Here is a 112,104-nt window from a genome sequence, read left to right on the forward strand (position 1 = left end):
GGCGCAGCAGGCGGGTGAGGCGGTGCCGCCGCGGGCGGCGGTGCCACCGGGCGCGCGGGTGCTGCCGGCGGGGCGGCCGCCGGCGGTCCCTTCGGCGGCTGCTTCGGTTTCCCGTCAGGGCCCTTCTCTTGAGGCTGGGCCTGCGCGACCACGAGCGGCGAAGCGCCTTGCGCATGCGATGCAGTGTTGGCCAATTGCATCGCGGTCAGAGCCGTCGTCGCAAGCAGCACGAAACGAAAGTTGGTCATGGTGGTGAACTTCCCCGGAAGGTTCTTTGACGAAGTGTCGGGATCAACAGCTACGCGTTAGGCCGCATTGTGGCGGGCGATGCGGTCGCAGCCCGATTTATTTCTGCACGCAAATCATCTCGCTGTGGTGACGTTCATTGCGCATTCAGACGCAGCCTGCAATCGCCGTGCATGTGATGCTTCGCCTCATCTGCGATCCCGCGGCGAACATGCATCCGTCGCAGGATTGGGCGTGAGCGGGCCATTCGGTCCGCGTCGTGGAATCTCTTCGGGCATATCGCCGGGCAATTCATCCGGCCGCGGTGTTTCGCCGGGCTCGTGCATCGGCGGCGTGATGTCGGGTTGCGGATTGCCCGGCGGAATTCCAGGAGGCGGCTCGGTCGGAGTCCCCGGTGTTGCCGGCGGAATCTCGGGCGGCTCGATTGGCATCGGCACCTTCGTGATCAATTGTCCAGAGGACGTCAACGATGATGCCGCGCCGATGTTCCCCGTTACGCGTGGTGTGGCACGCGGCTTATTCCGGTGCGTGACAGACGGCCTCGATGTTGTGACCATCCGGATCGAGCACGAACGCGCCGTAGTAGTTTGCATGATAATGCGGGCGGATGCCGGGCGGGCCGTTGTCGCGGCCACCAGCTGCGATAGCCGCCTCGTAGAAGGCATCGACCGTGGCGCGGTCCTTGGCCGCGATCGCGATATGCACCGGCTTGTTCATGTGGCCTTCTGCGCCGAACCAGAAATCCGGCTTGCCGTCGGCGCCGAAACCTGCGGCGGCAGCGTGGCCGGTCTGCTCCGCCGTGACTTCCATGATCAGCTTGTAGCCGAGCGGCGCCAGCGCCGTCGTGTAGAACGCTTTCGTGCGTTCATAGTCGGCAACCGAGAAACCCAGATGGTCGATCATCGCAACCTCCCTTGTCCGTTCCCGTCAGCGTGACAGGAACGTATTGCTCCGTGTCTTGCGCGCAATCGCGAAACCGCGCGCGACCATGTCGGCAATACAATCCTGCCGCCATTCCCCTTGTGACAGATGCTCGATCACGACGGCGCGCGGCCACAGCAGGCGCGGTGCATCGCGGAAGAAGCCGATCAGCACGCGGTCCTCAAAACCTTCGACGTCGATCTTGAGCGAATCGACTTGGCGGACGCCGGCCTCGTCGAGAATGCGTGTCAGCCGCAGCGATGGGACTTTGATCGCGTCGGTGCTGGCCGTGCCGGTGACGACGTGCGTGGCGCCGAGATTGCCGCCGCCGCTCTCGATCATCAGCTCGCCGTCGCTGTCGCCCGCGGCCGCCTGCACCAGGCGCACCTGCGCCGTCCTCGACGCGGCGTGATTGAAGGAGAGCCGTTCGAAGGTCAGCGGATGCGGCTCGATGGCAACCACCTTGCCCGTGAGCCCGACCTGCCGTGCCATGACCAGTGCAAAGGTGCCGACATTGGCGCCGACATCGACGAACGTGCCGCCCGCAGGGGTGTGCTGGCGCAGGAAATCGAGCTCGTCGAGATTGTAGTCGGGGTTGAACAGTGCACCGCGCTCGGTCGCGCTGCCCTGATGATAGAAGCGGAACGAGGCGCCCTGATACTGCACGTCGACCGGACCGCCACGCAGCAGGTCGACCAGCCGCGACAGCCACGGCCGGAATGCGCCCCGCTTAAGCCCCGACCGTGCTGCGAGGCGAATGATCGCGGCCTGGGCCGCGTTGGGCGCAAACGCACCGAACGGCGCGGACGAAGGAGCGTTGTCGGACGTCAAGCAGCAGGTCCTCGTTGCAGGCGGCGCATGCATAGCCGGTTTTGATTGGGACTCCAACGCCCTGAAGGTCGCGGCCGACAGCAGCGCGGACGTCGCGCCGGCGAGGAAATCGACCGGGGAATCGGTCGCAACCCGCAGATCCTCCGCGATCCGGTATTCAGGATTTTCGTGATCGCCCCCGAACGAGGTTGAGCTGGCAGCAGCGCCCGTTCTTGAGCCGCCGCGTCAACACGCTGCTCGCGAGCCAGGCCCGCCAGCGTCGCTGGATGCCCATGCGCGCGAACAACCCGCGCCACTGCGAGCACAATGCTGCCGATCGCGAGCGGGAAGAACACCGCCGCGAGATGGAAGACACTCGTCGCATCGCGCTTCTCGATGGCGTCGAAGATCGCGCGATTCCGGGCATTCAATGGGCGGCCTCTTGCCCTGCTCGCACGCGGCGGCCGGTTTTTGCATGACCGGACACGCAAGGGAAATCAGGTGGTTCCCCTCGGTTCTGACCGCCGGATCATTCCACGGCGCCGCCGCGCGCGCGTCGCAGCCCGGTGCAGAACGCGCGACAATTCCTCGATCGAATAAGGCTTTTGCACCAGGTCGCAGCCGGCACCGCCCTCCTGTGACAGGGCCTGGCTGTAGCCCGTGGTCAGCACGACTGGCACGGCGATGCCGCGATCGCGGATTGCCTGTGCCAGATCGAGCCCGGTCATTCCGGGCATGACCACGTCCGAGAACACGACATCGAAGCGATCCGCCTCCACGACGAGCTCGGCGAGTGCGTCGGTCGCATTGTCGACCAGAGTGATGGTGTAGCCGAGCTCGGTGAGGCCATCGGCAGCGAAATTGGCAAGCTCGATGTTGTCCTCGACCACCAGCACCGACATGCCGCTTCCGGTCACCGCCGGCGCGGTGTTGGGCGCCCGGCGCTGCGGCAGCAGGTCCGGCGGGATGCGCGGCAGATAAAGCGAGAAGCTGCTGCCGTGCCCCACCTCGCTCGTGACGGTCACTTCGCCGCCGGACTGCCGGGCGAAGCCAAACACCTGGGATAGGCCGAGACCGGTGCCGTGGCCGACCTGCTTGGTGGTGAAGAACGGCTCGAAGATGCGCCCGAGTCGCGCGGCAGGAATGCCGACGCCGGTGTCGCTGACGGTCACGCGGACGAAGCCATGGTTTGCCAGGGTCTGGCCGGCCGAAGGCTGCGCCAGCGTGTCCGGAACGGTCGTGGTGGCCTCGACCTTGAAAATGATCCTGCCTTTGCCTTGCATGGCATCGCGCGCATTGGTCGCCATGTTGATCAGCGCCGTCTCGAACTGGCTGGCATCGGCATTGACGAGGCACGGCGACGCCGGCAGCTGCATGACGATCTCGATCGCGGGACCCAGCAGCGTGGCGAGCATATCGTGCAGCGATTGCACCCGCGCACCGACGTCGAACACCTCCGGCTTCAGGGGCTGGCGCCGCGCAAAGGCGAGCAGCTGCGAGGTCAGCTTGGCCGCGCGCGCCACCGAAGCCGCAATGGCCGTGATGTAGCGCTGTCGCCGCTCCTCCGTCAGCTGCGGCCGGTTCAAGAGGTCGACCGAGGCGCGGATCACCGTCAGGAGGTTGTTGAAGTCGTGCGCGACTCCGCCGGTTAGCTGCCCGAGCGCCTCCAGGCGCTGGCTGTGCCTGAGCGCCTCCTCGGCCTCGCGCCGCCTTGCGGCTTCGGCTTGAAGGTGCCGGGTGCGCCGCAACGCGAGCGCCAGCAGCAGAAACAGGAGCGCGGTGGCGGGAACGCCGAACACCAGATGCTGGCCCATGGTGGCGAGCCAGCGCGCGCGGATCGCCGACGTCTCGAGCCCGGCGCTGACATAGATCGGATATTCGGCGACACGCCGGTAGGCGATGCGCCGCTCGATGCCGTCCGAGGGCCAGGCGACCGTGATGAGCCCGTGCTCGGGGTGAGCCGCGATTTTCTGCCCCACCGGTCCGGCCGGATCGAGCCGAAGGTCGTGGTCGAGCCGGGGAAAATGCGTGAGCATCGTCCCGTCGGTGCGCCCCATCGCGAAGAAGCTGCCGGGGTCTGATCCGATTCTGGCGTAAAAACTCTCGAAATATTCCGGCAGGACCGAGGCCTGGATCACGCCGATGAAGCGGCCGTCGTCGGAGTCGCGGCGGCGGCTGATGCCGAAGAAGCGGGCGCCACGATAAGGTGGTCGTGGCGTCAGGGCGGCGCCAATGAAAGTGCCGATGTTCTGGTCGATGTGGGCATAGAAGTAATCGCGGTCGGCAAAGCCGAGGTCCGGCGGTGGCGAAACGAGGCTGTTGACCAGCGCTTTTCCGTCGGCATCGAAGATCCAGGCCGATTTGAGCTGCGGCAGCGAATCGGTCAGGCGCTTCAGGCGGCGGTGCAGCGCCGGCTCTCTGGCGCGGATGACGTCGTCGGGCAGGCCGCGCACGACCTCGTTGAGCTCGGCGAGGCTGCGGTCGATGGTCTCGAACACCTTGAGCGCGTGCTCATGCGCCACATCGACCGTGCGCTCGATCTCCCGGTCGGCGATATCCCTGGTCGATGTATGGGAGATCGTGGCGGCAACGACGAAGAGCGCAATCGGCAGCGCCAGGGATGCCGCCATCATCCACTGCAACAGCCTCAGCGAGTTGCGTTGCGCCCTCTGCACGGTCGCTCCGTCCCTGACCGGAGCTTAACTGAATCTCGCGCAAGGAAGGAAGCAGCTTATGCTGTAACCGCCGGTTGCGAATCGAAAGTTTACGCGCTGAGCGGGACGAAGAAAATTCTGCTCGAATTGATGGCAATTGCAGAAGGCCCCGGCCGGTTTGGCCGGGGTGGAGGGTGCGGCCCTCGTCTCAGATCTGGCGCTCGACCATCTTGAGCTTGAGCTCGGCGATGGCTTCGGCCGGGTTCAGCCCCTTCGGGCAGGCCTTGGCGCAGTTCATGATGGTGTGGCAGCGGTAGAGGCGGAACGGGTCCTCGAGATTGTCGAGCCGCTCGCCGGTGGCTTCGTCGCGGGAATCGGAGACCCAGCGGTTGGCCTGGAGCAGCGCGGCAGGGCCGAGATAGCGCTCGCTGTTCCACCAATAGCTCGGGCAGGAGGTCGAGCAGCAGGCGCACAGGATGCACTCGTAGAGGCCGTCGAGCTTCTCGCGGTCCTCGTGGCTCTGGCGCCATTCCTTCTGCGGCGTCGGCGAGGTCGTCTTCAGCCAGGGCTCGACCGACGCATACTGCGCGTAGAAATTGGTGAGGTCGGGGACGAGGTCCTTCACCACCGGCTGGTGCGGCAGCGGATTGACCTTCACCGCGCCGTCCTTCACGTCGTGCATCGAGCGGGTGCAGGCCAGCGTGTTCTGGCCGTCGATGTTCATCGCGCAGGAGCCGCAGACGCCCTCGCGGCAGGAGCGGCGGAAGGTCAGCGACGGGTCGATGTGATTCTTGATCCAGATCAGGCCGTCCAGCACCATCGGACCGCAATCGTTGGTGTCGACGTAATAGGTGTCGACGCTCGGATTCTTGCCGTCGTCCGGATTCCAGCGATAGACCTTGAACTCGCGGAGCTCGGTCGCGCCCGCGGGCTTCGGCCAGGTCTTGCCGCCAGTGATCTTCGAGTTCTTCGGAAGTGCGAATTCAACCATTGCTCTAACCTTTCGTCATTCCGGGCGATGCGCAGCATCAGACCCGGAATCTCGAGATTCCGGGTCTGGTCCTTCGGACCATCCCGGAATGACGGCTAATGTTCGATCAATACACGCGCGCCTTCGGCGGGATGTACTGCACGTCGTTGGTCATGGTGTAGTCGTGAACCGGACGGTACTCGATCTTGACCTTGCCGGCATCGTCCAGCCAGGCCAGCGTGTGCTTCATCCAGTTCTTGTCGTCGCGCTCGGAGAAGTCCTCGCGCGCATGGGCGCCGCGGCTCTCGGTGCGGTTGGCGGCCGAGTTCATCGTCACCACCGCCTGCGAGATCAGGTTGTCGAACTCCAGCGTCTCGACGAGGTCCGAATTCCACACCAGCGAGCGGTCGGACACGGCGATGTCGGTGATGCCGCTGTGGACCTTCGCGATCAGGTTCTGGCCTTCGCTGAGGACTTCGCCGGTGCGGAACACCGCGCAATTGGTCTGCATCACATTCTGCATGCCTTCGCGCAGTTTCGCGGTCGGGGTGCCGCCGGAGGCATAGCGGTAATGGTCGAGGCGGCCGAGCGCCATCTCGGCCGAGTTCGCCGGCAGCTCCGGCTGCTTGCCGTTGGGCGTGAGCTTCTCGGCGAGGCGGAGCGCGGCGGCGCGGCCGAACACGACGAGGTCGATCAGCGAGTTGGAGCCGAGGCGGTTGGCGCCGTGCACGGACACGCAGGCGGCTTCGCCGATCGCCATCAGGCCGGGGATCACCGCGTTGTCGTCGCCGTCCTTCTTGGTCAGCACCTCGCCGTGATAGTTCGTGGGGATGCCGCCCATGTTGTAGTGCACCGTCGGCACGATCGGGATCGGCTCGCGCGTCACGTCGACATTGGCGAAGATCTTTGCAGATTCCGAGATGCCCGGCAGGCGCTCGGCCAGCACGGCGGGATCGAGATGGTCGAGGTGCAGGAAGATGTGGTCCTTCTTCTTGCCGACGCCGCGTCCCTCGCGGATTTCGATCGTCATCGCGCGCGAGACCACGTCGCGCGAGGCGAGGTCCTTCGCCGACGGCGCATAGCGCTCCATGAAGCGCTCGCCCTCGGAGTTGACGAGATAGCCGCCCTCGCCGCGCGCGCCTTCGGTGACGAGACAGCCCGAGCCGTAGATGCCCGTCGGGTGGAACTGCACGAATTCCATGTCCTGCAGCGGCAGGCCGGCGCGCAGCACCATGCCGCCGCCGTCGCCGGTGCAGGTGTGCGCCGAGGTGCAGGAGGCATAGGCGCGGCCATAGCCGCCGGTGGCGAGGATCACGGTCTGGGCGCGGAAGCGGTGCAGCGTGCCGTCGTCGAGCTTCAGCGCGATGACGCCGCGGCAGGTGCCCTGGTCGTCCATGATCAGGTCGATGGCGAAGAATTCGATGAAGAACTCTGCCGCGTGGCGCAGCGACTGGCCGTACATCGTGTGCAGCATGGCGTGGCCGGTGCGATCGGCGGCGGCGCAGGTGCGCTGCGCCTGGCCTTTGCCGTAGTCCAGCGTCATGCCGCCGAACGGGCGCTGGTAGATCTTGCCGTCCTCGGTGCGCGAGAACGGCACGCCCCAATGCTCGAGCTCGTAGACCGCCTCGGGCGCATTGCGCACCATGTATTCGATCGCGTCCTGGTCTCCGAGCCAGTCCGACCCCTTCACGGTGTCGTACATGTGCCAGCGCCAGTCGTCCTTGTGCATGTTGCCGAGCGAGGCGGAGATGCCGCCTTGCGCTGCGACCGTGTGCGAGCGGGTCGGAAACACTTTTGTGATGCAGGCGGTACGCAGTCCGGCCTCGCTGCAGCCGACCACCGCGCGCAGGCCGGCGCCGCCGGCGCCGACCACGACGACGTCATAGGTGTGGTCTTCGATCGGATAGGCTTTGCCGTTGGTGGCGGGAGCGCCGTTGCCCGTGCCATTCGTTGTGGCGGCCATGGGTTACACTCCGGAGGAAAGTTTCAGGATCGCGTAGGTCGAGGCGAGCGCCACGGCGATCGAGAAGAAGTTGTTGAGCATGATCGCGGTGAGCTTCAGCTTCTCGTTATGGACGTAGTCCTCGATCACCACCTGCATCCCGATCTTCATGTGCCAGGCGCTGGCGAAGATGAAGAGCAGGAGAATCACCGCGATGGGCAGCGAGCCGAGGATCTGCGCGGCGCCGGCCTGGTTGCGGCCGAGCAGCATCATGACGATCACGATCACCGGAATCATCAGCAGCGTCATGGCGACGGCGGTAATGCGCTGGCGCCAGAAATCGGAGGTGCCGGAATGCGCCGCGCCGAGATTGCGGACGCGGCCGAGCGGGGTGCGCATGCTGCGCTTGGGCGTATCGGTCGCGCTCATCGTCCGCCTCCGGTCGCATAGGCGATGATCCAGACCAGCACCGTCAACGCGATGCCGCCGATCAGCGCGCCCCAGGTCAGGGCTTCGCGCTCGTTGGCCTTGAAGCCGTAGCCGAGGTCCCAGACGAAATGCCGGATGCCGCTCAGCATATGGTGCATCAGCGCCCAGGTGTAGCCGAACACGATCAGGCGGCCGATGATGCTGCCGGTGAAGGCCTGGACGTGGGCGTAGGCGGCCGGGCCGGAGGCCGCTGCGATCAGCCACCAGGCCAGCAGCAGGGTTCCGACGTAGAGGGCGATGCCGGTGGCGCGGTGGACGATGGAAAGGGCCATCGTCAACGTCCAGCGGTAGACTTGCATGTGAGGTGAAAGCGGTCGTTCGATCCGTGCGGTCATGGGCGGCTTTGATGTTTGTTGCGGCCCAGCACGGGGCGCGCGGGGATCGCGAAAGGTCGGCTCTATTTACGGAGTCGATCTGACCTGCGCAATCACCAATTCGCCATAAATCGAACTTGGGTTCAGCTCTATGGCCTTGATGAAACAAGGCCAATCAGGATCTTGGTATACCAGCCTGTCGGTCCGCCAACGAAGCCGAGAACATAAATTCATTGCTTGGGCGCCTCGCGGAGGCGCATTGAAATCACTATTGGAACGCCTCTAACCACCCACGGTTCACCGGCCGTTCGAGCTGGCCAGCCCAACGGCGCAGCTTGCCGCTCATTCCCTCGCCGGACATCGCCGGGAGTCGTCGAACGGCACAATGCGCGCCGGCAGCCGATATGCGCAACCTGCATTCCACCTCAGCCGGGTCGTCCCGGCGTGTCGACCAGACCAGGCAGATCGCCTACAGCTTTGTGCGCAACCAGTTCCGAACCGATGTCTCGGAGGCGTTGCGACCAATCGCCGGGGCAGGTCAGGAGTGATTGCAGGTCTTGATAGCAAGGAAATCGTCGAACTCGCGCTGTTGCTGATTGCAACCGGAGCGCTCTCCGGATTCCTGGCCGGTGTGTTCGGCATCGGTGGCGGCGCGATCCTCGTGCCTGTGTTCTATGAATGCTTCCGCATCGCCGGCGTGCCGATCGAGGTGCGCATGCCACTTTGCGTCGGCACCTCCCTCGCGGTGATCATCCCGACCTCGATCCGCTCGTTCCAGGCGCACTACAAGCGCGGGGCCGTGGACTTGGGCGTCCTGCGCGTCTGGTGGCTGCCGATCGTGATCGGCGTCGTCGCCGGTAGCGTCATCGCGCGCTATGCGCCGGAGCGGCTGTTCAAGATCGTCTTCGTCGCCGTCGCCTGGTCAGCCGCGGCCCGGCTTATCTTCGCGCGCGAGACCTGGAAGCTCGGCCATGATCTGCCGAAGGGGCCATTGATGCGCGTCTATGGTTTCTGCGTCGGCATCCTGTCGACGCTGATGGGCATTGGCGGTGGCCTGTTCTCGAACCTCTTGATGACCTTCTATGGCCGTCCGATCCATCAGGCCGTTGCGACCTCGTCGGCGCTCGCGGTGCTGATCTCGATCCCCGGCGCGCTCGGATATATCTATGCGGGCTGGCCGGCATCGGCGACTTATCCGGCCGTTGCGGCGCTGCAAATTCCCTTTGCGCTCGGCTATGTCTCGCTGATCGGCGCCGTTCTGGTGATGCCGATGAGCCTCGTCACCGCGCCGCTGGGCGTGAGAGCCGCGCATGCGATGTCGAAGCGGACGCTGGAGGCCGCGTTCGGGTGCTATCTGTTTCTCGTCGGCAGCCGGTTCGTGATGAGCTTGTTGGGCGGACAATGATTGGCGTGGGCCACGCTCTCACCACCCACTCCGCTGTCATCGCCCGACTTGATCGGGCGATCCAGTATTCCAAGGACAGCACTTATTGAGCCGCGAGGCCGCGGCGTACTGGATGCCCCGGTCAAGCGGGGGCATGACGGCGCGTTGTGAGGTGGACGCTCACCGCGACGAGGCGATGCGCCTCCCTCACTTCTTCACGTAAATATCCTTGTACGTGTCGCGCAGCACGTTCTTCTGCACCTTGCCCATGGTGTTGCGCGGCAGCTCGTCGACGACGAAGACGCGCTTGGGCATCTTGAACTTGGCGAGCCGGCCGTCGAGCGCCTTGAGCACCGAAGCTTCGCTGACGTCGGCGCCCTTGTTGCAGACCAGAACCGCGGTGACGCCCTCGCCGAAATCGGCGTGCGGTACGCCGATCACGGCGGACTCCACAACGCCCGGCATGGCGTCGATCTCGCTCTCGATCTCCTTGGGGTAGACGTTGAAGCCGCCGGAGATGACGAGATCCTTGCCGCGGCCGAGGATGTGCACGTAACCCTTGGCGTCGATCTTGCCGAGGTCGCCGGTGATGAAGAAGCCGTCGGGCCGGAATTCGGACTTGGTCTTCTCCGGCATGCGCCAATAGCCCTTGAAGACGTTCGGGCCTTTCACCTCGATCATGCCGATCTCGTCGCGCGGCAGTTCCGTGCCGGTCTCGGGCTCGGTCACGCGCACGGAGACGCCGGGCAGCGGAAAGCCGACCGCGCCGGGCACACGCTCGCCGTCATAGGGGTTCGATGTGTTCATGTTGGTTTCGGTCATGCCGTAGCGCTCGAGCACCGCATGTCCCGTGCGCGCCGACCATTCGCGGTGGGTGTCGGCGAGCAGCGGCGCCGAGCCCGAGATGAACAGCCGCATGTGTTTTGCGGTCTCGTGCGACAGCGCGGGATTTTGCAGCAGCCGGGTGTAGAAAGTCGGCACGCCCATCAGCACCGTCGCGCGCGCCATCAGCTTGATGATGAGTTCCGGATCGAGCTTCGGCAGGAAGATCATCGACGCTCGCGCAAACAGCGTCACGTTGGTCGCCACGAACAGGCCGTGCGTGTGGTAGATCGGCAGCGCGTGGATCAGCACATCCCTGTCGGTGAAGCGCCAGTAGTCGACGAGGCTCAGCGAGTTCGATGCCAGATTGTCGTGCGTGAGCATCGCGCCCTTGGAGCGACCGGTGGTGCCCGACGTGTAGAGGATCGCGGCGAGATCGTCGTTCGCCCGCGGCACCGTGGCAAACTCGCTGCTCGCCTTGTCGGCGGCCTCGGTCAGCGAGCCCCTGCCGTCGGGCCCGAGCGTTTCGACCTTGGCCTTCACCTTGGCGGCGATCGGAGCGAGGCCTTCGGCCTTGGAGGGATCGCAGACCACGAGCGAGGGTTCGGCATCGCCGATGAAGTAGTCGAGCTCGTTCAGCGTATAGGCGGTGTTGAGCGGCAGATAGACCGCGCCGGCCCGCACCGTGCCGAGATACAGCACGATATTGGCGACCGACTTTTCCACCTGCACCGCGACGCGGTCGCCCGGCTTCACGCCGCGTGCCACCAACACGTTCGCCATCTGGCCCGCGCGGGCGATCAGATCGCCATAGCTGATGCGGGTGCCGTCATGTGTCTCGATCGCAAGGCGCTTCGGATCGTCCAGGCCGTCGAACAGGCGGGAAAACAGGTTGGCGTTGGCAGCTTGGTTCATGCAACATTCCTCGCCGGCGAAGGCCGGTCAAAACCGAGGGCTGGATTAGCAAAAACCGCCCCGATGAAGCAACGGAGACAGTTTGCATGTCAAAAAACGGGAAACGCGTGGCCTGGGTCACGGGCGGTGGTAGCGGAATCGGGGAGGCCGGCGCCGAGGCGTTAGCTGCCGACGGCTGGACGGTGGTGGTCTCGGGCCGCCGCAAGGACGCCCTGGATACCGTGGTCGCCAGGATCACCGCGGCGGGCGGGGCGGCCGAGGCCATTGCGCTCGATGTCTCCAACGCCGCCGAGGCCCAGAAGGCGGCGGATCAGATCGTCGCCAGGCACGGCCGCATCGACCTCCTCGTCAACAATGCCGGCATCAATGTCCCCAAGCGCAACTGGAAGGACATGGAACTGGAGGGCTGGGACAAGCTGGTCCAGGTCAATCTCAACGGCGTGCTCTACTGCATGCGCGCGGTGCTGCCGACGATGCGCAGGCAGCAGGACGGCTCGATCATCAACGTCTCGTCCTGGGCCGGCCGCCACGTCTCGAAGATGCCGGGCCCGGCCTACACCACCACCAAGCACGCGGTGCTGGCGCTGACGCATTCCTTCAACATGGACGAATGCGTCAATGGCTTGCGCGCCTGCTGCCTGATGCCGGGCGAGGTTGCGACGCCGATCCTGAAGCTGCGCCCGGTGGTGCCGAGCGAAGAGGAGCAGGCGAAGATGCTGCAGTCCGAGGATCTCGGCCGCACCATCGCCTTCATCGCCTCGATGCCGCCGCGTGTCTGCATCAATGAGCTCTTGATCAGCCCGACGCACAATCGCGGCTTCATCCAGACGCCGAACAACAGGGATTGATGCGCCGCGGGCGCCACAAACTCCACTGTCGTCCCGGCGCCGGGACGACGGCGGAGGGTGACGTCCGTCATCACACGAACATCCCCTCGCATAGTTTCACGCATCACAAAGAATTTTCCCCCGAAACCGCATCGCAAACCCTCCCGTAGTTCGGTCCAACGATGGCGCTGCTGCTTCACGCCAAGAGGTCGCAGCCGCCGTTGTTGCCCCAACCCAACACCGGCCCAGGCCGGATCACGATTCAATCGGGAGACTTTCCATGTCGAAGCGCATTGCCTATCTCGCTGCCGCCGCCTTCAGCGCCCTCGCCATCACCGCGACCGTCGTCGCGCCTGCCAGCGCGGAGGAAAAGACCGTCATGGTCGGCGGCGCCGCCATGTTCCCGTCGAAGAACATCGTCCAGAACGCGGTCAACTCGAAGGACCACACCACGCTGGTGGCGGCGGTGAAGGCGGCCGGCCTTGTGCCGACGCTGGAAAGCAAGGGCCCGTTCACGGTGTTCGCGCCGACCAACGCCGCCTTCGGCAAGCTGCCGGCCGGCACGGTCGACAATCTGGTCAAGCCTGAGAACAAGGCGACGCTGACCAAGATCCTCACCTACCATGTCGTGCCCGGCAAGCTCGCAGCCTCCGACCTCACCGACGGCAAGAAGCTGAAGACCGCGGAAGGCGAGGAACTCATGGTGAAGAAGCAGGACGGCAAGACCTGGATCGTCGATGCCAAGGGCGGCACCTCGATGGTGACGATCTCCAACGTCAACCAGTCGAACGGCGTCATCCATGTGGTCGACACCGTGCTGATGCCGGCGACGTGACACCGCGCGATCCTGTTTCATCCCCGACAGGATGCTTCGAGACGGCGAGCCGGGGATACCCGGCTCGCTTTTTTGTGACCAGGATAGCCTGCCGGCATCGATTCGATGCCGTGCGATGACGTAACGAAAACGGACGCATCGGCGTATAATTACTGTCAGACGATTTTCAGGACGGAACCACCATGGCGAGCCTCACAGTCACCGACGAGCAGGTCGGGGTCACCCCGGCCAAAGTGATCCAGCCGGCCTGGGTGCGGGTCATGCACTGGATCAACGCCCTCGCCATGATCCTGATGATCCTGTCGGGCTGGCAGATCTACAATGCCTCGCCGCTGTTCGGCTTTCGCTTCCCGCGCGAGTATGCGCTCGGTGGCTGGCTCGGCGGCGGCCTGCTCTGGCACTTTGCGGCGATGTGGCTCCTGATGATCAATGGCCTCGCCTATCTCGTCACCGGTTTCGCCACCGGCCGCTTCCGCAAGAAGCTGCTGCCGATCACGCCGTCCGGCGTGCTTCACGACGTCAGGGCGGCGCTGACTTTCAAGCTCGGCCATGACGACCTCACCGTCTACAATTACGTGCAGCGCCTGCTCTATGCCGGCATCATCGTGGTCGGCGTACTGATCGTGCTCTCCGGCCTCGGCATGTGGAAGCCGGTGCAGCTCTATTATCTCGTGATGCTGTTCGGCGACTATCCGACCGCGCGCTACGTCCACTTCTTCTGCATGGCCGCGATCTGTGCCTTCCTCGTCATTCACGTTCTGCTCGCGCTGCTGGTGCCGAAGAGCCTGCGCGCGATGATCGTCGGCCGCTGAGGAGGAGACTATGGCAAAACGCTCATTCCTGATCCCCGGCGTCGACAAGCGCCTGCTGATCAAGGACTCCCTCAAGGCGATGCCGGATTTTACCCGCCGCCGCTTCATCGCCGGCGGCGCCAGCCTGGGTGCGCTGACGCTGCTGACCGGCTGCGACGTCGTGGACTCGTCCTCGGCCGAAACCCTGCTGGCGCAGGTCTCGAAATTCAACGACGCGGTGCAGGCCTTCATCTTCAATCCCGACGCGCTGGCGCCGACCTTCCCCGAGAGCGCGATCACAAAACCGTTCCCGTTCAACGCCTATTACGATCTCGACGACGCTCCCGACATCGACGGTAAGGACTGGAAGCTCGAAGTGCGCGGTCTCGTCGACAACAAGAAATCCTGGACGCTGGACGAGCTCTACAAGCTGCCGCAGGTCAACCAGATCACGCGTCACATTTGCGTCGAGGGCTGGAGCGCGATCGGAAGCTGGACCGGCACGCCCTTGCGCGACTTCCTCAGGCTGATCGGCGCCGACACCCGCGCCAAATATGTCTGGTTCCAGTGCGCCGACAAGGACGGCTACAACTCGCCGCTCGACATGCGTAGCGCGCTGCATCCGCAGACGCAGATGACGTTCAAATACGCGAACGAAATTCTGCCGCGCGCCTACGGCTTTCCCATGAAGATCCGCGTGCCCACGAAGCTCGGCTTCAAGAACCCGAAATACGTGGTCTCGATGGAAGTCACCAACGACTACAAGGGCGGCTATTGGGAAGACCAGGGGTACAATTCGTTCAGTGGAAGCTGAGAGGGCGAATTGAGAATGGGGAGTTGCGAATAGAGAAGCAGTGACGGCTATCGCTCTCAAATCGCTATTTGCTATTCGCCATTCGCCCTTCGGGCCACCTTCCTTTGGCACAACGCCGCGACCGCGCCCAAGGCCAGCAGCGCCGCCGACACATTGAGGGCATACGACAGGCTCCCCAGCGCATCGGTGATCGCGCCGACCACGATCGGCCCCAGCGTCTGGCCGACGCCGAACGAGATCGTCATCGCCGCGATCGCGGTCGGCCACGCCTGCGGCGGATAGTTGAAGCGCACGAAGGCGGTGGTCGAGCCGACCACGGCGAAGAAGGCGACACCGAACACGACGGCGGACACCGCGAGCCAGGCCGGCGAATGCCCGAGCATCGGCAGGGCCGCGCCGAGTGCGTTGGTGCCGAGGATGATGGCGGTGGCAAGGCCGCCGCGATCGAGCGCCAGCACGCCGCGCCAGGCCCAGGGTGTCACAAAGGCGCTCAGCCCTATCAGGCTCCAGAATGCCGCCTGCGCCGCGGCGCCGCCGCCGCCGTCGCGCACATAGGCGATCATGAAGGTCATGTAGGCGATGTAGCCGGCGCCGAACAGGAAGTAGCCGGCCAGATAAATCAGCACGGGCAAAATCGCGAACGACGCGTGACCGCCTTCCGAGAAGCGGACGCTGCTCTCGATGCGGATCAGGAACAGCGGGATCGTCATCGCGACCGACAGCAGCGTCAGCGCCCACCACACCAGCCACCACGAGCCCGGCCCGAAATATTGCAACGTGAACGGGGCGATCAGCCCGGAGGCGAGAATGCCGATGCCGGGTCCGGCATAGAACAGGCTGAGCAGGAAATTGGCCCGCGCGGGCTGCGACTGCGCGATCGCCGCAGCCAGCGCGCCGCCGGCGACGAAGCCGGCCGCCGCCCCCAGGCCCAGCACGAGCCGCGCCAGGCTCAGCGCGACGAAATTGCCTGTTAGCGCGCAGGTGGCGAGCGCGGCGACGCAGGCGAGGGTTCCACCGCGAATGGCGGCTGCCCAGCCGACGCGCCGGATCAGGCGGGACGCCACCAGCGCGCCGACGAGATAGCCGACGGCGTTGATGGTGTTCATGAAACCGGCCGCCGAGTAGGACCAGCCGAGGTCCTCCCGCATGTCGGGCAGCACCAGCGCATAGGCAAAGCGGCCGATGCCGAGCCCGACCGTCGCGGCCAGCGACAGCGTCAGGATCAGCCGCGCGGGGTGTGCGTAGGGCGGGCGGTCAGGGGCGTGCAAGGGGATACTCCGGCCTTGCCAGTGTGGCAGGCCCTGTCGGTCTTGCACAGCCGCACCCCGGCAATGGTGTCTTGCCAAGCGCGCAACGCCGCTCTAGCACTCCGGCCGAATTCGACCTCAGAGGAAACGACCATGGCGACCCACAAACTGCTGCTGCTTCCCGGTGACGGTATCGGCCCCGAAGTGATGGGCGAGGTGAAGCGCCTGATCGACTGGCTCAATGCGGCCGGGATCGCCAAGTTCGAGACCGATACCGGCCTTGTCGGCGGCTCCGCCTATGACGCACACAAGGTGTCGATCTCCGAGGGCGACATGGCCAAGGCCAAGGACGCCGACGCCGTGATTTTTGGTGCGGTCGGCGGCCCGAAGTGGGATGCGGTGCCTTACGAGGTGCGCCCGGAAGCCGGCCTGCTCCGCCTGCGCAAGGATCTGGCCCTGTTCGCGAACCTCCGTCCCGCAATGTGCTACCCGGCGCTGGCCGACGCCTCCAGCCTGAAGCGCGAGGCGGTCGAGGGGCTCGATATCATGATCGTGCGCGAGCTCACCGGCGGCGTCTATTTCGGCGAGCCCAAGACCATCACCGATCTCGGCAACGGCCAGAAGCGTGCCATCGATACCCAGGTCTACGACACCTATGAGATCGAGCGCATCGGCCGCGTCGCCTTCGAGCTTGCCAGGAAGCGCAAGAACAAGGTGACGTCGATGGAGAAGCGCAACGTCATGAAGTCGGGCGTGCTCTGGAACGAGGTCATGACCCAGGTCCACAAGCGCGAATACCCCGACGTCACGCTCGAGCATCAGCTCGCCGATTCCGGCGGCATGATGCTGGTGAAATGGCCCAAGCAGTTCGACGTCATCGTCACCGACAATCTGTTCGGCGACATGCTGTCCGACATCGCGGCGATGCTGACGGGCTCGCTCGGCATGCTGCCCTCGGCTTCGCTCGGCGAGGTCGACGTCAAGACCAAGAAGCGCAAGGCGCTGTACGAGCCCGTGCACGGCTCGGCGCCCGATATCGCCGGCAAGGGCCTCGCCAATCCCATCGCGATGATCTCGTCCTTCGGCATGGCGCTGCGCTATTCCTTCGACATGGGCGCGCTCGCCGACAAGGTCGATGCCGCGATCGCCGCGGTGCTGGCCAGCGGCCTGCGCACCGCCGACATCAAGTCGGAAGGCACCACCGCCGCTTCCACAACGCAGATGGGCGAAGCGATCCTGAAGGAATTGCAGAAGCTGCACGCGTAAGACGATAGTTGCTGTCATTCCGGGGCGGGTCGAAGAGCCGAACCCGGAATCTCGAGATTCCGGGTCTGGTGCTTGCGCACCATCCCGGAATGACGTGCCCAAAAACAAAAATGGCCGGGCGTGAGCCCGGCCATTTTTTGATTCGTGCCTGCGTCCGCTTCAGTACAGCGGGAAGTTCTGCGGATAGCCGCCGACATCGCCTGGCGGAGAGAGCGGCTGGCGATCGATCGGGCGGTTCAGGTTCTCGCGGGCGAAGGACGGATAGCCGACGGCCGGCGGGAAGGCGTAGTCGGTGAACTTGCGGTCGCCCGGATTGACCTCGGTGCCGCCGTCGAGCCATGAGCGCCTGCTGACATAGATGCGGGTGCGGCCCTGCTGGTAGACCGCGTTGGGGCCGCTCGGGCCGTAATAGTGGCGGCCGCGCTCGTCATAGCGCTTTGTCCTGGTGTCGGCGGAGGCCGGCGTCGCCAAACCAATGGCAGAGGACATGGCAATCACGGCGCCCGCCGCAAGCCAAGCCGCCAGTTTGTTCGCCGCAGAAAATTTCGAGCTCATCACGTCCCCTTCAGGCGGCAAGCCGCCAGTCGATTTCACCGCCATACTAGCCCGCCCGGGGTGACCGCAGCTAGGTCTATTGGGTCACACCAGGCGAGAATAATCGTGCGCGCCGGCAAAAGTTGCATGCAAACCAGCCACTTGAGCTTGATGCCGATCAAAGCGCTCCGCGCAATTGCGCATTCGCGGCCCCGAGCAGCCAGTCCTCCGAATCCGCAGGGTCACAGCCGCGGCGCTTCAGCTCGGCACGGGCGAACAATTCCGCCAGCTTCGGCTCGTTGCCCGAGGCCAGCAGCGTCAGCCGGTTCAGCGTGCAGGCGATCGCCGCGCGCCGGGCGGGCAGGCTGTCGCCCTGGCAGGAGTAGCCGGAGATCTGGAGCATGGGCTCCTCACTGCGCTTGAGGTAGCCGAGGCACCCCCGCACAGCCTCCATTGTGCCTGTAGGCCGGAACAGGACGACGGGGCCGAATTTGGTGCCGATCAGGCCGGCCTGCTCGAGCGCGGTGACCGCGCCCAGACCCATCTGGGCGGCCAGATCCGCGGTCGCCGGACGTGTCACGTCGAATTCGGCGCCTTCGCGGTAGATTTCGAGCTCAGCCAGAGGCTTGTCCGCTTCGCCGGTCCAGCGCAGCACGTCCCTGCGGCCGCCTTCGGGGTGCCTCAGGATAGTGTAAGATACTGTTTTATCGGAAGAATCGGTCCGGCTGACGGCGAAGGCCGGGTGCGAACGATCGGCCACGCTCCAGCCCGGTTTCCGGGCCGGCTCATCGTCGCGCAAGTCCGGCAGCTGGCCGAGTGCCGCGAGGGCGAGGATGGCAAGCAGAGCGAGCGCCCCCACATAGGCGAACAGGTGCGCCAGGGTGCCGACGACCTCGTCGGCAAAGCCTAGCAGCGCCAGATGGATGGCGGTCCGGGTAGGGCTGGCGGCCATGCTGGCCTCGGGCGACTGCATCCACGTCCCTAAGGCATGGTCCAACGTTGTCTTGCGGCCGGTTCTCGCATAGAAGCGCTGCTCTTCCTGTTTAAGCGTCAGCTTCAGGAACGGGCTTTTTCATCGGAGAGTGAACGATGGGTTACAAAGTCGCAGTCGTCGGCGCGACCGGCAATGTCGGTCGGGAAATGCTCAACATCCTGGATGAGCGCAAATTCCCCGCGGACGAGGTCGTGGCCCTGGCGTCACGCCGCAGCGTCGGCGTCGAGGTCTCCTATGGCGATCGCACCCTGAAGGTCAAAGCGCTCGAGCATTACGACTTCTCCGACGTCGACATCTGCCTGATGTCGGCGGGCGGTTCGGTGTCGAAGGAATGGTCGCCGAAGATCGGCGCCGCCGGCACTGTGGTGATCGACAATTCGTCGGCCTGGCGCATGGACCCGGACGTGCCGCTGATCGTGCCCGAGGTGAACGCAGGCGCGACCGAAGGCTTCAAGAAGAAGAACATCATCGCCAACCCGAACTGCTCGACCGCGCAGCTCGTGGTCGCGCTCAAGCCGCTGCACGACAAGGCGACGATCAAGCGCGTCGTCGTCTCCACCTATCAATCGGTGTCGGGCGCCGGCAAGGACGCGATGGACGAATTGTTCTCGCAGACCAAGGCCGTCTACACCAATGACGAGCTCGTCGCGAAGAAATTCCCCAAGCGCATCGCCTTCAACGTCATCCCCCATATCGACGTCTTCATGGAGGACGGCTTCACCAAGGAAGAGTGGAAGATGATGGCGGAGACCAAGAAGATTCTTGATCCCAAGATCAAGCTCACCGCCACCTGCGTGCGCGTGCCGGTGTTCGTCGGCCACTCCGAGGCCGTCAACATCGAGTTCGAGAATCCGATCAGCGCCGACGAGGCGCGCGAGATCCTGCGCAAGGCGCCCGGCTGCCTCGTCATCGACAAGCAGGAGCCCGGCGGCTACGCGACTCCCTACGAAGCCGCCGGCGAGGACGCCACGTATATCAGCCGTATCCGCGAGGATGCGACGGTGGAGAACGGCCTGGTGCTGTGGTGCGTGTCCGACAACTTACGCAAGGGCGCAGCGCTCAACGCGATCCAGATCGCCGAAGTGCTGATCAACCGCAAGCTGATCAGCGCGAAGAAGCAGGCGGCGTGAGAGGTGGCGAATAGGGAGTAGCGAATGGCGAATGGAGTTTCCCATTCGCTACTCGCCATTCGCTATTCGCGCGCGTTCTTGAATTCCTTGCTCGCCTTGTCCAGCACGAACAGCGATCCCTCCGCGACGCCGAAATAGGCGCCGTGGGTCTGCATCTGGCCGCTCTCCACGGCCTTGCGCACGAACGGGAACGTCATCAGGTTCTCCAGGCTGCGGAACACGGCGGCCTTCTCGATGCGCTCGACGAACTGCGCCATGGTCTCGTGCGCGCGCTGCTCGACCACTTCGCCCGGCTTGATGAACATCTGCATCCATTTGCCGATGAAGTCGCCGGGCGTGAGTGGCTCGATCTTGTCGACAAAGGCGCGGATGCCGCCGCATTGCGCGTGGCCAAGCACCACGATGTGCTTCACCTTCAGCACCGTCACCGCATATTCCAGCGCGGCCGAGACGCCATGTGCGTTCTCGTCGGGCTGATAGGTCGGTACCAGGTTGGCGATGTTGCGGACCACGAAAAGCTCGCCCGGGCCGACGTCGAAGATCACCTCGGGCGAAACGCGGCTGTCACAACAGCCGATCACCATCACTTCCGGCGACTGCCCCTTCACCGACAGTTCACGGTAGCGGTTCTGCTCGGTCGGCAGCCGCTGGGTGGCGAAGGCCTGGTAGCCTTGCAGCAAATGCTTCGGGAATGTCATCATGGCCTATGCCTAATCATATACCGCCGGGGTGAACAAGCCTTTCGAACGGGCAGGCCAAGTGCTATCGGCTGAGACCAGAATACAGGAAGGAACGCTTGCATGACCCGCCCGCGCCGCAGCCATCTGTTCATGCCCGGCTCCAACCCCCGCGCGCTGGAGAAGGCGCGCAATCTCGCCGCCGACGGCCTCATCCTCGATCTCGAAGACTCGGTTGCTCCCGACGCCAAGGCAGCGGCGCGCGACGGCATCGCCGCCGCGATCGCGGCCAAGGGTTTTGGCAAGCGCGAGATTTTGATCCGGACCAACGGCCTCGATAGCCCCTGGTGGGCGGATGACGTCGCGATGGCCGCCAAGGCATCGCCGGACGGCATCCTGGTTCCAAAAGTTTCAAGCATCGAAGATCTCGACGCCATCGACCGCCGTCTTGGGGAACTCGGCGCTGCTCCGACGGTCAAGGTTTGGGCCATGATCGAGACCGCGCGCGCCGTGCTCCATGCCGAGGAACTCGCCGCCGCCGGGCGCGATCCATCGCGCCGTCTCTCCGGCTTCGTGTTCGGCCCGAACGACATCTCGCGCGAGACGCGCATCCGGATGCTGCCGGGCCGTGCCGCGATGATTCCGATGATCACGCATTGCATCCTGGCGACGCGCGCCCACGGCCTCGAAATCCTCGACGGCCCCTATAGCGACATCGCCAATTCCGACGGCTTCGCCACCGAATGCGCGCAAGGCCGCGATCTCGGCTTCGACGGCAAGACGTTGATTCACCCCTCGCAGATCGATGCCTGCAATGCGATCTTCACGCCGCCTGAAGAGGAAGTCGCGCGCGCCCGAAAGATCATCGCCGCGTTCGAGCTGCCCGAGAACGCCTCGCGCGGCGCGATCCGCCCCGACGGCGCCATGGTGGAACGCCTGCACGCCGACATGGCCCGGCGCACGATCGAGATCGCAGACGCGATCGCCGCGATGGGGAAGGGCTGAGGAAGGCTCCTCCCGCCGGATATCCGCCTGGCGCGGATTTCCCTTCAGCGTCGATACGTCGCAAACGTAATTTAGATCACACAGTTGGGCTCGTTGCTCCGATAGATTTGCGTCGTTTGAATATTGCTTTCCGTCCCGACATCGTGAGTGGGCGTTCGCATGCTTCGCAAATTATTGTATTGCTGTGTCATTCTTGCCCTCGCTGGTCCCGCAGCCGCTACTGACCGCGTCAAACGCGGCGTGAGCCCGGCCATCGCCGCCGCGACCGAGGCCATACGGCAAGATCCCAGGGACGCGAATGCGTACTACAACCGAGGAAACGCCTACAGCATCAGCGGCGACAATGACCGCGCCATGGCCGACTACACTGCGGCCATACGGCTCGATCCGGCGCATGCGAACGCCTACTACAACCGAGGCAATGCCTACAGCAACAAAGGCGACGCGGACCATGCGATAGCGGATTACACGGCGACGATCCGGCTCGATCCCGGGTATGCGAACGCGTACTACAACCGAGGCAACGCCTACAGCAACAAGGGCGACACCGATCGCGCCATTGCCGACTATGCCGAAGCGATCCGCCTGCAGCCCGCAAATGCGAACGCATATTTCAATCGCGGAAACGCCTATGGCAACAAGGGCGACACGGAGCGTGCCATCGCTGACTACACTGATGCGATACGCGTAGATCCCACCTATGCGAACGCTTATGTCAATCGCGGGTTGGCTTACGAGAAGCGCCGCGATTTCACCAAAGCAAGGGCCGACTTTAGTGCCACGCTCGGATTGACTCATGGTGCCACGAGATGGGCACAGGACAAGGCGCGCGAGCGGCTTGCTGTCCTGCCTTCGCTGCGGCCGGCAACGGTCCTGGTCGAGAAAGCCGGCGCCGCACCGGCTGTACTGGCGCCCGAGGTATCGAGCAGCGAACGTCGCATCGCTCTGGTCATCGGCAATTCCGCTTACGAGAATGTCGCCGCGCTGCCGAACCCGGTCCGCGACGCGAGCCTCGTCGCCGACGTGCTGAGACTCACCGGGTTCGAAGCCGTTACTCTGCTGACCGATCTCCGCAAGGACGCGTTGGTGAATGCCTTGCGCGAGTTCGCTGCACGTGCGGAGACGGCGGATTGGGCCGTCGTGTACTATGCCGGACACGGCATGGAGGTCGGCGGAGTCAATTATCTCATTCCGACCGACGCGAAGATCGCGGCGGATCGCGAGATCGGATTTGAAGCCGTGCCGGTTGATCAGGTTCTCAATGCAGCGGAGCGCGCCAGGAAGCTGCGCCTCGTTATCCTCGATGCCTGCCGCGACAACCCGTTCGCAAGCCAGATGAAGCGCACGCTGACCGTCGCGTCGCGCTCGGTGTCGCGAGGTCTGGCGCCTGTCGAGCCGGAGGCGGGCACGCTGGTGGTCTACGCCGCCAAGGACGGCGAGACCGCGCTCGATGGCGACGGGATCAACAGTCCGTTCGCCGCCGCCTTCGTCAAGAACCTTCCGACGCCGGGCCTCGAGGTCCGCAGGCTGTTCGACTTCGTTCGCGACGATGTCATGGAAGCGACCGGGCGCAGGCAAAAGCCGTTCAGCTACGGCTCGATCTCCGGACGGCAGGACTTCTATTTCGTGGCCCGCAAGTGACTTCCTGCGGGCTGCAATTCAACGCGGCGCGAGGTCGGCTCGATTGAGCGATTCCAGCGTCGACGCATTCGCGCAATAGCCGTGGTAGTTCTCCGCGGCGGTGCCGTCGGCGAGATCACGGTCGCACTGTCCCTTGTGACCGCAGAGCGAGCAGACTCGCTCCATGTCGCGGAGCAGCAGCGGCTGCGCGCGGCCGAGACCTTCGGCGTTGATGCCGAGCTGCTCCAGCATCTTTGGCAGCTCGTCGGCGGCGTGCCGGCCGTGACGGACCAGTTCCTCCAGATCGTCAGGCGCGATCCTGAGATCATTCGCGATCCGGTCGAAATCGGCGCGATCGAGCTGCCGCATCTCGTTCATCTCGCGGCGATGTTTCAGCCAGCTCGCAAAGGACTCGATGAGGTCCTGAACGATGGGATAAGGCTTGCTTGCGGTGCTCATGGAAAGCTCCATTCGGACGGCGGAATTGGAGCGAACTAAGCACAATGGTGCAGGAGCGCGTTGCGCTGGATCAAATTGGAAGTGCTGTAAAGCCGGTTTCGTGTCCCGGACGCGCTGCACCGTGAAACGCTGCTGCGCAGAGCCGGGACCCAGATTGCGGCGAGATGGGTCCCGGCTCTGCGGAGCGGCACTCCGCGCCGCACCGCGTCCGGGACACGTGACGAGAGTTACCTGAACCGCTCCGACGCCCAGGCATACAGGCTGCCCGGAATCGGCTCTTCGCCGCCGCGGCCCTTGGGCGAGATGTGCAGGCCGATGATCTCGGGGCTGGTGACGAGGCCGAGATAGCTCGAGGGATCGAAGAACAGTTTTGGCTCGGCATGCACCGCGTAGAACGACTGCTTCGGCAATGCGTTCTGCAGCTCACCGGTGCGGCGCGCCAGCGCGGTCAGCGCAGCGGGCCCGTAGATCGCGACGCGGATGTCCGACAGGCGGTTCGAGCCGCCGCGCAGGCGGCGCATCATGAAGGTGATGCGATGGCGCACGGACAGCCAGTCCGGCGTCAGCTCCTCCTGCTCCATCAGCCCCTCGAACGCGCGCACGATGCCGTGCTCCGCCGGCAGGTAGATCACGGAATTTCCGAGCTGGCGCGGTCGCTCCCAGGCGAAGTACGGCTTTGCCGGATCAATCTCGACGGGTTTCAAGAGCAGCACGTCGGCGTCGAGCCAGAGGCCGAGATTCTTCGCCATCAGCCTCATGCGGAAGAAGTCGCTGAATTGCAGCGTGGTCCAGTCGCGCCAGCTGCCGTCCGGCTGCGGCGGCCGCAGGCGTTCGGAGAAGGCGTGCGGCAGGATCGCCTCGGCGTCCGCGTTGTCGACGCCCGCGGGCAGGCCGGGAATGGTGTCGAAGCTGTAGACCGTGACCTTGTGGCCGGCCGCGAGCTGCGAGCGCAGGCAGGTCCGGCGCAACGCGTCCATCGGGCCATGCCAGAAGGTGACGATCTCGGGGAGCATGGGAAAAGCTATACGGGATAACCGCAGCAAAGAAAAAGCCCCGGCGCGGATGGCGCGCCGGGGCTGGAACGAAAACTAGAGCATGATCAGGAAAAGTGTACAGCGGTTTTCCGGAAAGATCATGCTCAAGGAATATGAAATCAGGCCCAGGCGCGTTCCCGCTTGAGCTTGTCCTCGTAGCTGTCGATCGAGGACTTCTTCTCCATGGTGAGGCCGATGTCGTCGAGGCCGTTGATCAGGCAGTGCTTGCGGAACGGATCGATCTCGAATTTGACCTTGCCGCCATCGGGGCCGCGGATCTCCTGGTTCGGCAGGTCGATCGTCAACGTCGCGTTGGCGCCGCGCTCGGCGTCGTCGAACAGCTTGTCGAGGTCTTCCTGCGACACGCGGATCGGCAGAATGCCGTTCTTGAAGCAGTTGTTGTAGAAGATGTCGCCGAACGAGGTCGAGATCACGCAGCGGATGCCGAAGTCGAGCAGCGCCCAGGGTGCGTGCTCGCGGCTCGAGCCGCAGCCGAAATTGTCGCCGGCCACCAGCACCTTCGCGTTGCGATAGGCGGGCTGGTTGAGCACGAAATCCGGATTCTCGCTGCCGTCGTCCTTGTAGCGCTGCTCGGAGAAGAGCCCCTTGCCAAGGCCGGTGCGCTTGATGGTCTTGAGGTACTGCTTCGGAATGATCATGTCGGTGTCGACATTGATGATCTTCAGCGGCGCCGCGACGCCTTCCAGCGTGGTGAACTTGTCCATGGTTGCGCTTTCCCGGATGGGTCTAGGGAAGGCGTCTTTATCGTGTCCGGGGCCCGAATCCTAGGCCGAATTCGGCAGATCTGCCTTACCTCTCCCGCTTGCGGGAGAGGGAGTGCACCTCCCGCGTCGCGACGCTTCCTACTCCGCTCGGGCTTCAATGGCTGCCATATCGTCGTCCGACAGACCGAAATGGTGGCCGATCTCGTGGATCAGGACGTGGCGGACGATATGGCCGAGGCTCTCGTCGTGCTCGGCCCAGTAATCCAGGATCGGCCGGCGGTAGAGCCAGACCATGTTGGGCAGCCGCGCCACGTCACCAAAGCTCTGTTGCGGCAGGCCGATGCCCTGGAACAGCCCGAGCAGGTCGAATTCGCTCTCGCATTCCATCTCGTCCAGCACTTCCTCGGTCGGGAAGTCGTCGACGCGAACAATCACGCCCTCGCAGAGCCCGCGAAATTCCGCTGGCAGGCGCTCGAACACCTCGTGAGCCATCGCTTCCATCTCGGCCAGCGAGGGGGCTTTCAATTCCGTCCACATGCGTCCCTCATACCGCGGGTTCCGCGGGGATGCATCTGGCTTTATAACCGCGGCGAGGTTGACGGGCGCCGCCAAAACGGGGAGCGTGGGCCCTCGGATGGGACGTTTCAGGTGGGCGGAAAAATGCGAGCGAAAACAGCGCTGACTCTACTGTGCATGGGGTTGTTTTCGCAGTTTTGCGTTGGCGCCGAAGCCCAGACGGCGGCCCCCGGGGTGAGGCTCGCCCAGGCGGCCGCGCCGGACGACATACCCCCGCCGCGCAAGCGCCGGCCTGCCCGCCTGCGTGTCACGCCCTACTACAGCCCTGACGGCGTCTATCCGCGCTACAATCCCGGTCCTAATGCGGTCCGCGAATGCAACGCGACCTATGTGCAGGAATACCGGCCGAGCGGCACCGTGATCGTGCCGCGTGTGAGTTGCTATTGGCGCCCCGGCTGACGCCGGTTCAACACGAGCGCGCAGCGCGGAAGCCTCACGGGGTCATCATGGCGAGATGGGTTGCATGGGCCGTTGCCGTCGCGCTCGCTGCGGGCCTGCTCCGCGCATCAGCGGCGCACCGGGCATCGGTGCCAGAGGCATCGGCGGGAATCGCGATTTTCGATGCGCGACGGCCCGCGCGCACGCATGAGATCGTGCGGCCTGCGGCACGCCGCGATCCACGCTATTACGCCCGGCCTGTCTATTACCGTCCCTATCCCTATGGCGTGCCCGCACCCTTCGTGTTCGGCTACGGGCCGTTCTGGTGAACCGCTAGCCCGCGGGCGCAAACCCCTTGACCAGCAGCACGGTCGCCTGCGCGCCCGCTTTGCGATCGCGCGAGATGTCTTCGTACTCGGGCGAGTTCGAGAAGGCGAGGAATGCGGCCTCGTCGGGAAACGACATCATGACAAGCTTGTCATGTGGCCATGCCCCTTCGAGCACGCGCGGATGCTCGTCGGCGGCGAGCAGCCGCCCGTTGTACTTCTTGAACACGTCGAAGAACCGCGCCTGATAGCGGTCATAGGCCGTGCGGTCCGTCATCCTCAATCGCGCAATGGCGTAGACAGTCATCTCCAAGATTCCTTCCGTCGCGGCACTGCGTCGCATCGCGGAGCCCAGTGTCGTTCATTCATGGCGCGTTCACATCGGTGTCCGCAATTTAATCTTGGGAGCGACCGTAATTGAACAGCAATGGCGCGGCCGAGACGTCGCGTCGCAGCTCTGCTGTCCAAATTCAGGGAGGATTCCATGCTGAGGATGTTCGGTCTCGGGACAAGCCCGATGCGCTTGCTCGGGATCGCGGCCGCCGCGACGCTGATGCTGTCGGCCGGCACCGCGCGTCGCGCTGAAGCGCTGAGCTTGATCAATCCGGCGACGTCACCCGCGACGAAGGCTGCGACCGACGATCTCGTCACCCAGGTTCGTCACGGCGGCGGGCACGGCGGGCATGGTGGCGGCTTTCACGGCGGAGGCTTCCGCGGTGGCGGTTTCCATGGCGGAGGACATATCGGCGGTTTCCGCGGCGGTGGATTTCATCGCGGTCATATCGGCGGCTTCCGCGCCGCGCCGGCCTTTCGTCACAGCCATGTCGGCGGCTATCGCTATGGCGGCGTCCGCTACGGCGGATATGGCGGCTATCACCGTCACTGGGGTTATCATCGCCCTCATTACGGCTATCGCCACTTCCACCGGCGCTATTATGTCGGCGGCTATTATCCTTACTACCACTATCCGCGCCGCTGCCGAATCATCTGGACCTATTATGGCCCGCGCCGCGTCTGCCGCTGGCCGCGCTGGCACTATCCGTACCGGTATTGGTGATGTGAGCTAGAGCTGTCATTCCGGGATGGCGCGCAAGCGCCAGACCTCAGTTGCGCAATTGCGCACCGGGGAATCTCGATATTCCGGATTCGCCCTTCGGGCGCTCCGGAATGACCGCGGATGACGGCGGCGCTGTAACTCAGAGCCAGTCCTTCAGCTTCCAAGATGCAGACTTCCACCGCATCAAATTCTCGACCTTCCACTGCCTGAACATCGCGGGCGGCCAGCGGCTGAGCTTGGACGTCTCCTCCACCTCCGGCTTGGCGACGATGCGCAGCGGCGTCGCGCGCCGCCGGTGCTGGCGCGTGGCCTCGCTGATCAGGTCGACATATTCCGGCTTGTTGGCCATGTGCAGCGTCCTCGCGAAACCGTCGCGAGGACGAGAATGTGGGCGACGCCGATTAACGGCGCTTTGCCGCGATCGTTACAATTGCAGGAATCGGCTTACCGCCAGTCCCTGACGTCGACGAAGTGACCCGCGATCGCCGCCGCGGCCGCCATCGCCGGCGACACCAGATGCGTGCGGCCCTTGAAGCCCTGGCGGCCCTCGAAATTGCGGTTCGAGGTCGAGGCGCAGCGCTCTTCCGGCTTCAGCTTGTCCGGGTTCATGGCGAGGCACATCGAGCAGCCCGGCTCGCGCCATTCGAATCCGGCCTTGATGAAGATCTTGTCGAGACCTTCGGCCTCGGCCTGCTCCTTCACGATGCCGGAGCCCGGCACGACCATGGCGTTGACGTTCGCTGAAACGGTCTTGCCTTCGGCAATCTTCGCCGCCGCGCGCAAGTCTTCGATGCGGCCGTTGGTGCAGGAGCCGATGAAGACGCGGTCGAGCTTGATGTCGGTGATCTTCGTCCCCGCGGTCAGGCCCATGTATTTCAGCGCCCGGTGCTTGGAGATGCGCTTGGCCTCGTCCGCGATCTTGTCGGGATCGGGCACGATGCCGGTCACGGAGATGACGTCCTCGGGGCTGGTGCCCCAGGTCACGATCGGCGGCAGTTTTGCAGCATCGAGGCGCAGCTCGTGATCGAAATACGCGCCTTCGTCGGAGCGCAGCTTTTCCCAATAGCGCATCGCCGCGTCCCAGGCGGCGCCTTTCGGCGCCTTCGGCCGGTCGCGCAGGAAGTCGTAGGCCTTCTGGTCGGGCGCGACGAGACCTGCTCGCGCGCCGCCTTCGATCGACATGTTGCAGACTGTCATGCGGCCTTCCATCGAGAGCGCGCGGATCGCTTCGCCGGCATATTCCAGCACGTAGCCGGTGCCGCCCGCGGTGCCGATCTCGCCGATGATGGCCAGGATGATGTCCTTGCCGGTCACGCCGTCAGGCAATTTGCCGTCGACGGTGACGCGCATGTTCTTGGCCTTCTTCTGGATCAGCGTCTGCGTCGCCAGCACGTGCTCGACCTCGGAGGTGCCGATGCCATGCGCGAGCGCGCCGAACGCGCCATGCGTCGAGGTGTGGCTGTCACCGCAGACGATGGTGGTGCCGGGCAACGTAAAGCCCTGCTCGGGGCCGATGACGTGGACGATGCCCTGCCGCTTGTCGAACTCGTTGTAATATTCGATGCCGAATTCCTTGGCGTTCTCGGCCAGCGCCTTGATCTGCTCGATGCTTTCCGGATCGGGATTCGGCTTGGTGCGGTCGGTGGTCGGCACGTTGTGATCGACGACGGCGAGCGTCTTCTCGGGCGCGTGGACCTTGCGCCCCGTCGCGCGCAGGCCTTCGAACGCCTGCGGCGAGGTCACCTCGTGCACCAGATGGCGATCGATGTAGAGCAGGCAGGTGCCGTCCTCGGCTTCGTGCACCAGATGGTCGTTCCAGATCTTGTCGTACAATGTGGTCGGCTTGGACATGAGCGTCAGCTCCGAAAGAACGTTGTGTCAGCGGATATGCGCAGCTCGCGCGCGGGCAACAAATCGTCAGCGCAGCCTTTCAGGCTGCGCGAATAAGCTCTGACGTTGCCGAGGTCGCGAAGCGTCCGAAGAACCGGCCAGGCAGCCGCGAACGATCGTCGATGACGATGCGCTTGACGGGGGCGAGGCTGGTCGGATCTGGAAACATTCCAGGAATATATAGCAGGCCGAGTTGGAATCGCGAGTGGTTTGACGCGCACGGCTGACGCAACAAAAAAGCGCGGAGCCGAGCCCCGCGCTTTTTGCAACTTGCCTGGTGGCGGAGCTTACTCGCCGACGGCGGCCTGGCGGTCCTGCTTCTCGACGATGCGGGCCGACTTGCCGCGGAGGTTGCGCAGGTAATAGAGCTTGGCGCGACGCACCTTGCCGCGGCGCACCACCTTGATCGAGTCGATCATCGGCGACATCACGGGGAACACGCGCTCCACGCCCTCGCCGTAGGAGATCTTGCGGACGGTGAAGCTCTCGTTGAGGCCACCGCCGGAACGGCCGATGCAGACGCCTTCATAGGCCTGCACGCGGGTGCGGTCGCCTTCGACGACCTTCACGTTGACGATCACGGTGTCGCCGGGACCGAATTCCGGAATGTCCTTGCCGGCGGACAGCTTGTCGAATTGCTCTTGCTCGAGCTGCTTGATCAGGTTCATGGGTAAATCTCCATCGGCGCGCCCAGCCCTGGAAACGGGGGGCTGCGCAAAATTCGTCTATCCAGCCATTGCGGATTTGGCCGCTCCTATAAGGCAAGCCGGAGCGTTTGTCACCCGTCTGTCTTGTTTTTTGGTGTTTTTTGGCGCCCGGCCCGATTCGGGACATGGGTCGGCACTTGGGCCCACAAATCGGGCCGCCGGGCCGCCGTCAGGGCCTCGGATTGCGCCCGCCGCCAGCTGGCGACCTTGGCATGATCGCCGGAGGTCAGGATCTCAGGGATCGGGGCGCCTTCGAACAGCTGCGGGCGGGTGTATTGGGGGTATTCGAGCAGGCCGTCCGAAAAGCTTTCGTCGGTTCCCGAGGCCTCCTTGCCCATCACCCCCGGCAGGAGCCGGACACAGGCGTCGATCAAGGCCAGTGCCGCGATTTCACCCCCGGACAGGACGTAATCGCCGATCGAGACCTCCTCCAGGCTTCGTCCGTCGATCACCCGCTGGTCCACCCCCTCGAACCGTCCGCACACGATCAGGGGGCCGGGGCCCTTGGCGAGCTCTATGACCCGAGCCTGGGTCAATGGCCGCCCCCGCGGGCTCATGAGCAGGTGGGGCCGCTCGGGACCGATCTCCGCGGCATCGATCGCCGCGGCCAGAACGTCCGCGCGCAGCACCATGCCCGGGCCGCCGCCGGCCGGGGTATCGTCCACGCTGCGGTGGCGGTCGGTGGCGGAGGCGCGGATGTCCCGCGTCTCGAGCTGCCAGAGTCCGGAGGCCAGCGCACGTCCGGCTAGGCTCACGCCGAGCGGCCCCGGAAACATCTCCGGAAACAGCGTCAGCACGGTCACGTGCCAGGGTGAGGAGTTTGTCATTGCGGTCAGCTTAGCCAAAACCACGGCCTGTAGTTATGGGTCTCCGCGTTCGCGGGGACGACCTGGAGAGGCATCTTCGTCCTCGCCCTCGATCTCCTGCGGCAACGCGATGACGACCCGGCCGCCTTTGAGGTCGACCTCCGGCACCACCGCGTTGGAGAACGGCAGCAGCACCGTCGGGCCCTTGGGCGGGGCGATCTCGATGATGTCGCCGGCGCCGAAATTCTGGATCGCGACGACGCGGCCAAGCGCGTTGCCGTCGGTGGTGACGGCGGCGAGCCCGATCAGGTCGGTGTGGTAATATTCGTCTTCTTCGGTCGCGGGCAGCTTTCCCCGCGGAACGTAGAGCTCGATGCCATTGAGGCGCTCGGCCTCATCGCGGGTCGTGACGCCCTTGAAGGTCGCGACCAGATGATCCCTGGCTTCGCGCGCCGTGGCGACCTCGAACTGGCGCTTGCCGTCCTTGGACGACAGCGGGCCGTAGCGCCTGATGGCGAAGGGATCTTCGGTGAAGGTCCACAGCTTGACCGCACCGCGCACACCATGCGCGGCGCCGATCCGCGCGACGCAGACCAGCGCCGACATGATCTGGCCTTAGGCCTTGGCGGCGGCTTCGGCCTGCGCCTTGCGCTCCTTGCGCGGCACGGCCTTCTGCGGGTTGTTGCGCGCTTCGCGCTTCTTGACGCCGGCGGCGTCGAGGAAGCGCGCCACGCGGTCCGACGGCTGTGCGCCCTTGGCGACCCAGGCCTTCACCTTCTCCATGTCGAGCTTGAGGCGCGCCTCGTTGTCCTTCGGCAGCAGCGGGTTGAAATAGCCGAGACGCTCGATGAAGCGGCCATCGCGCGGAAAGCGCGAGTCGGCGACGACGACGTGGTAGACGGGACGCTTCTTGGTGCCTGCGCGGGCGAGGCGGATAACGACGGACATTCAGTTCTCCTTAGAAAGTGCGATTTGCAAAGTACGTTTAGTTCGGTTGATTGGCATTTCGCGTTGCGCGAGACCGGCTGCGATCCCGTGCGACGAATTCCTCATTTCTTCTTGCCCGGGAAACCGCCCAGGCCCGGCAGCATCGGCTTGCCACTGAGGCCTGTGAGCCCCGGCACATTCGGCAGACCCTGGCGCAGGCCTGCGGGCAGATCCTTCGGCAGGTTGGGCAGGCCCTGTCCGCCGCCCGCGCCCTGCATCTTCTCCTGCAGCGCCTTCATCTCTTCGGGCGAGGGCATCTTCATGCCGCCGCCGAAGCCCATGGCCTGGGCGATGCCGGCGAGCGGGCCGCGCTTGCCCGAGCCCATGGCCTTCATCATGTCGGCCATGTTCCGGTGCATCTTGAGCAGCTTGTTCACGTGCTCGACGCTCTGCCCGGAACCGGCGGCGATGCGCTTCTTGCGGCTGGCTTTCAGCAGATCCGGATGTCGGCGCTCGTCGCGCGTCATGGAATCGATGATCGCGACCTGGCGCTTCAGGATCTTGTCGTCGATGCCGGCCGCCGCGATCTGGTTCTTCATCTTGGAGATGCCGGGCATCATGCCCATCAGGCCGCTGATGCCGCCCATGTTGGACATCTGCAGCAGCTGCTCGCGCATGTCGTTGAGGTCGAACTGACCCTTGCGCATGCGCTCGGCAGTGCGCGCGGCCTTTTCGGCATCGATGTTGGCGGCGGCGCGCTCGACCAGCGACACCACGTCGCCCATGCCGAGGATGCGGCCGGCGATACGGTCAGGGTGGAAATCCTCCAGCGCGTCGGTCTTTTCGCCGGTGCCGATCAGCTTGATCGGCTTGCCCGTGACCGCGCGCATCGACAGCGCGGCGCCGCCGCGGCCGTCGCCGTCAACTCGTGTGAGCACGATGCCGGTGAGGCCGACGCGCTGGTCGAACGAGCGCGCGAGGTTCACGGCGTCCTGGCCGGTGAGGCTGTCGGCGACCAGCAGCACTTCATGCGGGTTCGCCGCCGCTTTGATCGCCGCCGCCTCCGCCATCATCTCCTCGTCGAGCGTGGTGCGGCCGGCGGTGTCGAGCAGCACGATGTCGTAGCCGCCGAGCTTGCCGGCTTCCAGCGCGCGCTTCGCAATCTGCGGTGGCTGCTGGCCGGCGACGATCGGAAGCGTCGGAATGTCGAGGTCGCGGCCGAGCACGGCCAGCTGCTCCATCGCCGCCGGGCGATAGACGTCGAGCGAGGCCATCAGCACCTTGCGCTTGTCGCGCTGGACCAGGCGGCGGGCGAGCTTTGCGGTGGTGGTGGTCTTGCCGGAGCCTTGCAGGCCGACCATCATGATCGGCACCGGCGGCACGGAATTTACGTCGATGGTCTGGCTCTCGGCGCCGAGCGTGTTGATCAGCTCGTCATGGACGATCTTGACCACCATCTGGCCGGGCGTGACCGACTTGACGACGGTGGCGCCGATCGCCTGCTCGCGGACGCGCTCGGTGAAGCTGCGGACCACCTCGAGCGCAACGTCGGCTTCCAGCAGCGCGCGACGCACCTCGCGCATCGCGGCGTCGACGTCCTTTTCGGTCAGCGCACCGCGCCCCGTCAGACGATCGAGAATGCCGCCAAGCCGTTCCGACAGATTGTCGAACAATGCCGTTGTCCTTGTCTTGCTCGCCGGAGAGGCGATCTTCCAAACACCTTTGCGCCCGAGGGCGCAAAGCGCTGTCGGGCGTTGACCTCTGGCCTCCGGGGCCAGTCGGCGGGTCGAAAAGAAAGCCTTTCCGAGAAAGTTGCGGGGTTAAACGCCGCTCCCACCAAAAAGTCAAGGAAAGTTAGGGTGGCGGGGTGCCTCTGGTAAGGCAAGATACTGAAAATGTGACATTTTTGGCGACGGGTTCCTTTTCTGCCGGCCGAGCCCATATAGCCGGTGATGTCTTACCGCCCCGACTACCCCTAGACGCCCGCCGTGCCGGTCAGCCGCCGCCGTTTCGGACTGCTCGCCGGAGCCGTGATCTGGTCGGCGTCCCCTCCTCTGGATGTCCTGCATGAAGACCCATGACGGCCCTGCCTCCGACCATTTCAACGGCCTGCACTTCTTCGACCCCGACGGCGCGCCGCCGAAATCGCTTCGTGAGGTGCTGCGCTGGCAGTTCGATGGCAAGCGGCAGCGCGCGAAATGGCCGGAGTGGGCGCCGAGTCCCCATGCCGACACCCCGCCGGAGCGCGTCGATGGCGGCAAGGTCCGGCTGTCCTTCGTCGGCCACGCAAGCTGGCTGATCCAGGCCGGCGGCCTCAACATGCTCGTCGATCCCGTCTGGTCGATGCGGGTCTCCCCGGTCGCCTGGGCGGGGCCGAAGCGGCACAACGATCCCGGCATCGCCTTCGAGAAGCTGCCGCAGATCGACGTCGTGCTGGTCTCGCACGGACACTACGATCATCTGGATATCGCGACGCTGTCGCGGCTCACCAAGAATTTTGCCCCGCGCGTGGTCACCCCGCTCGGCAACGACGTCGCGATGCGCGGCGCCGACCCGACGATCAAGGTCGAGGCCTTCGACTGGCACGATCGCGTCGAGCTCGGCGGCGGCATCGCCGTGCATCTGGTGCCGACGAGGCACTGGACCGCGCGCGGCCTGTTCGACCGCAACAAGGCGCTGTGGGCGAGTTTTGTATTGGAGACGCCGGCCGGCAAGATCTACGTCGTCTGCGATTCCGGCTATGGCGACGGCAGACACTTCCGGCGCGTCGCCGAGAAGCATGGGCCGTTGCGCCTGGCGATCCTCCCGATCGGAGCCTACGAGCCGCGCTGGTTCATGCGCGATCAGCACATGAATCCGGAAGATGCAGTGAAGGCGCTGGCAGATTGCGGCGCCGAGGCCGCGCTCGGGCATCATCACGGCACGTTCCAGCTGACGGACGAGGCGATCGACGCGCCAGCCAAGGCGCTGGTGGAAGCGCTCGACGCCGCGAAGATCCCGCAGGAGCGGTTCGTGGCGATGCAGCCTGGGCAGGTGGTGGAGATTTAGCTCTCTCCATACCGCTCGTGCCCCGGACGCAGCGCAGCGTCTCTTCGACGGTGCGCTGCAGAGCCGGGGCCCATGCCGCTGTATTGTACCGTGCAGCATGCTGGGTCCCGGCTCTGCGCAGCAGCGTTTCACGCTGCAGCGCGTCCGGAACACGAGACCTACTGCTCTTTCGGCTTGATCGACCAGCTCACATTCACCGTCACCGACAGCGTTTCCTCGCCGGGCGCGACCGCGGCGGGCGCGGCCATTGGCGCTGCCATTCGCGCCTTGAACAGCGGCACCGGCGCGCCGCCCTCCGATATGCTGAGCGGCGCGCCCAGCGTCACGCCGGTGGCTTTGGCATAGACCTCCGCCTTGCGCCGCGCATCCGCAACTGCCTGCTCGCGTGCGTCGTCGAGCAGCTTTGACGCCTGCGTCACCTCGAACGAGATGTTGCCGATATCGTTGGCGCCCGCGTTGACCAGCGCGTCGATCACGCCGGCAACCTTGGTCACGTCGCGGATCTTCACGGTGACGCGGTTGGAGGCGCGGAAGCCGACTACGGGCGAGGCGCCGCTGGATTTGTTCTGGCCGTATTGCGGCTGCAGCGACAGCCGCGAGGTCTGGTAATCCTTCTCGGCGATGCCCGCGCCCTTCAGCGCCAGCAGTACCTTGCCCATCGCGGCGTTGTTGGCGTCAGAAGCCTCCTTCGCCGTCTTGGCGTCGTTGGCGACGCCGGCATCGATGTGCGCGAGATCGGGTGCCGCGGAAATCGTGGCCTCGCCGCTCACCGTAACGGCGGACGGAAAATCGTCGGCGCGTGCTGGCGCCGTCAGCAGTGCGGTGGCGAAAACGGCGGCGAGTATGGCAGGCTTTTTCATCGGTCTCACTTCAGCGGCACGAAAACGTTGATCACGAGCTTGTCCTCGGCCGTCTTCAGGGGATCGGTGAGGTACTCCTCGATGAAGGTGTCCTTGGCTTCCAGCTTCTTGTCGTCGAGGTGATTGGTGATTGCCTCATAGGTGTTGTCCATGTTGTCGTAGGAGCCGTGATGGACGAACTTCAGCGCCTTGCCCTCCGGCGATTTGCCGATGCTCATGTCCTTGGACAGGTTCTTGGGATCCTGGTCGACCGGGATCTCGGCAAGGAAAGTGAAGCCGGTGTCGTCAGTCGAGGTGTAGACGATCATCGGATTGCCGGCTTGCTTGATGCCCTGCTTGTCCAGCAGCGTGTTCAGCGCCTTGAAAGCGTCGATCAGCGTGTCGAAGGCCGAGTCCCAATTGGCAGTGCCCTTGACCATCACGACCTTCCTGGCCTCGAGCGTGGTCTCGAGACCAAAGGGATCGGCGGTCTGCACCGGGGCGGGGGTGGCGGCCGTGGCCGGCGGGGGCCCCGCCGGGCTGGGTGAGGCACTGGCTGCGGGCGAGGGCGTCGCAGCAGGCGCAGGCGAAGCACTCGCGGCGGGCGCCGGCAAGGCCGACGGCGCAGGCGAGGGGCTTGCGGACGCGGCCGGCGCCGGGCTCGATGTCTGTGCCGTAGCCCCGGACAGGCCAATCGAGATGGCCGCCGCCGGGATCAGCGCGGCCAGAGCGAGACGACGAAAACCAGTCATTCTATTCTCCCCAAGGCCTTGATTCACCAAGGCCCGAATTCATCGAGGCCCTACCCACCAAGGCCCTACCCACCAAGGCCTCAACCCGGTCGCGCATCCCGGTTCGCGCGAACCGCGCCGTTCTAACACGCGAGCACCGAATTCGTCCCATGACAGATGCGTCATGGCGGACGTCCTGGCGCCCAGCGGCAAATCACTGGCCAAGCCGGCAAGGATGGCCATATAAGGCAGGCGAAATTCGGGAATTTTCATGAGCGCGCTGGCCAACCACGCATTTGCCAAGATGAACGGCATCGGCAACGAGATCGTCGTTGTCGACATGCGCGATTCCGCAGGCCGGGTCACGCCGGAAGACGCCCGCGCCGTGGCGTCCGCTCATGGCGGCGTGGCTTACGACCAGCTCATGGTGCTGCAGAAGCCGCGGCTCGACGGCACCGAAGCCTTCATCCGCATCTACAACAATGACGGCTCGGAGGCCGGCGCCTGCGGCAACGGCATGCGCTGCGTGGTGCGCCGCATCTTCGAGAAGACCGGGCAGACCGCCGCGACCTTCGAGACGTCCGCCGGTCTGCTCAATGCCTGGCAGGGCCCGGCGGCCGATCTCTACACCGTGGATATGGGCGTGCCAAAATTCGGCTGGCAGGACATTCCGCTGGCGGAAGAGTTTCGCGACACCCGCTACATCGAATTGCAGATCGGGCCGATCGACGATCCGATCCTGCATTCGCCCTCCGTGGTGAGCATGGGCAATCCGCATGCGGTGTTCTGGGTCGAGGACGTCAACGCCTACGATCTCGGCCGCTTCGGTCCGCTGCTGGAAAACCATCCCATCTTCCCCGAGCGCGCCAACATCACGCTCGCCCATATCGTCGATCCCCAGCACATCACGATCCGCACCTGGGAACGCGGTGCGGGCCTGACCAGGGCCTGCGGGTCGGCGGCTTGCGCCACGGCCGTCGCCGCGGCGCGGCTGAAGCGCGCAGAGCGCATGGTCGAGATCACGCTGCCCGGCGGCAAGCTCGGCATCGAATGGCGCGAGCGTGACGACCACGTGCTGATGACGGGGACGGCGACCTTCGAATATGAGGGCACCTTCGATCCGGCGCTGTTCGCGTCGGTCACGTGATGGGCGTCGAGGTCGTCACCTTCGGCTGCCGCCTCAATGCGTTCGAGGCCGAGGTGATTCGCGGCAAAGCAGAGGGCGCCGGCCTTTCCGACACCATCGTCATCAACAGCTGCGCCGTCACCAACGAGGCGGTGGCGCAGGCGCGGCAGTCGATCCGCAAATTGAAGCGCGAGCGTCCCGGTGCGCGCATCGTCGTCACCGGCTGCGCTGCGCAAACGCAAACCGCGATGTTCGCCGACATGGCCGAGGTCGATCGTGTCGTCGGCAATGACGACAAGATGCGCGGCGAAGCGTGGCGCGAGACGCACGCGGCATTCGCCATTGGCGCCAGCGAGAAGATCGCCGTCAACGACATCATGGCTATCAGGGAGATGGCGCCGCATCTGGTCGACGGCTATGCGAGCGGCCTGCCACGGGTGTTCGTGCAGGTGCAGAACGGCTGCGACCATCGCTGCACCTTCTGCATCATCCCGTTCGGCCGCGGCAATTCGCGCTCGCTGCCGATGGGCGCGGTGGTGGAGCAGGTGCGGGCGCTGGCCGAGCGCGGTCATGCCGAGATCGTGTTGACCGGCGTCGACCTCACCAGCTACGGCGCTGATCTGCCGGGCGCGCCCAAGCTCGGTATGCTGACGAAGCAGATCTTGCGGCATGTGCCGGAGCTGAAGCGCCTGCGTATCTCCTCGATCGATTCGATCGAGGCGGATTCCGACCTGCTCGATGCCATCGCCGATGATGCGCGGCTGATGCCGCATCTGCATCTGTCGCTGCAATCCGGCGACGACATGATCCTGAAGCGCATGAAGCGGCGGCATTCGCGCAATGACGCCATCGCGTTCTGCGACCGGGTGCGCCGCCTGCGCCCGGACATCGCCTTTGGCGCCGACATCATCGCAGGCTTTCCGACCGAGACGGAGGAGATGTTCTCGCGTTCATTGGATCTCGTCGACGAATGCGGCCTCACCTTCCTGCACGTCTTCCCCTACTCCCCGCGTCCCGGCACGCCGGCCGCGCGGATGCCGCAGGTTGCTGGCGGTGCGATCAAGGAGCGCGCAAAGCGGCTGCGGGCCGCTGGCGAAGCGGCGTTGCGGCAGCGGCTGCAGGCCGAAATCGGCGCAACGCGCGATGTGCTGATCGAGAGCGACGGGCAGGGCCGCACGGAGCACTATCTGCCGGTGGCGATTGCGGGCGAGCAGGTTGGAAGCATCGTGCCACGAGTGATTGCCGGCGTTGATGGCGAGCGGCTCACCGCATAGTCGGCGTCGTCGCCCGGCTTGCCGTCTTCGCTAAAGCTTCGCCCCGAGCTCAGCTGTGGGCCCGGCGTAGCTTGCGGAGACGGGACCGGGCGACCCAGTACGCCGCGGCTTCTCGGTTCAATCTCCGCGTCTCTGGAATACTGGATTGCCCGCTTTCGCGGGCAATGACAGCTGAATGTGTGATGAGCAGCAAGCGCGCCTACGACGCCCGCACCTGCCAGAATCGCAGTGTGCGCCGCGCGTTCTCCGGCGTCATTCTCGCAAAATGGCCCTGCGCTCGTGCGAGATCCGCCGGCTTCATCGCACCCGTCGCGAAGCGGCTTTCGAGCACGGCCACGGTCGTATCCCAACTGAGCTGCGCGGCCTTGCATGGCACCAGGAGACCGTCGTCGCGCAAGCTCTGCATCAGCGGACGGATCACCTCGGCCGTCGATTCGGCCAGCGCGGCAAGGGCAGCCACGGTCTCCTCATAGCGCCGCTGTCTGGCGAAGCCGAACAACGTCGCCTCATCAAGCTGGCCGGCGGCCTTGAGACTCGCAATCGCGCGCTTGGCGCCTTCGAAATCGCGCACGGCGGACATCTCGCGTTCGACGCCGATCGTGACGGCGGCGATCGCGCTCTGGATCTCCTCGAACAGATGCGGCGGCGCGCGCGACAACAGCCGGGTGCGCACGGCATCCGTCGCCGAACGCAGCAATTGGCGGCGCAGATCCGACGGCAGATCGACGCGAACGCCGACGCTGATCGCGAGCTCGGGATCGCTTTCCGCCTGGCTGACGATGACCGTAAATCCATTGCCGGAGACGCGCGCGCCAGGATTGGCGGCAATGCGCCGGCTGACGCTGGGATAGCGGCGCGCCAGCAGCGCGTCGGTCACGATCTCCTTCAGCCACCAGCGGCCCGCGACTGCGAGCAGATGCGGCTCGCCCTTGCTGGAGGCGATCTTTACCAGCTCGCCGTCGTCGAGCCGCGCGGATTCCTGCAGCACGGGGCCGGCGATGCGGATCTCGTCGTTGTTGGCGAGGCGGCGGATCACCGAGGGCGGCGCTTGCGCGATCGGCGCGAGCTGCGCGCTGATCTCGGCGAGCGCCACGCGTGCGCCCATGTCGGCGATGGCGCGCAGCTCGATGGTGCCGATCAGGCGATCGAGCACGTCGTCGAACAGCGCGATCTGCTCGTCGTCGAAACGACCGGCGGAAGACAGGAACAGGTCGGTGACGCGCCGCGCCGTTTCCAGGCCCCTTTCCGGCGAGCCGATCCGAAGTGCGGATTCGACCTCGTCGATGATCGATAGCCCGGCCCTGGTCATCACGCGCTGCTCGTCCTGAGCGGTTACGGAAGCTTTTCTAAGCAACCGTTATCATTAGAGGCGAGCCCTGAACGTTTCGTAAACCATCGGGCTCCGACCCTCATCTTGAGGGGCCCGCGAAGCGGGCGTCTCGAACGATGGAAGCCGAGATGCAGCAGCGGGGCCTTTCATGGCTCGAGACGGCGCTGACGCGCCTCCTCACCATGAGGGTCGGCGCCTACTCCCCGTTCCAGCCGCAAGCCCTGAGCTTCTCGTGCATGTGAGGCGGCGCGGGCGCCACCACGCGGATCGGCTCCTTGTTGCGGGAGATCGGCACCACGATCTCGCGGGAGTGCAGGTGCAGCCGCGGCTCGCCGAAACGGGGGCCGTTGCCGTAAATGTTATCGCCGAAGATCGGCCATCCGCTCTCGGCCGAATGCACCCGCAATTGATGGGTCCGCCCGGTCACCGGTTCCATGGCAAGCCAGGTGAAACCCTCGCCCCGGCCCATCACCTTCCAGTTCGTGATCGCCTTCTGGCCCTCGGGGTCGGGTTTCTGCCACCAGCCACGCTCGGCATTGAGCCGGCCGAGCGGCATGTCGATGGTGCCTTCGTCCGCGCTGGGGCCGCCCTCGACCACGGTCCAGTACGTCTTGCCGATCTTGCCGTGCTTGAACAGCAGGCCGAGCGAGGCGGTTGCCTTGCGGTGGCGGCCGAGCACGAGGCAACCGGAGGTGTCCTTGTCGAGCCGGTGAGCCAGCACCGGCGGCCGCGGCAGGCCGAAACGCAATGCGTCGAAGGAAGCCTCCAGATTGGCGCCGCCCTTGGGGCCGCGATGCACCGGCAGGCCGGCCGGCTTGTCGATGACCAGCATCAGCCCGTCGCGATGGAGCACGCGGGCCATGATCTCGTCGGCGGTCAATTCGGGAACATCGAGCAATTGCAAGACTTTCGTTTATGGACCGGAACGGCTAACACGCCACCATGAACGATACCACTTCCGAGACCCCCAAGCTGAGCTGGTGGCGCCGGCTGTCCAACGGGCTGAAGCGTACTTCGTCCTCGCTCGGGACCGCGGTCGCCGATCTCGTCACCAAGCGCAAGCTCGACCGCGCCATGCTCGACGAGATCGAGGACGTGCTCTTGCGCGCCGATCTTGGCACGCAGGTTGCGGTGCGCATTGCCGATGCCGTCGGCACGGGGCGCTACGACAAGGCGATCTCGGCGGACGAGGTCAAGGACGTCGTCGCCACCGAGGTCGAGAAGGTGCTGGCGCCGGTGGCGAGGCCGCTCGAGATCGACACGGCCAGGAAGCCGTTCGTGATCCTCGTCGTCGGCGTCAACGGCTCCGGCAAGACCACCACGATCGGAAAGCTCTCGCAGAAATTCGCGTCCGAAGGCCGTAAGGTGATGCTCGCCGCCGGCGACACGTTTCGCGCCGCCGCCATCGAGCAGCTCAAGGTCTGGGGCGAGCGCACCAGGACGCCGGTCATCGCGGGCGCTCAGGGCTCGGATTCGGCGAGCCTTGCCTTCAACGCGCTGACGGCCGCGAAGGAGCAGGGCGTCGACGTGCTCCTGATCGACACCGCCGGGCGTCTGCAAAATAAGGCCGAGCTGATGAACGAGCTCGAAAAGGTGGTGCGCGTCATCCGCAAGGTGGACGACACTGCGCCGCATGCCGTGCTGCTGGTGCTGGATGCGACGGTCGGCCAGAATGCGCTGTCGCAGGTCGAAGCCTTCCATCGCACCGCCGGGGTCACCGGCCTCGTGATGACCAAGCTCGACGGCACCGCCCGAGGCGGCATACTGGTGGCGCTCGCCGAGAAATTCAAACTGCCGGTGCATTTCATCGGCGTCGGCGAAGGCGTCGACGATCTCGCGCCGTTCACCGCGCGCGATTTCGCCCGCGCGATCGCCGGAATCGAATAGCGTCATCCTTCGAGACGCCGCTTGCGCGGCTCCTCAGGATGAGGTCGTGCCACACATGAGGTCCTCATCCAGAGGAGGCCGCGGAGCGGTCGTCTCGAAGGATGGGAGAGACGGAAGAGAGAATGGACAAGACCCAGCCGCATCCGCTGTTCAAGCTCGCGACCGAGCTCGGTCCGCTGCTCGTGTTCTTCTTCGTGAACGCGAAATTCAATCTGTTCGCCGCGACCGGCGCCTTCATGGTCGCGATCGTGGCAGCAATGGCCGCTTCCTATGTGGTGACGCGCCACATCCCGATCATGGCGATCGTGACCGGCGTGATCGTGCTGGTGTTCGGCACGCTGACCCTGGTGCTGCACGACGAGACCTTCATCAAGGTCAAGCCGACCATCATCTACGGCCTGTTCGCCGCGATCCTCGGCGGCGGCCTCTTGTTCGGCCGTTCCTTCATCGCCGTGATGTTCGACCAGATGTTCAACCTGACGCCGCAGGGCTGGCGCATCCTCACGCTGCGCTGGGCGTTGTTCTTCGCCGGCATGGCGGTGCTGAACGAGATCATCTGGCGCACCCAGAGCACGGACTTCTGGGTGAACTTCAAGGTGTTCGGCGTGACGCCGATCACCATGATCTTCGCCATCGCGCAGATGCCGCTGACCAAGCGCTACGGGATCGAGCCCGCGTCGCTGGAGACGAGCGAAGCCGAGGCGGGCGATGTGAGCAAGGGGTGACGGTCTCGTGTCCCGGACGCGCGAAGCGCGAGCCGGGACCCAGGCTGTTTCTACAAATGCGGTTGTGGTGACATGGGCCCCGGCTCTGCAGCGCATCGATGAAGGATCGCTGCGCTGCGTCCGGGGCACGGAAACGCTAACGCTAGCTTCCCGCCCTCTTCAGCGCCTTCTCCATCTGCGGCATCAATACCGTCCGCAGATTATCCGCCGTGATCGGCCCCACCAGCTTGTAGACGATGGTGCCCTCGCGACCGACGACGAAGGTTTCCGGCACGCCATAGACGCCCCATTCGATCGAAGCGCGGCCGTTGGCGTCGACGCCGACGCGGCTGAACGGGTTGCCGTAGCGGCCGAGGAAGCGGCGCGCATTGTCGGAGGCATCCTTGTAGTTGATGCCGACCAGCTGGAAGCGCTTGTCCTTGGCGAGCTCGGTCAGGAGCGGCGCCTCGTCATGGCACGGCACGCACCAGGACGCCCAGACATTGACGAGGCTGACCTTGCCCTTGAACGCGGCTGGATCGAGCCCAGGCACCTGCGTGCCGTTGTCCTGCAATCCCTCGAGCGGCGGCAGCGCCGTTTGCGGCGCCGGACGACCGATCAGCGCGGAGGGAATCCGCGAGGGGTCGCCGCTGCCGAGCCGGAACCAGAACAGCAGCGCAAGGCCGATGAAGGCGATCAGCGGCAGCACCATCAGGAAGGTGCGGCGCTGCGGCGGGGCGGAGGTCGACTGATCGCTCATCGCAGCTCCGTCGCGCTACGGCCTGAACGACGGGTGATGCCGCGCTCCTCCAGTTCGCGCAGTCGCTGCGTCTGGCTGCGATAATCGAGCATGACCCAGCCGATGAGGATTGCGATCACGAGGGCTGCAGCCGCGTAAGACGTCACGATGAAGGATGCGTAGGGACCAAGTGACATCATCATGCGGCCCCAACCTCTTTTGACGCGTTTCCGTCACGCGACGCGGTGCCGACGTCGCTGGAGAACGCCATGCGGCTCGCCTGCATCATCTGCAGCGATCGGACCCGGCGGCGCAGGATTTCGTTGCGCATTGCCGCGATATGCAGCGTGACGAACAGCAGCGTGAAGGCGATCGCCATCACCAGCAGCGGAATCAGGAAGGATTTGTCGAGCGTCGAGCCGCCCATGCGCATCACGGAGGCCGGCTGGTGCAGCGTGTTCCACCAGTCGACCGAGAACTTGATGATCGGAAGATTGATCGCGCCAACCAGCGTCAGCACCGCCGCGGCGCGTGCCGCGCGCGAGGGATCGTCGACCGCGCGCCACAGCGCCATCAGGCCGAGATACATCAGGAACAGGATCAGCACCGAGGTCAGCCGCGCGTCCCACTCCCAATAAGTGCCCCACATCGGCCGGCCCCACAGCGAGCCCGTGAGCAGCGCGAGGAAAGTGAAGGCGGCGCCGATGGGCGCAGCAGCCTTGGCGGCGACATCGGCAAGCGGATGCCGCCACACCAGCGTGCCCAGCGAGGCAATGCTCATCACGCCCCAGACGAACATCGACAGCCAGGCATTGGGCACGTGGATGAACATGATCTTCACGGTCGCGCCCTGCTGGTAGTCGTCGGGTGCGCAGGCAGACTGATAGAGTCCGATCGCGAGCAGGATGACGGTCGCGGCCGCGAGCCACGGCAACACCCGCGCCGCCAGCGCGAGGAACCGGGTCGGATTGGCGAGGTCGATCAGCGTCATGGTATCCTGATAATAACCGGGGGCCGCTCAGGCAATCAGCACGAAAGGCCGCCGCGAAAGTTGATCGGGGTCAAGGTCAGTCGTGCCCATCTCAATCGAGACCATGGCGCAGGCTCGCCGCTGCCGCGAACGGGCCGATCACGAGGCTGACCAGGGACAGCGCGCAGAGGATCGAGAACGGCGCGCCGAACGTCATGGGACCGACGATCACGGCCTGCGAGGCGGCAACGCCGAAGATCAGCACAGGAATCGACAGTGGCAGCACCAGGACGGCCATCAGCAGCCCGCCGCGGTGGAGCGTCACCGCCAGCGCCGCGCCGATCATGCCGGTGAAGGTCAGGGCCGGGGTGCCCGCCAGCAGTGTCAGCGCCACCGCAGCCGTGGCGACCATGTCGAGGTTGAGCAGCAGGCCGAGCACGGGGGTTGCGACAATCAGCGGCAGGCCGGCGGCCAGCCAATGCGCCAGCGCCTTGGCGGCGCAGGCGAGTTCCAGCGGCGTCCGGCTCATCGTGATCAGGTCGAGCGAGCCGTCCTCATGGTCGGCCATGAACAGCCGATCCAGGGTCAGCAGGCTCGCCAAGAGCGCGCCGAGCCACAGGATCGCCGGTCCCAGCCGCGACAGCAGCGCCAGATCCGGCCCGACCGCGAACGGCATCAGCACCACCACGGTGAGGAAGAACAGCACGCCGATCAGCGCCCCGCCGCCGACGCGCAGCGCGATCCGGATGTCCCGGCGAATGAGGGCGGCAAGTGCGGTCATGGGGTGGCCCTTCCGGCGGAGCGGCCATGGGAGCCGGGCTGGGGCTCCGAGGACGGTGTGCGCCCTCCCCCCTTGTGGGGGAGGGCGGGGGAGGGGGGTAGCCCCGGGAGTGATGTTCGATAAGTGCGGGATGCCGGCAACAACGCACCTGTTTCCCCAACGCTAGAACCGAGAGGTCTTGCCATGTGCCACCCCCCTCCCTGACCTCGAGAGCGAGCTTCGCTCGCCTCGGACCCCGCAAGGGGGGAGGGAACGGAGCGGCCGGACGCCAGCCGCTTGGAAAACTGAGGGTCGGTGGAAATCACACCTCACCCCCGATCCGCAGTTCTCGCGACTCGATCCCGAGCGGGGCGTGGGTGGCTGCGACGATCATGCCGCCGCGTGACAGGTGCTCGCGCATCAGGCCGCCGAACATGTCCTGGCCGGCCACATCCAGCGCCGTGGTCGGCTCGTCCAGGAGCCAGACCGGGCGGCGCACGGTCAGCAGCCGGGCCAGCGAGAGCCGGCGGCGCTGGCCGGCGGAGAGGAAGGCGGCCGGAAGATGGGTCGCATGGTCGAGCCCGACCTTGGCGAGGCTCTCGGTCGCCTCAAAACGCTCACCGCCGAGAAAATCAGCCCAAAACGTCAGATTTTCCTCCACGCTGAGCGCCGGCTTCAGGGCATCGCGATGGCCGAGATAGTGGCACTGCTCGGGCAGCGTCAACTCGGCATCGCCGCCTCGAAGCGCGATCTTGCCCCCCGCCGGCACGAGCAGGCCCGCGATCAGCCGCAGCAGCGAGGTCTTGCCCGATCCGTTGCGGCCCATCACCGCCAGGGCTTCGCCCGAGGCGGCCGCGAACTCGAGGCCGGCGAACACCTCGCGTCCGCCCCGCACACATCTGAGCCCGTGACCTGAAAGCCGCATCTCGCCTCGTTTCAACCCGCTCAAAGCCAGGCCTCAGGAAAACTTGGGGTAGCGCATGGGAATTTTTGGCTCGCGGGTTGCTGCGGTACGATTGTGGCTGTGGCGGCGCCGTTAGAAAGCTTCTATAAGCCCGGAACTACTTGATGCAGCAACTCAACCCGCCCCTGCAAGCGGCCCAGCCTGATACGCTGACGGTGTTAAAATACCCTGCCGGGTATAACTAACAATTGGGATCTCCTACATGACCTCGCTCGACAGCTTCAAATGCAAAAAGACTCTCAAGGTCGGCGCCAAGACCTATGTCTATTACAGCCTGCCTACAGCCGAGAAGAATGGTCTGAAGGGAATTTCGAAACTTCCCTATTCGATGAAGGTCCTGCTCGAGAACCTGCTGCGCAACGAGGACGGCCGCTCGGTCAAGAAGGAAGACATCGTCGCGGTCTCGAAATGGCTGCGCAAGAAATCGCTGGAGCATGAGATCGCCTTCCGCCCGGCGCGCGTCCTGATGCAGGACTTCACCGGCGTGCCGGCGGTGGTCGACCTCGCCGCGATGCGCAACGCGATGCAGAAGCTCGGCGGCGATGCCGAGAAGATCAACCCGCTGGTGCCGGTCGACCTAGTCATCGACCATTCGGTGATCGTGAACTTCTTCGGCGACAACAAGGCCTTCGGCAAGAACGTCACCGAGGAATACAAGCAGAACCAGGAGCGCTACGAGTTCCTGAAGTGGGGCCAGAAGGCGTTCTCGAACTTCTCGGTCGTGCCGCCCGGCACCGGCATCTGCCACCAGGTCAACCTCGAATATCTGGCCCAGACGGTCTGGACCAGGAAGGAGAAGATGACGGTCGGCAAGAAGACCGGCACCTTCGAGGTCGCCTATCCCGATTCGCTCGTCGGCACCGATTCGCACACCACCATGGTCAATGGTCTCGCCGTGCTCGGCTGGGGCGTCGGCGGCATCGAGGCGGAAGCCTGCATGCTCGGCCAGCCGCTGTCGATGCTGCTGCCCAACGTCGTCGGCTTCAAGCTGAAGGGCGCGCTGAAGGAAGGCGTCACCGCGACCGACCTCGTGCTCACGGTCACGCAGATGCTGCGCAAGCTCGGCGTCGTCGGCAAGTTCGTCGAGTTCTTCGGCCCCGGCCTCGACCATCTCTCGGTCGCCGACAAGGCGACGATCGCCAACATGGCGCCCGAATACGGCGCGACCTGCGGCTTCTTCCCGGTCGATGCCGCCGCGCTCGACTATCTCAAGACCTCCGGCCGCGCCTCGGCGCGCGTTGCGCTGGTCCAGGCCTATGCCAAGGCGCAGGGCCTGTTCCGTACCGCCAAGTCGCCCGATCCGGTGTTCACGGAAACGCTGACGCTCGACCTCGGCGACGTCGTGCCGTCGATGGCCGGCCCGAAGCGTCCCGAGGGCCGCATCGCGCTGCCCACCGTCGCGGACGGCTTCTCGCTCGCGCTCGGCAGCGAGTACAAGAAGGCCGAGGAGCCCGCCAGGCGCTTCCCCGTCGAAGGCAAGAACTTCGACATCGGCCATGGCGACGTCGTGATCGCCGCCATCACCTCCTGCACCAACACTTCGAACCCGAGCGTCCTGATCGGTGCCGGCCTGCTCGCGCGCAACGCCGCCGCGAAGGGCCTCAAGGCCAAGCCGTGGGTGAAGACCTCGCTTGCTCCGGGCAGCCAGGTGGTCGCGGAATATCTCGCCAATTCCGGTCTGCAGCCCTATCTCGACAAGGTCGGGTTCAACCTGGTCGGCTTCGGCTGCACCACCTGCATCGGCAATTCCGGTCCGCTGCCTGAGGAGATCTCGAAGGCGATCAACGACAACGGCGTCGTCGCGGCCGCGGTGCTCTCCGGCAACCGCAACTTCGAAGGCCGTGTCTCGCCGGACGTGCAGGCGAACTACCTGGCCTCGCCGCCGCTGGTCGTCGCCTACGCGCTGGCGGGCAGCGTCACCAGGAACCTCGCCACCGAGCCGCTCGGCGAGGGCAAGGACGGCAAGCCGGTCTACCTGAAGGATATCTGGCCGACGACGAAGGAGATCAACGCCTTCATGAAGAAGTTCGTGACCGCGTCGATCTTCAAGAAGAAGTATGCCGACGTGTTCAAGGGCGACACCAACTGGCGCAAGATCAAGACGGTCGAGAGCGAGACCTATCGCTGGAACATGTCTTCGACCTATGTGCAGAACCCGCCCTATTTCGACGGCATGAAGAAGGAGCCGGAGCCGGTCACCGACATCGTCGAGGCGCGCATCCTCGCCATGTTCGGCGACAAGATCACCACCGACCACATCTCGCCGGCCGGTTCGATCAAGCTCACCTCGCCCGCCGGCAAATATCTCAGCGAGCACCAGGTACGCCCCGCCGACTTCAATCAGTACGGCACGCGCCGCGGCAACCATGAAGTCATGATGCGCGGCACCTTCGCCAACATCCGCATCAAGAACTTCATGCTGAAGGGCGCCGACGGCAACATTCCCGAGGGCGGCCTCACCAAGCACTGGCCCGACGGCGAGCAGATGTCGATCTACGACGCCGCGATGAAGTACCAGGAAGAGCAGGTGCCGCTGGTGGTGTTCGCCGGTGCCGAATACGGCAACGGCTCCTCGCGCGACTGGGCCGCGAAGGGCACGCGCCTGCTCGGCGTGCGCGCCGTGATCTGCCAGAGCTTCGAGCGCATCCACCGCTCCAACCTGGTCGGCATGGGCGTGCTGCCGCTGACCTTCGAGGAAGGCACCTCCTGGCAGTCGCTGGGCCTGAAGGGCGACGAGAAGGTCACGCTGCGCGGTCTCGTCGGCGACCTCAAGCCGCGCCAGAAGCTGACCGCGGAGATCGTCTCCGGCGACGGTTCGTTGCAGCGCGTTTCGCTGCTTTGCCGCATCGATACGCTGGACGAGCTCGACTACTACCGCAACGGCGGCATCCTGCACTACGTGCTGCGCAAGCTCGCGGCGTAAGCGCGGATTTGTGAACGATGGCTCACTGCGAAGTGAGTAGAAGCCTAAACGAAGGCGGCCTATCAAAGGCCGCCTTCGCGCGTTTGCGGTACGTTTCGGATGGGCCCGCCCGGCGCAAAACCCTCCCTTGGACGGTTGCCTGGGCGGACGAATGTGCCGCGCCCCCGTAAGAGTACGGTGATCATCAGGCGATAAGATTTCCCTTCCCACGAGCAATGGTGTGCGGCGTTCGACATGACGACAACAGCGGCTTCTCATCTGATTTCACGTTGGTCCGGCGCCCTCTGGTCGGGGGCTCTCGGCATATGTGCGATCATCGCCGTCATCCGTCCTGCCGAGGCTGATCCGCGCGCCGTCGTCGAGTTGTTCACCTCGCAGGGCTGCTCCTCCTGTCCGCCCGCCGACCAGATCATCGGCGATCTCTCCAAAGATCCCTCCGTCATCGCGCTGAGCATGCCGATCGACTATTGGGACTATCTCGGCTGGAAAGACACGCTGGCGGACTCGCGCTTCTCTGCGCGGCAGCGTGCCTATTCGCGCATGCGCGGCGACCGCGAAGTCTACACGCCGCAGGTCGTCGTCAACGGCTCCGCGCATGTCATCGGCAGCGATCGCGCCGGCATCGAGAGCGCGATCGGCAAGACGGACAAGGGTACTGGCGTGATGAGCGTACCGGTGACGATGTCACTCTCGGGTAAGCAGATCAACGTGTCGGTGGCAGCAAGCAAGGAGCCCGCGGTCTCGCGCGGCGAGGTCTGGATCTGCTCGATTGCCAGGTCGGTGCCGATCGCCATCACCCGTGGCGAGAATCGTGGACAGCAGGTCACCTATCACAACGTCGTGCGCAACCTGCTCAAGGTCGGCGACTGGACCGGCCGTCCGGAAAGCTGGACTGTGCCGATCGAGAACCTCACGCGCGACGGCGTCGACGGCGCGGTGGTCTATGTCCAGGACGGCAGCCGGGAGAAGCCCGGCCCGATGCTGGGCGCGGCGTACACGTCGCTGCATTGAAGCGCAGCACGCTTAAGATCGCCTCAGGACAATTTGTCTGTCGTCATTCCGGGCTCGCGCCAAGAGGCGCGCCCCGGAATGGCGGGAAGCAGAAACGTCCCGACGCAAACAAAAAAGGACCAACTCGCGTTGGCCCTCCTTGCCGTGCGTACACAGACCCGATCCTGTTCGACCCCGGGGGGCTGGGGGCTGAGGAATCCGGAACCGAAAGGACCGGGTCAACGCACATGATTCTTTTCGCAATTCAGGGCGGCGGGCGGTGGGCGGAAAAGCGGCGAGACTATGATTCCTGCTAACGGTCCCGTGACGGTTTGCCGCGATAAAGTTCCACCTCTGCGTGTGCCCCGTTGCGTGACGATTTGATGGGTTGAACCCCTTGCGGCGCGGAACGGTTGGCGCAATCATGCAACTGTCATGAGCGCGGTTCCGGGACGGTCTTCGCGGCCGCCATCATTCCGTGCGATGAGGAGGCGCTTCCCATGAGTTTGATGTCGGAGGATGCCGATCCGAGCGAGCAGCGCGCGGCGGCGCGTCCCGCCGCCGCGAATGCGCAGGCCAACCGAGTGACGTTCAACCGGCTCGAGCTGCACCGGATTCTCAATCTCTACGGCCGCATGGTCGCCGACGGCGAGTGGCGTGACTACGCCATCGACTTTCTGAAGGACCGCGCCGTCTTCTCGGTCTATCGCCGCGCCTCGGAAGTGCCGATCTATCGCATCGAGAAGGACCCGCGGCTCGCGCGCAAGCAGGGCATGTACAGCGTGATCTCGGCGACCGGGCTGATCCTGCGCCGCGGCCATGAGCTGGAGCGCGTGTTGCTGGTGATTGATCGGAAGCTGGCGGTGGTGTGACGACCTTCGGTCGTCATTCCCCCGCGCGACGAAGTCGCGAACTCCGGCGCGCAGTTGCGCGCCTGAGAAGCTCGATCCGCATTCGCAACCAGCTTCTGGATTCCGGTTCGATGCTAACGCATCGAACCGGAATGACAGATAAGGCTACGTTCCCGGCACCGTGCTGGCGCCCTCGCCGAGGTCCCGCTGCATCATCACCGTGTCCAGCCAGCGGCCGAATTTCAACCCGACACTGGGATGCGTGCCGATCATCTTGAAGCCGGCCTTGGTGTGCACGCCGATCGATCCGGCATTGGCGGAATCGCCGATCACCGCGATCATCTGGCGAAAGCCGCGCGCCTCGCATTCGGCGACCAGCCGCTCCAGCAGCAGAGAGCCGACACCGCGGCGGTGGAAAGAGGGATCGAGATAGATCGAGTTCTCGACCGTAAAACGATAGGCCGGCCGCGGGCGGTAGGCCCCGGCATAGGCATAGCCGGCCACGCGGCCGTCGAGGATCGCGACGAAATAGGGATAGCCGCCGTCCAGCAGCGCGCGATAGCGGCGCGTCATCTCTGAGAGGTCCGGCGGCTCCAGCTCGAATGTCGCCGTGCCCTCGCGGACGGCCTGCTGATAGATGGCGGTGATGGCGGGAAGGTCGGCCTCGGTCGTGGGCCTGATTTCGGGTGCGGACATGGCGGGAAGATAGCAGCGGTATCGCAACGAGCAACGCTGTTTCCGCATGCGTCATGGCCAGGCTTGTCCCGGCCATCCACGCCTTTACCCGCAGCACGAAGAACGTGGATGCCCGGGCATTCGCCTCGCCGAAGCGGCTTCGGCCGCGCAGGCGGGACAAGCCCGGGCATGACGGCGTGTTACGCAAACAAAAACCCCGGCCTCTCGGCCGGGGTTTGCGTCCGTTCTCTGGTCTGGCGCTTAGTCGCGCTGGCCGAGAAGCTGCAGCAGCAGCGTGAACAGGTTGATGAAGTTCAGGTACAGCGACAGCGCGCCGGTGATGGCCGCGCGCTCCGCGATGTCCCCGCCCGCCGAGGCATAGCCGTAGATGTAGTCGTTCTTCAGCCGCTGGGTATCCCAGGCGGTAAGGCCCGCGAACACCAGCACGCCGACCACCGACACGATGAACTGCAGCATCGAGCTTGCCAGGAACAGGTTCACCAGGCTCGCGATGATGATGCCGATCAGGCCCATGAACAGGAACGAGCCCATCCCGGTCAGGTCACGACGCGTGGTGTAGCCGTAGAGGCTGAGCGCACCGAAGGTCGCCGCGGTGATGAAGAACACCCGCACGATCGAGGTGTGCGTGAACACCAGGAAGATCGACGACAGCGAGATGCCCATCAGCGCCGAGAACACCCAGAACAGGATCTGGGCGGTCGAGGGCGCCAGACGGTTGATGCCCGCCGAGATCACGAACACCATCGCGAGCGGCGCGAGCATGAACAGCCACTTCAGCGGGCTCACGAACATCGCGTAGCCGAACGGCGTCAGGAACAGCTTGCCGACGCGGACCGCTTCCGGGGTCGGAACGTCGGTCACGGCGGCCATGTAGACGCCGAGCGCGGCCAGGCCGGTGATGGCCAGGCCAATGCTCATGTAATTGTAGATGCGCAGCATGTAGGCGCGCAGGCCGGCATCGACCGTCGCGGCGTCAACACGCCCGGCGGCCCTGCCGAAAGGAGAAGCGTAGTTACGGTCTAGGTCCGACATGGTCGAATTCCCGTTGGTTGGTCCGGTCCGGCATGAGGGTCGCCATGCCGCCGGTTCGTCAAACTCTATCTCGGATACCGACGCCAGCCGACTAAATTCTGGCTCACAATCGGGGCTCCGAACCCATTCGATATGTGGGAAACTAGCACATTCGCTGCAACCTTCCACGCGCGGCTGAATGTCGCCCTTGGCGGCAATCCTGACGCGAACCTGACGAGCAGTCGTGGTTAATCGCAGGAATCGTGCGATTCCGCTCGCGTGTACCCAACCGCTACATTTTGTCACAAATTCCGCAACACCATGGCGGGCTTCTTGTTCAACGCCAGTAGCGTGCCGGCGAGCCCGAGCCCGACGGTGACGACCAGGGCGGCCACCACCACGCCCGCCGCGCTGCCGGCCTGCCAGACGAAGCTCAGCGTCATCAGCCGCGTCACGATCATCCAGGCCGCGACGCTGCCGGCGATGACGCCGAACACCGCGGTGGCGAGCCCGATCAGGAGGTATTCGAGGGCATAGGCGCCGAGCAAGCGCAGGCGCGTCGCGCCCAGCGTCTTCAGGATCACCGCATCGTAGACCCGGTGACGGTGGCCGGCGGCGAGCGCCCCGCCCAGCACGAGGATCGCCGAGATCAGGGTCACGGCGCTGGCGCCGCGGATCGCCAGCGCCAGATTGGTCACGACCGAGCCGACCGTCTCCATCACCTCGCGCACGCGCACGCTCGTCACCATCGGATAGGCGGCGGCGACCTGCTTGATGATCTTGCCGTCGCCCGCAGCATCGCCGCCGGCCTCGGTCAGCGTTGCGATATGGGTATGCGGGGCCCCCTTGAAGGCGTTCGGCGAGAACACGAGGACGAAGTTGATGCCGAGACCCTGCCAGTCGATGGTGCGCAGATTGCCGATTCTCGCCGGGATGTCGCGGCCGAGCACGTTGACCACGATTTCGTCGCCGAGCTTGAGGCCGAGCCCGTCGGCGATCTTTTTCTCCATCGAGACCAGCGGCGGGCCGGAATAATCGGCGCTCCACCATTCGCCCTCGACCACCTTGGAACCTTTCGGCAACTCGCCGGTGTAGGTCAGGCCGCGGTCGCTCTGCAGCACCCATTCGGAATCGGTGGTGGGCTTGAGATCCTCGGCGCGCACGCCGCGCGCGGCGACAATGCGCCCGCGCAACATCGGCACGTCCTCGACCTTGGCGCCCGGCGCGATCCGGCGCAGATAGAGGTCGAACTGCTCGGCCTGCGCGCTCGGGATGTCGATGAAGAAGAACGATGGCGCCCGATCGGGCAGCGCCGCGAGGAACTGCCGGCGCAGATTGCCGTCGATCTGGGTGATGGTGACGAGCACGGCGAGCCCGAGTCCCAGCGACAGCACGACGGACGGCGTCAGCGCGCCGGGCCGGTGGATGTTGGCGATCGCCAACCGCAGCATCGGCAGCCGCGTCCGCGGCAGCCGCCGCGCGATTCCCATCAGCAGGGCGGCGATGCCGCGCAGCAGGGCGAAGACGACGACGGAGGAGGCCACGAACACCGCGGCGATGCGCTTGTCGAAGGACAGGCCGATCACCACCGCGACGAGCAGGGCGATCACGACGCCCATCAACACGAGATAGCTCGCACGCGGCCGATGCCATTCGGAACTGATGGTGTCGCGGAACAGCGCGGCCACCGGCACGTCGTGCACGCGCCCGAGCGGCCACAGGCCGAAAGCGAGCGCGGTGAGGAGGCCGTAGACGAAGGACAGCGCGAGCTCGTCGGCATGCAGGGCCGGCACCACCGGCAGCGGCAACAGCTTGCCGAACAGGCCGACGATCGCGAACGGCATGGCGGCGCCGAGCGCAAGGCCGATCACCGAGCCGATCGCGGCCAGCAGGATGACCTGCGCCAGATAGATGCCGAAGACGTCGCGTCCTGTTGCGCCGACGGCCTTGAGGGCCGCGATCACCTCGAGCCGGCGATCGATATGGCTCTTCACGGCATTGGCAACGCCGACACCGCCGACCAGCAGCGCGGCGAGACCGACCAGCGTCAGGAACTGCGTGAAGCGGTTGATGTTGCGTTCGAGCTGCGGCGAAGCGTTGGAGCGGCTGCGGATCTCCCAGCCGGCCTGCGGCGCGGCGCTCCGCGCATCCGCGATGAAGGCTTCGGTGGCGCGCTCATCGTTCGCGACATCGGGCAGCTTCACCCGGTAGACCCAGCGCACCAGGCTGCCGGGCTGGATCAGGCCGGTGGCGCGCAGGCCCGCTTCGCTGATCAGGAAACGCGGCCCGAAACCGATGCCGCCGGCGAGCTTGTCGGGCTCGGCTTCGACGGTCGAGCGGATCTGGAAGGTCGCCGAGCCGATGGTGACGCGGTCGCCGGTCTTGAGCGACAATCGCGCCAGCAGCGTCGGATCGGCGGCGGCGCCGAACGCGCCGTCTCGCTCCGCGAGCAGATCGGACATCGGCAGTGGCGGTGCCAATGTCAGCTGGCCCAGCATCGGATAGGTGTTGTCGACCGCCTTCATCTCGACCAGTGCGAGCTGGCCGTCGGGCGCGCGCGCCATGCCGCGCAAGGTGGCGGCGGTCGACACCGAGCCGCGCGAGCGCAGGAAGGCGACCTCTTCAGGTTTCGCCTCGCGCTGGAACAGCACGAAGGAGACGTCGCCGCCGAGCAGCGTGCGGCCCTCGCGGGCAAGGCCGTCGGAGAGACTCGCCGACACCGAGCCGACGCCGGCGATCGCCATCACGCCGAGCGCGATGCAGGCGATGAAGACGTAGAAGCCGCGCAGGCCGCCGCGCAATTCGCGGAGCGCATAACGCAACGACAGCGCGACGCCGCCGGGCTTCGCGAAGGATTCGGTGACCGTGCTCATGCCGGCGCGGACTGCGTGTCGATGCGGCCAGATCGCAGGCGGATCACGCGATCGCAGCGATGCGCGAGCGAGGAATCGTGCGTGACCAGCACCAGGGTCATGCCGCGCTCGGCGTGCTTGCTGAACAGGAGATCGACGATCTGCTTTCCGGTTGTCTCGTCGAGATTGCCGGTCGGCTCGTCGGCGACGAGGATCGCGGGATCGGGCGCCAGTGCGCGAGCGAGCGCAACGCGCTGCTGCTCGCCGCCGGAGAGCTGCGTCGGATAGTGATGCAGGCGATCGCCGAGCCCGACCGATTGCAGCTCCTGCGCCGCGCGCCTCGCAGCATCGGGATTGCCGGCAAGCTCGAGCGGCACGGCGACGTTCTCGAGCGCCGTCATGGTCGGGATCAGGTGAAAGGACTGGAAGACGATGCCGACCTGGCGGCCGCGGAAGCGGGCCAGCGCGTCCTCGTCGAGGGCATTGAAAGGCGTGCCTGATACCACCACCTCTCCACTATCAGGACGCTCCAGCCCCGCCATCACCATCAGCAGCGTGGATTTGCCCGAGCCTGACGGGCCGATCAGGCCGATCGTCTCGCCCGAGGCGACCCGCAAGCTGATATCCTTGAGGATGTGAACGCGTGCCGCGCCCGCGCCCAATGAGAGATTGACGTTGGAGATGGCGATGGTGTCCGCGGCGGCGGCGAGCGAAGAGGATTCGATGCGAGTGTCCATGGTCTGCTCATATGGCAACTCCGACAGCGCGGTCGAGAGGCGTTACGGATTGTTCATGCACATAGCCGTGTTGATGCTCGCCTTGATGACGATCACGCCCCCCGCTCGGGCGGAAGCGACAAAGCCGGTCAAGCTTGTCGTTCTTGGCGATTCCTTGAGCGCCGGTCTCGGCCTCCCGGCTCAGGAGGCGTTCCCCCAAAGGCTCAAAAAAGCTTTGCAAGCCAAGGGCATAGAGGTCGACATGGTCAATGCCGGGGTGTCCGGCGACACCTCCTCCGGCGGCCGCGACCGCCTCGACTGGTCGGTCCCCGAGGGAACCGACGGCGTCATCGTGGAGCTCGGCGCCAACGACGCGTTGCGCGGCATCGATCCCGAGCTGACGCGCGCCGCACTGACCGACATCGTCCAGCGGCTCAAGGCACGCAAGATCGCGGTGATGCTCTGCGGCATGCTGGCGCCGCCGAACTACGGCGCCGACTATGCCGCGCGCTTCAATTCGATTTATCCGGATCTGGCGAAAAAATTCGACGTGCCGCTCTACCCGTTCTTCCTCGAGGGCGTTGCGGCCGATGCCAAGCTCAACCAGGCCGACGGCATTCATCCGACTGCGGCCGGCGTCGACATCATCGTCGGCAACATCATGCCCACCGTGGAGGCATTTCTTGGCACGATAGCTGAGCAACGGCGTTGAAATGCAGGCAACGCCAACCCTTATTCCCAGGGTTTTACGGGGGTGGGGCGCGGCATGCTTCGCAGAGTCATACAACTGCGATAGGAATCAGGGTACCGGTGATTCGTCGCCGGCTCTAATTTGGATATGGTCCCTGCCTCGAGGGCTGTACCCAAGCATCGGGAGTGCGAAACGATGCCGCGTTTGTTTACGGGTCTGGAAATTCCGGCCGAGATCGGCCAGTCGCTTTCCAACTTGAGGGGTGGCCTCCCCGGCGCCCGCTGGATCGATCCCGAAAATTATCACGTCACCTTGCGCTTCATCGGCGACATCGACGGTGCTTCCGCCAACGAGATCGCCTCGATGCTGTTTCGCGTCGATCGAAAGCCGTTCGAGGTCAAGGTGCAGGGGCTGACCAGCTTCGGCGGTCGCAAGCCGCGCGCGGTGGTCGCCACCATCGCGCCGAGCAAGCCGCTGATGGAGTTGCAGGCCGAGCTCGAGCGCATGATGCAGCGGATCGGCCTCAATCCGGAGGGACGCAAGTTCATCCCGCACGTCACGCTGGCGCGCCTGCACGACGCATCCGACCGCGACGTCGCCGACTATCTCTCGCTGCGCGGCTACTTCCCGAGCAAGGCATTCATGGCCGAGCGCTTCGTGCTGTTCTCGTCCCGCGCCTCCACCGGCGGCGGCCCCTATGTGGTCGAGGACGCCTACGAGCTGTGTGAGTAGACGTCGCATGACTCTCGCGTGTCCCGGCCGCTGCGCAGCGCGAAGCGGTGCGCTACAGAGCCGGGGCCCATGGCTCCACGATGACCGAAATCACGAAATAGTGGGTCCCGGCTCTGCGCAGCAGCGTTACACGCTGCAGCGCGTCCGGGACACGAAACCGCATAGCTCTGACCCCAATTCACGGCTTGCAATTTCCGCCGGTCTCTGGCGGTAAGGGGTCATGCTCTCCACCCCCGGTTCCTCCTTCCGACAGGCATACCAGGCTCAGATTGCCTCCGGCGCGATCGAGCCCGATGCCGCGCAGGCCGAGGTCGCCGAGGCCTATGCGGCGCTCGACCAGCGGCTCGCCACTTACAAGCCGCAGCGCAAGCAGGGCCTGCTCAGCCGCCTGTTCAGCAGCAATGACAAGGACGACGCGCCGCGCGGGCTCTACATCCACGGCGAGGTCGGCCGCGGCAAGACCATGCTGATGGACCTGTTCTTCCAGCACAGTACCGTCGAGCACAAGCGGCGCGCGCATTTCCACGAATTCATGGCGGAAGCGCACGAACGCATCTACGACTTTCGCCAGAGCATCGCGCGCGGCGAGATCGCCGACGGCGACGTCATCGCGCTGACCGCGAACGCGATCTTCGAGGAAAGCTGGTTGCTCTGCTTCGACGAATTCCACGTTACCGACATTGCGGATGCGATGATCCTGGGACGCCTGTTCGCCAAGCTGTTCGAGTTGGGCACCGTGGTGGTCGCAACCTCCAACGTCGCACCCGAAGATCTCTACAAGGGGGGGCTCAACCGTTCGCTGTTCCTGCCCTTCATCAAGCAGATCACCGACCACATGGACGTCGCGCGGCTCGATGCGCGCACCGACTTCAGGTTGGAGAAGCTCCAGGGCGTGCCGATGTGGCTAACTCCGGCGGATGGCGATGCGGACGCTGCGCTCGACCGCGCCTGGAAGCGGATGTCGGGGGGCGCCAAATGCAGGTCGCGCGACATTTCAATCAAGGGACGCATCCTGCACGTGCCGTGCTCGGCCCATGGCGTCGCGCGGTTCTCGTTCGCCGACCTCTGCGAGAAGCCGTTAGGTGCATCCGACTACCTCAGGCTGGCGCACGACTATCACACCATCCTGGTCGACCATATTCCAGTGATGGACCTCTCCCAGCGCAACGCCGCCAAGCGATTCATCACGCTGATCGACGCGCTCTATGACAACGCCGTGAAGCTGATGGCCTCGGCCGACGCCAATCCGATCTCCCTCTACCTCGCGAGCGAGGGCAACGAGGCCAACGAGTTCAAGCGGACCGCCTCGCGCCTGATCGAAATGAGCTCGGAAACCTATCTAGCGCTGCCTCACGGCCGCAAGGATTCCACTGCGAGCGGCTCGACCAAGGGCCTGGTGGAGACTTAAGTCCTATTTGTGCCAGCGCTGTCATTCCGGGGCGCGCGTCAGCGCGAACCCGGAATCCTGAGATTGTCGTGCGAGATTCTCAGGTGCGCAATTGCGCACCATAGTTCGTGCTCCGCACGCCCCGGAATGACAGGGCTGCGTGCCCGAGGCCGCGGCAAGCCCGACAATTGGGCATTGGGCGACTTGAACGGGGGAGGCGAAAGGGATAACCACCCGTCTCAGTTTTCCCTCCTTACGTGTCTAAAGGACAGGTTCACATGGCGCGCGACAAGATTGCTTTGATTGGCTCCGGTCAGATCGGCGGAACGCTGGCTCATCTCATCGGCCTGAAAGAGCTGGGCGACGTGGTGATGTTCGACATCGCCGAGGGCGTGCCGCAGGGCAAGGCGCTCGACATCGCGCAGTCCTCGCCGGTCGACGGCTTCGACGCGCACTACAGCGGCGCGAACTCCTACGAGGCGCTCGACAACGCCAAAGTCTGCATCGTCACCGCCGGCGTGCCGCGCAAGCCCGGCATGAGCCGCGACGACCTTCTCTCCATCAACCTCAAGGTCATGGAGCAGGTCGGCGCCGGCATCAAGAAGTATGCCCCCGACGCGTTCGTCATTTGCATCACCAACCCGCTCGACGCCATGGTCTGGGCGCTGCAGAAGGCCTCGGGCCTGCCGCACAAGAAGGTCGTCGGCATGGCCGGCGTGCTGGATTCGGCGCGCTTCCGCTACTTCCTGGCCGACGAGTTCAACGTCTCGGTCGAGGACGTCACCGCCTTCGTGCTCGGCGGCCATGGCGACACCATGGTGCCGCTGGTGAAGTACTCCACCGTCGCCGGCATTCCGCTGCCCGACCTCGTCAAGATGGGCTGGACCTCGCAGGCGCGCCTCGACGAGATCGTCGACCGCACCCGCAACGGCGGTGCCGAGATCGTCAACCTGCTCAAGACCGGCTCGGCCTTCTATGCGCCGGCCGCCTCGGCCATCGCGATGGCCGAGAGCTATCTGCGTGACAAGAAGCGCGTGCTGCCCTCGGCCGCCTACCTCAATGGTGAATACGGCGTGAAGGACATGTATGTCGGCGTGCCCGTCGTGATCGGCTCCAAGGGCGTCGAGCGCGTGGTCGAGATCGAGCTCGCCGGCAAGGACCGCGAGGCCTTCGACAAGTCGGTCGGTGCCGTGCAGGGCCTGGTCGATGCCTGCAAGAAGATCGCCCCCGATCTTCTCGGCCGCTAAGCCGCAAAGCAATACCCCGCCGAAGATCGAAACCCGGTCTTCGGCGGTTTCACTTCCGGAGCCCGTGACCGGGCGGGTTCCGGCGCAGTCCAGATCTCGAAGTCAAAGAATCCAGGTTGCAGTTCCTGTGGTATATGGTATGCCAGCCACAAGACTGAGGTGGGCCCATGAGGTCACCGCCCGCGGGTTCAGGGAGCGACCATATGAATATCCATGAATATCAGGCCAAAGCGCTGCTGGGCGAGTTCGGCGTGCCGATCTCCAAGGGCGTCCCGGTCCTCAAAGCCGCCGACGCTGAAGCTGCAGCCAAGGCGCTGCCCGGTCCGGTCTGGGTGGTGAAGAGCCAGATCCACGCCGGCGGCCGCGGCAAGGGCAAATTCAAGGAAGCCTCCGCCGGCGACAAGGGCGGCGTCCGCATCGCCAAGTCGGCCGCGGAGGTCTCCGAGTTCGCCAAGCAGATGCTGGGCGCCACGCTGGTGACCGTGCAGACCGGCCCCGCCGGCAAGCAGGTCAACCGCCTCTACATCGAGGACGGCTCCGACATCGACAAGGAGTTCTATCTCTCGATCCTGGTCGACCGCGAGACCTCGCGCGTCTCCTTCGTCGTCTCGACCGAAGGCGGCGTCAACATCGAGGACGTCGCGCACAACACGCCGGAGAAGATCGTCACCTTCTCGGTCGATCCCGCCACTGGCATCATGGGCCACCACGGCCGCACCGTCGCGAACGCGCTCAAGCTCTCCGGTGACCTCGCCAAGCAGGCGGAAAAGCTCACCGCGCAGCTCTACGCGGCCTTCGTCGCCAAGGACATGTCGATGCTGGAGATCAACCCGCTGGTCGTGACCAAGCAGGGCCAGCTCCGCGTGCTCGACGCCAAGGTGTCGTTCGACGACAACGCGCTGTTCCGTCATCCCGAAGTGCTCGCGCTGCGCGACGAGACCGAGGAAGACGCCAAGGAAATCGAGGCGTCCAAGTACGACCTCAACTACGTCACGCTCGACGGCAATATCGGCTGCATGGTCAACGGCGCCGGTCTCGCCATGGCGACGATGGACATCATCAAGCTCTACGGCATGGCGCCGGCCAACTTCCTCGACGTCGGCGGCAGCGCCAGCAAGGAGAAGGTCGCGGCCGCGTTCAAGATCATCACCGCCGATCCCAACGTGAAGGGCATCCTGGTCAACATCTTCGGTGGCATCATGAAGTGCGACGTGATCGCCGAGGGCGTCACGGCGGCGGTTCGTGAGGTCGGCCTCAGCGTCCCCCTGGTGGTCCGCCTCGAGGGAACCAATGTCGAGCTCGGCAAGAAGATCATCCGTGAATCCGGACTGAACGTGGTGCCCGCCGACAATCTCGACGACGCCGCGCAGAAGATCGTGAAGGCCGTCAAGGGAGGCTAACGCCATGGCCCAGGACCATCTCGCCGCATCATCTCCACTTGCAGAACATGCGCGTCTCGCCGCGTTCGCCGGCGAATGGGATGGTGAAGAGATGGTCTTTCCGTCGCGCTGGACGGAAGGCGGGCCGGCCACCTCGCGCACGGTCGCGCGTATGGACCTCAATGGGTTCTACCTGATCCAGGACAGCGTCCAGATGCGCGACGGCAAGCAGATCTTCGCCACCCACGGCATCTTCACCTTCGACCGCGACGACCGGACCTACAAATTGTTCTGGTACGACTCGCTCGGCTACACGCCGCCCTCGCCCGCCTCGGGCGGGTGGGTCGGCAAGACCCTGACGCTGGTGCGCGGCTCGCTCCGCGGCAATGCGCGCCACGTCTACGAGATCATCGACGACAATTCCTACGCGTTGAAGATCCAGTTCTCGCCGGACGCGGAAGGCTGGGCCGACGTGCTCACCGGCGTCTACCGCCGTATCCACTGACCTCTCACTCGTTAGTTCGCGAAAGCAGACCTCATGTCCATCCTGATCGACAAGAACACCAAGGTCATCTGCCAGGGCTTCACCGGCAAGAACGGCACCTTCCACTCGGAGGCCGCGATTGCCTATGGCACCAAGATGGTCGGCGGCACCTCGCCGGGCAAAGGCGGCTCGACGCATCTGGGCCTGCCGGTGTTCGACACCGTGCGCGATGCGCGTGAGAAGACCGGTGCCGATGCCTCGGTGATCTACGTGCCGCCGCCGGGCGCGGCGGATGCGATCTGCGAAGCCATCGACGCCGAGATCCCGCTGATCGTCTGCATCACCGAAGGCATCCCTGTCATCGACATGGTGCGCGTGAAGCGCTCGCTGGCCGGCTCCAAGTCGCGCCTGATCGGGCCGAATTGCCCCGGCGTCATGACCGCCGGCGAGTGCAAGATCGGCATCATGCCGGCCAACATCTTCAAGACCGGCTCGGTGGGCATCGTCTCCCGCTCCGGCACGCTCACTTACGAAGCTGTGTTCCAGACCTCTCAGGAAGGCCTCGGCCAGACCACCGCGGTCGGCATCGGCGGCGACCCGGTCAAGGGCACCGAGTTCATCGACGTGCTGGAAATGCTGCTCGCCGACCCCAAGACCGAATCGATCATCATGATCGGCGAGATCGGCGGTTCCGCCGAGGAGGACGCCGCCCAGTTCCTCAAGGACGAGGCCAAGCGTGGCCGCAAGAAGCCGATGGTCGGTTTCATCGCCGGTGTCACCGCCCCTCCCGGTCGCCGCATGGGCCATGCCGGCGCGATCATCTCGGGCGGCAAGGGCGACGCCGGTTCCAAGACCGAAGCGATGAAATCGGCTGGAATCACCGTGTCTCCGTCGCCCGCACGCCTGGGCCACACGCTTGCCGAAAAGTTGAAGGGCTAATTCACTTCTTCGTGCTTTTCCGGGCGAAGTTTCGCAGCAAATAGGGTAAAGGGTGCCTGTCGCGCCGAGCCTCTGCCGGGGAGCTTGGCGCCAGCGCCGTTTGTTATGCGCGAACCGAAATCGCCAGGAACTCCAGTATGTCTCGCCAGGACGCGAACGCAGCCTTTGCCTTGTCATCCTTTTTGCAGGGCACCAACGCCACCTACATCGACGAAATCTACGCCCGCTACGAGAAGGACCCGTCCTCGGTCGACGCCGAGTGGCAGGAGTTCTTCAAGAGCCTCAACGACCAGCCGGCTGACGTCCGGAAGAACGCCGAGGGCCCGTCCTGGGAGCGCGCCAACTGGCCGCTGACCCCGCAGGACGACCTCACCTCCGCCCTCGACGGCAACTGGGCGGAAGTCGAGAAGGCGGTCGGCGCCAAGATCGCCGCCAGGGCGCAGGCCAAGGGAGGTGACAAGGGAGGCGATATCTCCTCCGCCGACATCCTCCAGGCCACGCGCGACTCCGTCCGCGCCCTGATGCTGATCCGCTCCTACCGCATGCGCGGCCACTTCCACGCCAAGCTCGATCCGCTCGGCATCGAAGCCCCGCGCAACCGCGAGGAGCTCGACCCGCGCACCTACGGCTTCAGCGAAGCCGATTTCGACCGCAAGATCTTCCTCGATCACGTGCTCGGTCTCGAATACGGCAGCTTGCGCGAGATCACCGCGATCTGCGAGCGCACCTACTGCCAGACGCTCGGCGTCGAGTTCATGCATATCAGCAACGCTGCGCAGAAGGCCTGGATCCAGGAACGCATCGAGGGACCCGACAAGGAGATCTCGTTCACCCGCGAGGGCCGCCGGGCCATCCTGATGAAGCTGGTCGAAGCCGAGGGCTTCGAGAAGTTCTGCGATACCAAGTTCACCGGCACCAAGCGCTTCGGCCTCGACGGCGGCGAATCGCTGATCCCCGCGCTGGAGCAGATCATCAAGCGCGGCGGCAATCTCGGCGTGAAGGAGATCGTGCTCGGCATGCCGCATCGCGGTCGCCTCAACGTGCTGACCCAGGTGATGGGCAAGGCACACCGCGCGCTGTTCCACGAATTCAAGGGCGGCTCGGCCAACCCCGACGCGGTCGAAGGCTCCGGCGACGTCAAGTACCACCTCGGCGCGTCCTCGGACCGCGAGTTCGACGGCAACCGCATCCATCTGTCGCTGACCGCGAACCCCTCGCATCTCGAGATCGTCGATCCCGTCGTGCTCGGCAAGGTGCGTGCGAAGCAGGACCAGCACGGCGATCCGCCGGACATGCGCATCTCCGTCATGCCGCTCCTGATGCATGGCGACGCCGCGTTCGCCGGCCAGGGTGTGGTCGCGGAATGCTTCGGCCTGTCGGACCTGAAGGGCTACCGCACCGGCGGCTCCGTGCACTTCATCGTCAACAACCAGATCGGCTTCACGACCTATCCGCGCTACTCGCGCTCCTCGCCCTATCCGTCCGATGTGGCGAAGATGATCGACGCGCCGATCTTCCACGTCAACGGCGACGACCCGGAAGCCGTGGTGTTCGCGGCCAAGGTCGCGACCGAGTTCCGGCAGAAATTCCACAAGCCCGTCGTCATCGACATGTTCTGCTACCGCAGGCATGGCCACAACGAGGGCGACGAGCCAGCCTTCACCCAGCCGGTGATGTACAAGCGGATCGCGGCGCATCCCTCGACGCTGGAGCTCTACTCGCGGCGCCTGATCGGCGAGGGCGTGATCACCGAGGGCGAGGTTGAGAAGGCCAAGGCCGACTGGCGGGCCCGGCTCGACGCCGAGTTCGAGGCCGGCACTTCCTACAAGCCGAACAAGGCCGACTGGCTCGACGGCAAATGGGCGGGCTTCAAGATCGCCGACCAGGAAGAGGACGCCCGCCGCGGCGTCACCGGCGTCGATCTGCCTGTCCTGAAGGACATCGGCCGCAAGATCACCAAGGTGCCGGACGGCTTCCGCGTCCATCGCACCATCCAGCGCTTCCTGGAAAACCGCGCCAAGGCGATCGAGAACGGCGTCGGCATCGACTGGGCGACCGGCGAGGCGCTGGCGTTCTGCACGCTGCTGCAGGAAAACCACCACGTCCGCCTGTCCGGACAGGATTCTGAGCGCGGCACCTTCTCGCAGCGCCACTCGGTCCTGATCGACCAGGAAGACGAGAGCCGCTACACGCCGTTCAACCATCTCGGCCACGAGCAGGGCCATTACGAGGTCATCAACTCGCTGCTATCGGAAGAGGCCGTGCTCGGCTTCGAATACGGCTATTCGCTCGCCGAGCCGAACACGTTGACGCTGTGGGAAGCCCAGTTCGGCGACTTCGCCAACGGCGCGCAGGTCGTGTTCGACCAGTTCATCTCCTCGGGTGAGCGCAAATGGCTGCGCATGTCCGGTCTCGTCTGCCTCCTGCCGCACGGCTATGAAGGCCAGGGTCCGGAGCACTCCTCGGCGCGTCTGGAGCGTTACCTGCAGATGTGCGCGGAAGACAACATGCAGGTGGTCTATCCGACCACGCCGGCGAACTATTTCCACGTGCTGCGCCGTCAGCTCCATCGCGAGATCCGCAAGCCGCTGATCATGATGACGCCGAAGTCGCTGCTGCGCCACAAGCGGGCCGTGTCGCGTCTCGAAGAGCTCGCGAAGGGCACGACCTTCCACCGCATCCTGTACGATGACGCCCAGATGCTGCCGAGCGAGGCGATCAAGCTCGTTCCTGACGAGAAGATCCGCCGCATCGTGCTGTGCTCCGGCAAGGTCTATTACGACCTCTACGAGGAGCGCGAGAAGCGCGGCATCGACGACATCTATTTGATGCGCGTCGAGCAGCTCTATCCGGTGCCGCTGAAGGCGCTGGTGGCCGAGCTGTCGCGCTTCAAGAAGGCCGAGATGGTGTGGTGCCAGGAAGAGCCCCGCAACATGGGCGCCTGGCACTTCATCGAGCCCTATCTGGAATGGGTGCTGAACCAAGTGAACGGCGTGAGCCGGCGTCCGCGTTACGTCGGCCGCGCCGCATCCGCCGCGACCGCCACGGGACTGATGTCCAAGCATCAGGCGCAGCTGAAGGCGTTCCTGGACGAAGCACTGAGCTGAGAAGTTTTTTAGACGCTGTCATCGCCCGCGAAGGCGGGCGATCCAGTACGCCGTGACGGCCGTGATGACCACGAACGCCGCGGAGTACTGGATGCCCCACCTTCGCGGGGCATGACGCCTGTAGAATTCATGACCGCTACCTGCGATCTCCTTAAGGAAAAGACCATGACTGAAATTCGTGTGCCGACGCTCGGCGAATCCGTCACCGAGGCCACCATCGGCCGCTGGTTCAAGAAGGCCGGCGACCCGGTCGCCGTCGACGAGCCCCTGGTGGAGCTCGAGACCGACAAGGTCACCATCGAAGTCCCGGCCCCCTCCGCGGGCACGCTGAGCGAGATCATCGCCGCCGATGGCGCGACCGTCGCCGTCGGTGCGCTGCTCGGCCAGATCACGGAAGGCGCTGCCGGTGCTGCCAAGCCCGCCGCCGCTCCCGCCAAGCCGCCCGCTGCTCCCGCCGCAGCCGCTGCGGCTCCGGCTGCTGCCGCCGCTGCGCCGAAGGCGCCGCCGGCCGACGCGCCGCTCGCGCCTTCCGTGCGCAAGCTGTCGGCCGAGACCGGCATCGACGCCTCGACCGTTCCGGGCTCCGGCAAGGACGGCCGTGTCACCAAGGGCGACATGCTGGCTGCAATCGAGCGCGCCGCCTCCGCGCCGACCCCGGTCAACCAGCCCGCCGCCGCCGTGCAGGTCCGCGCGCCGTCGCCGGCCGATGACGCCGCCCGCGAAGAGCGCGTCAAGATGACCCGCCTGCGCCAGACCATCGCGCGCCGCCTCAAGGACGTGCAGAACACCGCGGCCATGCTCACGACCTTCAACGAGGTCGACATGACCAACGTCATGGCGCTGCGTGCGCATTACAAGGACGCGTTCGAGAAGAAGCATGGCGCCAAGCTCGGCTTCATGGGCTTCTTCACCAAGGCCGTCGTGCAGGCGCTGAAGGACATTCCGGCTGTCAACGCCGAGATCGACGGCAGCGACCTGATCTACAAGAATTACTATCACATCGGCGTCGCCGTCGGCACCGACAAGGGCCTCGTCGTGCCCGTGGTGCGCGACTGCGACCACAAGTCGATCTCCGACATCGAGAAGAGCATCGCCGATTTCGGCCGCCGCGCTCGTGACGGCCAGCTCAAGATCGACGAGATGCAGGGCGGCACCTTCACCATCACCAATGGCGGCATCTACGGCTCGCTGATGTCGACCCCGATCCTGAACGCGCCGCAGTCCGGCATCCTCGGCATGCACAAGATCCAGGAGCGGCCGATGGTCGTCGGCGGCAAGATCGAGGTGCGCCCGATGATGTATCTGGCGCTGTCCTACGATCACCGCGTCATCGACGGCAAGGAAGCCGTCACCTTCCTGGTTCGCGTCAAGGAGAGCCTCGAAGACCCGGCGCGCCTGGTGCTCGATCTCTGATCCCTGATGCTCTGCGAGCGCCGTCGCGATCAACGCGGCGGCGCGTGTCGAACCATGGAGGTGCACGTGACCGATAAAGTCGTTGTCATCACCGGCGGCAGCCGCGGCATCGGGCGGGCGACCGCGATTGCGGCGGCCGCGCGCGGCTATCGCGTCGTGGTCGGCTATGCCAGCAACAAGAAGGCCGCCGACGAGGTCGTCGCGCAGATCGAGGCCAGCAACGGCAAGGCGATCGCGGTGAAATGCGATGTCGCCGAGGAAAGCGACATCCTCGCGCTGTTCAAGGCTGCCGACAAGTTCGGCGCGCTGGGCGCGCTCGTCAACAATGGCGGCATCGTCGGTCAAAGCGGCGTCCGCGTCGACGAGATGTCGGCCGAGCGCATCCAGCGCGTGATGGCGGTCAACGTCACCGGCTCCATCCTCTGCGCGCGCGAGGCGGTGAAGCGGATGTCGACCAAGCATGGCGGCAAGGGTGGCGTGATCGTCAACCTGTCCTCGGTCGCGGCCCGTCTCGGCGCGCCCAATACCTATGTCGACTATGCCGCCTCCAAGGGCGCGGTCGATTCCTTCACCGTCGGGCTCGGTTATGAGGTTGCGAACGAAGGCATCCGCGTCGCCGCCATCCGTCCGGGCCTGATCGATACCGAAATCCATGCCGCCGGTGGCGAGCCCGATCGCGCCCATCGTCTGGCCCATCTGGTGCCGATGAAGCGCGTCGGCACCGCGGATGAAATCGCCAACGCCATCGTCTGGCTGCTGTCGGACGAGGCCTCCTACGTCACCTCAGCCATTCTCGATGTGTCCGGCGGACGCTGACGCACCGGCGGACGCTGACACATCCTCATCACGCCAAACCTTACGGGACTTTCTCTCATGGCTACCTACGATCTCGTCGTCATCGGCACCGGACCGGGCGGTTATGTCTGCGCGGTGCGCGCTAGCCAGCTCGGCATGAAAGTCGCCGTGGTCGAAAAGAACGCCACCCTTGGCGGCACCTGCCTCAATGTCGGCTGCATGCCCTCGAAGGCGCTGCTGCACGCCTCCGAAATGTTCGAGGAAGCCGCGCACTCCTTCGCCAAGATGGGCGTGTCGGTCTCGTCGCCGAAGCTCGATCTGCCGGCGATGATGAACTTCAAGCAGCAGGGCATCGACGGCAACGTCAAGGGCGTCGAGTTCCTGATGAAGAAGAACAAGGTCGACGTGCTCAAGGGCACCGGCAAGATCCTCGGGACCGGCAAGGTCGAAGTCTCCGCCGACGGCAAGTCTCAGGTGGTCGAGACCAGAAACATCGTGATCGCCACCGGCTCCAACATCGCGCGTCTCAAGGGCATTGAGATCGACGAGAAGCGCATCGTGTCGTCCACGGGCGCGCTGTCGCTCGACAAGGTGCCCGGCAAGCTGCTCATCGTCGGCGCCGGCGTGATCGGCCTCGAGCTCGGCTCGGTCTGGCACCGTCTCGGCGCCGAAGTCGTCGTCGTGGAATTCCTCGACCGCATTCTGCCCGGCATGGATGGCGAGATCGCCAAGCAATTCCAGCGCATGCTGGAGAAGCAGGGCTTTGCGTTCAAGCTCGGGGCCAAGGTCACGGGCGTGGACACTTCCGGCAAGACGCTGAAGGCGACGATCGAGCCCGCCGCCGGCGGCGCTGCCGAGACGCTGGAAGCCGACGTCGTTCTGGTCTGCATCGGCCGCGTGCCCTACACCGACGGTCTCGGCCTGAAGGAAGCCGGCATCGCGCTCGACGCGCGCGGCCGCGTGCAGATCGATCCGCATTTCGCCACCAGCCTGAAGGGCGTCTATGCCATCGGCGATGTCGTCGCTGGGCCCATGCTCGCGCACAAGGCCGAGGATGAAGGCGTTGCAGTCGCGGAGATCATCGCCGGACAGGCCGGCCACGTGAACTACGACGTCATCCCCGGCGTCGTGTATACCACACCGGAAGTGTCCTCCGTCGGCAAGACCGAGGAGGAACTGAAGCAGGCGGGCACCGCTTATACCGTCGGAAAGTTTCCGTTCACCGCCAACGGCCGCTCCAAGGTCAACCAGACCACCGACGGCTTTGTAAAGATTCTCGCAGATGCGAAGACAGATCGCGTTCTCGGCGTGCACATTATCGGCCGCGAAGCCGGCGAAATGATCCATGAAGCGTGTGTTCTCATGGAGTTTGGTGGCAGTGCGGAAGATCTCGCGCGCACCTGCCACGCCCATCCGACCCGCTCGGAGGCGGTCAAGGAAGCCGCGCTTGCAGTCGGCAAGCGGGCTATCCATATGTAGGCACGCGCCCAGCACCGAATCGGGCGGGAAACATATGCTGCGCCGCCTCCTTCAACCGGTCTGGGTCCTGCTTGCGATCATCTTCCTGATCGAAGCCTGGCTGTGGGACCACCTCGAGCCGATCGTTGCGAAGGTCGTCGCAGCCATCCCGCTGGCGCGGTTCAAGCAATGGCTGACGGAGCGCGTCGATGCGCTGTCGCCGGCCATGACGCTGATCGTGTTCGCGGTCCCGATCGTGCCGCTGTTTCCGCTCAAGCTGGTCGGCCTCTGGCTGCTCGCGCATGAATACTGGACCAGCGCGGTCTTCACGATCGTGTTCGCCAAGCTGGTCGGCGTCGGCGTCACCGCCTTCGTTTTCGACGTGACACGCGCCAAGCTTCTGGAGATGCACTGGTTCGAGCGCATCTACGACCTGGTGCTGAAGGTGCGCGCCAAGGCCGCCGAGCTCGTCGATCCGATCAAGCGCCGCATCCGCGAGCTGATCGCCGGCAGCGGCGAAGGGTGGTCCTACCGCGCGCTGCGCATGATCCAGCGCTTCCGCAAGAGCGTGCACCAGGCGCGGTGATCTTCGCCACAATGACGGTCGCGTAGCCCGGATGAGCGAAGCGATATCCGGGATTTCACGTCGTGGCTTCCCGGACATCGTTTCGCTCATCCGGGCTAGAGGTCCTAAAGCGCGATGCGACTAGGACGAATCGTCATCGCGCTTTAGGTTGTTGTTTAAGCATGATCTTTTCGGAAAACCGCTGCGCACTTTTCCGGATCATGCTCTAATGCAAATGTAGGAAATGCGGCCACCACAGGCCGAGCGCGGTCATGAGGAGGCCGGCGAGCGTCAGCACGCCGCTGACATAGGCCAGCGCGAGCATGCCGGTGATGATGGTGGCCGAGGCCAGCACGATGCCGATCTGGAAGGCGGCCGACGCCAGCTCGAAGTGATGGTATTTCGCGGTCGCCTCGTCGCGAGCGTGCTCGGCGTGCTTGGCCTTCTCGGCGAGCTGCTCGGTGCCTTCGCCGGTCTCCGGCTCGGAGCGGTAGCGCTGCGCGGTTCTGGTCCAGTCGTCGACCTGCTTCTGCACCGCCGCCTTCATGGCATCGTCGGTCGTACCGCCCAGCGTCAGCTTGCCTTGTTCTGCCGCAGTCAGCACCACGGTGCGGCGGATGCTCTTGGCCTGGAAGAACGCCCAGAGGTTGGCGGCCTCGACGTTCTTGCTGATCGATTCGGTCTGGGCGCCCTTGCCGAGCGTCTCCGAGATCGCCAGGAACAGCGCCAGCACGGCGATCAGGAGCGCGATCTTCTTGTTCGAGCCGGACGCGTGTTCGGCGTGCTCGGCATGCTCCATGCTTTCATGTGCGCCCATAATGTCTCTCCTGCCTCGGTTCCGTAACGATTTGACCGAACCGCGGGCGCCGCGCAAGAGGCACGCGGGCCATGACGAGAGTGTGTCAGCCTGAAGGCGTCAGCGCCGCGGATGCGCGCTGGCATAGACTTCCAGCAATCGCTCGGAATCGATGCCGGTATAGACCTGCGTGGTCGAGAGCGAGGAATGGCCGAGCAATTCCTGGATGGCGCGCAAGTCGCCGCCGCGCGAGAGCAGATGCGTGGCGAAGGAATGGCGGAGCGCGTGCGGCGTGGCGCTGTCGGGAAGACCCAGCGCGCCGCGCAGCCGCTCCATCGCGAGCTGGATGATGCGCGGGCTCAAGGGGCCGCCGCGCGCGCCGACGAAGATCGGGCCCTCCGCCGGCAGCGGATACGGGCACATCGAAACGTATTCCTGCACGAGCTCCAGCACGTTCTGCAGCACGGGCACCATACGGGTCTTGTTGCCTTTGCCCGTGACGATCAGCACGTCGCCTTCGCCGGGGCGCGGCACCTCGCGGCGCTTCAGGCCCAGAGCTTCGGAGATGCGCAGCCCAGAGCCGTACAGCAGCGCCATCACCGCAGCGTCGCGCGCCAGGATCCAGGTCTCGCGTTCCTCGCCGGCGCGCTCGTCGGCATCGGCGAGACGTTTGGCCGATGCCATCGGCAGCGGCTTCGGCAGGCTCTTTGCAACTTTTGGCGCGCGGATCGCGGAGAGTGCGCCGACCTTGCCCTTGCCTTCGCGTTCGAGGAAGCGTCCGAACGAGCGCAGGCCCGCCAGCGCCCGCATCAGGCTGCGTCCGGCAATGTCGTCGGCGCGGCGCATCGCCATGAAGGCGCGGACGTCGGTGGCTTCCAGCGCCGCGAAGCGCGCCAGCGTGACGCGCTCGCCCCAATGATTGCTGAGGAAATCCAGGCACTGCCGCAAGTCGCGGCCATAGGCCTCCAGCGTCTTCGGCGACAGCCGCCGCTCGGCGCCGAGATGCGACAGCCAGCGCGCCATCTCCTGCGCGATCGAGGGATCGGCGCTGGCGAGCTCGATGGGTGGGACGGCCGCTTTGCTCATTCGCTCTGGACGTGGTGATTCCGCACAGTATATCGCATCACACCCGTTTATCGTTCGCTAAGGCCGCCGCACGGCGCTAGCCTCGAGGCCCCCGGTTCCGATTCTCAGCTCATGGACCAATCGCCGCGCAGCCACACCGCCCCCGCCAACGCGACTCGCATGGTCGACGTGCTGGTGCCGGTCGCGCTCGACCAGACCTATTCCTACAAGGTGCCGCGGGGAATGGAGCTGAAGGCCGGCGATCTCGTCGGCGTGCCGCTGGGGCCCCGCGAGGTCCTGGCCGTGGTGTGGGGCGAGAATGCCAATCCGGATCCGCGCCTGCACAATCGCCTCAAGGAGGTCAGCGAAAAGCTCGACATCCCGCCACTGAAGCCCGAGCTGCGCCAGGTGGTCGACTGGGTCGCCAATTACACGCTGAGCCCGCGCGGCATGGTGCTGCGCATGTGCCTGCGCATGGGCGAGACTCTCGGTCCCGAGCGGGTGCGCGCCGGCGTTCGCCTGGTCGGCGATCCCCCGAAGCGCCTGACGCCGGCGCGGCAGCGGGTGATCGCGGTGCTGTCCGACCGGCTGCTGCACGGCAAGTCCGAGGCGGCCAGGGAAGCGGGCGTCTCCGCCGGCGTGATCGACGGCCTCGTCGACGAAGGCACGCTCACGGTCGAGCCGATGCCGCCGCCTCCGCCGCCGCCCGCGCCCGATCCTGAATTCGGCCGGCCGGATTTTTCGCCGCTGCAGCGTGCCGGTGTGGATGCGATGCGCGCGCTCGCGGCCAACGGCACCTTCCACGTCGCGCTGCTCGACGGCGTCACCGGCTCGGGCAAGACCGAGGTCTATTTCGAAGCCGTGGCCGAGGTGATCCGCCGCGGCAAGCAGTCGCTGATCCTGATGCCGGAGATCGCGCTCACCGGCCAGTTCCTCGATCGCTTCGCGCAGCGCTTCGGCGTGCGGCCGATCGAATGGCATTCCGAGCTCACCCCGCGCACCCGCGCGCGCAATTGGGCCGCGATCGCCGAAGGCTCAGCGCCCGTCGTGGTCGGCGCGCGCTCGGCGCTGTTTCTGCCCTACGCCAATCTCGGCCTCATCGTCGTCGACGAAGAGCACGACCAGGCCTACAAGCAGGACGACGGCGTGCACTATCACGCACGGGACATGGCGGTGGTGCGCGCGCATATCGCGAAGATTCCGATCGTGCTGGCGTCCGCGACGCCGTCGGTCGAATCCGAGGTCAATGCGCGCAAGAACCGCTACCAGCGCATCGCGCTGCCCTCGCGCTTCGGCGGCCAGCACATGCCGCATATCGAGGCGATCGATCTGCGCCGCGAGCCGCCCGCGCGCGGGCGCTTCATCTCGCCGTGGCTTGCCGGCGAGATCAGAATCGCAATCGAGCGGCGCGAGCAGGCGCTGCTGTTCCTCAACCGCCGCGGCTATGCGCCGCTGACGCTGTGCCGTACCTGTGGCCATCGCTTCGCCTGCACCATCTGCGATGCCTGGCTGGTCGATCACCGTTTTCGTCAGCGTCTGGTCTGTCACCATTGCGGCTTCTCGATGCCCCGCCCGCATCTCTGTCCGAACTGTTCGGCGGAGGAGTCGCTGGTGGCGGTCGGACCCGGCGTCGAGCGCCTGCAGGAGGAGGCGGCGGCGCTGTTCCCGCAAGCCCGCACCATGGTGCTGTCGAGCGATCTCATCACCTCGATCGAGACGATGCGAAGCGAGCTTGCCGAGATCGCCGAGGGCCGCGTCGACATCATCATCGGCACGCAGCTCGTGGCAAAAGGCCACAATTTCCCGCGGCTCAATCTGGTCGGCGTGGTCGATGCGGATCTTGGTCTGTCGAACGGCGATCCGCGCGCGGCGGAGCGCACCTGGCAATTGCTCAACCAGGTGATCGGCCGTGCCGGCCGCGAGCAGGGCCGCGGCGTCGGCTATCTCCAGACCCACCAACCCGATCATCCCGTGATGAAGGCGCTGATCGCCTGCGATCGCGAGGCCTTCTACGACAGCGAGATCAATCTGCGCGAGAAGACGCTCTATCCGCCGTTCGGCCGGCTCGCCAGCCTGATCATCTCGGCAGGCGACCGCCCGAGCGCGGATGGTTTCGGCCGCAAGCTCGTTGCGCTCGCGCCGCGCGACGAGCGCGTCGTGGTGCTCGGCCCGGCCGAAGCGCCGCTCGCCGTGATCAAAGGCCGCTACCGCTTCCGCATCCTGGTGAAATCGGCGCGCGGCTTCGATCTGTCGGATTACTTGCGCAACTGGCTCGCGGTCTGCCCGAAGCCGACGGGCAATCTGAAGCTCGAAGTCGACGTCGATCCGCAGAGCTTTTTGTAGGATTTGCGCCGTCATTCCGGGGCGATGCGCAGCGTCGAACCCGGAATCTCGAGATTCCGGGCTCGCGCTTCGCGCGCCCCGGAATGACTTAGCCAACAAAAAAGCCCGCGGTCCCCCAAGACCACGGGCTTGTCTCACGCGCGCATCAAACTGATGGAAACTGCGCGTGTGAGGACAGGCGCTTGAAGCGCCCCGTCAGGAGACGACTTCCGCGGTGACGCGGCCGACGCCGGCGCCGGTCAGGCCGATGGCGCGGGCAGCGCCAGTGGAGAGGTCGAGGACACGGCCGCGAATGAACGGGCCGCGGTCGTTGATGGTGACGACGACGCTCTGGCCGCGATGGGTGACGCGCACCTTGGTGCCGAACGGCAGCGAGCGGTGCGCCGCGGTCATGGCGTTCTGGTTGAAGCGCTGGCCCGACGCGGTCCGGCTGCCGGACTCGTTGCCGTAATAGGAGGCCATGCCGGAGAAGCTGCGGCCGGTGCCGGAGGTCGGCGTCATCGACGCATTGGCATTGCGCCAATCGGAGGTCGCGTTGGTATCGGTCTGGGCGTGATGGCGATGATGATGCCGATGATGCCGGGATTTGGCGGAAGCCTCGGTGGCAGTTCCACCGATCAGGAGAGTTGCGGCAACAAAGGCAATCGCCGTACGCGGCCGGGTCACGGAGCCCAGCGTCTTCAAAGACAGCATTTAGTGGTCCCTAAGCTAGTATTGCCACATATGTGGCTAGTGGAGCCCCCATCAGTTTGTGAGCGGTTTGGCGTTTCGATTCCCAATGAGGCATGAATTAGGCAGTAAATCCGCTATGTATCATCATGAAACATCTTGTTACCGGCGCGGGATATTCAGGAGGGGTTCCGCAATCTTTGGATTTAACGATTCATTAATCTGATTATTACTTGTAAATACTGTAAAGCGAAGTCATCGCTTCGATTGTTTAGAATTCGGTAAGTATTCGGCGAGTGGAACCGGAGAGGTTGGAATCACGCCTCAGCGATCCGTGTTCATGGCGGCTATGCGTTGCCGGCAGGAACCAACCGCCGGTCGGCGCCCGGCAATTTTCGCGTCGCGGGAGGGTGTCGGTCTGAGCGCGCCGCCGCCGCCCTCGCAGCGTCGCCCGCTGCGACGAACTGGCGACAGAACAGCGTGCCTTTAATTTGGCGTCATGTTGCACCTGCGCGCCTGCTATGTTAGCAAAGCCGCGATTTTAACGAGTCCGGCACCTCCCGTGCTGGTCGAAAATCGAAGTCCCGCTTGAATTCCAAGGGCTTGGATCGCTAGGCGCCGCTTCGTGGCGACGGTTTTTCCCTTGCGAGTTTGACAGCAAAAAGAGCGCGTCTGTGGCTGCAGAAGATACGTCCGTTTCAGGTGTGTCCGGCCGTTATGCAACGGCCTTGTTTGAACTGGCCCGCGACCAGAAAGTGGTCGACGAGGTCAAAGCCGATCTCGACAAATTCGATGCCTTGCTGAACGAGAGCGCTGATCTCAAGCGCCTCGTCCGCAGCCCGGTGTTCGCGGCCGACGCCCAGTCGAAGGCCCTTGCGGCCGTGCTGGCAAAGGCCGGCATTGCCGGCATCTCCGCCAACTTCCTCAGAGTGCTGACCGCCAACCGCCGCCTGTTCGCGGTGGCCGACGTCATCCGCGCCTACCGCGCCCTCGTCGCCAGGTTCAAAGGCGAGACGACGGCCGACGTCACCGTGGCGGAAACGCTCTCGGACAAGAATCTCGATGCCCTCAAGGTTGCCCTGAAGTCGGTGACCGGCAAGGACGTCGCGCTGAACGTGAAAGTCGATCCCTCGATCATCGGTGGCCTCGTCGTCAAGCTGGGCAGCCGCATGGTGGATGGTTCGCTTCGCACCAAACTCAATTCGATCAAGCACGCGATGAAAGAGGCAGGCTGATGGACATCCGCGCCGCGGAAATTTCCGCGATCCTCAAGGACCAGATCAAGAATTTCGGCCAGGAAGCTGAAGTCTCCGAAGTCGGACAGGTGCTGTCCGTCGGCGACGGTATCGCCCGCGTCTACGGTCTGGACAACGTTCAGGCCGGTGAAATGGTCGAGTTCGAGAACGGCACCCGCGGCATGGCGCTGAACCTCGAAACCGACAACGTCGGCGTCGTTATTTTCGGTGCCGACCGCGAGATCAAGGAAGGCCAGACTGTCAAGCGCACCCGCGCCATCGTGGACGCGCCGGTCGGCAAGGGCCTGCTCGGCCGCGTCGTCGACGCGCTCGGCAACCCGATCGACGGCAAGGGCCCGATCCAGGCCGACAAGCGCATGCGCGTCGACGTCAAGGCGCCCGGCATCATTCCGCGCAAGTCGGTGAGCGAGCCGATGGCGACCGGCCTCAAGGCGATCGACGCCCTGATTCCGATCGGCCGCGGCCAGCGCGAGCTGATCATCGGCGACCGTCAGACCGGCAAGACCGCGATCGCGCTCGACACCATCCTGAACCAGAAGCCGCTCAACGCGCAGCCGGACGAGAACATCAAGCTGTACTGCGTCTACGTCGCGGTCGGCCAGAAGCGTTCGACCGTCGCCCAGTTCGTGAAGGTGCTGGAAGAGCAGGGCGCGCTCGAATACTCGATCGTCGTCGCCGCCACCGCATCCGATCCGGCGCCGATGCAGTACATCGCGCCCTTCACCGGCTGCACCATGGGCGAGTACTTCCGCGACAACGGCATGCACGCGGTCATCATCTATGACGACTTGTCCAAGCAGGCCGTCGCCTACCGCCAGATGTCGCTGCTGCTGCGCCGCCCGCCGGGCCGCGAAGCCTATCCGGGCGACGTGTTCTATCTGCACTCCCGCCTGCTCGAGCGTGCGGCGAAGCTGAACAAGGACCAGGGCTCGGGCTCGCTGACGGCGCTGCCGGTCATCGAAACCCAGGCCAACGACGTGTCGGCCTACATCCCGACCAACGTCATCTCGATCACCGACGGCCAGATCTTCCTGGAAACCGACCTATTCTTCCAGGGCATCCGTCCCGCCGTGAACGTCGGCCTGTCGGTGTCGCGCGTCGGCTCCTCGGCGCAGACCAAGGCCACCAAGAAGGTCGCCGGCAAGATCAAGGGCGAGCTCGCGCAGTACCGCGAAATGGCGGCATTCGCGCAATTCGGCTCCGACCTCGACGCCTCGACCCAGCGCCTGCTCAACCGCGGCTCGCGCCTGACCGAGCTCTTGAAGCAGCCGCAGTTCGCGCCGCTGAAGATGGAAGAGCAGGTCTGCGTGATCTGGGCCGGCACCAACGGCTATCTCGATCCGCTGCCGCTCAACAAGGTGCGCGCGTTCGAGGATGGTCTGCTCTCGCTGCTGCGCGGCAAGAATGTCGAGATCCTCAACTCGATCCGCGATACCCGCGATCTCACCGACGACACCGCCGCCAAGCTGAAGTCGGTGGTCGAAGGTTTCGCGAAGAGCTTCGCGTAAACGCCGTCATGGCCGGGCTGAAGCGCGAAGCGCGTCTTCGCAACTGAAGTCCCGGCCATCCACGCGTTACCGCGTGGCAGACGAGAACGTGGATGCCCGGGACGAGCCCGGGCATGACGACAGGGATAGGCTAGCGGCTTGATCCGAGGGATCGAACCGTCGGGGACGAAGAATGGCGTCACTTAAAGACATGCGCGTCCGCATCGCCTCCACCAAGGCGACGCAGAAGATCACCAAGGCCATGCAGATGGTCGCCGCCTCCAAGCTGCGCCGTGCGCAGACCGCCGCGGAAGCCGCGCGCCCCTATGCCGACAAGATGAGCGCGGTGATCTCCAACATCGCCAGCGCCGCTGCGGGTTCGCCCGGCGCGCCGGTTCTGCTGGCCGGCACCGGCCGAGACCAGGTGCATCTGCTGCTGGTCTGCACCGGCGAGCGCGGCCTGTCCGGCGCCTTCAACTCCTCGATCGTGCGCCTGGCGCGCGAGCGCGCCCTGGCGCTGATGGCGCAGGGCAAGGACGTGAAGTTCTTCTGCGTCGGCCGCAAAGGCTACGAGCAGCTCCGCCGCCAGTTCGACAAGCAGATCGTCGAGCACATGGACCTGCGCAGCGTCCGCCAGCTCGGCTTCGTCAATGCCGAGGACATCGCCAAGAAAATCCTGGCGCGCTTCGACAACGGCGAGTTCGACGTCTGCACGCTGTTCTATTCGCGTTTCCGCTCGGTGATCGCGCAGATCCCGACCGCCCAGCAGATCATCCCGCTGGTGGTCGAGGAGGGCGCTGCCGCGAGCACGACGTCCTACGAATACGAGCCGGAAGAGGACGAGATCCTCACCCGCCTTCTGCCGCGCAACCTCGCGGTCCAGATCTTCCGGGCGCTGCTCGAGAACAACGCCTCGTTCTACGGCGCGCAGATGAGCGCGATGGACAACGCGACGCGCAACGCCGGCGAAATGATCCGCAAGCAGACGCTGGTCTACAACCGCACGCGTCAGGCGCAGATCACCAAGGAACTGATCGAAATCATCTCGGGTGCCGAGGCCGTCTAATCAAGGCGCTTCAGTACCCATTACACGCAACATCCCGGTCGCTGACCGCGGTTTAGAAGTTCGGATCGAAGGAGACATTCAATGGCAGCCCAGGTCGGTCGCGTCACCCAGGTCATCGGCGCCGTCGTCGACGTGCAGTTCGAAGGCCACCTCCCGGCCATTCTCAATTCGCTGGAGACCAAGAACGGCGGCAACCGCCTGGTGCTCGAAGTCGCCCAGCATCTCGGCGAATCCACCGTGCGCACGATCGCGATGGACACCACCGAGGGTCTGGTCCGCGGCCAGGAAGTGACCGACACCGGCGCGCCGATCCGCGTTCCCGTCGGCGAAGGCACGCTCGGCCGCATTATCAACGTCATCGGCGAGCCGATCGACGAAGCCGGTCCGGTCAAGACCGAAGGCCTGCGCGCCATCCACCAGGAAGCGCCGACCTACACCGACCAGTCGACCGAAGCTGAAATTCTCGTCACCGGCATCAAGGTCGTCGACCTTCTCGCTCCCTACGCCAAGGGCGGCAAGATCGGCCTGTTCGGCGGCGCCGGCGTCGGCAAGACCGTGCTGATTCAGGAGCTGATCAACAACGTCGCCAAGGCGCACGGCGGTTACTCCGTGTTCGCCGGTGTCGGCGAGCGCACCCGCGAGGGCAACGACCTCTATCACGAGTTCATCGAGTCCAAGGTCAACGCCGATCCGAAGAATCCGGATCCGAGCGTGAAGTCGAAATGCGCGCTGGTGTTCGGCCAGATGAACGAGCCGCCGGGCGCCCGCGCCCGCGTCGCGCTCACCGGCCTGACCATCGCGGAAGACTTCCGCGACAAGGGCCAGGACGTGCTGTTCTTCGTCGACAACATCTTCCGCTTTACCCAGGCCGGCTCGGAAGTGTCGGCGCTGCTCGGTCGTATTCCGAGCGCCGTGGGTTATCAGCCGACGCTCGCCACCGACATGGGCGCGCTGCAGGAGCGCATCACCACCACGCAGAAGGGCTCGATCACCTCGGTGCAGGCCATCTACGTTCCGGCCGACGACTTGACCGACCCGGCGCCCGCGACCTCGTTCGCGCATCTTGACGCGACCACCACGCTGTCGCGCTCGATCGCCGAAAAGGGCATCTACCCGGCGGTGGACCCGCTCGACTCGACCTCGCGCATGCTTTCCCCGCTGGTCGTCGGCGAGGAGCACTACGCGGTCGCCCGTCAGGTCCAGCAGGTGCTGCAGCGCTACAAGGCGCTTCAGGACATCATTGCCATTCTCGGCATGGACGAGCTCTCGGAAGAGGACAAGCTGACCGTGGCCCGCGCCCGCAAGGTCGAACGCTTCATGTCGCAGCCGTTCCACGTCGCCGAAATCTTCACGGGCTCGCCGGGCAAGTTCGTCGACCTCGCCGACACCATCAAGGGCTTCAAGGGCCTGGTCGAAGGCAAGTACGATCACTTGCCCGAAGCCGCCTTCTACATGGTCGGCACCATCGAAGAAGCCGTCGAGAAGGGCAAGAAGCTCGCCGCTGAGGCGGCGTAAGCTGGCGAATAGCGAACAGGGAGTGGCGAATAGCTGCTCCCTGTTTCAGCCACTCGCCATTCGCTACTCACCATTCGCAGGTTCTCAATGGCCACCTTCCACTTCGATCTCGTCTCTCCGGAAAAGCTCGCCTTCTCGGGTGAGGTCGACCAGGTCGACATCCCCGGCGTCGAGGGTGATTTCGGCGTGCTGGCGGGACATGCGCCGGTCGTGGCTGCGATCCGGCCGGGCATTCTCACCGTGACCACGGCTGGCCGCCACGAAAAGATCATCGTGCTCGGCGGTCTCGCCGAAGTCTCCGACAGGGGCCTGACGGTGCTCGCCGACGTCGCGACGTCGCTGGCCGAGCTCGACCGCGCCCAGTTCGCCGAGACCATCGCGGAGATGGAAGAGGGGCTGAAGGAGCATGAAGGCGGCGAGCTCGATCACGCCATCGAGCGGCTCGACCACTTCAAGAGCATCCAGCAGCAGCTCAACACCACGGCTATGCACTAAGCCCCGGAGCATCGCTCCGGGGCTCGAATAAGACCTTCCCGCAAAGCAATTCCTGAACAGGTTCAGCGCTCGTCACCACCGTGGCGGGCGCTGAAACTGTGCCGCACGGCGATGGAGCTGCGATACCCACACGTTGCCGTCCATTTTATCTCGATGTGTCAAACACTTCGCTACTGTGCATGGGGTTGTTTTCGTAGTTTTTAGTTTGTGAAGGACGCAAACTGCTGTGCCACCGCGCGATAGACCTCGCGGCGAAACGGCACCACGATGTCGGCGACGCGGTCGAGGCGCTCCCAGCGCCAGGCGTCGAACTCGGCGGGCTGGCCGTTGCGCGGCGTCAGCGGGTCGATCTCGTCATCCTTGCCGGTGAAGCGCAGCGCGAACCATTTCTGGCGCTGCCCGCGGAATTTCGCGAGGCGATGCGTCTGCGGTCCGTCGTAGGGCGGAAACTCGTAGGTGAACCAGTCGGTCTCGCCGAGATAGTCGGCGCTGACGACGCTGGTCTCCTCCCAGAGCTCGCGCAACGCGGCATCGCGCAAGTTTTCGCCCTCGTCGACGCCGCCCTGCGGCATCTGCCAGTCGAGCCCCGGCAGGATGATCTCGGGGCCGTCACCCTTGAAGCGATGGCCGATCAGGACTTGGCCGTCGGTGTTGAACAGCGCGATCCCCACGTTGGGGCGGTAGGGCTTTTCATTGGTCACTCGTGGATCCCTTGTCGTCATTGCGGGGCGATGCGAGGCATCGAACCCGGAATCTCGAGGCTCTCAGGTGCGCAATTGCGCACCGGGGGTTCGATACTTCGTATCGCCCCGGAGCGACAGTGGATCATTCCTCCGCCAGCGCGGAAAATTCCTTCACCACGCGCTCATAGACCGGGCGCTTGAACGGGATGATCAATTCGGGGAGATTCTTCATCGACTCCCAGCGCCAGCTGACGAATTCCGCCTTGTGGCCGCCACCGCCGGGCTTTTCGACGTTGATCTCGCTGTCCTTGCCGGTGAAGCGCACCGCGTACCATTTCTGGCGCTGGCCGCGGTAGCGGCCCTTCCAGGCCCGCCCGGCAACCGTGCGTGGAATGTCGTAAGTGAGCCAGTCCGGGACCTCGCCCAGCCGCTCGACCGAGCGCACGCTGGTCTCCTCGTAGAGCTCGCGCTTGGCGGCCTCCCAGGTGTCCTCGCCGGGATCGACGCCGCCCTGCGGCATCTGCCAGACATGGGCGTCATCGACATGCTCGATGCCGCCGGCACGGCGGCCGACGAACACCAGTCCCTTTGGATTGATCAGCATCACACCGACACAGGTCCGGTAGGGCAGATCCTCGTAACGCGCCATTCCGCCAGACCTTTCGCATGCCTCAGGTCCGGCTTGATGCGGCCCCGCGGGAGCCGTGCCGTACCAATTCGTTGATTTAGCTGGATTTTGATTTCAGCATCGCGGTTGTCAATGGCACCAGAAGGATACCTCGATCGCTCAAAGTCTTGGTCCAGGCGCCGATGCGCTCGATCGAGACGGGCAGGGCGGAGGCCGTGCCGACAGCGATGCCGCGCTCGCGCGCCGTCGATTCGAGCTTGTTCAGGGCGCGGTCGATTTCGGTCGGCGTCGGCACCACGTCGATGGCGATGTCGCCCTTGCCGAACGGCATGGACTGACTCGCCGCGGCCTGGGGCGCGATGCTGCGCGGCGAGGACCCGTCGTCGAAGAAGCCGAGGCCGCGCTTGGCCGCTTCGCGGATGATCGGCTGCATCGCCGGCTCGGTCGCGATGAAGCGCGCGCCCATGAAATTGGTGAGGCCGGCATAGCCCTGCATCCGGCTCAGGTGCCAATGGAGGCGGTCCATGTTCTGGTCGGCGCTGAGCGAGGTCAGCAGCGTCTGCGGTCCCGGATCATTGTCGGGGAAGTCGTAGGGCTCCATCGGGATCTGGAGGAAGATCTCGTGGCGCTGGGCGCGGGCCCGCTCGGCGAGCTTGCCGGGGTCGGCGCCATAGGGCGTGAAGGCCAGCGTCACCGCCGGCGGCAGCTTCATGATGGCATCCAGGGTCTTGGCGGCGCCGACGCCGAGGCCGCCGATCACGATCGCGACCACCGGCATCTTGGCGGCCTTGGCGCGGTCGGCATCCGCCGCATAGACGTTGAACGGCTTCAGCCCGTCGGCGGACACCGGGATCATGCCGTAGCGCGATTTCTCCAGCAGCTTCGGATTGATCCCGGCCATGACGGGCGGCGGGGCGGACGCCGCCTCGCCCTTGTCCGCAGCATCGCCGCCGCCGATCACCACGTCGTGGCGGGCGCCGGTCGAGCCGTCGATCATGGTGATCGTCCTCTGCTCGCCGGGGGCGGCCAGCTTCGGCGCCTCCTCGCTTGCCTGCTTGCTGTCCGGTCCGTGCCCGGCGGCCGGCTTCTCATCAGTCGCCTTGTCCGTCGCGTTGGGCGCGCGGATCGCGATCCGGGTCATCGGCTCGCCGCCGAGCGGGTCCCTGTTGAAGATGGCGAAGCCGGCGAAGGTGGCGAGGAACAGGCCGAGCAGGACGGCAAGCAGCTGCATGGCGGTGAACGGAAGCCGCAGCCGGCGTTTCCGGCGCGGCTTGTCCTGTCCGAGCGGGGCGCTCAGATCGTCGGCCGTTTCAGTCATGCGAGATCCCGAATCACTCCAGCCGACGATACCACGCCGCGGTCAAGCGGCGGCAGGCCGGGATAGGACGGGGACGGCGGAGTTTCAGGCAAAAAGGGCGGCTCGAGGAGCCGCCCTTTTTCGTGAGATCGTGAGATCGCGCGTGTCGCCGACTTAGTTCGTCGACTTAGTTCGCCGCCTTGGGCCTGTCGGCCGTGGCCTTGCTGTCGCCGCCGGGCGCGGGTGCGGCGGAGGCGCTGTTCTTGATGCCGTGGAGCAGGTCGCCGGCAAGCTTGAGCGCCTTGTCGTCCTTGGCATCGGGCGGGACGTAGGACTGCGAGCCGGTCTTCTCGTCGCCGTCGTTCTTCAGATGGCCGCGCAGCGAAGCCTCGCCCTTGGTGTCGGTGCGCGACTTCAGCTCGTCGGGCACGTCCTGGAGCACCTCGATGTCGGGCACGATGCCCTTGGCCTGGATCGACTTGCCCGACGGCGTGTAGTAGCGGGCGGTGGTCAGCCGCAACGCGCCGTTGCCGCTTCCCAGCGGAATGATGGTCTGCACCGAGCCCTTGCCGAACGAGCGCGTGCCGACGATGGTCGCGCGCTTGTGGTCCTGCAGCGCGCCGGCGACGATTTCCGACGCCGAGGCCGAGCCGCCATTGACCAGCACGATGACCGGCTTGCCCTTGGTCAGGTCGCCCGCATGCGCGGTGCGGCGCTGGGTCTCCTCGGCGTTGCGGCCGCGGGTCGACACGATCTCGCCCTTCTCCAGGAACGAGTCGGAGACGGTGACCGCTTCCTCGAGCAGGCCGCCCGGATTGTTGCGGAGGTCGATGATGTAGCCCTTGAGCTTGTCACCGATCTGGTTCGAGAGGTTGGAGATCTCGCGCTTCAGACCCTCGGTGGTCTGCTCGTTGAAGGTGGTGATGCGGATATAGGCGATGTCGTCCTGCTCGACGCGCGCGCGCACCGAGCGGACGCGGATGTTGTCGCGCACCAGGGTGATGTCGATCGGATTGTCCTGACCCTTGCGGATGATCTTGAGCTTGATCTTGGTGTTGACCGGGCCGCGCATCTTCTCGACGGCCTGGTTGAGAGTCAGGCCCTGCACCGCCTCGTCGTCGAGATTGGTGATGATGTCATTGGCCATGACGCCGGCGCGGGAGGCCGGCGTGTCGTCGATCGGCGAGACCACCTTGATCAGGCCGTCTTCCATCGTGACTTCGATGCCGAGGCCGCCGAACTCACCGCGGGTCTGCACCTGCATGTCGCGGAAGCTCTTGGCGTCCATGTAGCTCGAATGCGGATCGAGGCCGGTGAGCATGCCGCTGATGGCGGATTCGATCAGCTTGGTGTCGTCGGGCTTCTCGACATAGTCGGAGCGCACGCGCTCGAAGACGTCGCCGAACAGATTGAGCTGACGATAGGTGTCCGCAGTGGCGGCTCGCGCGCTGGAGCCCATGAACACCGCGCGCGGCTGGGTCACGAACAGCGTCAGCGCCGCACCGGTGGCGGCGCTGAGGAGGATTACTGAAGTCTTGCGCATCATCCGCGAACCTTCTCGCCTTCATTTGCGGCCCACCATGGGCCTGGATCGATTGGAGTGCCGTCCTTACGGAACTCGACATACAGCACAGGTTGACTCGCGTTCGTGGCGAGAATGGAGGCGACTTGAGATGTCGACCCCATGGTCGCGACCGGCTCCCCCGTGAGCACAAACTGTCCGATGTTGACCGAAATGCGCTCCATCCCGGCGATCAGGACATGATACCCGCCCCCGGCATTGAGGATCAAGAGTTGTCCATAGCTGCGGAATGGGCCGGCATAGACCACCCAGCCGTCACACGGCGTCGTGACCTGGGAGCCGGGCCTAGTGGCCAGCGAAATGCCCTTCTGAACCCCGCCGACCCCGTCGGAACCGCCAAAGTCCCTGATCTTGTTACCGTTAACCGGGAGAGGCAGGAGGCCCTTGGCCGACGCGAAGGCGATCGCCGGGGTCGTGCGGGACCGGTCCTTGAAGGCGGCCGGACCGGACTTGGCACTCGTATTGGCGCTGGCGGCCTGCTTGGCTTCGGCCTGCCTGGCGGCCTCAGCCGCCTTCTCCGCGGCCCTGGCGGCGCTTTGCAGATCCTGCTCCATCTTGGCGATCAGCCCCTGGAGATCGCCGACCTGTCTCGAGAGCGCGATGGCGCGCGAATTCTCGGCATCGAGGTCCTTCTCGCGTGCCGCCTGCTGGCGCTGCCGCTCGTCGACCAGGGCGGTGAGTCGGGTCTGGTCGTTGCGGACCTTGTCGCGGTCGGCGGCGAGCTGGTCGCGTTCGGTGGCGATGGTCTTGCGCAAGGCCACGAGCTCGCCGAGCTCGCCCGCGATCTTCTCGGCACGGCCACGCAATTCCGGCACGACGGCGCCGAGCAGCATCGCCGTGCGCAGCGATTGCAGCGCATCTTCGGGCCGCACCAGCAGCGCCGGCGGCGCGCGCCGGCCGGCGCGCTGCAAGGCCGCCAGCACCTCGACGATGTCGGAACGGCGCGAATCGAGCGAGATGCGCATCTGTTGCTCGCGGTCGTTCAGCGCGCGCAGTCGCGCTTCTGCCTCGTCGATCTTGGTCTCCACGGTGCGCACGTTGGCGGCGGTCTCGATCAGCTGCTGATTGAGCTGGGTGCGGTCCTGGCCGAGCGCGGTGATCTCAGCCTTGAGCTTGGCCTGCGCTTCTTCCGCACTCTTCTGCCTGGCGCGCGCGGCCTCCAGCTCCTGCTCACGCTGCTTGATCGCGTCGGGCGAGACGGCTGCGGCCTGCGGCGCCGGCGTTGCCATCTGGGCTTGCGCGAGGCTGGCGCCGGCGACGTTGGCGATCAGCAGCAGGTTGAGAATCGGCGCTCGCATCGCTTCTCAGCAAAGTTGCTCGTTGTGGCGCGCATCACGCGCGGTGATAGGGATGGCCGGCCAGAATGGTGGCGGCCCGATAAAGCTGTTCCAGAAGCATGACGCGGACCATCTGGTGCGGCCAGGTCGCAGAGCCGAACGCGATCGCGAGCTTGGCCTTACGGCGCAATTCGGGCGAAAGTCCGTCCGCCCCTCCGATCACGAAGACAGTATGTCCGGCGCCTTCGTCGCGCCAGCGCCCGAGATGCCGTGCGAATACGGTGGAATCGAGATTCTGGCCGCGCTCGTCCAGTGCCACCAGGATGGATCTCTCCGGAACATGCGCTGAGATCGCCGTGGCCTCTTCGGCCATCCGTGTCGCAGCATCGCGCGCGCGGCTCTCGGGAATTTCGTGGATGCTGAGCTCGCGGAATCCAAGCTTGCGGCCGGCCTCGTCGAACCGCTCGAAATAGCGATCGGCAAGCTCCCGTTCGGGGCCCTGCTTCAGCCGGCCCACCGCAATGACAGCAACACGCATGATATCTTCAGGGTCTGATATCTTCAGGTCGCGCTTCGAGACCGCGCGCAACAAGCGCGCGCACGACGCTAGCATGCGCGTCAGCCGATTCGAAATCGGCTCAATGAGCCTAGATCGCCTTCGCCGCCCCTGGGCCCTGCGTGTACAATCGCTCGAGATTGTAGAACTCGCGGACCTCGGGTCTGAACACGTGCACGATCACGTCGCCGGAATCGATCAGCACCCAGTCGCAATTGGGCAAGCCCTCGACATGGATGTTCTTGATGCCGTTTTCCTTGAGGCTCTTGGTGACGTTTTCCGCGATCGCGCCGACGTGCCGGTTCACCCGGCCGGTGGTGACGATCATGTAGTCGGAATACGCCGATTTGCCGCGAAGGTCGATGGTGACCGTCTCTTCCGCCTTCATGTCCTCGAGGCGGGAGAGGATCAGGCTCAGCGTCTTGTCGGCGTCGGGTTGCGCCTTCAAGGCCGCAGCTTTGGTCGATGTTTTACGCGTAGGCTTGGCAACCTTGGGTAAAACAGGCTTGGACAATACAGATGTGGTCAGGGACCATTCCTTTCACTGTATCGCGAACGCCGAATCCGACGCTCACTGGTTACACTACATCATGTGGGGTTAAGGGTTTCAATATGCCAGAGAGCCTCCAGCCCGCACACTTCGTCTCACTTCGTACCTTTCCAGCTGCCGTCCGGGTTCCGCAGGCCGGTCGAGGAGAGGTTCAGCTTCAATCCGGTCAGGAATACCCAGGCCGGAGCCCGTCGATCCGCAAGCCCTGCCGCCTTGTCCTCCGGCAGACGGTAGCGCGATAGCGCCTGAGCGGCAGGCGAGCCGAGGGCGCGAAAACTCTCCGGGGGGCGATCGATGATGGCCATTGGCACCTGGGCGGCGATGCGCCGCCAGTCCTGCCAACGGTGGAATTGAGCGAGGTTGTCGGCGCCCATGATCCAGACGAAGCGCAAGCCAGGGAAGCGGCGGCGCAAGGTGTTGATCGTGTCGATAGTATAGCGGGTGCGAATGACGGATTCGAGACAGCTCACCTCGATGCGCGGATCGTTGGCGACGTCGAGCGCGGCCTGCATGCGCGCGCCGAGCTCGTGCAGCGTGCCGTTCTCCTTGAGCGGATTGCCGGGGGTCACCAGCCACCAGACGCGATCGAGCTGCAATCGCTTGAGCGCAAACCGGCTGATCGCGCGATGCGCCTGATGCGGCGGATTGAAGGAGCCGCCGAGCAGGCCGATGCGCATGCCCTCCGTGGTGGGCGGAACTGCTTGCGCCACGGAACGCGGCACGACGAATTTGCTGCTCAATGCCCCGCCTCGCGACGTCTAGGGCCGGGTCTGCCCGGTGCCGTGGACGCGATATTTGAAGCTCGTCAGCTGCTCGGCGCCGACCGGGCCGCGGGCGTGAAACCGGCCGGTGGCAATCCCGATCTCGGCGCCGAATCCGAACTCGCCGCCATCGGCGAACTGCGTCGAGGCGTTGTGCAGCACGATCGCGGAATCGACCTCGCTCAGGAATTTCTTCGCCGCACGCTCATCGGCGCTCACGATCGCGTCGGTGTGATGCGAGCTGTGGTTCTGGATGTGTGCGATCGCGCCGTCGACGCCGTCCACCACCTTCGCCGCGATGATCGCGTCGAGATATTCGGTGTCCCAATCGTCCTCGCTGGCAGGCTTGACCCGTGCATCGGTCTTCTGCACGGCGTCGTCGCCGCGTACTTCGCAGCCGGCGTCGAGCAGCATCTCGACCAGCGGCTTCAGGTTCGCAGCAACGGCGGCGCGGTCGACCAGCAGCGTCTCGGCCGCGCCGCAGACGCCGGTGCGTCGCATCTTGGCGTTGAGCACGATCGACTTCGCCATGGCGAGGTCGGCGCTGCCGTCGACATAGACGTGATTGACGCCTTCGAGATGCGCGAACACGGGCACACGCGCTTCCTGCTCGACGCGCGCGACGAGGCTCTTGCCGCCGCGCGGCACGATCACGTCGATCGCGCCGTTCAGGCCCGACAGCATCATGCCGACCGCGGCGCGGTCGCGCGTCGGCACCAGCGTGATCGCGGCCTCGGGCAGGCCGGCTTCGCGCAGGCCCTGCACCAGGCACTCATGGATGGCGCGGCACGAACGAAAACTGTCCGAGCCGCCGCGCAGGATCACGGCATTGCCCGACTTCAGGCAGAGCACGCCGGCATCCGCCGCAACGTTGGGCCGGCTCTCGAAGATCACGCCGACGACGCCGAGCGGCACGCGCACGCGCTCGATGGTCATGCCGTTCGGCCTCTGCCAGCTCTCGGTGACGACCCCGATCGGATCGGCGATGCCGCGCACGATGCCGATGCCCTCGGCCATCCCTTCGACGCGCGCCGGGGTCAGTGTCAGGCGGTCGATGAAGGAGGAGGTGGCGTTGCCGGAAGCGCGGGCCTCCGCAACGTCCTCGGCATTGGCAGCGAGAATCGCAGCAGAGTTTGCGCGGATCGCCCGCTCCATGGCCTCGAGCGCCCGGTTCTTCTGCTCCGGCGGCGCCAGCGCCAGCACGCGCGCGGCAGCGCGAGCACGGGCGGCGAGATCGGACATCAGCGCCAAGAGATCGCCAGCTCGATCGGCATTGCCGTCAACGGCTTTGAGGGGGGCGGCCATGGGGTTCAACCTTCTGCTAAGGTGGTATCCTAGCACGGAAATCCCGCTTTTGCGAAGGGTGGGGAGGGTATGGCTGGTCTCCCGATGGCGGGCCAGCTGGTTCAGTGGCCCAGTCCAATCGCATTCCGCGGCGGTGCGTCAGCACCGAAATGTCGAGATCCCCCGGCGCGCAGGTGCGGTCTGGTCCTTCGGGCCATCCCGGAATGACGGAGCAAAGGGGCTACCCGCCCACGACCAGATCGTCGCGGTGAATCATCTCCGATCGCCCGCTGATGCCAAGGATGGCCATCACGTCCGGGGAGGAGCGGCCCTTGATCCGCTCGGCGACCTCGGCGTCGTAGGCGATCAGGCCGCGGCCGACCTCGCTGCCGTCAGGGCCGCGCACGATCACGGCATCGCCGCGGGCGAACTGGCCCTCGACCTTGATCACGCCGGCGGGCAGCAGGCTGGCGCCGGCGCGCAGTGCGGTCACCGCGCCGGCATCTATGGTCAGCGTGCCCTTCGGCTCCAGCGTGCCCGCGATCCAGCGTTTGCGCGAGGTGATGGGATTGGCCGGCGTCAGGAACCAGGTGCAGCGGCCGCCATCGGCGATCGCCTGGAGCGGATGCTCGATCTTGCCGGAGGCGATCAGCATGTGCGTGCCGCCCGTCGTGGCGATCTTGGCCGCCTCCACCTTGGTGCGCATGCCGCCGCGCGACAGTTCGGACTCGGCGTCGCCCGCCACCGCCTCGATCTCCGAGGAGATGCTCTCGACCACGGGAATCAGCTTTGCGTCCGGGTTGTTCTTCGGCGGGGCGTCGTAGAGGCCGTCGATGTCGGACAGCAGCACCAGCAGGTCGGCGCTCGCCATCGTGGCGACGCGCGCGGCGAGGCGGTCATTGTCGCCGTAGCGGATCTCGTTGGTGGCGACCGTGTCGTTCTCGTTGATCACGGGGATCGCGCGCCATTCCAGCAGCTTGCCGATCGTGGAGCGGGCGTTGAGATAGCGGCGGCGCTCTTCGGTGTCCTGGAGCGTCACCAGGATCTGCCCGGCGCCGATGCCGTGGGCGCCAAGCACCTCCGACCAGATCCGGGCCAGCGCGATCTGGCCGACGGCGGCTGCGGCCTGGCTCTCTTCCAGCTTCAGCGGGCCGCGCGGCAATTTGAGCCGGCTGCGGCCGAGCGCGATCGAGCCGGAGGAGACGACGAGGACGTCGCGTCCTTCCTTGTGCAGCTTGGCCATGTCGTCGGCGAGCGCGGCGAGCCAGGACGCCCGCACCTCGCCCTTGTCGGAATCCACCAGCAGCGCGGAGCCGACCTTGACGACGATGCGGCGGAATTGACTGAGTTCGGGGCTGGCCATGTGTGTATGTGCTGGCGCGTGTGACGAATGGCTCTGCATCGAGAAACGGCGGAGCGAAAGGCGGCGCCGGTGAGGCCTGCTTTTGCAGCATGACGATGGCCGGCGCAAGGCGGGCGACAGGGTAAACGGCCGACGGCGGCCTTGTCTTGGACGCCGTTCCGGTTCTAATGCCGGCAACCAAAAACGAGGCTGGAGAGGAAACGTATGGACCGACGCAAATTCATGGCCGGATGTCTGGGGCTGCCGCTGCTGGCCCAGGCGGGCGAGGCGCAAGCGCAGGCCGGGCTGAGCAAGATCATCTTTCCCTTCGCGGCCGGGGCCGGCGGCGATACGCTGTGCCGTCTGATCGCACAGGAGATGGCCCCAGTGCTGCAACGGACCATCGTGGTCGAGAATCGCACCGGCGGCGACGGGCTGATCGGCATCAAGGCGGTGAAGGGCGCAAGCCCCGACGGCAGCATGGTGCTGGTGACGACGGGACCGACCATGTACCTGCTGCCGATGGTGGAGACGACACCGAGCTTCGACACCGCCAAGGATTTTGTGCCTGTATCGCTGCTGGCGCGGTTCGAATTTGCGCTGGTGATCAACCCGGCGGTCGACGCCACCGATTTCAAGAGCTTTGTGACGTGGCTCAAGGCGCATCCGGACAAGACCTCGTTCGGGGTGCCGAGCAACGGCACGATTCCGCATTTCATGGGCTCCAAGCTCGAGAAGGATCTCGGTATTCCCCTTACCCGCGTGCCCTATCGTGGCAGCGCGCCCATCCTCAACGACCTCGTCGGCGGCCACATCTCGTTCGGCATCACCACGTTGGCCGACGCGCTGCCGCAACATCGCGCCAGGGGCGTGAAGATCATTGCGGTCTCGAGCGTGGAACGTTCGCCCTTTGCGCCCGACGTGCCGACTCTGAGGGAGAGCGGCATCGATCTCGTTGCCGATGCCTGGTACGGCATGTGGCTTCCCGCCGGCAGTCCGCCGGATCTCGCCAGCAAGCTCGGCGCCGCCGCAAGCGCCGCACTGGCCAAGCCCGAGGTGAAGGAAAAGCTCACCGCGATCGGGCTCATTCCGGTCGGCTCGACACCGGACGGATTGACGAAGGAGCTCGCAGCGAACATCGCGTCGTGGCAACCGATCGTGAAAGCGACGGGATACAAGATCGAGAACTGAGGCCTTGCTCGCACGACGCTCCGCCGTCATGGCCGGACTCGTCATGCCCGGGTCAAGCCCGGGCATGACGGCATTGAGGCAGTTGCGCCCCGGCTTGGCCTAACCCGACGGGCCCGTGTCCTCGATGATCGGTCCGAACAGCTCCCAGCGTTCGCCGTTGAACTTCATCATCTGCATCTGCTTGTTGACGCGGTAGTCGTTCGGCCCGGTGGTGATCTTGATGCCGGGCAGCGCCAGGCTCGGCGTGTAGCCCTTGATGTTGGCGGCCTGCTTCATCACGTTCTCGCGCGTGAGGTCGTCGCCGCATTGCTTCAAGACCTGCACCAGCAGCTCGGCCACCGAATAGGCATAGGTGTTGATGGTGTTGAGCTTGTCGCCCTCCGGGAAATACTTGTCCATGAAGGCGAAGAAGGCCTTCACGCCCGGATCGTCCTTCCACTGGGGATCGCCGGGATCCTTGCCGTAATTGGTCGAGATGATGCCCTTGGAGATGTCGAGGCCGGCCGGCTTCAGCGTCGCCGACACCGGGCTCGCATTGATGTCGAGGATGTGCACCGGGGTCCAGCCGAGATCGGCAAGCTTCTTGATCGCCTGCGCCGCGAATTTCGGCGTCGAGGCATCAAAGAACAGATCGACCCCCATCGACTTCAGCTTGACCACCTGGGAATCGACGGTCGGGTCGGTGACTTCGTAGGAGACCTCGCCGACGATCATGCTGGCGGCCTTGTCGCCGAGGCCGCTCTTGAGGCCGGCCAGATAGTCGCGGCCCATGTCGTCGTTCTGGTAGAGCACGCCGATCTTGGCGTTGGGATGCTCCTTGAGAATGTATTTGGCGTAGATTCGCCCCTCGGACACGTAGTTGGGATTGTAGGCGATGGTCCAGCGATAGTTCTGCGGATCGCTGAAGCGCGCGGCGCCGGTCGAGGCGAGGAGTTGCGGGACCTTCTTGCCGTTGAGGTACTTCTGCACGGCCGCGTTCGCGGCTGTGCCGATCAGCTGGAAGGTGAACAGCACTTCGTCGCCCTCGACGAGCTTGCGCACCTGCTCGACGGTCTTTGGTGGCGAATAGGCGTCGTCATACTGGATCAGGTTGATCTTGCGGCCGTTGATGCCGCCCTGATCGTTGATCATCTTGAAGTAGGCGGCCTGGGTCTTGCCAATATTGGCGTAGACGGAATAGGCGCCGGAGAACGGCACGGTCTGGCCGATCTTGATCTCGGTGTCGCTTGCACCGGTGTCATACTTCTTCTGGGCGAGGGCCTGGCTGGTGGAGACCACGAAGGCGAGCGCCGCCGTGGCAGCTATGAAGGCTCTGCGATTGTTCATGTTGGGCTGTTCCTCCTGACGGAATTTTCGGCCGACGGTCTTTCTCCGTTGATTGCAACGGTCGCCATCGCTGCCGAAGATTGTGGAGGAAGGTTCGCCGCTACGCAAGGATCGCAGCGCTGCGCCGTAGCGTCTCAGGCCAGGAAGTCTTCGGTCAGGGACTCTTGGGTCAGGGTGTCTTGGGTCAGGGAGTCTTGGGTCAGGCGTCTCAGGCCAGGAACAACGCAGCCAGCGCGACCGCCGCCGGCAGCGCCTGCACCATCAGGATGCGGGGGCTGACGGTGGCGGCGCCATAAGCGCCGGCTACGATCACGCAAAGCAGGAAGAACGTCTTGACCTGAAGTCCAAAGGCGGGGTTGCCGTGCACGAGGCCCCAGACCAGGCCGGCAGCCAGGAAGCCGTTGTAGAGGCCCTGATTGGCCGCCAGCACCTTCGTGATCTCGGCCTTCTCCGGCGAATTCCGAAACACTTTCAGGCCCAGCGGCCTGTTCCAGAGAAACATCTCCAGGATCAGGAAGAAGACGTGCAGTGCCGCGACCAGCGCCACCAGGACATTGGCGATCAGGTTCAAGGTGAGCTCCCCCAAAGCGTCAGCTTTCGGGTGGACGCTAGCACGGCCGGCATGGCAAGTGCGATGGGTGTGTTTCGATTGCCTGGTGACGCAATGCCCGCTCGATCAACCAAGACGCCTGAACGCTTCGGCCTCGATCGCCTGGCGACGCCGATCGGGGTCGCGTTGCTTGTCACCGATGCCGAAGGCGCGTTGCGCGCGCTCGACTGGGAGGATTACGAGCACCGCATGCGCGGGCTGTTGCGCCTGCATTACGGCGCGGTGGATCTGAGTAATCAGCCTGCGCCCGCGGGTATGCGGACGGCGTTGTCCGGCTATTTCGAAGGCGAACTCGGTCGGCTGTCGGGCATCGCGTGGCGCATCGCCGGCACGCCGTTCCAGCAAAAGGTCTGGACCGCGCTTGCGCAAATCCCGGCGGGCGCCACGCTGAGCTATGGTGCACTCGCCGCAAGGATCGGCATGCCCAAAGCCATTCGCGCCGTTGGCCACGCCAATGGTTCCAACCCGATCAGCGTGGTGCTGCCTTGCCATCGGCTGATCGGTGCAGATGGTTCACTGGTGAAGTACGGCGGCGGACTGGAGCGCAAGCGCTGGCTGCTGCGGCACGAGGGTGTGGAGGTGTAGGCCTCTCCGCTCACGCTGCCGGCTGAACCGCCTTGTCGCCGGCCATCACATGGGTCAGCGCGCTCTTGATCGCGGCCTGCCGCGTCGGCGCGTTGATCTGCGCGCCCAGGAGGTCGGTGACGTAGAACACGTCGCGGGCGCGTTCGCCGAAGGTCGCGACATGGGCCGAGGCGATGTTGAGATTGAGCTTGGAGATTGCCGTGGTCAGCTCGTAGAGCAGGCCGGGCCGGTCGAGGCCGGAGACCTCGATCACGGTATAGCGGTCGGACCACTGGTTGTTGATGGTCACTTCCGGCTCGATCACGAACGGCCTCGCCTTGCTGCGTACGGTGCGCCGCGCCACTGCTTCGGGCAGGCGCAGCTTGCCCTCCAGCACGTCCTCGATCATCTCGCCGATGCGCGTGGCGCGCCGGCCCTCGTCCTCGTCGCGGTCGTATTCCCGGGAGATCGAGATCGTGTCGAGCGCGCGACCGTCGGTCGTGGTGTAGATCTGGGCGTCGACGATGTTGGCGCCGGCCGAGGCGCAGGCGCCCGCGATGATCGACAACAACCAGGGATGGTCGGCGGCGAAGATCGTCAGCTCGGTGACGCCGCGCACCTCGTCGAAGCCGACATTGATTGCGAGCTTGTGGCCGGCCTGCTCGCTGGAGCGGACGAAGCGGGCGTGGCGGATCTTGCGCGGCAGCTCGACCTTGAGCCAGTAGGCTGGATAGTGTCGGCCGATATAGGCATCGAGCTCGTCCTTCGGCCATTCGGCGAAGGCCATGCGGAACTCGGCGTGCGCGGCGGCAAGGCGTTTTCCCCGGTCGACTTCCGAGAAGCCGCCTGTGAGCACCGGTTCGGTCTCATAATATAGCGAGCGTAAAAGCTGCGCCTTCCAGCCGTTCCACACGCCCGGGCCGACGCCGCGGATGTCGGCCGTGGTCAGGATGGTCAGGAGCTTCATCTGCTCGACCGACTGCACCACGGCGGCGAAATTCTCGATGGTCTTGCGATCCGAAAGGTCGCGCGACTGTGCGACCGTGGACATCGTCAGATGCTCCTCGATCAGCCATGCCACGAGCTCGGTGTCGGCCGGGCTGAAGCCGAGCCGCGGGCAGAGCCGTCGGGCCACCTTGGCGCCGGCGATCGAGTGATCCTCGGGCCGCCCCTTGGCGACGTCGTGCAGCAGCGTCGCGATGTAGATCACCGCGCGGTGCTCGGGCCGGGTCTTGCGCATCAGGTCGCTGGCGAGCGCGAACTCCTCGATGCCGCCGCGCTCGATGTCCTGGAGGAAGCCGATGCAGCGGATCAGGTGCTCGTCGACGGTGTAGTGATGATACATGTTGAACTGCATCATCGAGACGATCTTGCCGAAGGCGCGGATAAAATGGCCGAGCACGCCGGTCTCGTTCATCCGCCGCAGCACGATCTCCGCGTTGTCGGAGGTCAGGATCTCCATGAACAGCCGGTTGGCCTCGGGACTCTCGCGAAGCTGCGCGTTGATCAGGCCCAGCGACCGCGTGACGTCGCGCATCGCATCCGGGTGGAAGGCGAGGTTGTTCTTCTGCGCCAGGCGGAAGATGCGGATCAAATTGACCGGGTCGTGCTTGAAGACGTCGGGCGCGGCGACGTTGATGCGGTTGTTGTCGACGATGAAGTCGTCGCTGTCCGGGACGCGCCGCTTCACCGCGCTCGGTCGCAACCGCGCCATCATCCGGCTCAGCACCGGGGCGGGCTTGGCCTGCTGGTCCTCGAGCTTGGCGCAGAGGATGGCGGTGAGGTTGCCGACCTCCTTGGCGACCAGGAAGTAGTGCTTCATGAAGCGCTCGACGTCCTGCATGCCGGGATGCGAGGTGTAGCCGAGCCGCACCGCGATCTCGCGCTGGAGGTCGAAGGAGAGGCGCTCTTCGGCGCGGTTGCAATAGAAGTGCAGATTGCAGCGCACCGACCAGAGGAAATCGGCGCAGCGGCGGAAGCTGCGATATTCCTGCGCGTCGAACACGCCGCGCCCGACCAGCTCGTTCGTATCGCGCACGCGGTAGACGTATTTGGCGATCCAGAACAGCGTGTGCAGATCGCGCAAGGCCCCCTTGCCGTCCTTGACGTTGGGCTCGACCAGATAGCGCGACTGGCCGCCGCGGCGGTGCCGCTCCTCGCGCTCGGCGAGCTTTGCGGTGACGAATTCCGACGCGGTGCCCTGCACGACTTCCTTGTCGAAGCGCTCGACCAGCTCCTCGTAGAGCGGCTTGTCGCCGGTGAGGAAGCGCGTCTCCAGGATCGCAGTGCGGATCGTCATGTCGCCGCGCGCCTGCCGGATCGATTCGTCGACCGAGCGCGTGGCGTGGCCGACCTTCAGCCCCATGTCCCAGAGGCAATACAGGATCGCTTCGGCGACCTGCTCGCCCCAGGCGGTCTGCTTGTAGGGCAGGATGAAGAGCAGATCGATGTCGGATTCCGGCGCCATCAGGCCGCGGCCATAGCCGCCGGTCGCCACCACCGCCATGCGCTCGGCGCCGCTCGGGATCGGCGAGCGGTAGAGATGGCGGGTCGCGGCCGAATACAGGATGCGGATGATCTCGTCCTGCACGTGGCACAGCCGCTCGGCGCAGCGCCGGCCGTGACGGTCCTTCAGGAGGATTGCCTGCGCGGCCGCGCGCGCCGCGATCAGCTCCGCCTTGAGCAGTTGCGCCATCGCCGTGCGGAACGCGTCCTCGCGCCCCTGGTAATTTTCGGCAAGCGCATCGACCGCGGCGGTGATACGCGCGGTGTCGAAACGATCGTCCACCCCGGCCTTCTGCTCAGTCGCGATGCTGTCCATGTCTCTCCGGATATAAGAGGTGACAGGCGCTGTCACGAGACATTCGCGAGAGGGCCACAGATGGGCCTGGCTGCACAGGTGGGAGGGGCGCGGGGCCGGTCTCGATGGTCTGACGTAACATAATGAATATGCTGGATTTTCGGATTTGAGCTCCGGGCGTTCATGGCAGCTTCGATCAATCATGGGCTGACACGAAACGGATCGCCTTCTATACCGCTCGTCAGATGCGATTTTTCCGGGAGAGAACGAGATGGACGCTGTCCAACTGCGCCAGATGCAAGCCCCGATCAAGGAGCGCTACAAGACCGATCCCAACGCCGCGCTGATCACGCTGAAGGCCAAGGGCTCCACCGATAGCGAAGGCATCGCCTGCAAGGTCGAGACCGGGCGCGCCATCGCAATGGCCGGTCTGCATCCGGGCACCGGCGGTTCCGGCCTCGAACTCTGCTCCGGCGACATGCTGCTCGAAGCCCTGGTCGCCTGTGCCGGCGTCACGCTCAAGTCGGTCGCGACTGCGATCGAAGTGCCCTTGAAGACCGGCAACGTCTACGCCGAGGGCGATCTCGACTTCCGCGGCACGCTCGGCATCGACAAGGAGACCCCGGTCGGCTTCGCCGAGATTCGGCTGCGTTTCGAGGTCGATACCGACGCGCCGCAGGACAAGCTCGATCTGCTGTTGAAACTCACCGAGCGCTATTGCGTGGTCTATCAGACCATCAAGAGCGGCCCGAAAGTCTTGGTGTCGCTGCAGCGGATGTGAGGAGCGAAGGTCGCTACTCCACGGATGGTGTCGTTCCCGCGTAGGCGGGAACCCATAACCTCAGGCCGCCGTGACTTCGGACGGTCGTCGCTCCAGCTCTAGAACCACAACGGCCTGTGGTTATGGATTCCGGGCTCGCGCTTCGCGCGCCCCGGAATGACGGATAGAATGTCTCTCGACCTCCATTTCCTCCTCTTCCTTCTTCTGCGCATGGCGATCGCGGCGGCGTTCGTGGTGACGGCGTCGATCGTCACCGAACGCTCCGGGCCGGTGATTGGTGCGCTGGTCGCGACCCTGCCGGTCTCGGCCGGTCCCTCCTACGTCTTCCTCGCGATCGATCATGACGCCGCCTTCATCGCGCAGGGTGCGCTGGCGAGCCTGCCGGTCAATGCGGCGACGATCGTTCTCGCGCTCACCTATGTCGTGCTGGCGCAGCGACATGGGCTTCTCGTGAGTTGTGGAAGCGCAATCGCGGTCTGGATCGTGCTTGCATCGATCATCCGCCAGTTCGACTGGTCGCTTCCCGCTGGGCTCGCCGTCAATTTGATCGCGTTCGGCATCTGCATTCCGCTCCTGGCGGGCTATCGCCATGTGAAGATGCCCCTGGTGACGCGCCGCTGGTACGACGTGCCCATGCGCGCTGCGCTGGTTGCGACCCTCGTCGCCATCGTGGTCTCGACATCGAGCTGGGTCGGCCCTCGCATCAGCGGCATCATCGCGCTCTATCCCGTGGTGTTCTCCAGCATCATGGTGATCCTGCATCCCCGCATCGGTGGACCGCCGACGGCCGCCGTGCTCGCCAACTCCGCCTGGGGCCTGCTCGGATTTGGCATGGCCATCGCCGTTCTGCACGTTGCAGTCGTGTGGTTCGGGTCCGCGATCGGTTTGAGCTTCGCGCTCGGCACTTGCGTCGTCTGGAATCTGACGCTGTGGGGGATTGGTCGGCGCGCGGTGCGCAAGGCGCGGCCGACGCCGTGAGACTACGGATCAGCGCGCCGCCGTGTCGCGAAAAGTCATGTCCGGGAATATCTATCTCATGCTCGAGGGCAATGCAGCGTCTTCGCAAGCCATTGAATGAGATGTGTCATTTCAAGCCGGGCCGCCGGCCGGGACTGATCGCGACGCGAGCGGAGGCCGTTCCAGGTCCCGCCAATTTCCGACACTTGTATTAGAACTTTGTTCGAGCTTTTCGCTTACGAATGACTCAGCGTACCCGCTCCGCTGTCGTCAGCGCGAACTCGTCCTAGCTGCATCCGAGTGCAGGGACTCGCGGGAATTGTCGATTTGAATACGGCTGTGTCGCCGCAACTTTTACTTCCCCTACGAGCCGTCCACGCTATTTCGAGATGGAGATTCCTTGATGTTCGGTCGCAAGTCCCACAGTGATGCACAGGCACGGCTCGACGCCATCGGCCGTTCGCAGGCCATGATCGAATTCAATCTCGATGGTTCGATCGTCACGGCGAACAAGAACTTTCTCGACGCCCTCGGCTATCGGCTCGACGAGATTCAGGGCAAGCATCACTCCATGTTCGTGCCGGCCGATCAGCGCGACACCGCCGAGTACAAGGCGTTCTGGGCTGCATTGAACCGTGGCGAGTATCAGGCGCGCGAGTTCAAGCGGATCGCGAAGGGTGGCCGCGAGGTCTGGATCGAAGCCTCCTACAATCCGGTGCTCGACGGCAACGGCAAGGCGGTGATGGTCGCCAAGATTGCGACCGACATCACGGCGAAGAAGATCCGGAGCATGACGGATGCGTCGAAGATCGCCGCCATCAGCCGCGCCCAGGCCGTCATCGAATTCAAGCTCGACGGCACCGTCGTCACGGCCAACGAGAATTTCTGCAAGGCGCTCGGCTATTCGCTAGCCGAGATCGAGGGCAAGCATCACGGCCTGTTCGTGCCCGAGGCCGAGCGCAACGGCACCGCCTATCGCGAGTTCTGGGCCGCGCTCAACCGAGGTGATTACCAGGCCGGGGAGTTCAAGCGTATCGGCAAGGGCGGCCGCGAGGTCTGGATTCTCGCGTCCTACAATCCGCTGCTCGACGAGAACGGCAAGCCGTTCGGCGTCGTCAAATTCGCCACCGACGTCACAGCGGACAAGCTGAAGAATGCCGATCTCGCCGGCCAGATCGCCGCGATCGACAAGGCCCAGGCGGTGATCGAGTTCAACATGGACGGCACGATCATCACCGCGAACGCCAATTTCCTCGGCGCGCTCGGCTATTCGCTGGCCGAGATCAAGGGCCAGCATCACAGCATGTTCGTCGAGCCCTCGGAGCGCGATGGCGCCGGCTATCGCGAGTTCTGGGCCGCGCTCAATCGCGGCGAATACCAGGCGGCGGAATACAAGCGCATCGGCAAGGGCGGCAAGGAGGTCTATATCCAGGCCTCGTACAATCCGATCCTCGATCTCAACGGCAAGCCGTTCAAGGTGGTGAAATACGCCACCGACACCACGCGGCAGGTGCTGGTCCGCATGGGCAATGAGCGCGTCCGCGGCATGATGGAATCGGTCGCCGCCGGCTCGGAGGAGCTCAACGCCTCGGTGCGGGAGATCTCCGAGGCGATGACCAAATCCCGGGAAACGGCGATGAGCGCGGTCGAGCAGGTCTCCTCCGCCGACGCGCAGGCCCAGCGCCTCACCGAAGCTGCGCAGGCGATGAGCGGCATCGTCGAGATGATCAACAGCATCACCGGGCAGATCAACCTGCTCGCGCTCAACGCCACGATCGAGTCAGCCCGCGCAGGCGAGGCCGGCCGCGGCTTCGCGGTGGTCGCTTCCGAAGTCAAGAGCCTCGCCAACCAGGCCAAGCAGGCGACTGACAAGATCGGCGAGGAGATCGGCAGCCTCAACAGCATTTCCGGCGACGTCGTCAGCGCGCTCGGTTCGATCAAGCAGGCGATCAACAATGTCAGCGAGTACGTGACATCGACCGCCGCAGCGATCGAGGAGCAGAGCACGGTGACCAACGAGATGTCGACCAGCATGCAGCGCGCGGCCGCGGAAGCGGCAGCAATTGCGGCAAGGGCGTAGGCTATCCAGCCTGCATTTGTAGCCCGCATGAGCGCAGCGATATGCAGGACATACGTCCCCGGATGTCGCTTCGCTCATCCGGGCTACGATACCACTATTGCTTCGGCAGCCTGGCCTTCAACGCATAGAGCGCGTCCAGTGCCTCGCGCGGCGACATCTCGTCGGGGTGCAGCGCCTTCACCGCCTCCATGAGCAACTCGGCCTCGCTCGGCGGCGCGGCTTCCGCGGCGGCGCGCGAGGGGACGGCGAACAGCGGCAGGTCGTCCACCAAGGCTCGCGCGGTCTGGCCGCGGTCCTGCGCCTCCAGCTTGGAGAGCACGGATTTGGCGCGCGTGATGACCGCCGGCGGCAGGCCGGCGAGCTTGGCGACCTGGATGCCGTAGGAGCGGTCTGCCGAGCCCGGCAGCACCTCGTGCAGGAACACGACGTTGCCCTGCCACTCCTTCACCCGCACCGTCGCGTTGAACATCCGCGGCAGCTTGGCCGAGAGTGCGGTCAGCTCGTGATAGTGCGTGGCGAACAGCGTCCGGCAGCGGTTGCTCTCGTGCAGGTGCTCGATCGCGGCCCAGGCGATCGAGAGGCCGTCGAAGGTCGCGGTGCCGCGACCGATCTCGTCTAGGATGACGAGCGAGCGTTCGCCGGCTTGATTCAGGATCGCCGCGGTCTCGACCATCTCCACCATGAAGGTGGAGCGGCCGCGGGCGAGATCGTCGGCGGCGCCGACGCGGGAGAACAGACGGTCGACGATGCCGATCCGCGCGCGCGTGGCCGGCACGAAGCTGCCGATCTGCGCCATCAGCGCGATCAGCGCATTCTGGCGCAGGAAGGTCGATTTGCCGGCCATGTTCGGGCCGGTCAGCAGCCAGAGCTGACCGGACTTCTGCGCTGGCGCCGGCGACAGGTCGCAGGCATTGGCGATGAACGGCTCGCCGTTGCGCTTCAGGGCCTGCTCGACCACGGGATGGCGGCCGGCCTCGATGGCGAAGCTGAGCGAGCCGTCGACCTCGGGCCGCACATAGTTCTCGTCCACCGCCAGCCTGGCGAGTGACGTCGCGACGTCGAGCAGCGCAAAACCCTGCGCCGCAGCGCGCAGATCGTCGCTGATATCGAGCGCTTTCGCACAGAGCCGCTCGAAGATTTCGAGCTCGAGCCCGAGCGCGCGATCGCCGGCATTGGCGATCTTGGCTTCGATCTCGCCGAGCTCGGAAGTGGTGAAGCGCACCTGCCCTGCCAGCGTCTGGCGATGGATGAAGGTGGTGTTCAGCGGCGGCGACATCAGCTTGTCGCCGTGCTGCGCCGTGACCTCGACGAAATAGCCGAGCACGTTGTTGTGGCGAATCTTCAGGGCCTTGACGCCGGTATCGTCGGCGTAGCGCGCCTGCATCGAGGCCACCACGAGGCGCGAGGCGTCGCGCAGGTTTCGCGCCTCGTCGAGCGCGGGCTCAAAGCCCTGGCGAACGAAGCCGCCGTCACGCTTGATTAGCGGCAGCTGCTCGTCGAGCGCGCTGGCGAATTCGGATGCGAGCGCGCGCGACGGCCTTTGCAGCGCCGCCATCACTGCCGCGATCTCCTGCGGCGGCTCGTCCAGTTCGGAGAGCCGCGCCAGCACCTGGTCGGCGGCGATGATGCCGTCGCGGATGCCGGCGAGATCGCGTGGTCCGCCGCGGCCGACCGAAAGCCGAGCCAAAGCGCGCGACATGTCGGGTGCGCCGCGCAGGATGCTGCGAATGTCCTCGCGCGCCGCGGAATCGGCAACGAAGGCGCTGACCGCGTCGAGCCGTCGGGCGATCGCCGGGGCATCCGTCAGTGGCGCCGCCAGGCGCTGTGCGAGCAGGCGCGACCCCGCCGAGGTCACCGTGCAGTCGATGGCGTCGAGCAGCGAGCCGCGGCGCTCGCCGGCCAGTGTCCGCGTCAGCTCGAGATTGGCGCGGGTGGCCGGATCGATCGCCATGGTCGCGCCGGAAGCCTCGCGCGCGGGCGGCGACAGCGGCGGATGTTTGCCGACCTGGGTGCGGTCGACATAGGTGACGGCGGCGGCCGCGGCGGTGGCCTCCAGGCGCGTGAGCTGGGACAGCCCGTCCATGGTCGCGACCGCGAAATAGTCGCATAGCCGCTTCTCGGCGGTGGCACCGTCGAAGACATCGCGGGTCAGTGGCGTCACGGCCGGCAGCTCGCGGAGGGTCTGTCCGAGCTCGCCGTCGTTGTAGAGCGCGTCGGCGACGATCGCCTCGTTCGGGTTGATGCGCGCCAGCGTTGCGGGGAGCTCGCCGCTGGAGCATTCCGTCACCATGAACTCGGCGGTCGAGATGTCGATCCAGGCGAGGCCGAAGCGGTCGCCGCCGGCCGAGGAGCGGGCGCGCGCGATCGCCAGCAGGTAATTGTTGGAGCGCGCGTCGAGCAGCGTGTCCTCGGTCAGCGTGCCCGGCGTCACCAGCCGCACCACGCCGCGCCGTACCACGCTCTTGTTGCCGCGCGCCTTGGCCGCAGCGGGATCCTCGGTCTGCTCGCAGACGGCGACCCGGTGGCCGGCGCTGATGAGCCGATGCAGGTAATCCTCGGAGCGCTCGACCGGCACGCCGCACATCGGGATATCGGCGCCCTGGTGCTTGCCGCGCTTGGTCAAGACGATGCCGAGCGTCCTGGAGGCGATCTCGGCGTCCTCGAAGAACAGCTCGTAGAAGTCGCCCATCCGGTAGAACAGCAGCAAGCCTTGATGCGCCGCCTTGATCTCAAGGTACTGTTCCATCATCGGCGTGACGCGCGCGGCGGCTTCGGCCTGCGGCGCGGGCGTGTCGTCGGGGGGCGGGACAGGTATCGGCTGTTGCATCGTCATGGGCGGCGCAACCTACAAAATTTCGGCACCTGCTCCTATCGCTTTGGCCGGAGAGGCGAGGTTTTCCACGTTGTCCGCACGGTGGCATGCGCTTGCGGCGTGCAGCCCCCTCGGAACACGCGCGCATCAGTCAATTGACCTGCCGCGGGCGCCCTCCTAAAACTCCGCCGACATTGAAGAATTTGGCCGGACCGCGGCATTCAGGGAGAACAACGATGCGTGACGTCTTTATCTGCGATGCCGTGCGGACCCCGATCGGCCGTTTCGGCGGCTCGCTCGCCAAGGTGCGTGCCGACGATCTGGCCGCAGCCCCCATCAAGGCGTTGATGGCAAAGCACCCCAATCTCGATTGGGCGCAGGTGGACGAAGTGTTCTTCGGCTGCGCCAACCAGGCCGGCGAGGATAACCGCAACGTCGCGCGCATGGCGCTGCTGCTGGCGGGCCTGCCGGATTCGGTTCCCGGCCAGACCCTGAACCGGCTCTGCGCTTCGGGGCTGGATGCAGTCGGCGCAGCGGGCCGCGCCATCCGCGCCGGCGAGATCGAGCTCGCCATCGCCGGCGGCGTCGAGTCGATGACGCGCGCCCCCTTCGTGATGGGCAAGGCGCAGGAAGCCTTCTCGCGCTCGGCCGAGATCTTCGACACCACGATCGGCTGGCGCTTCATCAATCCGCTGCTCAAGACGCAGTACGGCGTCGATGCCATGCCTGAGACCGGCGAGAACGTCGCCGAGGAATTCCAGGTTTCGCGCGCCGACCAGGACGCCTTCGCCATCCGCTCGCAGCAGCGCGCGGGCGCGGCGATCGCGGCGGGCTATTTCGCCGAGGAAATCATCCCGATCACCATCCCCGGCGGGAAGGCCGGCCCTGTTACGATCGACAAGGACGAGCATCCGCGTCCCGAGACCACGCTGGAAGGCCTCGCCAAGCTGAAGCCGATCGTGCGCAATCCCGGCACCGTGACGGCCGGCAACGCGTCCGGCGTCAATGACGGCGCCGCCGCCATGATCCTGGCCTCCGAAGCTGCGGTGAAGAAGCACGGCCTGACGCCGCGGGCGCGCATCCTCGGGCTCGCTTCGGCCGGCGTGCCGCCGCGCATCATGGGCATTGGTCCCGTTCCGGCCACCCGCAAGCTGATGGAGCGGCTCGGCAAGAAGATCAGCGATTTCGACCTGATCGAGCTCAACGAAGCTTTCGCCTCGCAGGGCATCGCCTGCCTGCGCCAGCTCGGGGTCAAGGACGACGCCGATTTCGTCAATCCGCATGGCGGCGCCATCGCGCTCGGCCATCCGCTCGGCATGAGTGGCGCCCGCCTCGCCCTCACCGCCGTGCACGGCATGGAGAAGCGCGGCGGCAAGCTCGCGCTCGCCACCATGTGTGTCGGCGTCGGCCAGGGCGCAGCGGTTGCGATCGAGAAGCTGAACTGACGAGACGCGCGGCGTCTCGTCATCCCGGAGCCGCTCGTTGGAGTGGTATCCGGGATCTCCAGGTTCCGGGTTCAGCCCTGCGGGCTGCCCCGGAATGACAGCTTCGGGAAGCCGTGAAACCCGCTTCCCCAAATTAGTTATATCCTATAATGATTGGCGGAAGCGTTGTCCGGCCGGACTACAATGGCCGGGGAGGAGTTCGCCAATGACGTTCATCTATCCCACTGACAGCAACAAGGCGCATCCGCTGCCGCTGTCGCCCGACTACAAGAGCTCGATCAAGCGAGCGCCGAACAAGCCCCTGATCCCGATGCGCCATACGTTGTCGGAGCTGACCGGTCCGGTCTACGGACACGAGACCGTGCGGGAGGGCGACGACGATCTCACCCGCCAGCACAGCGGCGAGCCGCTCGGCGAGCGCATCATCGTGCACGGCCATGTGCGAGACGAGGACGGCCGCGGCGTGCCGAATTCATTGATCGAGATCTGGCAGGCCAATTCCTGCGGCCGCTATGTCCATGTCCGTGATCAGCACCCGGCGCCGCTCGATCCGAATTTCACCGGGGCGGGCCGCACCGTGAGCGATGCTTCCGGTTACTATCGCTTCGTCACCATCAAGCCCGGCGCCTACCCCTGGGGCAATCACCACAACGCCTGGCGCCCCGCGCACATCCATCTCTCGGTGTTCGGCTATTCCTTCGTCACGCGCCTCGTGACGCAGATGTACTTCCCGAACGATCCGCTGTTTCCGTTCGATCCGATCTTCAACTCGGTGCCGGACGAGAAGGCGCGGGCGCGGATGGTCTCGTCGTTCGATCTCGAGAACACGAAGCCCGAATGGGCGCTGTGCTACCGCTTTGACGTCGTGCTGCGCGGCAAGAACGCCACCCCCATGGAGAACCATTAAGTGCAAGAGTCTGTGAAGCCCGACGGGATCACCCCATCGCAGACCGTCGGTCCGTTCTTCAAATACGGCCTGACGCCGAACGGCGAGTACGCCTGGAACGACGCGTTCACCAACTCGACGCTGACCCCCGACGTCTCAGGCGATCGCATCCGCATCGAGGGCCGCGTGTTCGACGGCGACGGCGTTGCCGTGCCGGATTGCATGCTGGAGATCTGGCAGGCCGATGCGCAGGGACGCTTCGCCGACCCGCAGGACAAGCGTGCGTTGCCGAATGCGAATTTCCGCGGCTTTGCCCGCTGCGGCACCGACAAGGACGGCAACTACGCCTTCGAGACCATCAAGCCGGGCGGGGTGCCGGATCCCGGCGGCAAGCCGCAGGCGCCGCACATCCTGCTTGCGGTGTTCGGCCGCGGCATGCTGCGGCATCTCTACACCCGCATCTATTTCAGCGACGAGACCGGTAACGCCGCCGATCCCGTGCTTGCGCTGGTGCCGGCTGACCGCCGCGCCACGCTGACCGCGGCGCGCGAGGCGGGTAAGGCGGTCTACCGGCTCGACCTGCGGCTCCAGGGTGACGACGAGACGGTGTTCTTCGACGTCTGAGCGATTGCGTGCCGGCGACGTCGGGATGCCCGGCACGCGTTTCTCGTCTGGCGCAACCGCGGTGCTGCATCGAAGCTGGCTCGAGAGGTCTGGCCTCCCTGTATGTCAGCTTCACTGACTCAAAAAACGATTGTTCGACGCCCTGTGTCCGTAGTTTTGCGAGCATTCTTTTCGGAGATTTCGTCCCCGCGAAATCCCGTATTTACCGTATCCGGTTAGGGTTAGCGCTGTTTCGACGCGCGCACCGGATTATTTTCATGAAATTTCGCCTTTCGCTGTCCTCCGCGATCATCGCGTTCGGGATCGTGCTCGCCATCGGGTTCACTGCAGTCGTCTCCACCAGCCTCTATGCGCTGCGCGAGCTCAAGGTCGGCGGCCCGCTCTACTCCGACATCAAGCTGGGCAACGACCTGATCGCGGACATTCTGCCGCCACCGGAATATGTCATCGAAGCCTATCTCGAGGCGACCCTGGCCATGCGCGAGCCGGATCAGCTGGCGGCCCACGGTGAACGCCTGGTCCAGCTTCGCAAGGACTACGATGAACGCAAGGCGTTCTGGGTCTCCTCCAGCCTCTCGGCCGACCTGAAGACGGCGCTGGTGTCGAAGTCCGACGCCGAGGTCCAGAAGTTCTGGAAGGCGTCCGACCAGCTCCTGCCGGCGCTCAAGGCCAAGGACGCGGCGGCGTCCGAGCGCGCCTACGCGCAGCTCAAGGACGCCTACACGGGGCATCGCGCCGTGATCGACAGCATCGTCGAGAGCGCCAACAAGCGGAATGCCGCCATGGAGAAGCTGGCCGCGGACCGCGACAGCTCCATCCTCTATGTCCTCCTCGGCGTCTCCGCCGCCGTTCTCGCCTTCATCGCTGCGGGCCTGCTCGGCGTGGCCCTCGGCGTGGTCCGTCCGATCGTGCGCATGACGGATACGATGCAGAAGCTCGCGACCGGCGATCTCGCCGCCGACATTCCGTTCGCGCACCGCCGGGACGAGGTCGGCTCGATGGCGGGTGCGCTCCAGGTGTTCAAGCAGGCGGCGGTCGAAAACTTCCGCCTGCGCGAAGAACAGTTGCGGCAGGAGCAGGAGGCGGCGCTGGCCAAGCGTTCCGCCCTGCACCAGATGGCCGAGACCGTCGAGCGTGAGACCGGCCGCTCGGTCGACACGGCGAGCGCGGCAAGCCATGGCGTGGAACGGGCGGCTGCCAGCCTGTCCGAGATCGCAAATTCGCTCTCCGCCCAGTCGCAGGCGGTCGCGGCGGCTTCCACCCAGGCGCTCGGCAGCTCGCAGACCGTCTCGGCCGCAGCCGAAGAGCTCAGTGCTTCGATCCGCGAGATCGCGAGCCAAGTCGCACGGACCAGCACCGTCACCAAATCCGCGGTCGCCGGCCGCGAGCAGGCGCGCTCGACCATTCAGGCGCTGGCGGGTTCGGTGAAGAAGATCGCCGACGTCTCCGACCTCATCGGCGGCATCGCCGGCCAGACCAACCTCCTCGCGCTCAACGCCACGATCGAGGCGGCGCGCGCCGGCGAGGCCGGCCGCGGCTTCGCCGTGGTCGCTGCCGAGGTGAAATCCCTGTCCGACCAGACCGCCAAGTCCACCGAGGAGATCGGCCGGCTGATCGCAGAGATCCAGACTTCGACGCAGGCGGCGGTCGATGCCGTCGAGGCGATGGGGGGCCACATCGTCGAGATCGATGGCATGGCGACCTCGGTCGCCGCCGCGATGGAAGAGCAGGACGCCGCAACGCGGGAGATCACGCGGTCGATTTCCGAGTCCGCGTCCGCAGCACAGGAGGTCTCGGCCAAGATCGGCAACGTCAGCCGCGACGCCGCCTCCGTCAACCAGCGCGCCGCGGACGTCAGGCAGGCGATCGCCGGCATGGCGGCCAATCTCGAGCAGTTCCGGTCGGTCGTGGTGCGGACCGTGCGCGACTCGACCGCGGCCGCGTGAAGTCGGGCACGAGGTCCGCTGCTGGAGCCCGGGAGTGTGATCATGCAGTATGGCGCGGGACAGGGGCATGGTGGTTATGACACTTCCACAATTGCCGGCGGTCGTTGAGCCGGATCGACTGACCGTTGCGCTGCGCAGGGGCGGTGTGCTGGACGCCGGCGCCGTCCGCGAGGTGAAGGTGCTGCATCAGCACCCCGCCCTCGTGTCGCACGTCATCCGACTTGGACTGCGCTATGTCGGGGAATCCGCCGGGGCCCCGCAATCCCTCATCCTCAAGATGCCGCATTCGGCCTATGCCAAGTCGTTGGCCAATTCTGGTCGGCAGGAAGTGGCCTTCTACACCCGCCTTGCGCCCAATATGCCGTCGCAGATCGTGCCGCGCTGCTATGACGGCCATTTCGACGAGGAGAGCCAGGCTTGGTATCTCCTGCTCGAGGACCTCACCGACAGCCATGAGGTCGCAGCCGACTGGCCATTGCCGCCCTCGCGCGATCAGGCGATGGCGATCGTGACGGCGCTCGCCCGCTGGCATGCATCCTGGTGGGACCATCCGGGTCTTGGCGACACCGTCGGTACCTGGATGAGTCTCGATGACACGGCGAATCTGATGGAGACATTCGCCGGCCATTACGACCGCTTCGCCGATTTGCTCGGTGATCGCCTCAGTGAGGAGCGGCGGATCCTTTACCGGCGATTCATCGAGAAGGCGGAGCAGCTGTTGCAACGCTACCATTCGCATCGCTACGTGACCATTGCGCATGGCGATGCCCATACCTGGAACTTCCTGCTGCCGCGCGCAGGCGTGGCCGACACCGTGCGGATCTTCGATTTCGATCAGTGGCGCATCAATGTGCCGACGAACGATCTCGCCTATATGATGGCGACACAATGGTATCCGGAGCGCCGGCAGGCGCTCGAACGTCCACTGCTCAACCGTTACTACGAGCTGCTGATCGCGCATGGTGTTACCGGCTACACGCGCGGCGCGCTCGATCAGGACTATCGTCGGTCGGTGCTGTGGCACATCACCAAGCCGGTCTGGCAGTGGAGCATCGACATCCCGCCGGTGATCTGGTGGAACAACCTGGAGCGGGTGATGATGGCGGTCGATGATCTGGGCTGCGAGGAGTTGTTGTAGCCCGGCTCTTGTCCCGGGCGCGGTGCAGCGCGTCGCGGTGCGCCGCAGTACCGGGACCCATCGTGCCGCAGGCATGGGCCCCGGACGCAGCGCATCACTTGCGTGCTGCGCTGCGTCCGGGGCACGAGAGATCCGCTACTCCATCACCGCATGTTCCGGCCCCGCGGCCTGCTTGCGCAGCGCGGCCTTGGTCGAGCCGATCAGCAAGGCGAGCGGGATGGTGCAGAGGATGAAGACCATCACGAGCTGGTAGTCGTGCGCGAAGGCGATGATCTGCGCCTGCACGCTGACCATCCGGTCGGCCATGGCGCGGCCGACGTCGGTGGACAGATTGATCATGCCGCTGACGCTGGGCATCTGCAGCGCGTGGTTGAACGGATTGATGTGCTCGGACAGGATCGCATAGGTCCGCCGCGTGCCCTGCGTCAGCTCGGCGATGACGACGGAGATGCCGACTGAGCTCGCGACGTTGCGCATCAGGGTCAGCATCGCGGTGCCGTCGGTCCGCAGCTCGTTCGACAACGTCAGGAACGCCACGGTCGAGAGCGGCACGAACACGAGGCCGAAGCCGAAGCCCTGGATGACGCTGACGGTGACGATCTCCGGCACCTGGGTCAGGTCGGTCCAGCCTGTCATCTGGAACAGCGAGCCCGCGGTCAGCGTCAGGCCTGCGATGATCAGGGTGCGCGCCTCGAAATAGCGCATCATGCGGCCGACCAGCATCATGGCGAAGAAGGTGCCGATGCCGCGGCTCGCCAGCAGCAGGCCGGCGGTGATGATCGGATAGCCGATGACGTTCTGCATGTAGGGCGAGGCCAGCGCCATGGTCGAGAACAGCACGAGCCCCATCACGATCATGAACACGCAGCCGGTGACGAAGTTGCGATCCCGAAACAGCGCGAAACGAATGAACGGCGTCGAGGTCGTGAAGGAATGCGCCAGGAAGAAGTAGAAGGCGACGGCCGAGACGATGAACTCCGCGAGAATCTCATTGGATTCGAGCCAGCCCAATTGCTCGCCGCGGTCGAGTGCGAGCTGCAGCGCGCCGATCGAGATCGCCAACGCGGCGAAACCGAACCAGTCGAATTTGAGGCTGAGGTCCTTCCTGGTCTCGTCCATGAAGATGATCAGCCCGAGCACGGTGATGGCGCCGAACGGCAGATTGACGAAGAACACCCAGTGCCAGGAATAGGTCTCGGTCAGCCACGCGCCCAATGACGGACCCATGATCGGACCCATCATCACGCCCATGCCCCAGATCGACATCGCCTTGGCGCGCTCCTGGAGCGTGTAATAGTCGAGCATCACCGACTGCGACAACGGCACCAGCGCGGCGCCGAACACGCCTTGCAGCAGGCGGAACAGCACCATCTGGTTGATGTCCTGCGCGAGCCCGCACAGCACGGAGGCCATGGTGAAGCCGGCCGAGCAGATGATGAAGATGCGCTTGCGGCCGAAGCGGTTGGCGATCCAGCCCACCGGCGCCGTCATGATCGCGGCGGCGACGATATAGGATGTCAGCACCCAGTTGATCTGGTCCTGCGAGGCCGACAGCGTGCCCTGCATGTAGGGCAAAGCGACGTTGGCGATGG

104 protein-coding genes and 2 pseudogenes (1 of these 106 only partly in view) are annotated in these 112,104 nt (G+C 65.2%); 48 read left to right on the forward strand and 58 right to left on the reverse strand.

Annotated features, from left to right (window positions below):
• The 10 genes and pseudogenes from XH87_RS06360 to sdhC all read right to left on the reverse strand — a co-directional run.
• Positions 1-248, reverse strand: a pseudogene (locus XH87_RS06360) (OmpA family protein); the annotation flags it as partial.
• Between the two features lie 186 nt (positions 249-434).
• On the reverse strand, positions 435-677 hold the full coding sequence (locus tag XH87_RS06365) for a hypothetical protein (RefSeq protein WP_271586593.1): 243 nt from the start codon (positions 675-677) through the stop codon (positions 435-437).
• Between the two features lie 85 nt (positions 678-762).
• Entirely contained in the window at positions 763-1,149 is a 387-nt protein-coding gene (locus XH87_RS06370; protein ID WP_271586594.1) for a VOC family protein, read from the reverse strand.
• A gap of 24 nt (positions 1,150-1,173) precedes the next feature.
• Positions 1,174-1,998, reverse strand: coding sequence for an FkbM family methyltransferase (locus tag XH87_RS06375; protein ID WP_035703041.1), 825 nt, complete (start codon positions 1,996-1,998; stop codon positions 1,174-1,176).
• Between the two features lie 63 nt (positions 1,999-2,061).
• Positions 2,062-2,408: pseudogene (locus XH87_RS06380) on the reverse strand (ABC transporter ATP-binding protein/permease); the annotation flags it as partial.
• Positions 2,409-2,474: 66 nt separating this feature from the next.
• Positions 2,475-4,652, reverse strand: a complete 2,178-nt coding sequence (locus tag XH87_RS06385; RefSeq protein WP_271586595.1) for a hybrid sensor histidine kinase/response regulator — start codon at positions 4,650-4,652, stop codon at positions 2,475-2,477.
• Positions 4,653-4,839: 187 nt separating this feature from the next.
• A complete protein-coding gene (locus tag XH87_RS06390) occupies positions 4,840-5,622 on the reverse strand; it encodes a succinate dehydrogenase iron-sulfur subunit (RefSeq protein ID WP_158670401.1) in 783 nt (260 codons plus the stop codon).
• A 106-nt stretch (positions 5,623-5,728) separates the two neighbouring features.
• On the reverse strand, positions 5,729-7,564 hold the full coding sequence (sdhA, locus tag XH87_RS06395; protein WP_035703020.1) for a succinate dehydrogenase flavoprotein subunit: 1,836 nt from the start codon (positions 7,562-7,564) through the stop codon (positions 5,729-5,731).
• Positions 7,565-7,567: 3 nt separating this feature from the next.
• Positions 7,568-7,972, reverse strand: a complete 405-nt coding sequence (gene sdhD / locus XH87_RS06400) for a succinate dehydrogenase, hydrophobic membrane anchor protein (protein ID WP_035703018.1) — start codon at positions 7,970-7,972, stop codon at positions 7,568-7,570.
• The gene (sdhC, locus tag XH87_RS06405) at positions 7,969-8,367 is read right to left on the reverse strand and encodes a succinate dehydrogenase, cytochrome b556 subunit (RefSeq protein WP_271586596.1); all 399 of its coding nucleotides are present in this window, start codon (positions 8,365-8,367) and stop codon (positions 7,969-7,971) included. Before sdhC ends, sdhD begins: the two co-directional genes overlap by 4 nt.
• A gap of 523 nt (positions 8,368-8,890) precedes the next feature.
• Here sdhC and XH87_RS06410 point away from each other — a divergent pair.
• Entirely contained in the window at positions 8,891-9,751 is an 861-nt protein-coding gene (locus XH87_RS06410) for a sulfite exporter TauE/SafE family protein (protein ID WP_271586597.1), read from the forward strand.
• 186 nt (positions 9,752-9,937) lie between these two features.
• On the opposite strand, the gene XH87_RS06415 is transcribed toward XH87_RS06410, so the two are convergent.
• Positions 9,938-11,467 (reverse strand): malonate--CoA ligase, encoded by a 1,530-nt coding sequence (locus tag XH87_RS06415; RefSeq protein ID WP_271586598.1) that lies wholly within the window; start codon positions 11,465-11,467, stop codon positions 9,938-9,940.
• 86 nt (positions 11,468-11,553) lie between these two features.
• Here XH87_RS06415 and XH87_RS06420 point away from each other — a divergent pair, with 86 nt between their 5' ends.
• From XH87_RS06420 to XH87_RS06435, 4 genes are all read left to right on the forward strand, one after another.
• Positions 11,554-12,315, forward strand: coding sequence for an SDR family oxidoreductase (locus XH87_RS06420; RefSeq protein WP_271586599.1), 762 nt, complete (start codon positions 11,554-11,556; stop codon positions 12,313-12,315).
• 259 nt (positions 12,316-12,574) lie between these two features.
• Entirely contained in the window at positions 12,575-13,129 is a 555-nt protein-coding gene (locus XH87_RS06425) for a fasciclin domain-containing protein (protein WP_035703008.1), read from the forward strand.
• A 182-nt stretch (positions 13,130-13,311) separates the two neighbouring features.
• The gene (locus XH87_RS06430; RefSeq protein ID WP_271586600.1) at positions 13,312-13,941 is read left to right on the forward strand and encodes a cytochrome b/b6 domain-containing protein; all 630 of its coding nucleotides are present in this window, start codon (positions 13,312-13,314) and stop codon (positions 13,939-13,941) included.
• Between the two features lie 10 nt (positions 13,942-13,951).
• Complete coding sequence (locus tag XH87_RS06435; RefSeq protein ID WP_271586601.1) at positions 13,952-14,734, forward strand: molybdopterin-binding protein; 783 nt, start codon at positions 13,952-13,954, stop codon at positions 14,732-14,734.
• Between the two features lie 71 nt (positions 14,735-14,805).
• On the opposite strand, the gene XH87_RS06440 is transcribed toward XH87_RS06435, so the two are convergent.
• Positions 14,806-16,002 (reverse strand): YbfB/YjiJ family MFS transporter, encoded by a 1,197-nt coding sequence (locus XH87_RS06440; RefSeq protein WP_271586602.1) that lies wholly within the window; start codon positions 16,000-16,002, stop codon positions 14,806-14,808.
• A gap of 132 nt (positions 16,003-16,134) precedes the next feature.
• On the opposite strand from XH87_RS06440, the gene leuB reads away from it, so the two are divergent.
• Positions 16,135-17,247 (forward strand): 3-isopropylmalate dehydrogenase, encoded by a 1,113-nt coding sequence (gene leuB / locus XH87_RS06445; RefSeq protein ID WP_035703000.1) that lies wholly within the window; start codon positions 16,135-16,137, stop codon positions 17,245-17,247.
• A gap of 159 nt (positions 17,248-17,406) precedes the next feature.
• Here leuB and XH87_RS06450 read toward each other — a convergent pair whose 3' ends face one another.
• Both XH87_RS06450 and XH87_RS06455 read right to left on the reverse strand, forming a co-directional pair.
• Complete coding sequence (locus XH87_RS06450; RefSeq protein ID WP_271586603.1) at positions 17,407-17,802, reverse strand: hypothetical protein; 396 nt, start codon at positions 17,800-17,802, stop codon at positions 17,407-17,409.
• Between the two features lie 157 nt (positions 17,803-17,959).
• On the reverse strand, positions 17,960-18,754 hold the full coding sequence (locus tag XH87_RS06455; RefSeq protein WP_271586604.1) for a hypothetical protein: 795 nt from the start codon (positions 18,752-18,754) through the stop codon (positions 17,960-17,962).
• A 116-nt stretch (positions 18,755-18,870) separates the two neighbouring features.
• Between XH87_RS06455 and XH87_RS06460 the strand changes: the two genes are divergently transcribed.
• Entirely contained in the window at positions 18,871-19,905 is a 1,035-nt protein-coding gene (locus tag XH87_RS06460; RefSeq protein WP_158671999.1) for an aspartate-semialdehyde dehydrogenase, read from the forward strand.
• Positions 19,906-19,967: 62 nt separating this feature from the next.
• On the opposite strand, the gene XH87_RS06465 is transcribed toward XH87_RS06460, so the two are convergent.
• Positions 19,968-20,606: a carbonic anhydrase gene (locus XH87_RS06465; protein WP_035702993.1), complete on the reverse strand. Its 639-nt coding sequence runs from the start codon at positions 20,604-20,606 to the stop codon at positions 19,968-19,970.
• A 99-nt stretch (positions 20,607-20,705) separates the two neighbouring features.
• On the opposite strand from XH87_RS06465, the gene XH87_RS06470 reads away from it, so the two are divergent.
• Together XH87_RS06470 and XH87_RS06475 are read left to right on the forward strand one after the other, a co-directional pair.
• Positions 20,706-21,587, forward strand: coding sequence for an HpcH/HpaI aldolase/citrate lyase family protein (locus XH87_RS06470; RefSeq protein ID WP_271586605.1), 882 nt, complete (start codon positions 20,706-20,708; stop codon positions 21,585-21,587).
• 240 nt (positions 21,588-21,827) lie between these two features.
• The gene (locus XH87_RS06475; RefSeq protein ID WP_271586606.1) at positions 21,828-23,228 is read left to right on the forward strand and encodes a tetratricopeptide repeat protein; all 1,401 of its coding nucleotides are present in this window, start codon (positions 21,828-21,830) and stop codon (positions 23,226-23,228) included.
• Positions 23,229-23,246: 18 nt separating this feature from the next.
• Here XH87_RS06475 and XH87_RS06480 read toward each other — a convergent pair whose 3' ends face one another.
• From XH87_RS06480 to XH87_RS06495, 4 genes are all read right to left on the reverse strand, one after another.
• A complete protein-coding gene (locus tag XH87_RS06480) occupies positions 23,247-23,666 on the reverse strand; it encodes a DUF6455 family protein (RefSeq protein WP_271586607.1) in 420 nt (139 codons plus the stop codon).
• Positions 23,667-23,893: 227 nt separating this feature from the next.
• Positions 23,894-24,679, reverse strand: a complete 786-nt coding sequence (locus XH87_RS06485; protein ID WP_271586608.1) for a hypothetical protein — start codon at positions 24,677-24,679, stop codon at positions 23,894-23,896.
• Between the two features lie 140 nt (positions 24,680-24,819).
• Positions 24,820-25,425, reverse strand: a complete 606-nt coding sequence (gene leuD, locus XH87_RS06490) for a 3-isopropylmalate dehydratase small subunit (protein WP_271586609.1) — start codon at positions 25,423-25,425, stop codon at positions 24,820-24,822.
• 138 nt (positions 25,426-25,563) lie between these two features.
• Positions 25,564-25,962, reverse strand: a complete 399-nt coding sequence (locus tag XH87_RS06495) for a metallopeptidase family protein (protein ID WP_158672003.1) — start codon at positions 25,960-25,962, stop codon at positions 25,564-25,566.
• Positions 25,963-26,118: 156 nt separating this feature from the next.
• On the opposite strand from XH87_RS06495, the gene XH87_RS06500 reads away from it, so the two are divergent.
• Both XH87_RS06500 and XH87_RS06505 read left to right on the forward strand, forming a co-directional pair.
• Positions 26,119-26,400, forward strand: a complete 282-nt coding sequence (locus XH87_RS06500) for a hypothetical protein (RefSeq protein WP_199763363.1) — start codon at positions 26,119-26,121, stop codon at positions 26,398-26,400.
• 47 nt (positions 26,401-26,447) lie between these two features.
• Positions 26,448-26,708 carry a hypothetical protein gene (locus tag XH87_RS06505; protein WP_271586610.1) on the forward strand — a complete coding sequence of 87 codons (261 nt, stop codon included), beginning with the start codon at positions 26,448-26,450 and terminating at the stop codon, positions 26,706-26,708.
• Positions 26,709-26,712: 4 nt separating this feature from the next.
• On the opposite strand, the gene XH87_RS06510 is transcribed toward XH87_RS06505, so the two are convergent.
• On the reverse strand, positions 26,713-27,012 hold the full coding sequence (locus XH87_RS06510; RefSeq protein WP_271586611.1) for a DUF1330 domain-containing protein: 300 nt from the start codon (positions 27,010-27,012) through the stop codon (positions 26,713-26,715).
• A gap of 177 nt (positions 27,013-27,189) precedes the next feature.
• Here XH87_RS06510 and XH87_RS06515 point away from each other — a divergent pair, with 177 nt between their 5' ends.
• Positions 27,190-27,762: a hypothetical protein gene (locus XH87_RS06515; protein ID WP_271586612.1), complete on the forward strand. Its 573-nt coding sequence runs from the start codon at positions 27,190-27,192 to the stop codon at positions 27,760-27,762.
• A gap of 139 nt (positions 27,763-27,901) precedes the next feature.
• On the opposite strand, the gene XH87_RS06520 is transcribed toward XH87_RS06515, so the two are convergent.
• From XH87_RS06520 to ffh, 7 genes are all read right to left on the reverse strand, one after another.
• Positions 27,902-28,111: a hypothetical protein gene (locus tag XH87_RS06520; protein WP_158672020.1), complete on the reverse strand. Its 210-nt coding sequence runs from the start codon at positions 28,109-28,111 to the stop codon at positions 27,902-27,904.
• Positions 28,112-28,206: 95 nt separating this feature from the next.
• Positions 28,207-29,613 (reverse strand): 3-isopropylmalate dehydratase large subunit, encoded by a 1,407-nt coding sequence (gene leuC / locus XH87_RS06525; protein ID WP_271521699.1) that lies wholly within the window; start codon positions 29,611-29,613, stop codon positions 28,207-28,209.
• Positions 29,614-29,939: 326 nt separating this feature from the next.
• On the reverse strand, positions 29,940-30,320 hold the full coding sequence (gene rplS / locus XH87_RS06530; protein ID WP_011083318.1) for a 50S ribosomal protein L19: 381 nt from the start codon (positions 30,318-30,320) through the stop codon (positions 29,940-29,942).
• A gap of 110 nt (positions 30,321-30,430) precedes the next feature.
• On the reverse strand, positions 30,431-31,186 hold the full coding sequence (gene trmD, locus XH87_RS06535) for a tRNA (guanosine(37)-N1)-methyltransferase TrmD (RefSeq protein ID WP_271586885.1): 756 nt from the start codon (positions 31,184-31,186) through the stop codon (positions 30,431-30,433).
• A 33-nt stretch (positions 31,187-31,219) separates the two neighbouring features.
• Positions 31,220-31,771, reverse strand: coding sequence for a ribosome maturation factor RimM (rimM, locus tag XH87_RS06540; RefSeq protein WP_271586613.1), 552 nt, complete (start codon positions 31,769-31,771; stop codon positions 31,220-31,222).
• 9 nt (positions 31,772-31,780) lie between these two features.
• Positions 31,781-32,113: a 30S ribosomal protein S16 gene (rpsP, locus tag XH87_RS06545; RefSeq protein WP_035702960.1), complete on the reverse strand. Its 333-nt coding sequence runs from the start codon at positions 32,111-32,113 to the stop codon at positions 31,781-31,783.
• 101 nt (positions 32,114-32,214) lie between these two features.
• On the reverse strand, positions 32,215-33,765 hold the full coding sequence (gene ffh / locus XH87_RS06550) for a signal recognition particle protein (protein ID WP_271586614.1): 1,551 nt from the start codon (positions 33,763-33,765) through the stop codon (positions 32,215-32,217).
• A 394-nt stretch (positions 33,766-34,159) separates the two neighbouring features.
• On the opposite strand from ffh, the gene XH87_RS06555 reads away from it, so the two are divergent.
• The gene (locus XH87_RS06555) at positions 34,160-35,140 is read left to right on the forward strand and encodes an MBL fold metallo-hydrolase (protein ID WP_271586615.1); all 981 of its coding nucleotides are present in this window, start codon (positions 34,160-34,162) and stop codon (positions 35,138-35,140) included.
• Between the two features lie 158 nt (positions 35,141-35,298).
• Here XH87_RS06555 and XH87_RS06560 read toward each other — a convergent pair whose 3' ends face one another.
• On the reverse strand, positions 35,299-36,000 hold the full coding sequence (locus XH87_RS06560) for an SIMPL domain-containing protein (protein ID WP_271586616.1): 702 nt from the start codon (positions 35,998-36,000) through the stop codon (positions 35,299-35,301).
• Positions 36,001-36,005: 5 nt separating this feature from the next.
• Positions 36,006-36,731 (reverse strand): GyrI-like domain-containing protein, encoded by a 726-nt coding sequence (locus XH87_RS06565; RefSeq protein WP_271586617.1) that lies wholly within the window; start codon positions 36,729-36,731, stop codon positions 36,006-36,008.
• Between the two features lie 250 nt (positions 36,732-36,981).
• On the opposite strand from XH87_RS06565, the gene dapF reads away from it, so the two are divergent.
• Entirely contained in the window at positions 36,982-37,857 is an 876-nt protein-coding gene (dapF, locus tag XH87_RS06570) for a diaminopimelate epimerase (RefSeq protein ID WP_271586618.1), read from the forward strand.
• Entirely contained in the window at positions 37,857-39,110 is a 1,254-nt protein-coding gene (gene mtaB, locus XH87_RS06575) for a tRNA (N(6)-L-threonylcarbamoyladenosine(37)-C(2))-methylthiotransferase MtaB (protein ID WP_271586619.1), read from the forward strand. The genes dapF and mtaB overlap by 1 nt, the downstream gene beginning before the upstream one ends.
• 199 nt (positions 39,111-39,309) lie before the next feature.
• Here mtaB and XH87_RS06580 read toward each other — a convergent pair whose 3' ends face one another.
• Positions 39,310-40,419, reverse strand: a complete 1,110-nt coding sequence (locus tag XH87_RS06580; protein WP_271586620.1) for a DUF2336 domain-containing protein — start codon at positions 40,417-40,419, stop codon at positions 39,310-39,312.
• Positions 40,420-40,636: 217 nt separating this feature from the next.
• Entirely contained in the window at positions 40,637-41,338 is a 702-nt protein-coding gene (locus XH87_RS06585; RefSeq protein WP_035702965.1) for an RluA family pseudouridine synthase, read from the reverse strand.
• A 44-nt stretch (positions 41,339-41,382) separates the two neighbouring features.
• On the opposite strand from XH87_RS06585, the gene ftsY reads away from it, so the two are divergent.
• Together ftsY and XH87_RS06595 are read left to right on the forward strand one after the other, a co-directional pair.
• Positions 41,383-42,327 (forward strand): signal recognition particle-docking protein FtsY, encoded by a 945-nt coding sequence (ftsY, locus tag XH87_RS06590; RefSeq protein WP_271586621.1) that lies wholly within the window; start codon positions 41,383-41,385, stop codon positions 42,325-42,327.
• A 122-nt stretch (positions 42,328-42,449) separates the two neighbouring features.
• Positions 42,450-43,052 (forward strand): septation protein A, encoded by a 603-nt coding sequence (locus XH87_RS06595; RefSeq protein WP_035702947.1) that lies wholly within the window; start codon positions 42,450-42,452, stop codon positions 43,050-43,052.
• A gap of 142 nt (positions 43,053-43,194) precedes the next feature.
• On the opposite strand, the gene XH87_RS06600 is transcribed toward XH87_RS06595, so the two are convergent.
• The 5 genes from XH87_RS06600 to ccmA all read right to left on the reverse strand — a co-directional run bounded on the left by XH87_RS06600 (position 43,195) and on the right by ccmA (position 46,425).
• Positions 43,195-43,791, reverse strand: a complete 597-nt coding sequence (locus XH87_RS06600; RefSeq protein ID WP_271586622.1) for a DsbE family thiol:disulfide interchange protein — start codon at positions 43,789-43,791, stop codon at positions 43,195-43,197.
• The gene (gene ccmD, locus XH87_RS06605; RefSeq protein WP_158671691.1) at positions 43,788-43,973 is read right to left on the reverse strand and encodes a heme exporter protein CcmD; all 186 of its coding nucleotides are present in this window, start codon (positions 43,971-43,973) and stop codon (positions 43,788-43,790) included. Before ccmD ends, XH87_RS06600 begins: the two co-directional genes overlap by 4 nt.
• The gene (locus tag XH87_RS06610; protein WP_271586623.1) at positions 43,970-44,761 is read right to left on the reverse strand and encodes a heme ABC transporter permease; all 792 of its coding nucleotides are present in this window, start codon (positions 44,759-44,761) and stop codon (positions 43,970-43,972) included. The genes ccmD and XH87_RS06610 overlap by 4 nt, the downstream gene beginning before the upstream one ends.
• Positions 44,762-44,852: 91 nt before the next feature.
• Positions 44,853-45,521: a heme exporter protein CcmB gene (ccmB, locus tag XH87_RS06615; RefSeq protein WP_172789706.1), complete on the reverse strand. Its 669-nt coding sequence runs from the start codon at positions 45,519-45,521 to the stop codon at positions 44,853-44,855.
• Positions 45,522-45,822: 301 nt separating this feature from the next.
• The gene (gene ccmA / locus XH87_RS06620; RefSeq protein ID WP_271586624.1) at positions 45,823-46,425 is read right to left on the reverse strand and encodes a heme ABC exporter ATP-binding protein CcmA; all 603 of its coding nucleotides are present in this window, start codon (positions 46,423-46,425) and stop codon (positions 45,823-45,825) included.
• A gap of 241 nt (positions 46,426-46,666) precedes the next feature.
• On the opposite strand from ccmA, the gene acnA reads away from it, so the two are divergent.
• The 3 genes from acnA to XH87_RS06635 all read left to right on the forward strand — a co-directional run bounded on the left by acnA (position 46,667) and on the right by XH87_RS06635 (position 51,249).
• Positions 46,667-49,387 (forward strand): aconitate hydratase AcnA, encoded by a 2,721-nt coding sequence (acnA, locus tag XH87_RS06625; RefSeq protein WP_035702932.1) that lies wholly within the window; start codon positions 46,667-46,669, stop codon positions 49,385-49,387.
• A 234-nt stretch (positions 49,388-49,621) separates the two neighbouring features.
• Positions 49,622-50,398: a DUF1223 domain-containing protein gene (locus XH87_RS06630; protein WP_271586625.1), complete on the forward strand. Its 777-nt coding sequence runs from the start codon at positions 49,622-49,624 to the stop codon at positions 50,396-50,398.
• Positions 50,399-50,877: 479 nt separating this feature from the next.
• The gene (locus tag XH87_RS06635) at positions 50,878-51,249 is read left to right on the forward strand and encodes a DUF2794 domain-containing protein (RefSeq protein ID WP_035702937.1); all 372 of its coding nucleotides are present in this window, start codon (positions 50,878-50,880) and stop codon (positions 51,247-51,249) included.
• Positions 51,250-51,393: 144 nt separating this feature from the next.
• Here the strand turns inward: XH87_RS06635 and XH87_RS06640 are convergent, their stop codons facing one another.
• The 4 genes from XH87_RS06640 to XH87_RS06655 all read right to left on the reverse strand — a co-directional run bounded on the left by XH87_RS06640 (position 51,394) and on the right by XH87_RS06655 (position 56,524).
• On the reverse strand, positions 51,394-51,924 hold the full coding sequence (locus XH87_RS06640) for a GNAT family N-acetyltransferase (protein WP_035702929.1): 531 nt from the start codon (positions 51,922-51,924) through the stop codon (positions 51,394-51,396).
• Between the two features lie 240 nt (positions 51,925-52,164).
• Complete coding sequence (locus tag XH87_RS06645; protein WP_035702927.1) at positions 52,165-52,956, reverse strand: Bax inhibitor-1/YccA family protein; 792 nt, start codon at positions 52,954-52,956, stop codon at positions 52,165-52,167.
• Positions 52,957-53,237: 281 nt separating this feature from the next.
• Positions 53,238-55,808, reverse strand: a complete 2,571-nt coding sequence (locus XH87_RS06650; RefSeq protein ID WP_271586626.1) for an ABC transporter permease — start codon at positions 55,806-55,808, stop codon at positions 53,238-53,240.
• Positions 55,805-56,524, reverse strand: coding sequence for an ABC transporter ATP-binding protein (locus tag XH87_RS06655; protein ID WP_035702912.1), 720 nt, complete (start codon positions 56,522-56,524; stop codon positions 55,805-55,807). The genes XH87_RS06650 and XH87_RS06655 overlap by 4 nt, the downstream gene beginning before the upstream one ends.
• A gap of 55 nt (positions 56,525-56,579) precedes the next feature.
• On the opposite strand from XH87_RS06655, the gene XH87_RS06660 reads away from it, so the two are divergent.
• The 12 genes from XH87_RS06660 (at position 56,580) to XH87_RS06715 (ending at position 70,721) form a co-directional block, all read left to right on the forward strand.
• A complete protein-coding gene (locus XH87_RS06660) occupies positions 56,580-57,215 on the forward strand; it encodes an arylesterase (RefSeq protein ID WP_271586886.1) in 636 nt (211 codons plus the stop codon).
• Between the two features lie 174 nt (positions 57,216-57,389).
• Positions 57,390-57,926: an RNA 2',3'-cyclic phosphodiesterase gene (thpR, locus tag XH87_RS06665; protein ID WP_035702910.1), complete on the forward strand. Its 537-nt coding sequence runs from the start codon at positions 57,390-57,392 to the stop codon at positions 57,924-57,926.
• Between the two features lie 220 nt (positions 57,927-58,146).
• A complete protein-coding gene (gene zapE / locus XH87_RS06670; protein ID WP_035702909.1) occupies positions 58,147-59,334 on the forward strand; it encodes a cell division protein ZapE in 1,188 nt (395 codons plus the stop codon).
• Between the two features lie 257 nt (positions 59,335-59,591).
• Entirely contained in the window at positions 59,592-60,560 is a 969-nt protein-coding gene (mdh, locus tag XH87_RS06675; protein WP_035702908.1) for a malate dehydrogenase, read from the forward strand.
• 203 nt (positions 60,561-60,763) lie between these two features.
• Entirely contained in the window at positions 60,764-61,960 is a 1,197-nt protein-coding gene (gene sucC / locus XH87_RS06680; protein ID WP_035702906.1) for an ADP-forming succinate--CoA ligase subunit beta, read from the forward strand.
• A gap of 4 nt (positions 61,961-61,964) precedes the next feature.
• Positions 61,965-62,444: a DUF1579 family protein gene (locus tag XH87_RS06685; protein WP_035702904.1), complete on the forward strand. Its 480-nt coding sequence runs from the start codon at positions 61,965-61,967 to the stop codon at positions 62,442-62,444.
• A gap of 33 nt (positions 62,445-62,477) precedes the next feature.
• Positions 62,478-63,362 carry a succinate--CoA ligase subunit alpha gene (gene sucD, locus XH87_RS06690; RefSeq protein WP_035702902.1) on the forward strand — a complete coding sequence of 295 codons (885 nt, stop codon included), beginning with the start codon at positions 62,478-62,480 and terminating at the stop codon, positions 63,360-63,362.
• A gap of 137 nt (positions 63,363-63,499) precedes the next feature.
• Positions 63,500-66,469, forward strand: a complete 2,970-nt coding sequence (locus XH87_RS06695; RefSeq protein WP_271586627.1) for a 2-oxoglutarate dehydrogenase E1 component — start codon at positions 63,500-63,502, stop codon at positions 66,467-66,469.
• Positions 66,470-66,634: 165 nt separating this feature from the next.
• The gene (gene odhB / locus XH87_RS06700) at positions 66,635-67,882 is read left to right on the forward strand and encodes a 2-oxoglutarate dehydrogenase complex dihydrolipoyllysine-residue succinyltransferase (protein WP_271586628.1); all 1,248 of its coding nucleotides are present in this window, start codon (positions 66,635-66,637) and stop codon (positions 67,880-67,882) included.
• A 54-nt stretch (positions 67,883-67,936) separates the two neighbouring features.
• Positions 67,937-68,698 carry an SDR family oxidoreductase gene (locus XH87_RS06705; protein WP_271586629.1) on the forward strand — a complete coding sequence of 254 codons (762 nt, stop codon included), beginning with the start codon at positions 67,937-67,939 and terminating at the stop codon, positions 68,696-68,698.
• A gap of 57 nt (positions 68,699-68,755) precedes the next feature.
• Entirely contained in the window at positions 68,756-70,156 is a 1,401-nt protein-coding gene (lpdA, locus tag XH87_RS06710) for a dihydrolipoyl dehydrogenase (protein WP_271586630.1), read from the forward strand.
• A gap of 34 nt (positions 70,157-70,190) precedes the next feature.
• Positions 70,191-70,721 carry a hypothetical protein gene (locus XH87_RS06715; RefSeq protein ID WP_158671359.1) on the forward strand — a complete coding sequence of 177 codons (531 nt, stop codon included), beginning with the start codon at positions 70,191-70,193 and terminating at the stop codon, positions 70,719-70,721.
• 205 nt (positions 70,722-70,926) lie between these two features.
• Here the strand turns inward: XH87_RS06715 and XH87_RS06720 are convergent, their stop codons facing one another.
• Both XH87_RS06720 and XH87_RS06725 read right to left on the reverse strand, forming a co-directional pair.
• Positions 70,927-71,517 (reverse strand): DUF4337 domain-containing protein, encoded by a 591-nt coding sequence (locus XH87_RS06720; protein WP_158672252.1) that lies wholly within the window; start codon positions 71,515-71,517, stop codon positions 70,927-70,929.
• Between the two features lie 99 nt (positions 71,518-71,616).
• Positions 71,617-72,582, reverse strand: a complete 966-nt coding sequence (locus tag XH87_RS06725) for a tyrosine recombinase XerC (protein ID WP_271586631.1) — start codon at positions 72,580-72,582, stop codon at positions 71,617-71,619.
• 111 nt (positions 72,583-72,693) lie between these two features.
• On the opposite strand from XH87_RS06725, the gene XH87_RS06730 reads away from it, so the two are divergent.
• Positions 72,694-74,904: a primosomal protein N' gene (locus XH87_RS06730; RefSeq protein ID WP_271586632.1), complete on the forward strand. Its 2,211-nt coding sequence runs from the start codon at positions 72,694-72,696 to the stop codon at positions 74,902-74,904.
• A 195-nt stretch (positions 74,905-75,099) separates the two neighbouring features.
• Here XH87_RS06730 and XH87_RS06735 read toward each other — a convergent pair whose 3' ends face one another.
• The gene (locus XH87_RS06735; RefSeq protein ID WP_271586633.1) at positions 75,100-75,597 is read right to left on the reverse strand and encodes a septal ring lytic transglycosylase RlpA family protein; all 498 of its coding nucleotides are present in this window, start codon (positions 75,595-75,597) and stop codon (positions 75,100-75,102) included.
• Positions 75,598-76,247: 650 nt separating this feature from the next.
• Between XH87_RS06735 and XH87_RS06740 the strand changes: the two genes are divergently transcribed.
• From XH87_RS06740 to XH87_RS06760, 5 genes are all read left to right on the forward strand, one after another.
• A complete protein-coding gene (locus XH87_RS06740) occupies positions 76,248-76,808 on the forward strand; it encodes a F0F1 ATP synthase subunit delta (protein ID WP_035702889.1) in 561 nt (186 codons plus the stop codon).
• The gene (gene atpA, locus XH87_RS06745) at positions 76,808-78,337 is read left to right on the forward strand and encodes a F0F1 ATP synthase subunit alpha (protein ID WP_271586634.1); all 1,530 of its coding nucleotides are present in this window, start codon (positions 76,808-76,810) and stop codon (positions 78,335-78,337) included. The genes XH87_RS06740 and atpA overlap by 1 nt, the downstream gene beginning before the upstream one ends.
• Positions 78,338-78,509: 172 nt before the next feature.
• Positions 78,510-79,382, forward strand: coding sequence for a F0F1 ATP synthase subunit gamma (locus XH87_RS06750; protein ID WP_158670045.1), 873 nt, complete (start codon positions 78,510-78,512; stop codon positions 79,380-79,382).
• A gap of 81 nt (positions 79,383-79,463) precedes the next feature.
• On the forward strand, positions 79,464-80,897 hold the full coding sequence (gene atpD / locus XH87_RS06755; protein WP_025032831.1) for a F0F1 ATP synthase subunit beta: 1,434 nt from the start codon (positions 79,464-79,466) through the stop codon (positions 80,895-80,897).
• Between the two features lie 87 nt (positions 80,898-80,984).
• Positions 80,985-81,392: a F0F1 ATP synthase subunit epsilon gene (locus XH87_RS06760; protein ID WP_271586635.1), complete on the forward strand. Its 408-nt coding sequence runs from the start codon at positions 80,985-80,987 to the stop codon at positions 81,390-81,392.
• Positions 81,393-81,592: 200 nt separating this feature from the next.
• On the opposite strand, the gene XH87_RS06765 is transcribed toward XH87_RS06760, so the two are convergent.
• The 10 genes from XH87_RS06765 to proB form a co-directional block, all read right to left on the reverse strand.
• Positions 81,593-82,093, reverse strand: a complete 501-nt coding sequence (locus XH87_RS06765) for an RNA pyrophosphohydrolase (protein ID WP_271586636.1) — start codon at positions 82,091-82,093, stop codon at positions 81,593-81,595.
• Positions 82,094-82,217: 124 nt separating this feature from the next.
• Entirely contained in the window at positions 82,218-82,724 is a 507-nt protein-coding gene (locus XH87_RS06770; protein WP_158670048.1) for an RNA pyrophosphohydrolase, read from the reverse strand.
• 76 nt (positions 82,725-82,800) lie between these two features.
• Complete coding sequence (locus XH87_RS06775; protein WP_271586637.1) at positions 82,801-84,021, reverse strand: divergent polysaccharide deacetylase family protein; 1,221 nt, start codon at positions 84,019-84,021, stop codon at positions 82,801-82,803.
• 166 nt (positions 84,022-84,187) lie between these two features.
• The gene (locus tag XH87_RS06780) at positions 84,188-85,546 is read right to left on the reverse strand and encodes a S41 family peptidase (RefSeq protein WP_271586638.1); all 1,359 of its coding nucleotides are present in this window, start codon (positions 85,544-85,546) and stop codon (positions 84,188-84,190) included.
• Positions 85,543-86,880: a murein hydrolase activator EnvC family protein gene (locus tag XH87_RS06785; protein ID WP_271586639.1), complete on the reverse strand. Its 1,338-nt coding sequence runs from the start codon at positions 86,878-86,880 to the stop codon at positions 85,543-85,545. The genes XH87_RS06780 and XH87_RS06785 overlap by 4 nt, the downstream gene beginning before the upstream one ends.
• Positions 86,881-86,914: 34 nt before the next feature.
• Positions 86,915-87,397, reverse strand: a complete 483-nt coding sequence (gene rlmH, locus XH87_RS06790) for a 23S rRNA (pseudouridine(1915)-N(3))-methyltransferase RlmH (RefSeq protein ID WP_158670051.1) — start codon at positions 87,395-87,397, stop codon at positions 86,915-86,917.
• A 109-nt stretch (positions 87,398-87,506) separates the two neighbouring features.
• Positions 87,507-87,863: a ribosome silencing factor gene (gene rsfS, locus XH87_RS06795; protein ID WP_024338888.1), complete on the reverse strand. Its 357-nt coding sequence runs from the start codon at positions 87,861-87,863 to the stop codon at positions 87,507-87,509.
• 197 nt (positions 87,864-88,060) lie between these two features.
• Positions 88,061-88,705: a nicotinate-nucleotide adenylyltransferase gene (locus XH87_RS06800; protein WP_271586640.1), complete on the reverse strand. Its 645-nt coding sequence runs from the start codon at positions 88,703-88,705 to the stop codon at positions 88,061-88,063.
• Between the two features lie 18 nt (positions 88,706-88,723).
• Positions 88,724-90,031 (reverse strand): glutamate-5-semialdehyde dehydrogenase, encoded by a 1,308-nt coding sequence (locus XH87_RS06805; RefSeq protein ID WP_271586641.1) that lies wholly within the window; start codon positions 90,029-90,031, stop codon positions 88,724-88,726.
• A 220-nt stretch (positions 90,032-90,251) separates the two neighbouring features.
• The gene (proB, locus tag XH87_RS06810; RefSeq protein WP_271586642.1) at positions 90,252-91,373 is read right to left on the reverse strand and encodes a glutamate 5-kinase; all 1,122 of its coding nucleotides are present in this window, start codon (positions 91,371-91,373) and stop codon (positions 90,252-90,254) included.
• Positions 91,374-91,577: 204 nt separating this feature from the next.
• On the opposite strand from proB, the gene XH87_RS06815 reads away from it, so the two are divergent.
• Positions 91,578-92,543 (forward strand): Bug family tripartite tricarboxylate transporter substrate binding protein, encoded by a 966-nt coding sequence (locus XH87_RS06815; protein WP_271586643.1) that lies wholly within the window; start codon positions 91,578-91,580, stop codon positions 92,541-92,543.
• A 99-nt stretch (positions 92,544-92,642) separates the two neighbouring features.
• On the opposite strand, the gene XH87_RS06820 is transcribed toward XH87_RS06815, so the two are convergent.
• A complete protein-coding gene (locus tag XH87_RS06820) occupies positions 92,643-93,869 on the reverse strand; it encodes an ABC transporter substrate-binding protein (protein ID WP_035702850.1) in 1,227 nt (408 codons plus the stop codon).
• 208 nt (positions 93,870-94,077) lie between these two features.
• Positions 94,078-94,434 (reverse strand): DUF1304 domain-containing protein, encoded by a 357-nt coding sequence (locus tag XH87_RS06825; RefSeq protein ID WP_244429557.1) that lies wholly within the window; start codon positions 94,432-94,434, stop codon positions 94,078-94,080.
• A gap of 99 nt (positions 94,435-94,533) precedes the next feature.
• On the opposite strand from XH87_RS06825, the gene XH87_RS06830 reads away from it, so the two are divergent.
• Positions 94,534-95,064 (forward strand): methylated-DNA--[protein]-cysteine S-methyltransferase, encoded by a 531-nt coding sequence (locus XH87_RS06830; protein WP_158670060.1) that lies wholly within the window; start codon positions 94,534-94,536, stop codon positions 95,062-95,064.
• A 10-nt stretch (positions 95,065-95,074) separates the two neighbouring features.
• Here the strand turns inward: XH87_RS06830 and XH87_RS06835 are convergent, their stop codons facing one another.
• On the reverse strand, positions 95,075-97,864 hold the full coding sequence (locus XH87_RS06835; RefSeq protein WP_271586644.1) for a [protein-PII] uridylyltransferase: 2,790 nt from the start codon (positions 97,862-97,864) through the stop codon (positions 95,075-95,077).
• A 250-nt stretch (positions 97,865-98,114) separates the two neighbouring features.
• Here XH87_RS06835 and XH87_RS06840 point away from each other — a divergent pair, with 250 nt between their 5' ends.
• The 3 genes from XH87_RS06840 (at position 98,115) to XH87_RS06850 (ending at position 101,661) form a co-directional block, all read left to right on the forward strand.
• Entirely contained in the window at positions 98,115-98,624 is a 510-nt protein-coding gene (locus XH87_RS06840) for an OsmC family protein (protein ID WP_271586645.1), read from the forward strand.
• 168 nt (positions 98,625-98,792) lie between these two features.
• Positions 98,793-99,602 carry a hypothetical protein gene (locus XH87_RS06845; RefSeq protein WP_035702845.1) on the forward strand — a complete coding sequence of 270 codons (810 nt, stop codon included), beginning with the start codon at positions 98,793-98,795 and terminating at the stop codon, positions 99,600-99,602.
• Between the two features lie 382 nt (positions 99,603-99,984).
• Complete coding sequence (locus tag XH87_RS06850; protein WP_271586646.1) at positions 99,985-101,661, forward strand: methyl-accepting chemotaxis protein; 1,677 nt, start codon at positions 99,985-99,987, stop codon at positions 101,659-101,661.
• Between the two features lie 94 nt (positions 101,662-101,755).
• On the opposite strand, the gene mutS is transcribed toward XH87_RS06850, so the two are convergent.
• Positions 101,756-104,494 carry a DNA mismatch repair protein MutS gene (gene mutS / locus XH87_RS06855; RefSeq protein WP_271586647.1) on the reverse strand — a complete coding sequence of 913 codons (2,739 nt, stop codon included), beginning with the start codon at positions 104,492-104,494 and terminating at the stop codon, positions 101,756-101,758.
• A 215-nt stretch (positions 104,495-104,709) separates the two neighbouring features.
• On the opposite strand from mutS, the gene pcaF reads away from it, so the two are divergent.
• The 5 genes from pcaF (at position 104,710) to XH87_RS06880 (ending at position 110,512) form a co-directional block, all read left to right on the forward strand.
• Positions 104,710-105,918, forward strand: coding sequence for a 3-oxoadipyl-CoA thiolase (pcaF, locus tag XH87_RS06860; RefSeq protein WP_271586648.1), 1,209 nt, complete (start codon positions 104,710-104,712; stop codon positions 105,916-105,918).
• 205 nt (positions 105,919-106,123) lie between these two features.
• A complete protein-coding gene (pcaH, locus tag XH87_RS06865) occupies positions 106,124-106,825 on the forward strand; it encodes a protocatechuate 3,4-dioxygenase subunit beta (protein ID WP_158670057.1) in 702 nt (233 codons plus the stop codon).
• Positions 106,826-107,428 (forward strand): protocatechuate 3,4-dioxygenase subunit alpha, encoded by a 603-nt coding sequence (gene pcaG, locus XH87_RS06870; RefSeq protein ID WP_271586649.1) that lies wholly within the window; start codon positions 106,826-106,828, stop codon positions 107,426-107,428.
• Between the two features lie 257 nt (positions 107,429-107,685).
• The gene (locus XH87_RS06875) at positions 107,686-109,374 is read left to right on the forward strand and encodes a methyl-accepting chemotaxis protein (protein WP_271586650.1); all 1,689 of its coding nucleotides are present in this window, start codon (positions 107,686-107,688) and stop codon (positions 109,372-109,374) included.
• Positions 109,375-109,423: 49 nt separating this feature from the next.
• Positions 109,424-110,512, forward strand: a complete 1,089-nt coding sequence (locus XH87_RS06880; RefSeq protein WP_271586651.1) for a phosphotransferase — start codon at positions 109,424-109,426, stop codon at positions 110,510-110,512.
• Between the two features lie 135 nt (positions 110,513-110,647).
• On the opposite strand, the gene XH87_RS06885 is transcribed toward XH87_RS06880, so the two are convergent.
• Positions 110,648-112,104 carry the 3' portion of an MDR family MFS transporter gene (locus XH87_RS06885; RefSeq protein ID WP_158672080.1) on the reverse strand. Its footprint extends 100 nt past the window's final position, so only the last 1,457 of its 1,557 coding nucleotides appear in the window; the start codon falls outside the window, past its right edge; the stop codon is at positions 110,648-110,650.

Source organism: Bradyrhizobium sp. CCBAU 53415 (assembly GCF_028128735.1).
GTDB lineage: Bacteria > Pseudomonadota > Alphaproteobacteria > Rhizobiales > Xanthobacteraceae > Bradyrhizobium.

What these genes read in the sequence shown, in the direction of transcription:
- XH87_RS06515 (WP_271586612.1), top strand. Translation starts at nt 27,190, where the DNA reads ATGCTGAGGATGTTCGGTCTCGGGACAAGCCCGATGCGCTTGCTCGGG.
- XH87_RS06695 (WP_271586627.1), top strand. Translation starts at nt 63,500, where the DNA reads ATGTCTCGCCAGGACGCGAACGCAGCCTTTGCCTTGTCATCCTTTTTG.
- XH87_RS06840 (WP_271586645.1), top strand. Translation starts at nt 98,115, where the DNA reads ATGGACGCTGTCCAACTGCGCCAGATGCAAGCCCCGATCAAGGAGCGC.
- proB (WP_271586642.1), bottom strand. Translation starts at nt 91,373, where the DNA reads ATGGCCAGCCCCGAACTCAGTCAATTCCGCCGCATCGTCGTCAAGGTC.
- XH87_RS06735 (WP_271586633.1), bottom strand. Translation starts at nt 75,597, where the DNA reads ATGCTGTCTTTGAAGACGCTGGGCTCCGTGACCCGGCCGCGTACGGCG.
- odhB (WP_271586628.1), top strand. Translation starts at nt 66,635, where the DNA reads ATGACTGAAATTCGTGTGCCGACGCTCGGCGAATCCGTCACCGAGGCC.
- XH87_RS06705 (WP_271586629.1), top strand. Translation starts at nt 67,937, where the DNA reads ATGGAGGTGCACGTGACCGATAAAGTCGTTGTCATCACCGGCGGCAGC.
- acnA (WP_035702932.1), top strand. Translation starts at nt 46,667, where the DNA reads ATGACCTCGCTCGACAGCTTCAAATGCAAAAAGACTCTCAAGGTCGGC.
- XH87_RS06580 (WP_271586620.1), bottom strand. Translation starts at nt 40,419, where the DNA reads ATGACCAGGGCCGGGCTATCGATCATCGACGAGGTCGAATCCGCACTT.
- XH87_RS06450 (WP_271586603.1), bottom strand. Translation starts at nt 17,802, where the DNA reads ATGAGCTCGAAATTTTCTGCGGCGAACAAACTGGCGGCTTGGCTTGCG.
- atpA (WP_271586634.1), top strand. Translation starts at nt 76,808, where the DNA reads ATGGACATCCGCGCCGCGGAAATTTCCGCGATCCTCAAGGACCAGATC.
- ftsY (WP_271586621.1), top strand. Translation starts at nt 41,383, where the DNA reads ATGAACGATACCACTTCCGAGACCCCCAAGCTGAGCTGGTGGCGCCGG.
- XH87_RS06875 (WP_271586650.1), top strand. Translation starts at nt 107,686, where the DNA reads ATGAAATTTCGCCTTTCGCTGTCCTCCGCGATCATCGCGTTCGGGATC.
- rimM (WP_271586613.1), bottom strand. Translation starts at nt 31,771, where the DNA reads ATGTCGGCGCTGGTCTGCGTCGCGCGGATCGGCGCCGCGCATGGTGTG.
- XH87_RS06600 (WP_271586622.1), bottom strand. Translation starts at nt 43,791, where the DNA reads ATGAGCGATCAGTCGACCTCCGCCCCGCCGCAGCGCCGCACCTTCCTG.
- XH87_RS06775 (WP_271586637.1), bottom strand. Translation starts at nt 84,021, where the DNA reads ATGACTGAAACGGCCGACGATCTGAGCGCCCCGCTCGGACAGGACAAG.
- XH87_RS06635 (WP_035702937.1), top strand. Translation starts at nt 50,878, where the DNA reads ATGAGTTTGATGTCGGAGGATGCCGATCCGAGCGAGCAGCGCGCGGCG.
- XH87_RS06835 (WP_271586644.1), bottom strand. Translation starts at nt 97,864, where the DNA reads ATGGACAGCATCGCGACTGAGCAGAAGGCCGGGGTGGACGATCGTTTC.
- pcaH (WP_158670057.1), top strand. Translation starts at nt 106,124, where the DNA reads ATGACGTTCATCTATCCCACTGACAGCAACAAGGCGCATCCGCTGCCG.
- XH87_RS06760 (WP_271586635.1), top strand. Translation starts at nt 80,985, where the DNA reads ATGGCCACCTTCCACTTCGATCTCGTCTCTCCGGAAAAGCTCGCCTTC.
- XH87_RS06720 (WP_158672252.1), bottom strand. Translation starts at nt 71,517, where the DNA reads ATGGGCGCACATGAAAGCATGGAGCATGCCGAGCACGCCGAACACGCG.
- XH87_RS06785 (WP_271586639.1), bottom strand. Translation starts at nt 86,880, where the DNA reads ATGCGAGCGCCGATTCTCAACCTGCTGCTGATCGCCAACGTCGCCGGC.
- ccmB (WP_172789706.1), bottom strand. Translation starts at nt 45,521, where the DNA reads ATGACCGCACTTGCCGCCCTCATTCGCCGGGACATCCGGATCGCGCTG.
- zapE (WP_035702909.1), top strand. Translation starts at nt 58,147, where the DNA reads ATGCTCTCCACCCCCGGTTCCTCCTTCCGACAGGCATACCAGGCTCAG.
- XH87_RS06555 (WP_271586615.1), top strand. Translation starts at nt 34,160, where the DNA reads ATGAAGACCCATGACGGCCCTGCCTCCGACCATTTCAACGGCCTGCAC.
- XH87_RS06780 (WP_271586638.1), bottom strand. Translation starts at nt 85,546, where the DNA reads ATGATGCGCAAGACTTCAGTAATCCTCCTCAGCGCCGCCACCGGTGCG.
- leuB (WP_035703000.1), top strand. Translation starts at nt 16,135, where the DNA reads ATGGCGACCCACAAACTGCTGCTGCTTCCCGGTGACGGTATCGGCCCC.
- sucC (WP_035702906.1), top strand. Translation starts at nt 60,764, where the DNA reads ATGAATATCCATGAATATCAGGCCAAAGCGCTGCTGGGCGAGTTCGGC.
- rlmH (WP_158670051.1), bottom strand. Translation starts at nt 87,397, where the DNA reads ATGCGTGTTGCTGTCATTGCGGTGGGCCGGCTGAAGCAGGGCCCCGAA.
- mdh (WP_035702908.1), top strand. Translation starts at nt 59,592, where the DNA reads ATGGCGCGCGACAAGATTGCTTTGATTGGCTCCGGTCAGATCGGCGGA.
- XH87_RS06485 (WP_271586608.1), bottom strand. Translation starts at nt 24,679, where the DNA reads ATGCTCCCCGAGATCGTCACCTTCTGGCATGGCCCGATGGACGCGTTG.
- XH87_RS06500 (WP_199763363.1), top strand. Translation starts at nt 26,119, where the DNA reads ATGGGGTTGTTTTCGCAGTTTTGCGTTGGCGCCGAAGCCCAGACGGCG.
- XH87_RS06640 (WP_035702929.1), bottom strand. Translation starts at nt 51,924, where the DNA reads ATGTCCGCACCCGAAATCAGGCCCACGACCGAGGCCGACCTTCCCGCC.
- XH87_RS06425 (WP_035703008.1), top strand. Translation starts at nt 12,575, where the DNA reads ATGTCGAAGCGCATTGCCTATCTCGCTGCCGCCGCCTTCAGCGCCCTC.
- XH87_RS06390 (WP_158670401.1), bottom strand. Translation starts at nt 5,622, where the DNA reads ATGGTTGAATTCGCACTTCCGAAGAACTCGAAGATCACTGGCGGCAAG.
- XH87_RS06465 (WP_035702993.1), bottom strand. Translation starts at nt 20,606, where the DNA reads ATGATGACATTCCCGAAGCATTTGCTGCAAGGCTACCAGGCCTTCGCC.
- sdhC (WP_271586596.1), bottom strand. Translation starts at nt 8,367, where the DNA reads ATGACCGCACGGATCGAACGACCGCTTTCACCTCACATGCAAGTCTAC.
- dapF (WP_271586618.1), top strand. Translation starts at nt 36,982, where the DNA reads ATGAGCGCGCTGGCCAACCACGCATTTGCCAAGATGAACGGCATCGGC.
- XH87_RS06715 (WP_158671359.1), top strand. Translation starts at nt 70,191, where the DNA reads ATGCTGCGCCGCCTCCTTCAACCGGTCTGGGTCCTGCTTGCGATCATC.
- XH87_RS06805 (WP_271586641.1), bottom strand. Translation starts at nt 90,031, where the DNA reads ATGGCCGCCCCCCTCAAAGCCGTTGACGGCAATGCCGATCGAGCTGGC.
- XH87_RS06845 (WP_035702845.1), top strand. Translation starts at nt 98,793, where the DNA reads ATGTCTCTCGACCTCCATTTCCTCCTCTTCCTTCTTCTGCGCATGGCG.
- XH87_RS06365 (WP_271586593.1), bottom strand. Translation starts at nt 677, where the DNA reads ATGCCAATCGAGCCGCCCGAGATTCCGCCGGCAACACCGGGGACTCCG.
- pcaF (WP_271586648.1), top strand. Translation starts at nt 104,710, where the DNA reads ATGCGTGACGTCTTTATCTGCGATGCCGTGCGGACCCCGATCGGCCGT.
- XH87_RS06770 (WP_158670048.1), bottom strand. Translation starts at nt 82,724, where the DNA reads ATGGCGCGTTACGAGGATCTGCCCTACCGGACCTGTGTCGGTGTGATG.
- XH87_RS06480 (WP_271586607.1), bottom strand. Translation starts at nt 23,666, where the DNA reads ATGAGCACCGCAAGCAAGCCTTATCCCATCGTTCAGGACCTCATCGAG.
- thpR (WP_035702910.1), top strand. Translation starts at nt 57,390, where the DNA reads ATGCCGCGTTTGTTTACGGGTCTGGAAATTCCGGCCGAGATCGGCCAG.
- XH87_RS06430 (WP_271586600.1), top strand. Translation starts at nt 13,312, where the DNA reads ATGGCGAGCCTCACAGTCACCGACGAGCAGGTCGGGGTCACCCCGGCC.
- XH87_RS06830 (WP_158670060.1), top strand. Translation starts at nt 94,534, where the DNA reads ATGCCCGCTCGATCAACCAAGACGCCTGAACGCTTCGGCCTCGATCGC.
- XH87_RS06850 (WP_271586646.1), top strand. Translation starts at nt 99,985, where the DNA reads ATGTTCGGTCGCAAGTCCCACAGTGATGCACAGGCACGGCTCGACGCC.
- sdhA (WP_035703020.1), bottom strand. Translation starts at nt 7,564, where the DNA reads ATGGCCGCCACAACGAATGGCACGGGCAACGGCGCTCCCGCCACCAAC.
- XH87_RS06595 (WP_035702947.1), top strand. Translation starts at nt 42,450, where the DNA reads ATGGACAAGACCCAGCCGCATCCGCTGTTCAAGCTCGCGACCGAGCTC.
- XH87_RS06495 (WP_158672003.1), bottom strand. Translation starts at nt 25,962, where the DNA reads ATGTGGACGGAATTGAAAGCCCCCTCGCTGGCCGAGATGGAAGCGATG.
- trmD (WP_271586885.1), bottom strand. Translation starts at nt 31,186, where the DNA reads ATGACAAACTCCTCACCCTGGCACGTGACCGTGCTGACGCTGTTTCCG.
- XH87_RS06685 (WP_035702904.1), top strand. Translation starts at nt 61,965, where the DNA reads ATGGCCCAGGACCATCTCGCCGCATCATCTCCACTTGCAGAACATGCG.
- rplS (WP_011083318.1), bottom strand. Translation starts at nt 30,320, where the DNA reads ATGAACCTGATCAAGCAGCTCGAGCAAGAGCAATTCGACAAGCTGTCC.
- XH87_RS06645 (WP_035702927.1), bottom strand. Translation starts at nt 52,956, where the DNA reads ATGTCGGACCTAGACCGTAACTACGCTTCTCCTTTCGGCAGGGCCGCC.
- XH87_RS06560 (WP_271586616.1), bottom strand. Translation starts at nt 36,000, where the DNA reads ATGAAAAAGCCTGCCATACTCGCCGCCGTTTTCGCCACCGCACTGCTG.
- atpD (WP_025032831.1), top strand. Translation starts at nt 79,464, where the DNA reads ATGGCAGCCCAGGTCGGTCGCGTCACCCAGGTCATCGGCGCCGTCGTC.
- XH87_RS06435 (WP_271586601.1), top strand. Translation starts at nt 13,952, where the DNA reads ATGGCAAAACGCTCATTCCTGATCCCCGGCGTCGACAAGCGCCTGCTG.
- XH87_RS06655 (WP_035702912.1), bottom strand. Translation starts at nt 56,524, where the DNA reads ATGGACACTCGCATCGAATCCTCTTCGCTCGCCGCCGCCGCGGACACC.
- ccmD (WP_158671691.1), bottom strand. Translation starts at nt 43,973, where the DNA reads ATGATGATGTCACTTGGTCCCTACGCATCCTTCATCGTGACGTCTTAC.
- XH87_RS06725 (WP_271586631.1), bottom strand. Translation starts at nt 72,582, where the DNA reads ATGAGCAAAGCGGCCGTCCCACCCATCGAGCTCGCCAGCGCCGATCCC.
- sdhD (WP_035703018.1), bottom strand. Translation starts at nt 7,972, where the DNA reads ATGAGCGCGACCGATACGCCCAAGCGCAGCATGCGCACCCCGCTCGGC.
- XH87_RS06505 (WP_271586610.1), top strand. Translation starts at nt 26,448, where the DNA reads ATGGCGAGATGGGTTGCATGGGCCGTTGCCGTCGCGCTCGCTGCGGGC.
- XH87_RS06750 (WP_158670045.1), top strand. Translation starts at nt 78,510, where the DNA reads ATGGCGTCACTTAAAGACATGCGCGTCCGCATCGCCTCCACCAAGGCG.
- XH87_RS06650 (WP_271586626.1), bottom strand. Translation starts at nt 55,808, where the DNA reads ATGAGCACGGTCACCGAATCCTTCGCGAAGCCCGGCGGCGTCGCGCTG.
- lpdA (WP_271586630.1), top strand. Translation starts at nt 68,756, where the DNA reads ATGGCTACCTACGATCTCGTCGTCATCGGCACCGGACCGGGCGGTTAT.
- XH87_RS06880 (WP_271586651.1), top strand. Translation starts at nt 109,424, where the DNA reads ATGGCGCGGGACAGGGGCATGGTGGTTATGACACTTCCACAATTGCCG.
- mutS (WP_271586647.1), bottom strand. Translation starts at nt 104,494, where the DNA reads ATGACGATGCAACAGCCGATACCTGTCCCGCCCCCCGACGACACGCCC.
- XH87_RS06510 (WP_271586611.1), bottom strand. Translation starts at nt 27,012, where the DNA reads ATGACTGTCTACGCCATTGCGCGATTGAGGATGACGGACCGCACGGCC.
- XH87_RS06660 (WP_271586886.1), top strand. Translation starts at nt 56,580, where the DNA reads ATGCACATAGCCGTGTTGATGCTCGCCTTGATGACGATCACGCCCCCC.
- XH87_RS06610 (WP_271586623.1), bottom strand. Translation starts at nt 44,761, where the DNA reads ATGACGCTGATCGACCTCGCCAATCCGACCCGGTTCCTCGCGCTGGCG.
- ccmA (WP_271586624.1), bottom strand. Translation starts at nt 46,425, where the DNA reads ATGCGGCTTTCAGGTCACGGGCTCAGATGTGTGCGGGGCGGACGCGAG.
- mtaB (WP_271586619.1), top strand. Translation starts at nt 37,857, where the DNA reads ATGGGCGTCGAGGTCGTCACCTTCGGCTGCCGCCTCAATGCGTTCGAG.
- leuC (WP_271521699.1), bottom strand. Translation starts at nt 29,613, where the DNA reads ATGTCCAAGCCGACCACATTGTACGACAAGATCTGGAACGACCATCTG.
- XH87_RS06630 (WP_271586625.1), top strand. Translation starts at nt 49,622, where the DNA reads ATGACGACAACAGCGGCTTCTCATCTGATTTCACGTTGGTCCGGCGCC.
- XH87_RS06460 (WP_158671999.1), top strand. Translation starts at nt 18,871, where the DNA reads ATGGGTTACAAAGTCGCAGTCGTCGGCGCGACCGGCAATGTCGGTCGG.
- XH87_RS06815 (WP_271586643.1), top strand. Translation starts at nt 91,578, where the DNA reads ATGGACCGACGCAAATTCATGGCCGGATGTCTGGGGCTGCCGCTGCTG.
- XH87_RS06470 (WP_271586605.1), top strand. Translation starts at nt 20,706, where the DNA reads ATGACCCGCCCGCGCCGCAGCCATCTGTTCATGCCCGGCTCCAACCCC.
- rpsP (WP_035702960.1), bottom strand. Translation starts at nt 32,113, where the DNA reads ATGTCCGTCGTTATCCGCCTCGCCCGCGCAGGCACCAAGAAGCGTCCC.
- XH87_RS06730 (WP_271586632.1), top strand. Translation starts at nt 72,694, where the DNA reads ATGGACCAATCGCCGCGCAGCCACACCGCCCCCGCCAACGCGACTCGC.
- XH87_RS06415 (WP_271586598.1), bottom strand. Translation starts at nt 11,467, where the DNA reads ATGAACCAAGCTGCCAACGCCAACCTGTTTTCCCGCCTGTTCGACGGC.
- XH87_RS06420 (WP_271586599.1), top strand. Translation starts at nt 11,554, where the DNA reads ATGTCAAAAAACGGGAAACGCGTGGCCTGGGTCACGGGCGGTGGTAGC.
- leuD (WP_271586609.1), bottom strand. Translation starts at nt 25,425, where the DNA reads ATGGACAAGTTCACCACGCTGGAAGGCGTCGCGGCGCCGCTGAAGATC.
- XH87_RS06455 (WP_271586604.1), bottom strand. Translation starts at nt 18,754, where the DNA reads ATGCAGTCGCCCGAGGCCAGCATGGCCGCCAGCCCTACCCGGACCGCC.
- XH87_RS06820 (WP_035702850.1), bottom strand. Translation starts at nt 93,869, where the DNA reads ATGAACAATCGCAGAGCCTTCATAGCTGCCACGGCGGCGCTCGCCTTC.
- XH87_RS06520 (WP_158672020.1), bottom strand. Translation starts at nt 28,111, where the DNA reads ATGGCCAACAAGCCGGAATATGTCGACCTGATCAGCGAGGCCACGCGC.
- XH87_RS06370 (WP_271586594.1), bottom strand. Translation starts at nt 1,149, where the DNA reads ATGATCGACCATCTGGGTTTCTCGGTTGCCGACTATGAACGCACGAAA.
- sucD (WP_035702902.1), top strand. Translation starts at nt 62,478, where the DNA reads ATGTCCATCCTGATCGACAAGAACACCAAGGTCATCTGCCAGGGCTTC.
- XH87_RS06565 (WP_271586617.1), bottom strand. Translation starts at nt 36,731, where the DNA reads ATGACTGGTTTTCGTCGTCTCGCTCTGGCCGCGCTGATCCCGGCGGCG.